Raw genomic sequence first — 111,227 nt, 5'->3', positions numbered from 1 at the left:
GCGACTTGGTCCAACGCTGCCAACACGCTAACGACCATCCCCAATCAGCCTCTTGGCAGCTGCGTCATCCAGGCCTTCGCGGTCGTGCCGAGCCCCGCTTTGATTGTGGTGCCCTGAACCATGAAAAAGGCGCCTCAGGGCGCCTTTTTCAATATGTATGTAGCGTAAAAATCACCCTATTTAACCCTCAGGCTGGGCAGGGGCGACTCCACGCCAGCAGTGCATCACCTCAGGTATGATTCTGGCTTGGCTGGAGCCAATCTCACTCCTTGCTTCGAACAAGCTCACCAATAAGGAGCAATGGTGCAAACCTCCAAAGCAGCAGTCCTCTTGATCCTTTCCGCAATCGCTGGTTGCAGTACCTCTCCCCCCGAAGGCGCAACATGCACCTATCCATCGACCTGGACTCGACACGATGAGGTGAAGAATCCACCACACATCGTCGGTGTCGTCAGGGTCAAGGTTTTGATTGATAGGGACGCAACGGTAAAGAGGGCAAGAGTCGTCGCTACGGATGACCCTAACCTGGACGAGACAGCACTTCAGATCGCACGTGGCCTGGTATTCAATCAGCCGACGATCTGCGACGGAAAAAGCTACACCCAGTCTGCCGTCCTGCCTTTCAAGTTCTCCCCCAAATCCCCGAAGGTGCAAATCAAGTAGCACAATCACATCCAAGGACGGCAAATGAGCGAAACCCTCTCCAAAGTAAAGGTCGCAGGCAGTGATCCTGAGATTCGCGCACTTCTGAAAAGCTGGATTGCAGCAGTCGAACGTTATTGCAACCAAGCCGGCGATAACCCCTGGTGGTACAACGAGCGTGCAACGCTGAGTACGTTGGCCGGTGCAGCCTGGACAATGGGCTGGAGCGCCCTGGAAGAATACGTCAGCGCCAAGCGCCTGAAGATTGCTATCGAAGGCGTCGACCATGGCACTCTGAGGAAAGGGCGAGTGGACCTGGTGCTCGTCAGTTCCAAAAGTACCCAGATCGCCATCGAGGCCAAGCAGGCTCTGCAGCCAGTGGGTGGCTACCAATACGTGATCGATGGTATGGACGCGGCATGGAAAGATAGTAACTACCTACTGTCCCACCACTATGACCGCCGGTTCGCCGTTACATTCGTAGTCCCTTCGATCTCCTCGAAACTACTGGAGGATGAGAACACCCAATTGCGAGACCACCTGGAAGGCTGGCTCGGCAAAGTGCACGAGATCGCGACGAAACGAGGCAGGCCCATCCACATGGCTTATGTATTCCCGACCCTCGGGAAGCCTCATTACGAGCATAACAACAGATATTTCCCCGGCGTAGTGATCCTGCTGGAAGAGCGCCTGCGATCAACGACCCACTACGAGTAAAGAAGGCCAGCCCATGCAGGCCCCAAACCTCACCACCTCCCCCCCACCTACTCGTTCACCTACCGGAGTCGCGCCTGTAGCGGCTCCAGTTTGTTCTGCCCCATACATACGCACACCCTCGCCAAGCCAACCACCCGCCCCCGCAACCTGAGTTAAGGCTCATGACCTGGGCAGGGCCACGCATCGCGTCGGACTGCCAGGACGTCGATCCAGAAGCCGGTACTGTAACTCTCTGTCGCCCCGGGTACGCAGCCAGTACAACGTGACCAAGACACGCCGCGCCAACCACAGTGTCATCCTCCTCGCCCCAGAATCGTAGCCCGGGCTTCAGCCCGGGACAGCGCGCCAATAAAAAGGCGCCTCACGGCGCCTTTCTCAATACTCCACTCGGGCCTTGCCCTTCTCTGCCACCAAGTGGTGGAACTTCACCGCCCCCTCCGCGGCTATCTGCTCCACCTGCTGGATGAGGCTGGGGTTGCGGTCCAGCAAAGTCAACAACACCCACAGTGCCCGGGGCGGTTCCACCTCCGCCCGCTCGTAGCGCGAGAAGGCGTTGTGGCCGCCGCCGGCGATCGCCACCATCTGCTTCTGCGTCCGGTTCAGACGCTTGCGCGTGCGCGCTTCATCTCCTCGGCCACCGCCTGGCGAGCGTCCTCGATCAGCTCATCGCCCGCCTTCGCGTAGCGCAGGGCGCTGTCCGCATCGAACTCCACCTCGTCGCACTCGCTGCACGCCCACCCGGCCAGGCCGGGCACTACCCGCTTCAGGTCCTGGTAGCTCACCTCGAGGGCGCGCCCCTCGAAGCGCGCCATGCCCTGCGGCGCACCGAAACACAGGCATTCACGTTTCATCTTCATGTCCGCTGCTTGAAGGAGATCACCGGCGGCCCCTCAGGGCGGCAGGTCACCTTCACATACAGCTCGATTCCGCAGTCCGTCGTGGGGTGGTACACGTCCCGCCACAGCCGACCATCGGCATAGGTGGTCATCGACCTGTAGAACACCCGGCGGCTCAGCCCCTGGACCTGGACGATCTTTCCGCACTGGTCAGCCCCAACGCCGTGCCGCCATCCAATGCAGAGCGCGTGAAGGCTACCGTCTCGAGCTGCGCCACATCTCGACCCTGACCACGCCTAGGTCGTAGTGAGCCTTACGCCTTCCCACTCAACCCTCGGCTCAGTAAAAATCACCCTTAAAGGGTAATTTCATCAGCCTGGTTTGGCTGTCGGATGGACGTAGGAAAAGGGCGAACGATGACTGCCTTCTACTGGCTGGTACTTGGGAGACCGACATGGCCCGAGGCTGGTTGTCGTTGCCCAATCAGATGGGCCATGCGTCTAGGGCGATGATTTTCAAGCATTACGCGAATCGGACTCAGCAAGGACAGCCCCGATTACGTGAACCTGCTGAACCAGGCATTGCACCTGTTCTAACCCCAACAAAAAAGGGACCCCGAAGGGTCCCTTTCTCGACGTTGATTCCCTGGCCAGTTCTCGGACAGTGCCTTTTCGGGCGGCTCCGGGAAAAACACCACTGAAATCAACACATAATATGGCGGAAGCGGTGAGATTCGAACTCACGGACAGTTTCCCATCGGCGGTTTTCAAGACCGCTGCCTTCAACCACTCGGCCACACTTCCGCATTTGCGGGCCGCCATACTACCCGAACGCAACACGCTGTCAAACTCTCGCAACAGAGCCGGTGTCGACCTCTGTTATCATTTCGCTCGACTGCGGTCACGGACCCAATTTCTTGCAGGAGTTTTGCAGATGAGCGATCAAGATTACGTACTGAACCAGGCGCAGGCCGGCGGGCTCGAAGTCAGCCGTGTGCTGCGCAATACCTACGGGCTGCTGGCACTGACCCTGGCTTTCAGTGGCCTGGTCGCCTATGTCGCGCAGCAGATGCGCGTCGCCTACCCGAGCATCTTCGTGGTGCTGATCGGTTTCTACGGCCTGTTCTTCCTCACCGTAAAACTGCGTAACTCGTCCTGGGGCCTGCTTTCCACCTTCGCCCTGACCGGTTTCATGGGTTACACCCTGGGCCCGATCCTCAACCGCTACCTGGGCATGCCCAACGGCGGCGAGGTGATCAGCTCGGCCTTCGCCATGACGGCCTTGGTGTTCTTCGGCCTGTCCGCCTACGTGCTGACCACCCGCAAGGACATGAGCTTCCTCGGCGGCTTCATCACCGCGGGCTTCTTCGTCCTGATCGGCGCCATGCTGGCGAGCTTCTTCTTCGAGATCAGCGGCCTGCAGCTGGCGATCAGCGCCGGCTTCGTGGTGTTCGCCTCGGTCTGCATCCTTTATCAGACCAGTGCGATCATCCATGGTGGTGAGCGCAACTACATCATGGCGACCATCAGCCTGTACGTGTCGATCTACAACCTGTTCGTCAGCCTGCTGCAGATCTTCGGCGTGATGAGCGGCGACGACTGATAGCAACGCCTTGCAAGAGCCCGCTTCGGCGGGCTTTTTCTTGCCTGCAAAACCTGGACGCAAGCCGTATCATTGCGCCCAGCAATCCTGTGTCGAAGCACCCTCATGAAATTCGCCATCGCCCTCTTCGCCCCCGCTCATGCGCCCTCCTCCCGCCGCGCCCTGCGCTTCGCCGAGGCCGTACTGGACGGTGGCCACGAAATTACCCGGCTGTTCTTCTATCAGGATGGCGTCCACAGTGCCTCCGCCAATGTGGTGACCCCACAGGACGAACCGGACATAGCCCGCGACTGGGCCAATCTTCTGGCCAACCACCAGCTGGACGGTGTGGTTTGCATCGCTGCCGCCCTGCGCCGCGGCGTGATCAACCAGGAAGAGGCCGAACGCTATGGCCGCACAGCCGCCAACCTGGCGCCGGGATGGGAACTCTCCGGCCTGGGCCAGCTGCATGAGGCCGCACAGATGGCCGATCGCCTGATCTGCTTCGGAGGGAATTGATATGGCCAAGTCCACGCTGATCATCAGTCGCAGTGCACCCTGGGCCGGCCCTGGTGCCCGCGAGGCGCTGGATATCGCGCTGGCAGGCGGCGCCTTCGACCTGCCGCTGGCAATGCTGTTTCTGGACGATGGCGTCTTCCAGCTCGCCAGCAACCAGGCCCCCGCAAAGCTGCAGCAGAAAGACCTGACCGCCAACCTGCAGGCCCTGCCGCTGTTCGGCGTGGAAGCCCTCTACGCTTGCGCCTACAGCCTGGACAAACGTGGCCTGACCGCCGACGGGCTGAATCTTCCCCTCGAGGTCCTGGATGATGCAGCCCTGCGTTCCCTCATCGGCCGCCATGATCAGGTAATCACCCTCTGATGAGCACATTGCACGTTCTTTCCCATTCGCCATTCGGTGACGACCGCTTCACCAGTTGCCTGCGCCTGCTGGGCGAACAGGATGCGCTGCTGCTCAGCGGTGAAGCCGTCCAGGCCCTGCGCCAGTCGACCGCCCCGTTTGAGCAGCTGGAAGCCCTCCCGGTCGGCATCGCTCTTTTTGCCCTGGAAGAAGATGTGGCCGCGCGTGCGCTCGGAACCCTGCCCTCGCGTATCACACAGCTCGACTACCCGGGGTTCGTGGCGCTTTGCATCCAGCACGACAAGGTGAACAGCTGGCTATGAGCAGCCTCGACCTCAACGGACAGCGCATCCCGCTAGACAAGGACGGCTACCTGCAAGAGCTGGCGGACTGGTCCCCGGCGGTCGCTGAAGCCCTGGCCCTCCGCGAAGAAATCACGCTACGGGCCGAGCATTGGGAAATCCTCGATTTGCTGCGGCGCTTCTACGCCGAGTTTCAGCTGTCGCCAGCCAATCGCCCGCTGATCAAGTACGTCGCCCAGCAGCTCGGCCCGGAAAAGGGCAACAGCCTGCATCTCAACCACCTATTCAAGGGCGCCCCGGCCAAGCTTGCCGCCAAGCTCGCCGGCCTGCCCAAGCCGACCAATTGCCTATGACTCCCGCCGCCCCCGTTGAACACCCCTTCGCCCAGTTCGTGCGCATCCTCGGCAAGGGCAAGCGTGGCGCCCGCCCCATGAACCGCGAAGAAGCCCGCGAAGCCATGGGCATGCTGCTGGACGGCAAGACCGAAGACAGCCAGCTGGGCGCCTTTCTCATGCTGCTGCGGCACAAGGAAGAAAGTGCCGAAGAGCTGGCCGGCTTCACCGAAGCCTTTCGTGAACGCAACGACGCTCCGGCCATTCCCGTGGACATCGACTGGCCCAGCTACGCGGGCAAGAAGCGCCACCATCCCTGGTTCCTGCTGGCCGCCAAGGCACTGGCCCATGGCGGCGTGCGCATCCTCCTGCACGGCGGCGGCCTGCACACGGCCGGGCGCATCTACACCGAGCAATGCCTGGAGCTGCTCGGCATACCCGACTGCACGAACTGGCGGGAGGTCGCCCAGGCACTGGACGAGCAGAACCTCGCGTTCATTCCGCTGGGCGCCTGGTCGGCACCGCTGCAGCGGATGATCGACCTGCGCAACATCCTCGGCCTGCGTTCGCCGATCCACTCGCTGGCACGCATCCTCAACCCGCTGGGCGCACGCTGCGGGCTGCAGAGCATCTTCCATCCGGGCTATCAGGCGGTGCACCGTGAAGCCAGCCGGCTGCTCGGCGATACGGCAATCGTGATCAAGGGCGAAGGTGGAGAGATCGAGGTCAACCCGGATGCCACCTCCCACCTCTACGGCACGATGGGTGGCAGCGACTGGGACGAGGAGTGGCCGGCCCTCTCCCCCCTGCGCCATGTCAAACCCGAGCGCATCGAGGCGGCACAGTTGCTGGGCGTGTGGGACGGCAGCATCGAGGACAACTACGCCCGCCTGGCCATTCTCAGCACCATGGCGCTGGCCCTTCGTGGCCTGGGCAAGCCCCGGGAGGAAGCGTTCAGCGAAGCGGAAACGCTGTGGGCCAATCGAGACCGTTCGATTTAATCGATAAAAGACACTTTGAATTTGCGCCATTCAATCGACTCAACACCATTAGACTCAGCCCAATTTCCAACTTCAGAGGGTCAGAGCCATGGGATTGCTGGTCGAAGGCAAATGGCAGGACAAGTGGTACGACACCGCCAAGGACGGTCGCTTCCAACGTGAAAGCGCGCGCCGGCGCAACTGGATCACCGCTGACGGGGCGCCCGGCCCGAGCGGCAAGGGTGGCTTCACCGCCGAGCCCGGCCGCTACCACCTCTACGTGTCGCTGGCCTGCCCCTGGGCCCACCGCACACTGATCTTCCGCAAGCTGAAAGGCCTCGAAAGCCTGATCGACGTTTCCGTGGTCAGCTGGTTGATGCTGGAGAACGGCTGGACCTTCGATCGCAGCCACGGATCGAGCGGCGATGCCCTCGACGGCCTGAATTACCTCCATCAGCGCTATACCCGCGATGACGCCGACTACACTGGCCGCGTGACCGTGCCGTTGCTGTGGGACAAGTTCGAAGGGCGCATCGTCAGCAACGAGTCCTCCGAGATCATCCGCATGTTCAACTCGGCCTTCGATGGCCTGACCAATGATCGCCAGGACTTCTACCCGGAACACCTGCGCAGCGAAATCGACGCGCTGAACGAACGCATCTACCCAGCGATCAACAATGGCGTCTACCGGGCAGGCTTCGCCACCACCCAGGACGCCTACGAGGAAGCCTTCGGCGAGCTGTTCAATGAATTGGATGCCTTGGAATCGCTACTGGGCGAGCGTCGCTACCTGGCCGGAAGCCACCTGACCGAAGCCGACTGGCGCCTGTTCACCACGCTGATACGCTTCGATGCCGTCTACCACGGGCATTTCAAGTGCAACCTGCGTCGCCTCGCCGACTACCCCAACCTCTCCGGCTGGTTGCGCGAGCTGTACCAATGGCCCGGAGTGGCCGAGACGGTGAACTTCGAGCACATCAAGAGCCACTACTACGGCAGCCACCGCACCATCAACCCGACCGGGATCATTCCCGCCGGCCCGCTGCAGGACTTCAGCCAGCCCCATGGGCGCGACCACCTGCCGGGCAAGGGCGTGGCTCAGTCGGCCTGAGCCCCTTCGAACCAGGCGAGCTTGTCACGCAGCTGCACCACCTCCCCCACGATAACCAGCGTGGGGGCGTGAACCTCATGTTCGGCGACCAGTTGCGGCAGGTCGCCGAGGGTGCCGGTGAACACCCGCTGGTTGCTGGTGGTGCCCTGCTGCACCAGAGCGGCTGGCGTGTCCGCCGAACGACCGTGGCGGATCAGCTCGCTGCAGATGCTCGGCAAGCCGACCAGCCCCATGTAGAACACCAGGGTCTGGCCCGGCGCCACCAGGTCGGTCCAAGGCAGGTCGCTGCTGCCATCCTTGAGGTGCCCCGTGACGAAGCGAACCGACTGCGCATAGTCGCGATGGGTCAGCGGTATGCCGGCATAGGCAGCGCAGCCGGACGCCGCGGTGATGCCCGGCACCACCTGGAAGGGAATGCCATTGGCGGCCAACTCACCGATTTCCTCGCCACCACGACCGAAGATGAACGGATCACCGCCCTTCAGGCGCAGCACGCGCTTGCCCTGGCGCGCCAGGTCGATCAGCTGACGATTGATCTCGTCCTGGGGCACAGCGTGTTCCGAGCGGCGCTTGCCAACGTAGATACGCTCAGCATCACGACGGCACATCTCGACGATGGGCCCGGCCACCAGGCGGTCGTAGAGCACCACATCGGCTTGCTGCATCAGACGCAAGGCACGGAAGGTCAGCAGATCGGGGTCGCCAGGGCCCGCACCCACCAGGTAAACCTCACCCAATGCCTGCTTGGCTCCACCACCAGCCACGCGCTCCTCAAGCATGCGCTCGGCTTCGGCCGGTTGGCCGGCGAGCATGCGCTCGGCGATCGGCCCCTGGAAAACGTCCTCCCAGAACACCCGGCGCTGCTGCACATCAGGGAACAGCGCCTTGACCCGGCTGCGAAAGCGGCTGGCGAGCCCGGCTAGCTGGCCGTAGGCGGAAGGGATCCAGGTTTCGATCTTGGCGCGGATCAACCGTGCCAGCACCGGTGCATCCCCAGCGCTGGAGACGGCAACGATCAGCGGAGAGCGATCGACGATGGCGGGAAAGATCACGCTGCACAGGGCCGGCGCATCCACCACATTGACCGGTACCCCCCGTGCCTGCGCATGCTGAGAAATCAGTGCATTGAGCGGCTCGTCATCCGTGGCGGCAATGGCCAGCACGCACTGATCGAGATCCGACTCTTCGTAGCCACGGAGATGGGCCTGCCCCTGCGACGCCCGCACCAGTTCACTCAGCTGGCCGTCGATCTCCGGCGCCACCACGCGCAGTACCGCACCGGCATCCGCCAGCAGGCGAGCCTTGCGCAGGGCGACTTCGCCTCCGCCGACGACGAGCACCTGGCGGCCCTGGAGGTTATGGAAGAGCGGGAGGAAATCCATGGGGAAGCCTTGCTGCAGTGGTTGCCGTGGAAAACGACGCCCGCATCCGGAGAGAACCGGAACGCGGGCGCCTGGGAGCACTCAAGCCACTCCCGCCGAAGCGGGAGCGATGAGGATCAACCGATGATTTCGATACCGCCCATATAGGGCTTGAGTACGTCCGGCACGCGGATGGAGCCATCCGCCTGCTGGTAGTTCTCCAGCACGGCCACCAGGGTACGACCGACTGCCAGGCCGGAGCCATTGAGGGTGTGCACCAGCTCGGGCTTGCCGGTTTCCGGGTTGCGGTAACGGGCCTGCATGCGGCGAGCCTGGAAATCACCGCAGTTGGAGCAGGAGGAAATCTCGCGGTACTTGTCCTGGCTCGGCACCCAGACTTCCAGGTCATAGGTCTTGGTGGCGCCAAAGCCCATGTCACCGGTGCACAGGGCCAGAACGCGGTACGGCAGCTCGAGCAGCTGCAGGACCTTCTCGGCGTTGCCGGTCAGGCTTTCCAGCGCCTCGAAGGACTTGGACGGCTCGACGATCTGCACCATCTCGACCTTGTCGAACTGGTGCTGGCGGATCATCCCGCGGGTATCGCGACCGGAGGCGCCGGCTTCGCTGCGGAAGCAAGGCGTGTGGGCGACGAACTTCAGCGGCAGCTGCTTGGCGTCGAGGATCGCGCCAGCCACGATATTGGTCAGGGACACTTCAGCGGTGGGGATCAGGTACAGATCGGCCTCATCTTCACGGCCGATCTTGAACAGGTCTTCCTCGAACTTCGGCAGCTGGCCGGTGCCCTGCAGTGCGGGGGCCTGAACCAGATAAGGCGTGTAGGCCTCTTCGTAACCGTGCTCGGCGGTGTGCAGGTTGATCATGAATTGCGCCAGGGCGCGATGCAGGCGGGCGATAGGGCCACGCAGCAGCGCGAAACGGGCGCCGGAGAGCTTGGCGGCGGTCTCGAAATCCAGCCAGCCATGGGTTTCGCCCAGGCTGACGTGGTCCTTCACTTCGAAATCGAAGCTGCGCGGAGTGCCCCAACGGCGAACTTCGACGTTGCCCTCCTCGTCCTCGCCCACGGGCACGGATTCGTGAGGCAGGTTGGGGATGTTCAGCAGCAGGTTGTCCAGCTCGACCTGGATGCTCTCCAGCTCGCGCTTGCCCTCTTCCAGCTCATTGCCCATGCGGTCGACATCCGCCAACAGCGGGGCGATGTCTTCGCCGCGCTGCTTGGCCTGGCCGATGGCCTTGGAGCGGCTGTTGCGCTCGGCTTGCAGCTGCTCGGTGCGGGTCTGCACGGACTTGCGCTGGTTTTCCAGGGCTTCGAGGCGTGCCACATCCAGTTGGAAGCCGCGGCTGGCGAGGCGGTCAGCCACTTCCTGGGTCTGGGTGCGTACCAGTTTGGAGTCGAGCATGTGAGGTTCCCGTCTATCAGAATTTGGTCAGAGTCAGGCCTGCCCAGGTGGCGAGCAGGCCTCCCAGAACGCTTACCGCCACATAGCCAAAGGCCAGGGGCAGTTGGCCGCCTTCCAGCAAGCGCAGCGTATCCAGGGAAAAGGATGAAAATGTCGTCAAGCCGCCCAGGAAACCGACCATGAGCCCGGCGCGGATCTCGATGGGCACTTCGGGGCGCTGCAGGAACAGGCCGTAGAGATAGCCGATGAGCAGGCAACCGACGATATTGACGGCAAGAGTACCGGCGTAGAAGTAACGAGGCCAGTGGGCAGCAACCCAGTTGCCCGTGGCGAAGCGCAGCAGGGTGCCGACGACGCCGCCGAAAGACACCGAAAGGATCAATGGACTCAAGGCCTTCTCCGTCTCGGGCTGCGCGAATCGAGCCCGGCAAGGTGATCGAGCTTGTCGCGAATCTTCAGTTCCAGGCCACGCGGCACGGGCTGGTAGTACTGGCGCGGCTCAAGGTTTTCGGGGAAGTAGTCCTCCCCTGCCGCATAGGCATCCGGCTCGTCATGGGCGTAGCGGTACTCATCGCCGTAGCCGAGCTGCTTCATCAGCTTGGTCGGGGCATTGCGCAGGTGCAACGGAACCTCATGGGAGCCGTTTTCAGCGACATCGCGCATGGCGCTCTTGAAGGCGGTATAGACGGCATTGCTCTTCGGTGCGCAGGCCAGATAGACGATGGCCTGGGCCACCGCCAGTTCGCCCTCCGGGCTACCGAGGCGCTCCTGCACATCCCAGGCGGCCAGGCACAGGCTCAGCGCGCGCGGATCGGCGTTGCCGATGTCCTCACTGGCCATGCGCACCACGCGCCGAGCGATGTAGAGCGGGTCGCAGCCGCCGTCGATCATCCGCGCATACCAATAAAGCGCGCCATCGGGGCTGGAGCCGCGCACGGACTTGTGCAAGGCGGAAATCTGGTCGTAGAAGGCCTCGCCACCCTTGTCGAAACGACGGCGACTGTCACCCAGGAGGTTCTGCAGCAGCTCGGGCTCGATGTCGCTGTCGTCCTCGGCGAGGTCGGCCGCATTCTCCAGCAGGTTGAGCAGGCGTCGGCCATCACCATCGGCGGCAGCGAGCAGAATGGCGAAGCTCTCGTCCGGCAGGCGCAGCTTGCGCTTGCCGAGCCCCTTCTCCTCGTTCAACGCACGATCGACAAGCCGCCGCAATGCGGCCTCGTCCAGGCTCTTGAGCACATAGACGCGGGCCCGGGACAGCAGCGCGTTGTTCAATTCGAACGAGGGGTTTTCGGTGGTCGCGCCGATGAAGATCAGCGTGCCGTCCTCGACATAGGGGAGGAAGGCGTCCTGCTGGGACTTGTTGAAACGGTGCACTTCATCGACGAAGAGGATGGTGCGACGACCGTACTGGGCCGCCTGCTGCTTGGCCATCTCCACCGACTGGCGGATTTCCTTGACGCCGGAGAGCACCGCCGAAATCGTCTCGAAATGGGCGTCACTGACCTGAGCCAGAAGCTTGGCCAGGGTGGTCTTGCCCACGCCCGGCGGCCCCCAGAAGATCATCGAGTGCAGCGCACCCTGTTCCAGTGCCTCACGCAGGGGCTTGCCCGGCGCCAACAGGTGCTCCTGGCCAACGTACTCATCCAGGCTGCTGGCGCGCAGGCGTGCGGCCAGGGGCTGGGCGATGGGCTCGGAACGGAACAGGTCCATGGCTGCGCGAAAAGCCTCTTATTCCTGAATGACGTCGGCGCCTTCCGGAACCTTGAAGTCGAACTGGGCAGCATCGATCGCCTGGTTCATCTTCACGCCGAGGAAGAGGATGTTGGTGCGCTGGCCGACGCTGTCGATCAGCTGCATGTCGTTGATCACACCGTTGCGGAAGGACAGGCGCAGGGTGTCGAACAGCGTGTCCTTGGCCTTGGGCGTGAGGATGAAGTCGACCACGTCACCACCTTCCTTGTGGGTGATCTCGAAGTTCTCGCTGATCTTCGAAACATCGCCCGACAGCAGCAGCGCGGGCGTATGGGTCAGGCGCTGATCGAGGGTCTGGATGGTGACCTGCTGCAGGTCCGGGTCATACAGCCAGACCTTCTGGCCATTGGATACCAGCAGTTGCTCCATTGGCTCGTCGGTGTGCCAGCGGAACAGCCCGGGGCGTTTGAGCACCAGCTCACCGGAGGTTTCCTGCAATTGGGTGCCGGAGCCGTCCAGGGTCAGCTGGGAGAAGCGGCCGGTAATGGTCTGTGCCTTGTTGAGCATTTCAGTCAGGCGGGCGATGGCCACCTGGTCATCGGCCTGGGCCTGCAGGGCGCCAAGACTCAGCGCGGCAACGAGCAGCATGCGGATCAGTCGCATGGGGGTCCTCATCAGAATTCGTTCGGGGTTAGTCGCGAATCGGGCCCGGCGCGATTACGTCACGCGAGCCGTTGGTGTTCATGGGCGTGACGACGCCAGCCATTTCCATCGCTTCGATCATCCGTGCAGCACGGTTGTAGCCGATCTTGAGCTTGCGCTGCACGGCGGAAATCGAGGCCCTGCGGCTCTCGGTGACAAAGCGCACGGCCTCGTCGTAGAGCGGGTCTTCCTCGCTGCCCTCGCCGCCTTCGCCACCATCGAAACCACCGCTGGAGCCACCGCCCTCTTCGGCGCCAGCAAGGATGTCTTCGATGTAGTCGGGCGCGCCACGCAGCTTCCAGGCTTCCACGACGCGGTGCACTTCATCGTCGGAAACGAAGGCGCCATGGACGCGGATGGGCAGGCCGGTACCCGGCGGCAGGTAGAGCATGTCACCGTGGCCGAGCAGCTGTTCGGCACCGCCCTGGTCGAGAATGGTGCGCGAGTCGATCTTGCTGGAGACCTGGAACGCCATGCGGGTCGGGATGTTGGCCTTGATCAGGCCGGTGATCACGTCCACCGAGGGGCGCTGGGTAGCAAGGATCAGGTGGATACCCGCCGCACGCGCCTTCTGCGCGATACGGGCGATGAGCTCTTCCACCTTCTTGCCGACGATCATCATCATGTCGGCGAATTCGTCGACGATGACCACGATGGTGGGCAGCGTCTTCAGCAGAGGCGCTTCGTCCTCCATGCTCTCGCGACGGTAGAGCGGATCGGTGAGCGGGGTGCCCGCCTCTTCCGCGTCCTTGACCTTGCGGTTGAAGCCAGCCAGGTTGCGCACGCCCATGGCGGCCATCAGCTTGTAGCGCCGCTCCATCTCGGCAACGCTCCAGCGCAGCGCGTTGGCGGCTTCCTTCATGTCGGTCACGACCGGGCACAGCAGGTGCGGAATGCCTTCGTAGATCGACAGTTCGAGCATCTTCGGGTCGATCATGATCAGCCGCGCCTGCTCGGGCGTGGACTTGAACAGGATCGACAGGATCATGGCGTTAACACCCACGGACTTACCGGAACCGGTGGTACCGGCAACCAGCAGGTGGGGCATCCTGGCCAGGTCGGTGATCACCGGGCGGCCTCCGATGTCATGGCCCAGCGCCATGGTCACGGGGGATTTGGCATCGTCGTATTCGGTCGAGGACAGCACTTCGGAGAAGCGCACGATCTGCCGATCCTCGTTGGGAATCTCGATGCCCACGGTGGTCTTGCCGGGAATCACTTCCACGACGCGTACGCTGATCACCGCCAGGGAACGTGCGAGGTCCTTGGCCAGGTTGGAAATGCGGCTGACCTTCACCCCGGCGGCGGGCTGGATCTCGAAACGGGTGATCACCGGGCCCGGATGTACGGATTCGACGAGCACCTCGACACCGAACTCCTTGAGTTTGATCTCCAGCAGGCGCGACATGGCCTCCAGGGATTCCGGGGAGTAGCTCTTCTGCTTCTTCTCCGCCACATCGAGGATGGAGATGGGCGGCAGGGTGCCTTCCACGGCACTGTCGACGAACAGCGGGGCCTGTTTCTCCTTCTGCACCCGCTTGCTCGGCTCGGCCGCCTTGGCCGGCGCAGGCGGAGTGATGACGGGGGCCGGGCGCTTGTCGCGCTCGGTCATGTGCTTGGCCAGGGCCTCTTCGCGCTCTATCAGGCGCTCCTTGACCTTGGCTTGCTCGCGGCTGTCGCGGACCACAGGGGCGGCGACTTCGCTGACGCGGTCATCGACCTCGCGCAGCTTGGCAACCAGCAGCTTGCGCTCGGAGCGCGCGCTCCACCAACGGTTGATCAGGCTCTGGATCAGCTCGATGAGATCGAGGGTGATCTTGCCGGTCAGGTCCATCACCTTGAACCAGGACAGGTCGGTGAACACCGTCAGGCCGAAGAGGAACAGCGCGAAGAACATCAACGTGCTGCCCTGCACGTTCAGCGCATTGACTGCCAGGTGGCTGAGGCTCTCGCCCAGCGCACCACCAGCGGAAGCAGGCATGCCGACGCTGTCCTGGAAATGGATATCGGCCAGCGCAGCGCCGGAAAGCACCAGGAACACCAGGCCTATCAGGCGCCAGGAGAACAGCCAGCCGCTCCAGTCGATAGCCTGGTGGCGATGACGGAACACCTGCAGCGTCTTGATCGCCAGCAGCAACGGGAAGATATAGGCGAAGTAGCCCAGGGCCATGAACAGGATGTCGGCGAACCAGGCGCCGAGGCGGCCCGCTGCGTTCTGCACCTGCTCGACGTTGCTGGTGTGGGTCCAGCCCGGATCGGAGGAGTCGTAGGTGAGCAGCGCCATCCACAGGTAAAGGCACAACGCGCCCAGCGCGATCAGCGCACCTTCCTTGAGGCGGTAATGCAATTGCTGGCGCCAGACGGGCGTCTGGGCGGTACTCGTGGAATTCTTCAAACGCCTTTTTTCCTGCGCCCCGAGGCGCGCTCAAGAATCGGTTACTGGCGGAAATGCCGCCTATTGTACGGGCTTAACCACCCGGCGCGACAGCGCGCCCATTGAGCCTGGAGCGTTTTGCCGCTGATTCGTGCTTCGGTGTAGCATAGCCGCCAACATCTTGCGCAGCGCTCAATTTGAGCATGCATTCTCTTTTGTGACAAAGACTTATGAGGCCTTTTTATGAGCGACGTCAAGCATTCACGCCTGATCATCCTGGGCTCCGGCCCAGCCGGTTACACCGCCGCCGTGTATGCCGCCCGCGCTAACCTCAAACCCGTCGTCATCACCGGCATCCAGCCCGGTGGCCAACTGACCATCACCACCGAAGTCGACAACTGGCCCGGTGACGTCGAAGGCCTCACCGGCCCGGCCCTGATGGAGCGCATGCAGAAGCACGCCGAGCGTTTCGACACCGAGATCGTCTACGACCACATCCACACCGCCGAGTTGCAGCAACGCCCGTTCATCCTCAAGGGCGACAGCGGCACCTATAGCTGCGACGCCCTGATCATCGCCACCGGCGCCTCCGCCCAGTACCTGGGCCTGCCGTCCGAAGAAGCCTTTGCCGGCAAGGGCGTTTCGGCCTGCGCCACCTGCGACGGCTTCTTCTACCGCAACCAGGTGGTCTGCGTGATCGGCGGGGGCAACACCGCCGTGGAAGAGGCTCTGTACCTCTCCAACATCGCCAAGGAAGTCCACCTGATCCACCGCCGCGACAAGCTGCGCTCGGAGAAGATCCTTCAGGACAAGCTGTTCGAGAAAGCCAAGAACGGCAACGTTCGCCTGCACTGGAACCACACCCTGGAAGAAGTACTGGGTGATGCCACCGGCGTCACCGGCGTGCGCCTGAAGGACACCACCAGCGGCGAAACCCGGGAAATGCCCCTGGCTGGCGTATTCATCGCCATCGGCCACAAGCCCAACACCGAGCTCTTCCAGGGCCAGTTGGAAATGCGCGACGGCTACCTGGTTGTGCGCGGCGGCTCCGAAGGCAACGCAACCGCCAGCAGCATCGAAGGTGTGTTTGCCGCCGGCGACGTAGCCGACCACGTCTACCGCCAGGCCATCACCTCCGCTGGCGCCGGCTGCATGGCCGCACTGGACGCCGAAAAATTCCTCGACGACAACTAAGGCCCTGAGGCGGCGCCTATCCGCGCCGCCCTCCCCTCCTCCATGCTGACCTGGCTGAGCCGCGACAACTTCATCTTCCCCCCCCTGGAGCGCGCCCTTCGCGAGCCGAACGGCCTGCTGGCCGCGGGTGGCGACCTCTCCCCGGAGCGCCTGGTCCAGGCATACCGCCACGGCTGCTTCCCCTGGTTCCAGGATGGCCAGCCGATACTCTGGTGGTCACCCGACCCACGCACCGTCCTGCCACCCCAGGAAATCCATATCTCCCGCAGCCTGGCCAAGCTGATGCGCCAGCAGCGCTTCCGCATCACCTTCGACCAGGATTTCGCCGCCGTCATCCAGGCCTGCGCCGGGCCACGCAGCTACGCGGACGGCACCTGGATTACCACGCCGATGCAGGCCGCCTATCTGGAACTGCACCGCCGCGGCGTCGCGCATTCGGTCGAGGTCTGGCTGGAAGACGAGCTGGTAGGCGGCCTTTACGGACTCGCCATGGGCAAGCTGTTCTTCGGCGAGTCGATGTTCAGCCGCACCGACAACGCCTCCAAGGTCGGCTTCGTCACCCTGACCCAGCACCTGTCCCGCTGGGGCTTCGTGCTCATCGACTGCCAGATGCCGACCCAGCACCTGCACAGCTTCGGCGCCCGCTCCATCGGCCGCGAGAAGTTCTCGCGCTACCTGCAGCTCTACCTCGACCAACCCAACAGCGCCGACTGGGTCGTCGCCTAGGCGAGTCGCCAAGCCTGGCTTACACTTGCGGAAGGCTTTTTCGAGATTCGACCATGACCGAGCTGGCTCGCCTGAAGTTCTATGCCACTCAACCGCATCCTTGCAGCTACCTGCCCGAGGAACAGGCCACGACGCTGTTCCTCGACCCCAGTCAGCCGATGGACGTGGAGGTCTACGCCGAGCTCTCGGAAATGGGTTTTCGCCGCAGCGGCGACCACCTCTACCGCCCCCACTGCCAGCGCTGCACCGCCTGCGTACCCGCGCGCATCCCCACAGAAGCCTTCGCCCCTAGCCGCCAGCAGCGGCGCATCCTCAAGCGCAATACCGATATCGAAGTCCGCGCCGTGCGCCCGACCTTCAACGAGGAGTACTACGCCCTTTACGTCCGCTATATCGAAGAGCGCCACGCAGATGGCGACATGTACCCACCGAGCCGCGACCAGTTCTCCACCTTCCTGGTTCGCGACCTGCCCTTCTCGCGTTTTTACGAGTTCCGCCTGGACGGCCGCCTGGTCGCCATAGCGGTCACCGATGTCCTGCCTAACGGCCTCTCTGCCGTTTACACCTTCTACGACCCGTCGGAGGAGCGCCGCAGCCTCGGCCGCTTCGCCATTCTCTGGCAGATCGGAGAAACACTGCGCCTGGGCCTCCAGGCGGTCTATCTGGGCTACTGGATCAAAAATTGCCGGAAGATGAACTACAAGACCCAGTACCGCCCCATCGAGCTCTTCGTCAACCAGCGCTGGGTCACCCTCACCTGAAACCCTTGGCTTACGGTGCAATTTTCGGGCACAATGCACGCCGTTTTTGCCAGGCGCCGTTTGCACCCGGCCAATCATTGATACCGAGGGCTTTACTGCATGTCGAAAGAAGACAGCTTCGAAATGGAAGGCACTGTCATCGATACCCTGCCTAACACCATGTTCCGCGTGGAGTTGGAAAACGGGCACGTCGTCACCGCGCATATTTCTGGGAAAATGCGCAAGAACTACATCCGCATCCTCACCGGTGACAAGGTTCGCGTTGAACTGACTCCCTACGATCTGAGCAAAGGCCGCATCACCTACCGCGCCCGCTGACAGATCCACAACAAAAAGCCCGGCACTAGCCGGGCTTTTTGCGTTGCTCCATCGTCAGGCCATTTCGGCAGTGGTCTCGAAATCGAACTCGAGCTCACCATCCTTGACGTCGATGTGCACGACACCGCCGTGCTCAGCCAGCTCGCCAAAGAGGATCTCCTCCGCCAGCGGACGCTTGATCTTGTCCTGAATCAAGCGCGCCATCGGGCGAGCCCCCATCTGCACGTCATAACCCCGCTCGCCAAGCCAGCCGCGCGCCTCGTCGCTGACCACCAGTTGAACGCGCTTGTCCTCGAGCTGCGCCTGCAACTCGGTGAGGAACTTGTCGACCACGTTCTTGATGGTTTCGTGACTGAGGCGACCGAACTGGATGATGGTATCCAGGCGGTTGCGGAACTCCGGCGTAAAGCTCTTGCGGATGACCTCCATGGCATCGGACGAATGGTCCTGATGCGTGAAGCCGATGGAGGCCCGCGCAGCGGTCTCGGCACCGGCGTTGGTGGTCATGATCACGATGACGTTGCGGAAATCCGCCTTGCGCCCGTTGTTGTCGGTCAGCGTGCCGTGGTCCATCACCTGCAGCAGCAGGTTGAAGACCTCGGGGTGCGCCTTTTCGATCTCGTCGAGCAGCAACACGCAATGCGGCATCTTGGTGATGGCTTCGGTGAGCAAGCCACCCTGGTCGAAACCTACGTACCCGGGAGGCGCACCGATCAGGCGCGACACGGTGTGCCGCTCCATGTATTCGGACATGTCGAAGCGCACCAGCTCGATGCCCATCGCCTTCGCCAGCTGGCGAGCGACTTCGGTCTTGCCGACACCCGTGGGGCCCGCGAAGAGGAAGGAACCCACTGGCTTGTCCGGCGACTTGAGGCCCGCCCGGGACAGCTTGATGGCCGTCGACAGCGAGTCGATGGCGGCATCCTGACCGAATACGGTCAGCTTCAGGTCACGCTCGAGGTTACGCAGCAATTCCTTATCGGAACTGTTGACGTGCTTTGGAGGAATCCGCGCGATTTTCGCGACGATATCCTCGACCTGCGCGACATCGATACGAGGAGCACGCTTGTCTTCCGGCTGCAGGCGCTGGTAGGCCCCCGCCTCATCGATAACGTCGATGGCCTTGTCCGGCATGTGCCGATCGTTGATATAGCGCGCAGCGAGCTCAGCAGCAGCCCGCAGAGCCTCGTCGCTGTACTCGATGTGGTGGTGCTGCTCGAAGCGGCCCTTGAGCCCCCTGAGGATGCCCACGGTGTCTTCGACCGACGGCTCGCTCACATCGACCTTCTGGAAGCGCCGCGCCAGGGCGCGATCCTTCTCGAAGATGCCGCGGAATTCCTGGAAGGTGGTCGAGCCGATGCAACGGATCTCCCCAGAGGACAGCAGCGGCTTGAGCAGGTTGGACGCATCCATTACCCCGCCCGATGCCGCACCCGCACCAATGATGGTGTGGATCTCATCGATGAAGAGGATCGCATGGGGGCGCTTGCGCAGCTCGTTGAGCAGCGCCTTGAAGCGCTTCTCGAAATCACCACGGTATTTGGTACCCGCCAGCAGGGCCCCCAGGTCGAGGGAATAGACGACGCTGTCAGCCAACAACTCAGGGACCTGATTGTCGACGATGCGCTTGGCCAGGCCTTCGGCGATCGCCGTCTTGCCGACCCCCGCCTCACCCACCAGCAACGGATTGTTCTTGCGGCGGCGCGCCAGGATCTGCGCGACACGCTCCACCTCGGTCTCGCGACCGACGAGCGGGTCGATCCGCCCCTGGCGTGCCAGTTCATTCAGATTGCTTGCATAGGCATCCAGCGGATGCCCAGCGGAAGAAGACTCCCCACCTTCGTCATCCTGCATTTCCTGCTCGCTATCATGCTGCTCGCCATGGCCGGGCACCTTGGAGATGCCGTGGGCGATGTAGTTGACGACATCGATACGGGCGACGCTCTGCTGCTTGAGCAGGAACACCGCCTGGCTTTCCTGCTCACTGAAGATGGCCACCAACACGTTGGCACCCGTGACTTCACGCTTGCCCGAGCTCTGCACGTGGAACACGGCGCGCTGCAATACGCGCTGGAACCCGAGCGTGGGCTGGGTTTCGCGGTCCTCGTCATGCTGAGGGATCAGCGGCGTCGTGGAGTCAATGAATTCCTGTAGATCATGCCGCAGCTTGTCCAGGTTCGCCCCGCAGGCCTTCAGCACTGCGGAGGCTGCCTCATTGTCCAGAAGGGCCAGCAACAAATGCTCGACCGTCATGAATTCATGACGCTTGGCACGGGCCTCCTTGAAGGCAAGATTGAGGGTGACTTCGAGCTCACGGTTCAACATAGCTTCACCTCATACCCAAGCGGTCGGCGTTAACCGTCCTTCTCGATCTCACAGAGTAGCGGATGCTGACTCTCTCTCGCGTATTGATTCACCTGCATCGCCTTGGTTTCAGCAATATCGCGTGTAAACACCCCACAGACCGCCCGCCCTTCGGTATGGACGGTCAGCATGACCTTGGTCGCTGCCTCGCGGTTGTGACTGAAGAACACCTCTAGAACTTCCACCACGAAATCCATCGGTGTGTAGTCATCGTTAAACATGACCACCTTATACATGGGTGGCGCCTGCAGGATCGGCTTGGCTTCCTGGACCAACAGACCGGAGTCGTCGCCCCCATGATGCTCAGGGCGATCCTGATTGAATGTTAGTCGAATCTGGCTGCTTGCATGCATGCTGGAATAAAGCTTCTTGGTAGACGAAATGGGACGCCCCATGGACTTTGACCCGCTTCTCAGCTGGCCGCTGCATTGCCTTGACTAAAGGCAAAACGGTGTTACAAACAATGGATACCCACCTACGGGTATCAGGGGTTCCGCACCCTCGTCCATAGGGTCGAAGCGGGCGCGGGGTCGAAGTGGATGATACTCCAGTGATGGAGTCCTTTGCAGAGGGATATCAGCATGGTTAGCGGTAAGGTCAAGTGGTTCAACAACGCCAAGGGCTATGGGTTTATCCTCGCCGACGGCCGAGATGAGGACCTGTTCGCCCATTATTCGGCCATTCAGATGGATGGCTATAAAACCTTGAAAGCTGGCCAACCGGTAAGCTTCGATATCATCCAGGGCCCCAAAGGCCTGCACGCCGTGAACATCAGTACGGTCACGGCAAATTCCGAAGCACCTGCCGCCACTGCCAGCCTCCCCCAGGGCAGCACGGTCGAGGCTTGAGCCCAATTCCTTAGGGCATAAAAAAGGCCGGTCATGATGACCGGCCTTTTTGTCACGCCATCAATCTCACATGTGAGCGATGGTGGCGTCGCCGAAGCCAGAGCAGGAAAGCAGCGTGGCACCGTCCATCAGACGCTCGAAGTCGTAAGTAACGGTCTTCGCAGCGATGGCACCGTTGGTGCCCTTGATGATCAGGTCAGCAGCTTCGACCCAACCCATGTGGCGCAGCATCATCTCGGCAGAGAGGATGACCGAACCCGGGTTGACCTTGTCCTGGCCAGCGTACTTCGGCGCAGTGCCGTGAGTCGCTTCGAACATGGCGATGGTGTCGGACAGGTTGGCACCCGGAGCGATACCGATACCACCCACTTCGGCCGCCAGGGCGTCGGACAGGTAGTCACCGTTCAGGTTCAGGGTGGCGATGACGTCGTACTCGGCCGGGCGCAGCAGGATCTGCTGCAGCATGGCGTCGGCGATGGCGTCTTTCACCACGATGTTCTTGCCGGTGTTCGGGTTCTTGAACTGCATCCACGGGCCGCCGTCCAGCAGCTCGGCACCGAACTCATCACGTGCGACTTCGTAGCCCCACTCTTTGAAGGCACCTTCGGTGAACTTCATGATGTTGCCTTTGTGGACGATGGTCACGGAGCTGCGATCGTTGTCCACGGCGTACTGCAGGGCCTTGCGCACGAGGCGCTTGGTGCCTTCCAGGGAAACCGGCTTGATGCCGATACCGCAGTTTTCGGTGAAGCGGATTTTCTTGACGCCCATTTCCTCGGTGAGGAACTTGATGACCTTCTCGGCCTCGGGGGAGCCAGCTTTCCACTCGACGCCGGCGTAGATGTCTTCCGAGTTCTCACGGAAGATGATCATGTCCACGTCACCCGGCTTTTTGACCGGGCTGGGCACGCCTTCGAACCAGCGAACGGGACGCTGGCAGACATACAGGTCCAGCTCCTGGCGCAGGGCCACGTTCAGGGAGCGGATGCCACCACCGACCGGAGTGGTCAGCGGGCCTTTGATGGAAACGACGTAGTCACGTACCGCTTCCAGGGTTTCTTTCGGCAGCCAGGTGTCCTGGTCATAGACCTGGGTGGCCTTCTCGCCAGCGTAGACTTCCATCCAGGAGATCTTGCGAGTGCCGTTGTAGGCCTTGGCAACGGCGGCATCAACCACCTTGATCATGACTGGGCTGATGTCGACGCCGATGCCATCACCTTCGATGAAGGGGATGATCGGGTTGTTCGGGACGTTCAGGGACATATCGGCATTGACGGTGATTTTGTCACCGGTAGCAGGCACCTGGATCTTTTGGTATCCCATGCTGGACTCCGTAGTTCTCGTGGTCTGACAACCATCACGCGGTCGGCGCGACGGATGGATCTTGGGTCTCGGAAAGGCGGCACATTCTTGTAGTTTTTCTACAGAAAGTCACGCACTTTTCCATGTTTCGACAGATCGGGCTGGCAGTTAAACCCGCATGAAACCTGTGCTTTAGCCCTACATGTAGTCAAACTACAACTTCGCTACACGTAGCCATCCGAGCAAGCGCTATTCATCCTAGCAGCTTGCTTCCGGATTGCTCCTCTCTCGCCGGGTCATCAACCGATGGCTACTATCAGCCACCCACCTAAGGAGGACTCCATGCGTTTCACCCCCCATGTCACAGTCGCCACCCTGATCGAAGACCAGGGCCGTTTCCTGATGGTCGAGGAGATGTCGGATGGCCGGGCGGTATTAAACCAGCCTGCCGGCCACTTGGAAGCCGACGAAAGTCTCATCCAGGCCGCCCTGCGCGAAACCCTCGAGGAAACCGGCTGGGAAGTCGAGCTGACCGCCGTCACCGGCATCTACCTCTATACAGCGCCGAGCAACGGCGTCACCTACCAGCGCGTGTGCTTCGCCGCCCGCCCCTTGCGCCACCTACCCGAACGCGAGCTGGACGATGGCATCATCGGCCCGCGCTGGCTGACCCGTGACGAGCTCCTGGCCCACCGCGAGCAATGGCGCAGCCCACTGATCATGCGCTGCATCGATGACTACCTGGCCGGCGAGCGCTTCCCCCTCAGCCTGATCCGCGACCCGGCGTGATCGCCCGAGGCAAGCGCACCTGATAGAATCCCGTTCTTTTTTGCAGCAGCCCCCAGAGTCTTATGTCCGATACAGCCAAAACCCGCGTGATCGTCGGCATGTCCGGCGGCGTGGACTCTTCCGTTTCCGCCCTCCTGCTGATGGAACAGGGTTACCAGGTGGAAGGCCTGTTCATGAAGAACTGGGACGAGGACGACGGCACCGAATACTGCACCGCCAAGGAAGACCTTGCGGACGCCCAGGCCGTGTGCGACCGCATCGGCATCAAGCTGCACACTGCCAACTTCGCCGCCGAGTACTGGGACAACGTCTTCGAGCACTTCCTTGCCGAATACAAGGCCGGCCGCACGCCGAACCCGGACATCCTCTGCAACCGCGAGATCAAGTTCAAAGCCTTCCTCGACTACGCCCTGATGCTCGGCGCCGACCTGATCGCCACCGGCCACTACGTGCGCCGCCGCGACATCGACGGCCGCACCGAACTGCTCAAGGGCCTGGACCCGAACAAGGACCAGAGCTACTTCCTCCACGCTGTCGGCGGCAAGGAAATCGCCCGCACCCTGTTCCCCGTGGGCGAACTGGAAAAGCCGGAAGTCCGCGCCATCGCCGAGAAACATGGCCTGGCCACTGCCAAGAAAAAGGACTCCACCGGCATCTGCTTTATCGGCGAGCGCCGCTTCAGCGACTTCCTCAAGCAATACCTGCCCGCCCAGCCCGGCAACATCGAGACCACCGATGGCGACGTCATCGGCCGTCACCACGGCCTGATGTACCACACCATCGGCCAGCGCCAGGGCCTGGGCATCGGCGGCATGAAGGACGCCAGCGACGAGCCCTGGTACGTATTGGCCAAGGACCTGGAGCGCAACGTCCTGGTGGTCGGCCAGGGCAACGAACACCCCTGGCTGTTCTCCCGCGCCCTGCTCGCCTCTGAAATCTTCTGGGTCAACCCCATCGATCTCGAGCAGCCCCGCGCACTGACCGCCAAGGTCCGTTATCGCCAGGCTGATCAGGCCTGCACCCTGGAAAAGACCGCCACCGGCTATCGCGCCGTGTTCGACGAGCCTCAGCGCGCCGTCACCCCCGGCCAGTCCGTGGTCTTCTACGACGGCGAAATCTGCCTCGGCGGCGGTGTCATCGAAAGCTATGACGCCTGGGACGCCGAGGTGCGCCCATGACCCCACTGCAGGAACAACTGATCGCGCTGGGCGCCGTATTCGAAGCCGCCGTACTGGTGGACAAGATCGCCAAGACCGGCCAGATCAGCGAAGCGCCGCTGGGCTGCATGCTCGGCAGCCTGCTGGTTCGCGACCCGAAGAGCACCCTCGACGTGTACGGCGGCGACGACATCAACCTGCGCGACGGCTACAAGGCCCTGATCAGCGCCCTGGAACGCGAGCCCAGCAGCCTGCAGCGCGAGCCCCTGCGCTACGCCCTGTCGCTGCTGACCCTGGAGCGCCAGTTGAACAAGCGCGAAGACATGCTGCAACTGATCGGCAGCCGCCTGGACCAGATCCAGCAGCAGACCCAGCACTTCGGCCTCGTCCACGACAACGTCATCGCCTCCTGCGGCAGCCTCTACCAGGACACCCTCAGCACCTTCCGCCAGCGCATCCAGGTGCATGGCGACATGCGCAACCTGCAGCAACCGAGCAACGCCGCCAAGATCCGCGCCCTGCTGCTCACCGGCATCCGCTCCGCACGCCTCTGGCGCCAGCTCGGCGGCCACCGCTGGCAGCTGCTGTTCAGCCGCCGCAAGCTGCTCGGCGAGCTCTACCCCATGCTGCGCGGCTGAGCCACGGGCAGGCGCCGAACGGCGCATGCCCGGACGCGGTTTCGGGGCCGGTTTTCATGTATGATGTGCGCCCTTTTCGTTGACCGATTGTCCGAGAACGCCCCATGCAGCTCTCCTCGCTCACCGCGGTTTCCCCCGTCGATGGCCGCTACGCCGGCAAAACCAGCGCACTGCGCCCGATCTTCAGTGAATATGGCCTGATCCGCTTCCGCGTACAGGTCGAAGTCCGCTGGCTGCAGCGCCTTGCTGCCCACGCTGGCGTTCCGGAAGTCGCGCCCTTCTCCGCCGAAGCCAACGCCCTGCTCAACGAGCTGGCCGAAAACTTCCAGCTGGAGCACGCCGAGCGCATCAAGGAAATCGAGCGCACCACCAACCACGACGTGAAAGCCGTGGAGTACCTGCTCAAGGAGCAGGCCGCCAAGCTGCCGGAGCTGGCCAAGGTCAGCGAATTCATCCACTTCGCCTGCACCAGCGAGGACATCAACAACCTGTCCCACGCCCTGATGCTGCGCGAAGGCCGTGATGACGTCCTGCTGCCGCTGATGCGCCAGGTGGCCAACGCCATCCGTGAGCTGGCGATCCGCTTCGCCGACGTGCCGATGCTCTCCCGCACCCACGGCCAGCCCGCCTCCCCCACCACCCTGGGCAAGGAACTGGCCAACGTCGTCTACCGCCTGGAGCGCCAGATCGCCCAGGTAGCCGCCGTCCCGCTGCTGGGCAAGATCAACGGCGCCGTGGGCAACTACAACGCCCACCTCTCCGCCTACCCGGAAGTCGACTGGGAAGCCAACGCCCGCGAATTCATCGAAGGGGACCTGGGCCTGGGCTTCAACCCCTACACCACCCAGATCGAGCCGCACGACTACATCGCCGAGCTGTTCGACGCCATCGCCCGCTTCAACACCATCCTCATCGACTTCGATCGTGACGTCTGGGGCTACATCTCCCTCGGCTACTTCAAGCAGAAGACCGTTGCCGGCGAGATCGGCTCCTCGACCATGCCGCACAAGGTCAACCCGATCGACTTCGAAAACTCCGAAGGCAACCTCGGCATCGCCAACGCCCTGTTCCAGCACCTGGCCAGCAAACTGCCGATCTCCCGCTGGCAGCGCGACCTGACCGACTCCACCGTGCTGCGCAACCTCGGCGTCGGCTTCGCCCACAGCGTCATCGCCTACGAAGCCAGCCTCAAGGGCATCGGCAAGCTGGAGCTGAATGAAGCCCGCATCGCCGCCGACCTGGATGCCTGCTGGGAAGTCCTCGCCGAGCCGATCCAGACCGTGATGCGCCGCTACGCCATCGAGAACCCCTACGAGAAGCTGAAGGAACTGACCCGCGGCAAGGGCATCAGCCCCGAAGCGCTGCAGACTTTCATCGACGGCCTCGACATGCCGGCCGAAGCCAAGGCCGAGCTGCGCAAGCTGACCCCCGCCGCCTACATCGGCAACGCGGTGGCCCAGGCCAAGCGCATCTAACGGCTATCGCCCCCTTGCACGCCCGGCTGTGCCGGGCGTTTTTATTTCAAAGGTTCCGCCATGACTTCCGATCTCCCCCTGCAAATCCTCGGCGGCATCTCCGCCCGTGAATTCCTCCGCGACTACTGGCAGAAGAAGCCGCTGCTGATCCGCCAGGCCATCCCGGGCTATGAAAGCCCCATCTCGCCCGACGAGCTGGCCGGCCTCTCCCTGGAAGAGGAAGTCGAATCGCGCCTGGTGATCGAACATGGCGAGCGCCCCTGGGAACTGCGCCGCGGCCCCTTCGCCGAAGACACCTACCAGGACCTGCCGGAAAAGGAATGGACCCTCCTCGTCCAGTCCGTCGACCAGTTCGTCCCGGAAGTCGCCGAGCTGCTGGAGCACTTTCGCTTCCTGCCGAGCTGGCGCATCGACGACATCATGGTCAGCTTCGCCGCGCCCGGCGGCGGCGTCGGCCCGCACTACGACAACTACGACGTCTTCCTGCTCCAGGCCCACGGCCAGCGCCGCTGGAAGATCGGCCAGATGTGCGACACCGACAGCCCGCTGCTGCCCCACGCCGATCTGCGCATCCTCGCCGAATTCCACGGCACCGATGAGTGGGTACTGGAACCGGGCGACATGCTCTACCTGCCGCCGCGCCTGGCCCACTTCGGCATCGCCGAAGACGACTGCATGACCTACTCGGTCGGCTTCCGCGCCCCCAGCGCAGCCGAGGTGCTGACCCACTTCACCGATTTCCTCGCCCAGTTCATTCCGGACGAAGAGCGCTACAACGACGCCGACATCACCCCGGTCAGCGACCCGCACCAGATCCAGCAGGACTCCCTCGACCGCCTCAAGGCGCTGCTGGCCGAGCACATGAGCGATGAACGCCTGCTGCTGACCTGGTTCGGCCAGTTCATGACCGAGCCGCGCTACCCCGAACTGGTCGCCGGCACCGAAGTGGACGAAGACGAGTTCGTCGGCGCCCTGGAAGATGGCGCGGTACTGATCCGCAACCCCAGCGCCCGCATGGCCTGGTCCGAAGTGGATATCGGCCTGATGCTGTTTGCCAGCGGCCAGAGCCGCCTGCTGCCCAGCAGCCTGCGCGAGTTGCTGAAACTGGTCTGCGCCAGCGACGCGCTGCACATCGACAACCTCGGCCAATGGCTGGCGGACGAGGACGGGCGTAAGCTTCTGTGGGAACTGATCAAGCAAGGAAGTCTGGAGTTTGCCGATGAGTGAGATACACATCCGCATCGCCGATTGGCAGAAGGACAATGCCGACCTGCGCCGCATCCGTGAAGCCGTGTTCATCGCCGAACAGGCGGTGACACCGGAGCAGGAATGGGATGCGGAAGACGCCGACGCGGTCCACTTCCTCGCCCTTGAGCACGAATACGCCATCGGCACCGCGCGCCTGTTGCCCGACGGCCATATCGGCCGCGTCTCGGTGCTCAAGGATTGGCGCGGCCTGCGGGTCGGCGACCGCCTGCTGGAAGCGGTGATCGCCGAAGCGGAACGTCGCGGCCTCAAGCAGCAGATGCTCTCCGCCCAGGTACACGCCACCCCCTTCTATGAGCGCCACGGCTTCCGCGTCGTCAGCGGCGAGTTCCTCGAAGCCGGCATCCCTCACGTGGACATGGTGCGCGACAGCCAGTAGAGGTCGACATGGAACCCAACGCCCCGGAAAACCAAGAACCCGAGACCGAATTGCCGGCCATCGAATTCCAGTCACCGGGGCGTTTCGAGGTCCATAACCCGGTGCCGGACCTGCGCGAGCCCGCCCCCTGGGAGCCCGCGCCCTTCACCCTTGGCGAGCACGGCGACCTGCAGCGCTTCGCCAAGCCCGAAGACGCCCGCCCCCACGCCCTCGCCCTGCTGCAACAGGCGCAGCGCAGCCTGTGCCTCTACACGCCGGACCTCGAAGCCTGGCTCTACCACCACAGCAGCATCCAGGACGCCTGCACCCGCTTCCTCCTGGCCAACCCGCGCAACCGCCTGCGCATCCTGGTGCGCGACGTCACCCGCCCGGTGAAGGAAGGCCATCGCCTGCTCAACCTGGTGCGCCGCCTCTCCAGCAATAGCCAGATCCGCAAGCTCAACCCCGACCATCCCAACGACGAGTGCGCCTATCTGCTGGCGGACGACCGCGGCCTGCTGCTGCGCCCGGAACCGGACAGCTTCTCCGGCTACGCTCTGTACAACGACCCCGGGCGCTGCCGCCTGCGCCAGGCCCAGTTCGACCAGGCCTGGGAACAAAGCGTCAGCGACCCCGACCTGCGGAGTTTCCTGCTATGACCCCACGCGCGCTCCTCGCCGCCCTGCTCCTTGCCCTGAGCCTGCCGCTCCAGGCAGCGACCGAGGTCATCCCGCTTAACTACCGCACCGCCGAAGATGTGATGCCCGTGGTGCAATCGGTGCTCGGCAACGAAGGCCGCGTCAGCGCCTACGGCAACCAGCTGATCGTCAACGCCGAGCCGGCGAAGATCCAGGAACTGCGCACCTTGCTCAACCAGCTGGATACCGCACCCAAGCGCCTGCTGATCTCGGTGGACACCAGCGACAGCAACTACCAGAACGATCGCGGCTACGCGGTCAACGGCTCGGCCAGTGTCGGCGGCGTCGACATCGAAGCCGGGCGCGGTGAAGTGCGCGGGCGCGACCAGGTGCGCATCATCCGCCGCAGCACCGACACCCGTGGCGGCGGCGTGCAGCAGGTGCAGGCCAGCGAGGGCTACCCGGCACTGATCCAGGTCGGCCAGAGCGTCCCCATCACCACCGCCAGCACCGGCCCTTACGGCCAGGTCTACAGCAACACCGAGTACCGCAACGTCACCCGGGGCTTCTACGTCACCGCCAGCATCACCGGCGACATCGTCCACGTCGCCATCAGCAGCAACCGCGATCGACTGAGCCAATCCCAACCCGGCGTGATCGACGTGCAGAGCACCGACACCCGCGTCAGCGGCCGCCTCGGCGAATGGATCACGGTGGGTGGCATCAACGAATCCAGCCAGTCCGACGACAGCGGTTTCCTCCGCCAACGCAGCACCCAGGGTAGCGAAAACATGACCATGCGCCTGAAGGTCGAGAGCCTCGACTGAGTCCCCTTTCCCTGACCAATCGGTCGTTCTTAAGACTTATGTAGTAGTGCCAAAAAATCACTACAAAACGTTTGACGAACACTTGTTTGAAGCGCATCATGGCCCCGCTCCCGCTAACCAGGGGCCCTGAAACGGGCTCCCGGGCCGCGCTCAATACCTTCGAGCCGTCCCGTGTTGTTACAGCCCACAAGGCCGTTCGACGAGGTTGCGACTGGAACGAAGTTGTCCTGAGGGACGGGGAAGCGTTTAGCGCAGCAGCCAGATCGACGATCCAACCGAACCTGATACGCCCGAGGCATCCACGAGCCGAAAGCGCATCCGGAAAGGGTAGCGAAGTCATCCGTGCCGCTCGTATCGTCCCCCCTCCTCTCGAGTGTCCTACTCGTACCGGTCACATTCTCGGCGTTCTGTTGTGAGCTACCCGTGTTGCCTTCCAAGGCTCACAGGGGGAAGTCGGTGCTCAACCAAACACATTTGAAGGATTGACCATGTCCGCATATCAAAACGACATCAAGGCAGTTGCCGCTCTGAAAGAAGCCGCAGGCAACAGCTGGAGCGCTATCAACCCGGAATCCGTCGCCCGTATGCGCGCCCAGAACCGCTTCAAGACCGGTCTGGACATCGCCAAATACACCGCGGCCATCATGCGCAAGGACATGGCCGAGTACGACGCCGACGCCTCCGTCTACACCCAATCCCTGGGCTGCTGGCACGGCTTCATCGGTCAGCAGAAGCTGATCTCCATCAAGAAGCACCTGAAGACCACCAACAAGCGCTACCTCTACCTGTCCGGCTGGATGGTCGCTGCTCTGCGTTCCGACTTCGGCCCGCTGCCGGACCAGTCGATGCACGAGAAAACCGCCGTTTCCGGCCTGATCGAAGAGCTGTACACCTTCCTGCGCCAGGCTGATGCCCGCGAGCTGGACCTGCTCTTCACCGCCCTGGACGCTGCCCGCGCCGCTGGCGACAAGGTCAAGGCCGACGAGATCCAGGCTCAGATCGACGGTTACGAAACCCACGTGGTTCCGATCATCGCCGACATCGACGCTGGCTTCGGTAACCCGGAAGCCACCTACCTGCTGGCCAAGAAAATGATCGAAGCCGGTGCCTGCTGCATCCAGATCGAGAACCAGGTTTCCGACGAGAAGCAGTGCGGCCACCAGGACGGCAAAGTGACCGTTCCCCACGAAGACTTCCTCGCCAAGATCAACGCAGTTCGCTACGCCTTCCTCGAGCTGGGCGTTGACGACGGCGTGATCGTTGCCCGTACCGACTCCCTGGGTGCCGGCCTGACCAAGCAGATCGCCGTTACCAAGCAGCCGGGCGACCTGGGCGACCAGTACAACTCCTTCCTGGATTGCGAAGAAATCTCCGCTTCCGACCTGCAGAACGGCGACGTGGTGATCAACCGCGAAGGCAAGCTGCTGCGTCCCAAGCGCCTGCCGTCCAACCTGTTCCAGTTCCGCGCTGGCACCGGCGAAGACCGCTGCGTACTGGACTGCATCACCAGCCTGCAGAACGGCGCCGACCTGCTGTGGATCGAAACCGAGAAGCCGCACGTTGGCCAGATCAAGGCCATGGTTGACCGCATCCGTCAGGTGATCCCGAACGCCAAGCTGGTTTACAACAACAGCCCGTCCTTCAACTGGACCCTGAACTTCCGTCAACAAGTGTTCGATGCGTTCGTTGCCGAAGGCAAAGACGTTTCCGCCTACGACCGCGCCAAACTGATGGCCGTCGAGTACGACGAAACCGAACTGGCCCAGGTTGCAGACGAGAAGATCCGTACCTTCCAGCGCGACGGTTCGGCTCACGCCGGCATCTTCCACCACCTGATCACCCTGCCGACCTACCACACCGCCGCGCTGTCCACCGACAACCTGGCCAAAGGGTACTTCGCCGACCAGGGCATGCTGGCCTACGTCAAAGGCGTACAGCGTCAGGAACTGCGTCAGGGCATCGCCTGCGTCAAGCACCAGAACATGGCTGGCTCCGACATCGGCGACAACCACAAAGAGTACTTCGCTGGCGAAGCGGCTCTGAAAGCAAGCGGTAAAGACAACACCATGAACCAGTTCCACTAATAGGAACTGTTCACCAGCACGGCCTTCGGGCCGGCTGGATGCCTCAAGGCCCTGGCAGCGATGCCGGGGCTTTTTTTATGCGCCGCCCGCCATCAGGGAACATCTTGCGTTCGCGCCACGTCTGAACTTACCTCTGGCCAACAGCCCAAGGTCTCCAGCCCCATGCTCCGAACGCTCGTCACCAGCCTGCTGGCCCTGCTCCCCCTCCTCACCCACGCTGGCGACCTGGAGCAACGCTTCACTGCAGACACCCTCCAGCCCATCCTTCAACGCCTACAGCAGGACGAGCACCCGCGCTTCGCCGTGGTCGACTACTCCCAACGCTCGGACCAGAAGCGCTTCCTGCTATACGACAGCCGCAGCCACGCCCTGCTGGCCAGCTACCGCGTTGCCCATGGCAAAGGCTCGGATGCCGACCATGACGGCTACGCCGAGCGCTTCTCCAACGAGCCCGAGAGCCGTGCCTCCTCGCTGGGCACCTACCGCACGGGCGAGGTCTACCAGAGCCGGCAACCCGGGCACGGGCTGTCGATGCGGCTGACGGGGCTGGACCCGAGCAACGACAAAGCCATGGAGCGCGCCATCGTCATCCATGCCATGGACTACATGGAGGATCGCTTCATCCGCCAGCACGGCGTGGCCGGGCGCAGTTTCGGCTGCCTGGTGCTGGCCGCCGCTGACCGCGACCAGGTGATCGAGGCACTGCAGGGCGGCGCGCTGATCTTCGCCATCAAGCCGCCATCTGCGCCGGGCGCCCACTAAAAGCGTTTTGTGCGCTACAGCACATAAGGCACTGCACCCGCCGCACTGTCACAGTTCCGTCGCCTTGAGGTCTTAGCGTCAAGTCTCCGTCGATTCGCCTGTATGGAGACAAAGCCTTGAATAACGAGAAAGAGAACGCCGTCCTCTTTGGAAATGGCGACGAAGTGCCTAGCAACCTTTCCAACAACCCCCACATCAGCGAGCTGATCGAGGGCGTGAAACGCCGCGAGGTGCTGGCCGGTGGCGCCGCACTGGGCGCCCTCGCCTTCCTCGGCGTATCCCTGCCCGGCCAGGCCGAAGCCGGTCAGAGCGAAGCCCGCGGCCTCGGCTTCCCCTTCAAGCCACGCCGCCGCCTCAGCTTCGAAGGCATCCCGGCCGGCCGTGCCGACACCATCACCGTGCCGCCCGGCTACAAGGCCACGCCTTTCATTCCCTGGGGCACCCCCATCACCGGCCGCTACCCCGCCTTTGCCGACGACGCCAGCAACAGCGCCCGCGACCAGGCCGAGCAAACCGGCATGCACCATGACGGCATGCACTTCTTCCCCATCGACACCCGCCTCGGCCTGGGCCTGCGCTCCGACCATGGCCTGCTGGTGCTCAACCACGAATACATCGACGCGCCGCTGCTGCACCCCAACGGCCCCACCGTGGTGAACGGCAAGCGCACGAGCGCCGAAGAAGTCCGCAAGGAAATCAACGCCCACGGCGTTTCGGTGGTCGAAATCCGCCGTGACGTGCGCGGCGAGTGGACCGTGGTGCCCAGCCGCCGCAACCGCCGCATCACCGCTGCCACGCCCATGCAGATCAGCGGCCCGGCTCGCGGCAACAAGCTCCTGCAAACGCGCCACAGCCCCAACGGCACCGCCGCCCGCGGCACCCAGAACAACTGCTCCAACGGCTTCACCCCCTGGGGCACCTACCTCACCTGCGAGGAAAACTGGGCCGGCTATTTCTCCACCCGTGACACCGACCTGCCCCGTGAACTGAAGCGCTACGGCCTGCGCAACGGCAGCCGCTTCGGCTGGGAAACCCTGCCCGGCGACGAGTTCGAGCGCTTCGACGCCACCCGCAAGGCCGCCGACGCCAAGGGCGACTACCGCAACGAACCGAACCAGTTCGGCTGGATCGTCGAGATCGACCCCTTCGAGCCCGATTCCGTGCCGGTGAAACGCACCGCCCTCGGCCGCTTCGCCCATGAAGGCCTGATCTTCGCCCCGGTGAAACCCGGCCGTCCGGTGGTCTGCTACTCCGGCGACGACTCGCAGAACGAGTACATCTACAAATACGTCAGCCGCGACACCTATCGCCCCGGTCGCAGCAACGGCCGCCTGCTGGACGAAGGCACCCTGTACGTCGCGCGCTTCAATGCCGACGGCAGCGGTCAGTGGCTGCCGCTGGACATCAACGACAAGTCCTTCCTCAAGGCCTGCCTCGCCGCCGGCGTCGCCTTCGCCGACCAGGGCGACGTGCTGATCAACACCCGCCTCGCGGCGGACGTGGTCGGCGCCACCAAGATGGACCGCCCCGAATGGGGCGCGGTTAACCCGGACAACGGCGAGGTGTACTTCACCCTCACCAACAACACCGCGCGCACCGTCCCGGACGCCCCCAACCCGCGCCCGGCCAACGCCTACGGCCACATCATCCGCTGGCGCGAGCAGAGCCGCGACTACGCCGGCAAGGCCTTCAACTGGAACCTGTTCATGCTCGCCGGCCCGGAAACCGACAGCCGCGGCCCGAACGGCAAGCCGCTGGACGCCAGCAACATCCTCGCCAGCCCCGACGGCCTGTGGTTCGACGACGACGGCCGCCTGTGGATCCAGACCGACATGAGCGGCAGCCAGCTGTCCGCCGGCCCCTTCGGCAACAACCAGATGCTGGTGGCGGACCCACGCACCGGCGAGCTCAAGCGCTTCCTGGTCGGCCCGCTGGGCGCCGAAGTCACCGGCATCGCCGCCACGCCGGACTTCCGCACCCTGTTCGTCAATATCCAGCACCCGGGTGAGGGCTCGACGCCCACCAACCTCACAAGCGCCTGGCCGGACGGCCCGGGCAAGCGTCCGCGCTCTTCCACTGTGGTGATCACCCGCGAAGACCGTCGCCGCATCCTCTGATCCCCCAGCCACTGGCCGAAGTGCCAGGCATTTGCGACCGGCCAGCAATGGCCGGTCCCTTTTTCCACTGACAGACTGGCCAGCCACACACCAAGGGCCTGCCCATGCCTGCCAACCGCCTGAGTCGCGCCACCTCCCTGGTGAGCAAACTGCCCGCCGCCCTGCACACACCCCTGCTCAGCCTGCTGATCGGCAGTCAGGTGCGCTTCGCCGGCACCGCCCGCGTGCGCGTCCATCACCTCAGCCAGCAACGGGCGGTGATGAGCCTCGCCAATCGTCCCCGGGTGCGTAACCACATCAAGGGCGTACATGCCGCCGCCATGGCATTGCTGGCCGAATCCGCCACCGGCCTGCTGGTGGGCATGAACGTGCCGGACGACAAGCTGCCCCTGATCAAAAGCCTGCACGTGGACTACCTCAAGCGCGCCACGGGCGGCCTGAAGGCAGTGGCGCAACTGGATGCCGAACAGGTCCGGCGCATCCATGAAGAAGACCGGGGCGAAGTGCGGGTCGCGGTCTCCATCACCGATGAAACCGGCATCGAACCCATCCGCTGCGAGATGATCTGGGCCTGGGTCAGCCGCAAGCGCGAGCATTGACTAAGCTGTACGAATGTCCCAACTGAGAGGCCGAGAACCGCAATGGCCCGAACCACGCTTATCCTGGCAGGCACGGCGATCGCCGTGACGACAGCCGCCGCCACCCTCTACTGCCGCCTGGGCCCAGAATCCCAGGCCGTCGCCCAGCCGCGCTCGCAAGCCAGCCAGCCCCTGGCCACTCCGGCCAGCGACGCGACGGCAGCGGCGAGCGCCCAGCACATCGACCCCGCGCTGACGGCGGAGTACGAGAAGCGCCTGGCCTTCCACTCCGCCTACCGAGCCTTCTTCAAGGCGGCGCCGGACCTGCCCAGCGAAGAACGGGAGAAACAGGCCGAGCGCTTGGCGGAGGAAGTGCAATCCCATGAGCAGAGCGGCGAGTTGGCGGCCAGCGAATCCCTGGTGCTGCAGATCGCCCTGATCCAGGCCAGCGGCGGTGACGTCGAGGAACAGAAGGCACGCGCCAACGCCCTGCTGCAGCGCTACAAGGCGCGTAGCGACGCCCTGGAGAAGAAGCTCGCGGCACAGCCTTCGCCCCAGTTCGATCACTACAAGCAGGAAGAGAAACGCATCGTTGCCGAGGTGCTGGCGATGCAGTCGATCCCAGACGGCCTCAGCCGTGACGAATACCTGAGGCAGCGCCTGCAACAGGCCCGCGAGCAGGCCTACCACTGAGCTGCGGGGCGGATTGCCCGCCCCGCAGCCACTTCTCAAAGCAACTGGTTGAGCACGTAGTAGAGCAGGTTGAACGGCTTGGCCCGATCGGCCGCATCGCTCGACTCGGATGCATCCATCACCGGCCCGGTGCCATCCAGCACATTGGTGACGAAGTCATCCAGTTGCAGGTTCTGCTCCTGGATGTCGGCGTTGGCGAACTCGATGATGCTGGTGCAATGGCTCTCGTTCACCGCCCGGTACTGCGGGAAGTAGCCGCCGAAGTTATGCAGGTTGGCCAGGGTGTTGCGCAGGCGGCCGGTGTCCACATCCCACTTGGCGTGGATCAGCGCCTCCTTGGTGGCCTGGTCCGGTGCGTTGGCGATCTCAGGGTAGAAGCGCTCGTAGGAGTAGGACGAGTAGTTCAGGTCCTTCCAGAAGTGCGTATGCCCGAGACGATCACCCGGCAGGTTCGCGGAAAGCGCCGGGTAGATGCTGCCCAGGTCATTCAGGGTGACGCCCGGCAGACGACTCTGCAGCAATTGCAGCGGCCCATTGTCGAGGCCCCAGGCCTGGCGGATGAAGGTCTGCAACGGCAGCGACGGATAGGCCTGGTTGCTGCCCCCGGTCACCGCACTGAACACCGGCCCCGAGTCGTCGATCAGGAAGCCACGGTTAGGCGCGATGTCCTGGCGCGTCACCGCATGGCTGATCAGGCTGCCCGCCCCGCCGGCACTGCAGCCGGTGGAGAGCATCTGCCCGGGGCGCTCGAGGTTGTCCTTGAGCCAGGCGGTCACCGCGCGGGTGTTGCGCAGCCCGTTGTGGTGCCACACCAGCTGCGGCTTCTGCCCGGTCGGGTCCTGGTAGACCGCCACCTTGTCACCGGAATAGATGTCACCGGTGCAGTACGGCACGTACACCATGTTCCAGTTCTGCGTCTTCACCCGCGTCCAGGGATGCAACCGCACCACGAAGGGGCTCACCAGGCTGGCGCTGGGGTTGAGCAGCTTCATGTAATCGTCGGGAATGCCATTCGGGTTCCGCGCACCCCGGATGCCGGTCTGGCCCGTGCAACTGGCGTAATCCCAGCAGGCGCCACCGCCCTCCATATAGATGATGGTGTTACTGGTGTTCGGTACCCGGTTGACGAAGAACTTGTAGGGCGAACCATCACCACAAACGGCGCCGGTCTCGGGTGCGAGCTGCACCGTCTGCCAGGCGTAGTAGTTGGCCGCCTTGAAACCGGAGTTGAACCCCGCCGGGTTGGCCAGCAACGGATAGGGCCCAACCCGCTGCTCGGGCAGGACCTTGTTGTCGGCCTTGGGTGGGGAGGTGAGATTGCCCAGCGTCTGCCAGAACCCGTAGTCGCCGAGTTCGGCGTGGGCAGGCAGTGAAGGCAGGAAGAACAGCAGAAGCACGAAGCAGTGACGCAGCAACTTGGCAACGCCCATGGCGATTCCCTCTTTTTCTTGTTTTCTGAGTGGACCAGCACGCCCAGGCAGACGAATCCGTGGTCCAGCCGACCCGCTGAGTACGGCAGGGAAACAGGGGGGAACGCACCGCATCCACGGCGCTTCTAGCACGCTAGTACAAGGTCGTCAGAGCGACAACGGTAGCCACATATGAATTAGGCATAGAGGAAAGAAGTTGTGAGTAACAGCGGCTATTAAGTGCGCATGTTTTAACCACTTCCGTAGGACTCGCCATGTAGTGGTTATATATTCTCCAGTCAAATGATAATGACTATCATTAACCTATCTATATTTGCGCCCTGCGGCATAGCGACGCAATCCGACCAAAGCCTGACAAAAAACTGGAACCCACGGCGCTCTAGGCTTTCAGAGCAGTACAAGCTCTTTAAACTGCCTTTCGAGTTAATTTTTTAGTCTGAAAAATTTACTTGTAGACCCATACGGGCATAAAATTGTCCGAATAGATTGCCGGGCACTCTAGTGCGGGCAAGACCCAATTTAATTACGAGTGAACGCCGTTCCTTGTTGAAGGAGTTCCGGCATGTCGGACGCCACTGCCATTCTTTCCCATAACTGGGGTTTCGCTATTTTCCTGCTGGGCGTGATCGGCCTCTGTGCCTTCATGCTCGGTGTCTCGAGCCTTCTCGGCAGCCGTGCCCATGGCCGCGCCAAGAACGAGCCGTTCGAATCGGGGATGCTCCCCACCGGCAGTGCGCGCCTGCGCCTCTCCGCAAAATTCTATCTGGTCGCGATGCTCTTCGTGATCTTCGACGTCGAAGCCCTCTTTCTCTTCGCCTGGGCCGTATCCGTTCGCGAAAGCGGGTGGGCGGGCCTCGTCGAAGCTACCATTTTCATAGCAATTCTGTTGGCAGGTCTTGTCTATCTCTGGCGCATCGGTGCTCTTGATTGGGCTCCCGAAGGTCGTCGCAATCGGCAGGCGAAGCTAAAACAATGAGGCTTTGGCGATGCAATACAAACTTACTCGGATCGATCCGACTGCTCCCAACGAGCAGTACCCGATCGGCGAGCGGGAGATCGTTTCCGACCCCCTGCTAGAAGATCAGGTCCACAAGAACATCTTCATGGGCAAGCTCGAAGATGTTCTCAACGGTGCAGTCAACTGGGGTCGCAAGAACTCCCTGTGGCCGTACAACTTCGGTTTGTCCTGCTGCTACGTGGAGATGACTACCGCCTTCACCGCGCCGCACGACATCGCCCGCTTCGGTGCGGAAGTCATTCGTGCATCACCCCGCCAGGCTGACTTCATGGTCATCGCCGGCACCTGCTTCATCAAGATGGCGCCCATCATCCAGCGCCTCTACGAGCAGATGCTGGAGCCCAAGTGGGTGATCTCGATGGGTTCGTGCGCCAACTCCGGCGGTATGTACGACATCTATTCGGTGGTTCAGGGCGTGGACAAGTTCCTCCCCGTGGACGTGTACATCCCTGGCTGCCCTCCCCGCCCGGAGGCATTCCTGCAAGGCCTGATGCTGTTGCAGGAATCCATCGGCAAGGAGCGCCGCCCGCTTTCCTGGGTCGTCGGCGACCAAGGCATCTACCGTGCCGAAATGCCGTCGCAGAAGGAACAGCGCCGCGAACAGCGTATTCAGGTCACCAACCTGCGCAGCCCCGACGAAGTCTGATCCGGTCTCTTCCACGAGAAGAGACCCGGCTCACTCTGTACGTTGACCGAAAGCGACCGAGACCATGACTGCAGACACCGTTCTGTCTATCCCGCCTTACAAGGCTGACGACCAAGACGTCGTCGTTGAACTGAATTCCCGCTTTGGCGCCGAGAGCTTCACCCTCCAGGCCACCCGCACCGGCATGCCGGTGATCTGGGTCGCTCGCGAGAAGCTCGTCGAAGTCCTCACCTTCCTGCGCAATTCGCCGCGCCCCTTCGTCATGCTGTACGACCTGCATGGCGTCGACGAGCGTCTGCGCACCCAGCGCCGCGGCCTGCCGGGCGCCGACTTCACCGTTTTCTACCACCTGATCTCCATCGAGCGAAACAGCGACGTGATGATCAAGGTGTCCCTGTCCGAAGGCGACCTCAACCTGCCCAGCGTCACCGGCATCTGGCCGAACGCCAACTGGTACGAGCGCGAAGTCTGGGACATGTACGGCGTGCACTTCTCCGGCCACCCGCACCTGTCGCGGATCATGATGCCGAACACCTGGGAAGGTCACCCGCTGCGCAAGGACTACCCGGCGCGCGCCACCGAATTCGATCCCTACAGCCTGAGCCTCGCCAAGCTGCAGCTGGAAGAAGAAGCCGCACGCTTCAACCCCGAAGACTGGGGCATGAAGCGCCAGGGCGAGAACGAGGACTACATGTTCCTCAACCTCGGCCCCAACCACCCGTCAGCACACGGTGCTTTCCGCATCATCCTGCAGCTGGACGGTGAAGAAATCCTCGACTGCGTACCGGAGGTGGGTTACCACCACCGCGGCGCCGAGAAGATGGCCGAGCGCCAGTCCTGGCACAGCTTCATCCCCTACACCGACCGCATCGACTACCTCGGCGGGGTGATGAACAACCTGCCCTACGTGCTCGCGGTCGAAAAACTCGCCGGCATCAAGGTGCCGCAGAAGGTCGACACCATCCGCGTGATGCTGGCCGAATTCTTCCGTATCACCAGCCACCTGCTGTTCCTGGGTACCTACATCCAGGACGTCGGCGCCATGACCCCGGTGTTCTTCACCTTCACCGACCGCCAGCGCGCCTACAAGGTGATCGAAGCCATCACCGGCTTCCGCCTGCACCCGGCCTGGTACCGCATCGGCGGCGTCGCCCACGACCTGCCGCGCGGCTGGGACGGGCTGGTCAAGGAATTCGTCGAATGGCTGCCCAAGCGCCTCGACGAGTACACCAAGGCCGCCCTGAAGAACAGCATCCTCAAGGGCCGTACCATCGGCGTCGCCCAGTACAACACCAAGGAAGCGCTGGAATGGGGCGTCACCGGCGCCGGCCTGCGCTCCACCGGCCTGGACTTCGACCTGCGCAAGGCACGCCCCTACTCGGGCTACGAGAACTTCGAGTTCGAAGTGCCGCTGGCCCATAACGGCGACGCCTACGACCGCTGCATGGTCCGCGTCGAAGAGATGCGCCAGAGCATCCGCATCATCGACCAGTGCCTGAAGAACATGCCGGAAGGCCCGTACAAGGCCGACCACCCGCTGACCACGCCGCCGCCGAAAGAACGCACGCTGCAGCACATCGAAACCCTGATCACCCACTTCCTGCAGGTTTCCTGGGGCCCGGTCATGCCGGCCAACGAAGCCTTCCAGATGATCGAGGCGACCAAGGGCATCAACAGCTACTACCTGACGAGCGATGGCAGCACCATGAGCTACCGCACCCGGATCCGGACGCCCAGCTTCGCCCACCTGCAGCAGATCCCCTCGGTGATCCGCGGCAGCATGGTGGCCGACCTGATCGCCTACCTGGGCAGTATCGACTTCGTTATGGCTGACGTGGACCGCTGACATGAGCATTATCCAGACCGACCGTTTCGCCCTCAGCGAAACCGAGCGCTCGGCCATCGAGCACGAGATGCACCACTACGAGGACCCGCGCGCGGCGTCCATCGAAGCCCTGAAGATCGTCCAGAAGGAGCGCGGCTGGGTGCCTGACGGCGCCGCCGATGCCATTGGCGAAATCCTCGGCATCCCCGCCAGCGACGTCGAAGGTGTAGCCACCTTCTATAGTCAGATTTTCCGCCAGCCGGTGGGCCGCCACATCATCCGTGTGTGCGACAGCATGACCTGCTACGTCGGCGGCCATGAGTCCGTGCTCGGCAGCATCCAGCAGAACCTCGGCATCGGCCTTGGCCAGACCACCGCCGACAACCGCTTCACGCTGCTGCCGGTGTGCTGCCTGGGCAACTGCGACAAGGCCCCGGCCCTGATGATCGACGACGATACCTTCGGCAATGTCAGCGCCGATGGCGTCGCGCAACTGCTGGAGGCCTATCAATGAAGACCCTCACCTCCGTCGGCCCGGCCAACCGCATCCAGCGCAGCGCCGAGACGCACCCGCTGACCTGGCGCCTGCGTGACGACGCGCAGCCCATCTGGCTCGAGGAATACCAGCAGAAGAACGGCTACGCGGCCGCACGCAAGGCCCTGGGCGAAATGGCCCAGGCCGACATCGTGCAGACCGTCAAGGACTCCGGCCTCAAGGGCCGCGGCGGTGCGGGCTTCCCCACCGGCGTGAAATGGGGCCTGATGCCCGCCGACGAATCCATGAACATCCGCTACCTGCTGTGCAACGCGGACGAAATGGAACCCAACACCTGGAAGGACCGCATGCTGATGGAACAGCTGCCCCACCTGCTGGTGGAAGGCATGCTGATCAGCGCCCGCGCACTCAAGGCCTATCGCGGCTACATCTTCCTGCGCGGCGAATACGTCGACGCGGCGCGCAACCTCAATCGCGCCATCGACGAAGCCAAGGCCGCCGGCCTGCTGGGCAAGAACATTCTCGGCAGCGGCTTCGACTTCGAGCTGTTCGTCCACACCGGTGCCGGCCGCTACATCTGCGGCGAGGAAACCGCCCTGATCAACTCGCTGGAAGGCCGCCGCGCCAACCCGCGCTCCAAGCCGCCCTTCCCCGCCGCTGTCGGCGTCTGGGGCAAGCCCACCTGCGTCAACAACGTCGAGACCCTGTGCAACGTGCCGGCGATCGTCGCCAACGGCGTGGATTGGTACAAGGGCCTCGCCCGTCCCGGCAGCGAAGACATGGGCACCAAGCTCATGGGCTTCTCCGGCAAGGTGAAGAACCCCGGCCTGTGGGAGCTGCCCTTCGGCGTCCCCGCCCGCGAACTCTTCGAAGACTATGCCGGCGGCATGCGTGACGGCTTCAAGCTGAAAGCCTGGCAGCCCGGCGGCGCCGGCACCGGCTTCCTGCTCCCCGAACACCTGGATGCGCCCATGTACGCCGCCGGTATCGCCAAGGTCGGCACCCGTATGGGCACCGGTCTCGCGCTCGCCGTGGACGACAGCATCAACATGGTCTCGCTGCTGCGCAACATGGAAGAGTTCTTCGCCCGCGAGTCCTGCGGCTGGTGCACCCCCTGCCGCGACGGCCTGCCCTGGAGCGTCAAGGTCCTGCGCGCCCTCGAGCGCGGTGAAGGCCAGCGCGGTGACCTGGAAACCCTCGAAGGGCTGGTCAACTTCCTCGGCCCAGGCAAGACCTTCTGCGCCCACGCACCGGGCGCTGTCGAGCCGCTGGGTAGCGCGATGAAGTATTTCCGTCCGGAGTTCGAGGCAGGCATCGCCGAGAACGCACCGGCGATCCGACCTGAACCGGTCGGCGCATAAGAGCCAGTTCCGCCGGTTGGCGGCCGCCACAAGCGGCCCCGACCGCAACCTGATTCCATTAGCCACGCCCGGTCAAACGGGCAGATGAAGACTGAACCATGGCCACTATCCACGTAGACGGCAAGACGCTCGAAGTCGATGGTGCAGACAACCTCCTGCAGGCCTGTCTGTCCCTCGGACTCGACATCCCCTACTTCTGCTGGCACCCGGCGCTCGGTAGCGTCGGCGCCTGCCGCCAGTGTGCGGTCAAGCAGTACACCGACGAAAACGACAAGCGCGGCCGCCTGGTCATGTCCTGCATGACCCCCGCCACCGACAACTCCTGGATTTCCATCGACGACGAAGAGGCCAAGCAATTCCGCGCCAGCGTCGTCGAATGGCTGATGACCAACCACCCGCACGACTGCCCCGTGTGCGAGGAAGGCGGCCACTGCCACCTGCAGGACATGACGGTGATGACCGGCCACAACGAGCGCCGGTACCGCTTCACCAAGCGCACCCACCAGAACCAGCAGCTCGGCCCGTTCATTTCCCATGAAATGAACCGCTGCATCGCCTGCTACCGCTGCGTGCGCTACTACAAGGACTACGCCGGCGGCACCGACCTCGGCGTCTACGGCGCCCACGACAACGTCTACTTCGGACGTGTCGAGGACGGCACCCTCGAGAGCGAATTCTCCGGCAACCTGGTCGAGGTCTGCCCGACCGGTGTGTTCACCGACAAGACCCACTCCGAGCGCTACAACCGCAAGTGGGACATGCAGTTCGCCCCGAGCATCTGCCACGGCTGCTCCAGCGGCTGCAACATCAGCCCCGGTGAGCGCTATGGCGAAATCCGCCGTATCGAGAACCGCTTCAACGGCTCGGTGAACCAGTATTTCCTTTGCGACCGCGGCCGTTTCGGCTACGGCTACGTCAACCGTGAAGACCGCCCGCGCCAACCGCTGTTAGGCGCCCAGAAGCTCGGCCTCGATGCCGCCCTGGACAAGGCCGCCGAACTGCTCAAGGGCAAGCGCGTGATCGGCATCGGCTCGCCCCGCGCCAGCCTGGAATCCAACTTCGCCCTGCGTGAGCTGGTAGGCGAAGCCAACTACTACTCCGGCATCGCCGCGGGTGAGCTGGAAAACATCCGCCTGATCCGCGACATCCTGCAGAACGGCCCGCTGCCGGTGCCCACCCTGCGTGACATCGAAAGCCACGACGCCGTGTTCGTCCTCGGCGAAGACCTGACCCAGACCGCCGCGCGCGTCGCCCTGGCCCTGCGCCAGTCGGTCAAGGGCAAGGCCACCGACATCGCCGCCTCGATGAAGATCCAGGACTGGCACATGGCGGCCGTGCAGAACGTCGCCCAGGACGCGCTCAACCCGCTGTTCATCGCCAGCACCACCGAGACCCGCCTCGACGACGTCGCCACCCAGTGCGTGCACGCCGCCCCGGCCGACCTCGCCCGCATCGGTTTCGCCGTGGCCCACGCCATCGACCCGAGTGCACCGGCCGTGGAAGGCCTCGACAGCGAAGCCGCCGAGCTGGTCAAGGCCATTGCCGACGCCCTCCTCGCCGCCAAGCGTCCGCTGATCGTCTCCGGCGCTTCCCTGGGCGAGAAGGCCCTGATCGAGGCCGCCGCCAACATCGCCAGCGCGCTGAAGAACCGTGAGAAGAACGGCTCCATCAGCCTGGTGGTCCCGGAAGCCAACAGCATGGGCCTCGCCCTGTTCGGCGGCGAATCCGTGGACGCCGCCCTGGAAGCCCTGACCGCCGGCCAGGCCGACGCAGTGGTGGTACTGGAGAACGACCTCTACCGCCGTGCCGACGCCGCCAAGGTCGACGCCGCCCTCGCCGCCGCCCAGGTGGTGATAGTCGCCGACCACCAGCAGACCGCCACCGTCGAACGCGCCCACCTGGTGCTGCCGGTTGCCAGCTTCGCCGAAGGCGACGGCACCCTGGTCAGCCAGGAAGGCCGCGCCCAGCGCTTCTTCCAGGTCTACGACCCGACCTATTACGACGCCAACATCCTCGTGCGCGAGGGCTGGCGCTGGCTGCACGCCCTGCACAGCACCCTGCAGGACAAGTCCGTCGACTGGACCCAGCTCGACCAGGTCACTGCCGCCGTCGCCGACAGCAGCAGCCTGCTGGCCTCGATCCGTGACGCCGCGCCCAGCGCCTCGTTCCGCATCAAGGGCCTGAAGCTGGCCCGCGAACCGCACCGCTACAGCGGCCGTACCGCCATGCGCGCCAACATCAGCGTGCACGAGCCGCGCCAGCCGCAGGACAAGGACTCGCCCTTCGCCTTCTCCATGGAAGGCTATGCCGGCAGCGCCGAACCCCGTCAGCAGATTCCGTTCGCCTGGTCCCCGGGCTGGAACTCGCCCCAGGCCTGGAACAAGTTCCAGGACGAAGTCGGCGGCCATCTGCGTGCCGGCGACCCGGGCGTGCGCCTGATCGAAGCCAAGGGCGCCACCCTGCCCTGGTTCGCCGTCGCCGCTCCGTTCAACCCGGCCCAGGGCACCTGGCAGGTGGTTCCCTTCCACCACCTGTTCGGCAGCGAGGAAAACTCCTCCCGTGCCGCGCCGATCCAGGAGCGCATGCCAGAGCCCTACGTGGCCCTGGCCAAGTCCGAGGCGGATCGCCTGGGCGTGAACGACGGCGCCATGCTGGCTCTGCGGGTCAAGGGCCAGGCCCTGCGCCTGCCGCTGCAGGTCCGTGAAGAACTGGCCGCCGGCCTGGTGGGCCTGCCCGCCGGCCTGCCGGGTATCCCGGGTGCCATCGCTGGCGCCACCGTGACCCTGCTGCAGGAGGCCGCGCAATGAGCTGGCTCACTCCCGAGGTGATCGACGTCATCATCGCGGTGGTCAAGGCCATCGTCATCCTGCTCGCCGTGGTTGTCTGCGGCGCCCTGCTCAGCTTCGTCGAACGACGCCTGCTGGGCTGGTGGCAGGATCGCTACGGCCCCAACCGCGTCGGCCCGTTCGGCATGTTCCAGATCGCCGCCGACATGCTGAAGATGTTCTTCAAGGAAGACTGGACCCCGCCCTTCGCCGACAAGGTGATCTTCACCCTGGCGCCGGTGATCGCCATGAGCGCCCTGCTCATCGCCTTCGCCGTGGTCCCGATCACCCCCACCTGGGGCGTGGCGGACCTGAACATCGGCATCCTGTTCTTCTTCGCCATGGCCGGTATCACCGTGTACGCGGTGCTCTTCGCCGGCTGGTCGAGCAACAACAAGTTCGCCCTGCTCGGCAGCCTGCGCGCCTCGGCCCAGACCGTCTCCTACGAGGTGTTCCTGGCCCTGTCGCTGATGGGCATCGTCGCCCAGGTCGGCTCGTTCAACATGCGCGACATCGTCGAATACCAGGCCCAGCACCTGTGGTTCATCATTCCGCAGTTCTTCGGCTTCTGTACCTTCTTCATCGCCGGCGTCGCCGTGACCCACCGTCACCCGTTCGACCAGCCGGAAGCGGAACAGGAACTGGCCGACGGCTACCACATCGAATACGCCGGCATGAAATGGGGCATGTTCTTCGTCGGCGAGTACATCGGCATCGTGCTGGTGTCCGCGCTGCTGGTGACCCTGTTCTTCGGCGGCTGGCACGGCCCCTTCGGCATCCTGCCGCAGATCCCGTTCATCTGGTTCGCCCTGAAGACCGCCTTCTTCATCATGCTGTTCATCCTGCTCCGCGCGTCGATCCCACGTCCGCGCTATGACCAGGTGATGGCCTTCAGCTGGAAGTTCTGCCTCCCGCTGACCCTGATCAACCTGCTGGTGACCGGCGCCGTCGTGCTGGCCACGGCCCAGTAAGGAGAAAGACCATGATCAAGTACATCTACGACGTGGTGGTCGGCACCCTCACCCAGCTGCGCAGCCTGGTGATGGTGTTCTCCCACGGCTTCCGCAAGCGTGACACCCTGCAATACCCCGAAGAGCCCGTGTACCTGCCGCCGCGCTACCGTGGCCGCATCGTGCTGACCCGTGATCCCGACGGCGAAGAGCGCTGCGTAGCCTGCAACCTGTGCGCCGTGGCCTGCCCGGTCGGCTGCATCTCGCTGCAGAAGGCCGAAACCGAAGACGGCCGCTGGTACCCCGAGTTCTTCCGTATCAACTTCTCCCGCTGCATCTTCTGCGGCCTGTGCGAAGAAGCCTGCCCCACCACCGCGATCCAGCTGACCCCGGATTTCGAAATGGGCGAGTACAAGCGCCAGGACCTGGTCTACGAGAAGGAAGACCTGCTGATTTCCGGCCCCGGCAAGAACCCCGATTACAACTTCTATCGCGTGGCCGGCATGGCCATTGCCGGCAAGCCGAAAGGCGCCGCGCAGAACGAAGCCGAGCCGATCAACGTGAAGAGCCTGCTGCCCTAAGGAGACGTGCGTGGAATTCGCTTTCTATTTCGCCGCAGGCGTCGCTGTTGTTTCCACCCTGCGGGTGGTCACCAACACCAACCCGGTGCATGCGCTGCTCTACCTCATCATTTCCCTGCTGGCCGTCTCGATGTGCTTCTTCGCACTGGGGGCGCCCTTCGCCGGCGCACTGGAAATCATCGTCTACGCCGGCGCCATCATGGTGCTGTTCGTCTTCGTGGTCATGATGCTCAACCTTGGCCCAGCCATCGTCGAGCAGGAGCGCAAGTGGCTCAAGCCCGGCATCTGGGTCGGCCCTTCGGCGCTGTCCCTGGCCCTGCTGGCCGAACTGCTCTACGTGCTGTTCAGCCAGAGCAGCGGCGCCACCATCGGCCAGACCACGGTAGACGCCAAGGCAGTGGGTATCAGCCTGTTCGGCCCTTACCTGCTGGCCGTCGAACTCGCCTCCATGCTGCTCCTGGCAGCCCTGGTCGCGGCCTACCACCTCGGCCGCCACGAAGCGAAGGAGTAACGCCATGCTGCAAGCAATCCCCCTGGAACATGGCCTCGCCGTCGCCGGCATGCTGTTCGGCCTCGGGCTGGTCGGCCTGATGGTGCGCCGCAACATCCTCTTCGTGCTGATGAGCCTTGAAGTGATGATGAACGCCGCCGCTCTGGCCTTCGTCGTCGCCGGTGCCCGCTGGGCCCAGGCCGACGGCCAGATCATGTTCATTCTGGTGATCACCCTCGCAGCCGCCGAGGCCAGCATTGGCCTGGCCATCCTGCTGCAGCTGTATCGCCGCTTCCACACCCTCGATATCGACGCTGCCAGCGAGATGCGCGGATGAACCTTCTATTCCTGACTTTCCTCTTCCCGTTGCTCGGCTGGCTGGTCCTGTCGTTCTCCCGCGGGCGCTTCTCCGAAAACACCTCCGCCGTCATCGGCGTGGGCTCCGTTGGCCTCTCGGCACTGACCACGGCCTGGATCATCTTCCAGTTCAACGTCGCCCCGCCGGAAGGTGGCGTCTACACCCAGGTGCTCTGGCAGTGGATGAACGTCGACGGCTTCGCCCCCAGCTTCACCCTGTACCTGGACGGCCTCTCGCTGACCATGCTGGGTGTGGTCACCGGCGTCGGCTTCCTGATCCACCTGTTCGCCTCCTGGTACATGCGTGGTGAGGAGGGCTACTCGCGCTTCTTCTCCTACACCAACCTGTTCATCACCAGCATGCTGTTCCTGGTGCTCGGCGATAACCTGCTGTTCCTGTACTTCGGCTGGGAAGGCGTGGGCCTCTGCTCCTACCTGCTGATCGGCTTCTATTACAGCAACCCGAACAACGGCAACGCCGCGCTCAAGGCCTTCATCGTCACCCGCATCGGCGACGTGTTCATGGCCATCGGCCTGTTCCTGCTGTTCATGCACCTAGGCACCCTGAACATCCAGGAGCTGATGGTGCTGGCCCCGCAGAAATACGTCGCCGGCGACGCCTGGCTGTGGATCGCCACCCTGATGCTGCTCGGCGGCGCCGTGGGCAAGTCCGCCCAGCTGCCGCTGCAGACCTGGCTGGCCGACGCCATGGCGGGCCCGACCCCGGTTTCCGCACTGATCCACGCGGCCACCATGGTCACCGCGGGCGTCTACCTGATCGCCCGTACCCACGGCCTGTTCCTGCTGACCCCCGAGATCCTCGAACTGGTCGGCATCGTCGGTGGCGTCACCCTGGTACTGGCCGGCTTCGCCGCGCTGGTGCAGACCGACATCAAGCGCATCCTCGCCTACTCCACCATGAGCCAGATCGGCTACATGTTCCTCGCCCTGGGCGTTGGCGCATGGGACGCGGCGATCTTCCACCTGATGACCCACGCCTTCTTCAAGGCCCTGCTGTTCCTCGCCTCCGGTGCGGTGATCAACGCCTGCCACCACGAGCAGAACATCTTCAAGATGGGCGGCCTGTGGAAGAAGCTGCCGCTGGCCTATGCCAGCTTCCTGGTCGGCGGCGCGGCCCTGGCTGCACTGCCCCTGGTCACCGCCGGCTTCTACTCCAAGGACGAGATCCTCTGGGAAGCCTTCGCCAGTGGCCACCAGTGGCTGCTCTACGCGGGCCTGGCCGGTGCCTTCCTGACCTCGATCTACACCTTCCGCCTGATCTTCATCGCCTTCCATGGCGAGGCCAAGACCGAAGCCCATGCGGGCCACGGCGTCGCCCACTGGCTGCCCCTGTCGGTGCTGATCGTGCTGTCCACCTTCATCGGCGCACTGATCACCCCGCCGCTGGCTGGCGTCCTGCCGCAAAGCGTCGGCCACGCCGGTGGCGAAGCCCAGCACAGCCTGGAGATCGCCTCGGGTGCCATCGCCCTGGCGGGTATCCTCCTGGCCGCCCTGCTCTTCCTCGGCAAGCGTCGCTTCGTCAGCGCCGTCGCCCAGAGCGCGCCGGGTCGTTTCCTCGGTGCCTGGTGGTTCGCCGCCTGGGGCTTCGACTGGCTCTACGACAAGCTCTTCGTCAAGCCTTACCTGCTCATCACCCGCCTGCTCGGCCATGACCCGATCGACTCCGGCATCGGCCTGATCCCGCGCATCGTGCGGGGCGGCAACGGCCTGCTGAGCAGCAGCCAGACCGGCCAATTGCGCTGGTACGCAGTATCCCTGGTCGGCGGAGCCGTGCTCGTGCTCGGCGCCGCGTTGCTGACTTGAATCTTCTTAAGGAAACCAGCCCGTCATGATTCTGCCCTGGCTAATCCTGATCCCCTTCATCGGCGGCCTGCTGTGCTGGCAAGGTGAGCGCTTCGGCAACACCTTGCCGCGCTGGATCGCGCTGCTGACCATGTCCCTGCTGTTCGGCCTCGGCCTCTGGCTGTGGGCAACCGGTGACTTCACCCTGGCCCCCTCCCCTGAAGCCGGCCCCGTATGGGCGCACGAGTTCAAGGTGCAGTGGATCGAGCGTTTCGGCATCACCATCCACCTCGCGATGGATGGCCTGTCGGTGCTCATGGTCACCCTCACCGGCCTGCTCGGTGTGCTGTCCGTGCTCTGCTCCTGGAACGAGATCCAGAACCGCGTCGGCTTCTTCCACCTGAACCTGATGTGGATCCTGGGCGGCGTCGTCGGTGTGTTCCTCGCCGTCGACCTGTTCCTGTTCTTCTTCTTCTGGGAAATGATGCTGGTGCCGATGTACTTCCTCATCGCGCTCTGGGGTCACAGCGGCAGCAAGGGCAAGACCCGCATCACCGCCGCCACCAAGTTCTTCATCTTCACCCAGGCCAGCGGCCTGGTGATGCTGGTGGCGATCCTCAGCCTGGTGTTGATCAACTACAACAACACCGGCGTGATGACCTTCAACTACGCCGACCTGCTCAAGGTCCAGCTCACCCCCACCGCCGAATACCTGCTGATGCTCGGCTTCTTCATCGCCTTCGCGGTGAAGTTCCCGGTGGTGCCGTTCCACTCCTGGCTGCCCGACGCCCACGCCCAGGCCCCGACCGCGGGCTCCGTGGACCTCGCCGGCATCCTGCTGAAGACCGCCGCCTATGGCCTGATGCGCTTCGCCCTGCCGCTGTTCCCCCATGCATCGGCCGAGTTCGCGCCCATTGCCCACTGGCTCGGCGTGTTCGCCATCATCTACGGTGCCCTGCTGTCCTTCGCCCAGACCGACATCAAGCGCCTGGTGGCCTTCTCCAGCGTGTCGCACATGGGCTTCGTGCTCATCGCCATCTACTCCGGCAGCCAGATCGCCCTGCAGGGCGCGGTGGTGCAGATGATGGCCCACGGCCTTTCCGCCGCGGCGCTGTTCATCCTCTGCGGCCAGCTCTACGAGCGCCTGCACACCCGTGACATGCGCGAGATGGGTGGCATCTGGAGCCGCATGCCCTACCTGCCGGCCATCAGCCTGTTCTTCGCCGCAGCGGCCCTCGGCCTGCCCGGCACCGGCAACTTCGTCGGCGAGTTCCTGATCCTGGTCGGCTCGTTCCAGAAGGCCACCTGGGTCACCGTGATCGCCGCCACCGGCCTGGTGTTCGGCTCGGTCTACTCGCTGATCATGATTCACCGCGCCTACTTCGGCCCGGCCAAGTCCGACACCCCGCTGCAGGCCCTCAAGCCCCGCGAGCTGATCATGGTGCTCGGCCTCGCCGTCCTGCTGATCCTCCTGGGCGTCTACCCGCAACCGGTGCTGGACACCTCCGCCGCTAGCATGCACGGCGTGCATCAGTGGCTGGATGCAGCCTTCACCCAACTCGCCTCGGCCCGGTAGCTGTTATGGAACATCACGCTGTGGAATTCACGACTCAACACCTGATCGCCCTGCTGCCGCTGCTGGTGGCCTGCGCCACCGTCGTCGTGGTGATGCTGGCCATCGCCTGGAAGCGCAACCACACCCTGACCTTCGGGCTCTCGGTGGTCGGCCTCAACCTGGCACTGCTGGCGATCATCCCGGCCCTGGGCGTCACGCCCATCGAGGTCACCCCGCTCCTGAAGATCGACATCTTCGGCTGCTACTACATGGGCCTGGTGCTGGCTTCGACCCTCGCCTGCGTCACCCTGATCCACGCCTACCTGGGCGGCAACACCGGCCAGGGCTACCCGGGCAACCGCGAGGAGATGTACCTGCTGATCCTGCTGTCGGCCTGCGGCGGCCTGGTGCTGGTCACCGCGCAGCACATGGCCGGCCTGTTCATCGGCCTGGAGCTGCTCTCGGTGCCGGTCTACGGCATGGTCGCCTACGCCTTCTTCAACAAGCGTTCGCTGGAAGCCGGCATCAAGTACATGGTGCTATCGGCCGCCGGTTCCGCCTTCCTGCTGTTCGGCATGGCGCTGCTCTACGCCGACGCCGGCACCCTGAGCTTCACCGGCATCGGCGCGAAGTTCTCCGCCGAAGGCGCGCAGAACATGCTGGTCCACCTCGGCATCGGCATGATGCTGATCGGCCTGGCGTTCAAACTGTCCCTGGTGCCCTTCCACCTCTGGACCCCGGACGTGTACGAAGGCGCCCCGGCACCGGTCTCCGCCTTCCTGGCCACCGCCAGCAAGGTTGCCGTATTCGCCGTGCTGCTGCGCCTGTACCAGATATCCCCGGCCACCGCCGGCGGCTGGTTGAACGACCTGCTGGGCGCCATCGCCATCGCGTCGATCCTGTTCGGCAACCTGCTCGCGCTGGTGCAGAACAACATCAAGCGCCTGCTGGGCTACTCCTCCATCGCCCACTTCGGCTACCTGCTGATCGCCCTGATCGCCAGCAAGGGCATGGCCGTGGAAGCCATCGGCGTCTACCTGGCCACCTACGTGCTGACCAGCCTCGGCGCCTTCGGCGTGGTGACCCTGATGTCCACCCCGTACAACGGCCGTGACTGCGACGCCCTGTACGAATACCGCGGCCTGTTCTGGCGCCGTCCGTACCTGACCGCCGTGCTCACCGTGATGATGCTGTCGCTCGCCGGTATCCCGCTCACCGCGGGCTTCATCGGCAAGTTCTTCGTCATCGCCGCCGGTGTCGAGTCGGGTCTGTGGCTGCTGCTGGGCGTGATGGTCCTGGGCAGCGCCATCGGCGTCTTCTACTACCTGCGGGTCATGGTCACCCTGTTCCTGGTGGAGCCCAACCTGCGCCGCCACGACGCCGACCTGCACTGGGCGCAACACGCCGGCGGCATCATGCTGCTGTTCGTCGCCCTGCTGGCGTTCTTCCTCGGCGTCTACCCGCAGCCGCTGCTGGACCTGGTGCAGCATTCCGGCCTGGTGGCCCTGGCTCACTGACGCCAGCCGCTGCAATGAAAAACCCGGCCTAGGCCGGGTTTTTTCTTTTCCGGGAACGGGGAGCGTGCGGGCGCTCCCCTCCCCCACCGCAACGGTCAGGGGTTCTTCTTCTCCAGCCAGGCGCCGTGGCCCAGCCAGCTCGTCGCGCCCTGGTCCAGCCACTGGCTGGCCGCCGTCGCATGGCGCAGGTGCGCATCGAGAAACGCCAGGCTCACTGCCTGCACATAAGCGGCCTGCCGCGGATCGAAGCGCTCGTGCATGCCACCTCCGGTACCGGGCTTGCGCCCGCCATGGCGGCCACCCGGGCCTTCACCGGGGCCGCCCCGGCGTCCCTCACCACCGCCCTCATTGAAAGCCAGTGGCCGCCCCATGCCCGCATCCGGCACACCGCGCTCGCCACCGTGCTCCGGCCCGCCCATCGGATGCGGCAGCTCACCGCCCAGCAACGCGTGGTCGGCCTCGATCAGGGTCAGCAGGTAGCTGTCGTTCACCTGCAGTCCGCGCCAGAGCACCTGGCGCTGCTGGGGCGAGGGAATCCAGCTGAAGGGGTCTTCGTCGCGGGGGCCGCTGATGCTCAGCACCGGCACATCGATATGGGTGAAGCGGTCGGTGTCGTAGCTGCTTTCCACATAGGGGCTGAGCAGGATCGCCGCCTTGGGCCTCAGGGCGGAAAGCCGCGCTTCGCCATTGCCACGCTCGCCAGCCAGGGCGGCGGCGGTCTGCGCCCCCAGATCGAAGCCGGCCACCATCCAGGTGTCCCAGTCCACCCCGGCCAGCGCCGGGTCACCCGCCCGGCCGCGTTTCGCCGCTTCGGCCAGTGCCGCCTGGGCCAGGGTGATGCGCTGCCTGAGGGACGCCTGCGAGTAGTTGTCCTGGGCCAATTTGCGGAAGGCCCCGGCCTGGGCGTCGCCACTGGAATACAGCGCGCGCCCTTGCTGCGGCATCTGGATCGACAGCACCGCGTAGCCCGCCTCGGCCCAGGCACGGCGCCAGAGCTCGCCGGAATGGGCCGACTCCCCCAGCCCCGGCAGGTAGAGGATCAGCGGCGCCGCACCATGCTCGGCGGCCGGCACCAGCCAGCTCACCTCCAGCGCTTGCTGGCCCAGCGTCCAGGTGGCATCCCAGCCCCGCACCGGCCCGGCCACCGGCACATAACCGCCCTGGCGCGCCGCCTGGATGGCGGCCACCTGGTCCTGGGGCCTTTCCGGCGGGCTGGAGCAGGCACCCAGCGCAAGGGCAATGGCCAGGGGCAATGGCAGTAAGGAAAAACGCGAACGACGGGAACGGAAATTGGGCATGGCGATAGCCGAGAAGGACCAGGGAAGGGAGCCAGCATTATCGGCAGCGGGGCCGGCGGCGTCGGTCAGCGCTCGGTAAAGACTGGGTAAACCCGCCGATACATGACGCCCGTCCTCGGCATAGAATCCCCCCTCCAGCAAGGATGCCGCCCATGCACGACACACCCGACCTGTTGTTCGACCCGCATTTCCTCGAGACCCCGGACGCGCTCTTCCAGCAGTTGATGGCCAGCGTCGAATGGGATACACGGATGCGCGCCCGGCGCACCGCCAGCTATGGCGTGGCCTACAACTACTCGCAGATCGACTACCCCGCCACCCCACTGCCGGACGTCCTCCAGCCCCTGTGCGAGCAGCTGCACCAGCGCCTGGGCTTCCGGCCCAACAACTGCCTGCTCAACCTCTATGACGACGGCCAGTCCTCCATGGGCTTCCATTCCGACGACTGCACCGGGCTCGCAGCGGACACTGGCGTCGCCATCCTCTCCCTGGGCAGCACCCGCCCCATCCACTTCCGCAACAAGGCGGACAGGGGCCATGAAGTCACCTGGGAGCTGGTGCCGGGTTCGCTGCTGTACATGGACCAGGCCGTCCAGGCCCACTGGCTGCACGCCATTCCCCGGGTGGAAGCCGTCGGCCCGCGCATCAGCCTGACCTTCCGCCAGATCCTCAGCTGAGGGCCGCCCTCAAGGCAGCCTGACCTGCTTGCGGGTGCTGGTGAACAGGTCCCAGCTGGCCATGAACAGTGCTGCGATCAGCGGCCCGATGACGAAGCCATTCAGGCCGAACAGCGACAACCCGCCCAGGGTGGAGATCAGCACCAGGTAGTCCGGCATGCGCGTGTCCTTGCCTACCAGGATGGGGCGCAGCACGTTGTCCACCATGCCGATCACCAGCACGCCGAACACCGCCAGCACCACGCCTTGCCAGGTGTTGCCGGACAGCAGCAGGTAGGCGGCCACCGGCGCCCAGATGATCCCCGAGCCCACCGCCGGCAGCAGCGAGAGAAACGCCATCAGCACGCCCCAGAGCAACGCGCTGGGGATGTCCAGCACCCAGAAGATCAGCCCGCCCAGGGTGCCCTGGATGGCCGCCACCACCACGTTGCCCTTCACCGTGGCCCGCACCACCCGGGTGAACTTGATCTGCAGGCGGCGCTTGTGGTGGTCGGCCAGGGGCACCGCCATGCGGATGCCACGGACGATGTCCAGGCCGTCCCGCAGGAAGAAGAACAGCAGGTAGAGCATGAGGAAGAAGCCGATCACCACCTGGAAGGTGTCCTGGCCGATGGAGAAGGCCTGGGTGGCGATGAACTGACTGCCCTGCATGGCACCGCTGAGGATGCGGTCACGCAGGCCATCGAAATCATTGAGGCCGAAGCGGTCGAGCTGATGCTGGAGAACCGCCGGCAGCACCTCGCGTACCCGCGCCACATAGACGCCGACATCCAGCTCGCCGGAATCCAGCCGCTGGTAGAGATCGGCGCCCTGCTGCACCAGCAACGCAGCGATGAAGAACACCGGCAGGATCGCCACCAGCAGGCAGACGCTCAAGGTGATCAGCGCCGACAGGTTGCCCCGCCCGCCGATCCGCAGCGCCAGCCGCCGTTGCAGCGGACTGAACACCACCGCCAGCACCACCGCCCAGAACACCGCCCCATAGAACGGCAGCAGTATCCAGCCGAAGGCCAGGGTCACCAGCACCAGCAACAGGATCAGCGTGCGGACTTCCAGGGGATAGCGGGATTCGGACATGGAGCGGACACCATCAGGGAACGTTCCTGATTAGTCCGCAGCGAGACGGGGAAAGTGCGAAGACTTTACGGAATGACGTGTAGCCCGGGCTTCAGCCCGGGGAGGCGAACCGCATAAGGATTCGCCCCCACGGATGGCAACCGGATCAGATGCGGAACTGACGCACCAGCGCCCCCAGGCGCTCACCGAGGGCGGCCAGGCTGCGAGCGGTCTGGGCGCCCTGCTGGGTTTCGTCGGCGACGCTGTCCACCGCGACGGCGATCTGGTGCACGCTGCGGTTGATCTCCTCGGCCACCGCAGTCTGCTCCTCGGCGGCGCTGGCGATCTGCGCGTTCATGGCGTTGATGGTGCCGATCAGCTGGGCGATGGCGTCCAGCGAGGAGCCGGCCTGGTTGGCCTGCTCGCTGGTGATCTCGCCGGCGTCGCTGGAACGGCGCATGGAGGTCACCGCCTCCTGGGTGCCCTGCTGCAGGCGGTCGATCATGCCCTGGATTTCCTGGGTGCTCTGCTGGGTACGGCTGGCCAGCGCGCGCACCTCGTCGGCGACCACGGCGAAGCCACGGCCCGCCTCACCGGCACGGGCAGCCTCGATGGCGGCGTTGAGCGCCAGCAGGTTGGTCTGCTCGGCGATGGAGCGGATCACCCCCAGCACGCTGACGATGGATTGCACGTCCTGCTGCAGACTGTCGAGGGACACGCCGCTCTCGCGGATGTCGCCCACCAGCGCATGGATGCGGGTGATGCTGCCGTCCACCACCTTCTTCGCCGCCTGGCCTTCCTGGTCGGTCTGCTGGGCAGCTTCGGCGGCGCCCTGGGCGCTCTTCGCCACTTCGTGGGCGGCGGCGGACATCTCGTTGATCGCAGTCGCCACCTGGTCGGTCTCGTGGCGCTGGCGCTCCATGGCCTGCTCGGAACGATGGGCCTGGGCCGACACCTCGCCCACCAGGCCGGTGAGCTGGCCGGTCATGTCGACGATCTGGCGCACCAGGCCGTGGATCTTCTCGACGAAGCGGTTGAAGGAACCGGCCAGTTCGCCCAGTTCGTCCTGGCTGGTCACCGGCAGGCGGCGGGTCAGGTCGCCCTCGCCGGCGGCGATGTCATCGAGGTTGGCCTTGATCTGCTGCAGCGGGCGCAGGAAGGCGTTGCTCAAGGCGGTGCCGACGATGGCGAACACCACCAGCAGGATCGCGGCGATTATCAGGATGCTGGTGAGAATGGTGCTGATGCGGTCGTCGATGGCCTTCTGCACGGCGGCCACCTCGGCTTCCACGCCGTCCAGGTTCACCGCGGTGCCCAGGGCCAGGTCCCACTTCGCCAGGTAGTAGCTGTAGGCGAGCTTGGGCACCAGGATCTTGTCGTTGGTGGGCAGCGGCGAGCTGTATTGCACGTAGTTGGAACCGTCCTTGGCGACGCGTACCAACTCGTCGTTCACCGCTACGCCGTTGGGGTCCTTGCGGCCGGCGAAGCTCTTGCCCACGTCCACCGGGCTGTCACCACGGAAGACGCGGATCACCTGGGAGTCGTAGGCGAAGAAGTAGCCGTCCTTGCCGTACTTGATCTTCGACAGGATGCCGATGGCCTGCTCGCGGCTGGCGGCGTCACCCTGGGTGGAGGCGTCATAGAGGGTCTGCACCGAGCCCAGGGCGATCTGCATGTAGTGCTGCAGTTCCTGGCGGTTCTCCTGGATCAGCCGCTCACGGGTTTCCTTGACCTCGCCTTCGGCCAGGTTGAGCAGCACCTTGGCGGCGGCTCCGCTGAGTACGAGGGCGAAGAGGATCACCGGCGCAAGCGCCAGCAACAGGACCTTGGTTTTGAGTGTCAGGCGCATAATTCCATTCCTTGAAGGGCGGCAGGCCGGGAAAGCGAAACGGGACTGACCGGTTATCGGCAGCCCCGTGGGTAGCTATAGCGTTTGGATCGACAGCGACGTTCAGCCGTGCGACACGGAGGCGATCAGAGAAGCATGGCCGCCGCCCAGCCAAATGCCAGCAGCGGCAGGTTGTAATGCAGGAAGGTCGGCACGACCGTGTCCCAGATGTGGTCGTGCTGACCATCGACGTTGAGGCCGGCGGTGGGGCCCAGGGTCGAGTCCGAGGCGGGCGAGCCGGCGTCGCCCAGGGCGCCGGCAGTGCCGACGATGGAGACGATGGCCAGCGGGCTGAAGCCCAGCTGCACGCCCAGCGGCACGAAGATCGCCGCAATGATCGGCACCGTGGAGAAGGACGAACCGATGCCCATGGTCACCAGCAGGCCCACCAGCAGCATCAGCAGCGCGCCCATGGCCTTGCTGTTGCCGATCAGCGCGGCGGAAGCCTCCACCAGGCTGGCCACCTGGCCGGTGGCGCGCATCACCTCGGCGAAGCCGGCGGCGGCGATCATGATGAAGCCGATCATGGCCATCATCTTCATGCCCTGGGTGAACAGGTCATCGACCTCCTTCCAGCGCACGATGCCCGACAGCGAAAACACCAGGAAGCCCACCAGCGCGCCGACGATCATCGAGTCCAGCCACAGCTGCACCACGAAGGCGACCACGATGGCCACGCCGGCCACCGCCAGGCTGCGCGGGTCGTACTTGACCTCCACCTGCTCGGCCTGGGCGATCAGCGCCAGGTCATAGACGCGCTTGCGGCGGTAGCTGATGAACACCGCCAGGAACAGGCCGAACACCATGCCCAGCGCCGGTATCAGCATCGCCTCGGTGACGTTCACACCGGTAACGTCGACGCCACTTTTCACCACATTCGCCAGCAGGATCTCGTTGAGGAAGATGTTGCCGAACCCCACCGGCAGGAACATGTAGGGGGTGATCAGGCCGAAGGTGATCACACAGGCCACCAGGCGGCGGTCGATCTGCAGGCGCGTCAGCACGTACAAGAGCGGCGGCACCAGCAGCGGAATGAAGGCGATGTGGATGGGCAGGATGTTCTGCGAGGAGATAGCCACGCACAGCAACAGGGCGATGAGGACCCATTTCAGCGCAGCGCCCTCCTGTGCCCCACCCCGGCCAACGCGGCCGATGATGCCGTCCGCCAGCGCATGGGCCAGCCCGGAGCGCGCGATGGCCACGGCGAAGGCACCCAGCAGCGCGTAGGACAGGGCCACGGTCGCACCGCCGCCCAGCCCCTTGTTGAAGGCGTCCAGCGTGCCCTGCATGCCCAGGCCACCCAGCAGCCCGCCCGCCAGGGCGCCGATCACCAGCGCCATCACCACATGTACCCGGCACAGGCTCAGCACCAGCATGATGCCAACCGCCGCTATCACCGCATTCATCCGCTTCGCTCCGAGTTGCGGGTAGCCCGCAAAAAAAGCCGCGTACTCTGCCCAATGAGCGAAGCGCTGTCAAAAGAAACGCCGTGCGAAATACTGGACGCTCTGTGCATAATATTTGCATCCAAATTCGCCGCTCCCATGCATTCCGTGTGGAAGCCGCATCGCCATGGCAGGTGAATCAAGATTTCCCCTGCCGAGCCGATAGCGGCTTGCAGTCCGACGAGATAGAAGGAAAGACCCATGCCGTTCAGTCGCCTGTCCATTCAATGGAAAATCACCCTGCTCGCCGGCCTCTGCCTGCTGGCCATCGTGACCCTCCTGGTCGGTGCCTCGCTCTACCAGTCCAAGCGCAGCGCCGAGCTGGTGAAGTCCGCCAGCTCGCAGATGCTCGACCACAGCGCGCGCCAGCGCATGCAGGCCCGCGGTGAACTGCAGGCCCTGCGCATCCAGCGCTACTTCATGGACACCTACCAATACGGCAAGGGCTTCTCGCGCCAGGTGCTGTTCCTCAAGGACCAGGCCGAGAAACGCTTCCTCGACGCCTTCGACCTGCGCGAGGACATGACCCGCCAGGTGAAGACCAGCCTCGAAGCCAACCCCAACCTGCTCGGCCTCTACCTGGTGTTCGAACCCAATGCCCTGGACGGCAAGGACGAGTTGTTCATCGACCAGGCCGAGCTGGGCAGCAACGACAAGGGCCGCTTCTCCCTCTACTGGTCGCAATCCACCCCCGGCAAGCTGGAGTCGGAATCCATGACCGAGGAGCTGCTCGGCGACAGCAGCCCCATGGCCAACGGCATGCCCTACAACACCTGGTACACCTGCCCGCTGAAGACCCGCGACTCCTGCGTGCTGGAGCCCTACTACGACGACGTCGGCGGCAAGAAGGTGCTGATGACCAGCATCGCCTTCCCCCTGGAGCTGAACGGCAAGGTGGTCGGCGTCATGGGCCTGGACATCAGCCTGGACAACCTCCAGCAACTCAGCGTCGACGGCAGCAAGGACCTTTACGACGGCCAGGGCCAGGTCAGCATCATCAGCCCCATCGGCCTGCTCGCCGGCCACAGCCGCGACGCCTCGCAGCTCAGCTTCAAGCTGGACAAGGCCTTCGGCGCCGACGCCGGCGAGATCGCCTCGGTGGTCAGCGCCGGCAAGCCCGCCGAGATCGACCGCGAAGGCATTCTCCGCGTCATGCAGCCGTTCAAGCCGATCCCCACCAGCGCCGCCTGGAGCGTGCTGCTGGAAGTGCCGGACAAGGTCCTGCTGGGCCCGGCGCTGAAGCTCGAGGCGCAGCTCGATGAGCAAAGCGCCGCCAGCAGCCTGACCTCCACCCTGATCGGCCTCGCCGCCGCCGTGGTCGGCCTGCTGCTGGTGTGGCTCACCGCCCTGGGCGTGACCCGGCCGATCCTCGGGGTCGCCGCCATGCTGAAGAACATCGCCAGCGGCGAAGGCGACCTCACCCGCCGCCTGGAGTACGCCCGCCAGGACGAGCTGGGCGAGCTGGCCGGCTGGTTCAACCGCTTCCTCGACAAGCTGCAACCGGTCATCGCCGACGTGAAGCGCTCGGTGCAGGACGCCCGCAGCACCGCCGACCAATCCGCCGCCATCGCCAGCCAGACCAGCGCCGGCATGCAGCAGCAGTACCGCGAAGTGGACCAGGTCGCCACCGCCTCCCACGAAATGAGCGCCACCGCCCAGGACGTCGCCCGCAGCGCCGCCCAGGCCGCCGAAGCCGCGCGCGGTGCCGACCACGCCACCCGCGAGGGCCTGGGCGTGATCGGCAAGACCACCAGCGCCATCGAGCAGTTGGCCAGCGAAATGAGCGCCGCCATGGAAGAAGTCCAGGGCCTGGCCAGCAGCAGCGAGCAGATCGGCTCGGTGCTGGAGGTGATCCGCGCCATCGCCGAACAAACCAACCTGCTGGCCCTCAACGCCGCCATCGAAGCGGCCCGTGCCGGTGAGGCCGGGCGCGGCTTTGCGGTGGTCGCCGACGAGGTGCGCAACCTCGCCAAGCGCACCCAGGATTCGGTGGAGGAAATCCGCCAGGTGATCGAAGGCCTGCAGCACGGCACCCGTGAGGTGGTCGGCTCCATGCACAGCAGCCATCGTCAGGCCCAGGGCAGCGTCGAGCAGGTGGAGCACGCGGTCGCCGCTCTGCAACGCATCGGCGATGCCGTGGCGGTGATCACCGACATGAACCTGCAGATCGCCAGCGCCGCCGAGGAACAGAGCGCGGTGGCCGAGGAGATCAACCGCAACGTCGCCGCCATCCGCGACGTCACCGAGTCCCTCTCCGGCCAGGCCCAGGAATCCGCCCAGGTCAGCCAGGCCCTGAACAGGCTGGCCAACCACCAGCAAGGGCTGATGGACCAGTTCCGCGTCTGACGCCGTGCCAGGGGCCGTGCTCGCGGCTCCTGGCAAGCACCGCCCCTGTCACCATTTGCCCGCCACGCTGACGCGCCGGTGCTTGTCCACCGCTGCGCTGCCAGCTAGCCTGCGCCATCCCTCAGAAAGGAAACCCGAGATGCTCAACTACGCCATCGTCGCCGGCTCCAGCCGTGCCAACAGCCAGTCCGGCAAGGTCGCCCGCTTCATCCGCCAACGCCTGGTGGAGCTGCAACTGGCCAACGAAGCCCATACCAGCGTCATCGACCTGGGTGCCCAGCCGCTGCCCCTGTGGCCGGCCGAAGACACCGGCCCCTGGGCCGACTTCCAGCAGCAGCTGAAGGCCGCCGACGCGGTGATCGTCATCGCCCCCGAGTGGAACGGCATGGCCTGCCCGGCGATCAAGAACTTCTTCATCTATGCCAGCAAGGCCGAACTGGCCCACAAGCCGGGCCTGCTGGTGGGCATCTCCTCCGGCATCGGCGGCGGCTACCCGATCAGCGAGCTGCGTGCCTCCAGCTACAAGAACTGCCGCCTCTGCTATCTGCCCGAGCACCTGATCGTGCGCGGCGTGGAGAAGGTGCTCAACGGCGCCGAAGTGGTTGGCGAAGACGACCAGCGCATCCGCGCGCGCATGGACTACGACCTGGACATCCTGGCCAAGTACGCCACCGCGCTGAAGCCCGTTCGCGAAACCATCGACATGAGCATCCCGGCCTTCGCCAACGGCATGTAATGCCCCGCCCCGCGCGCCCATGCGCGGGGCTCCCCACGCCCGCTTCCCCGCACATCCGCACATCCGCACATCCGCACATCCGTAGGGTGGATGACGCTCTTTTCATCCACCAGGCGATCTTGCAGGCGTAGGGTGGGCTTCAGCCCACCGCTTTCCCCACCAGCCCCCTCGCAGCAACAAGCACCTCACGTTGGGCCTCGCTGCGCTCGGCGCCAACCTAGGGTTTGCCGCTCTTTACAACGAGAACGCCCGCTGCACGACTTCGCCGCGGGGGTCGTCGCTGGGCGCGACGAGGGCGTAGTTGTAGCCACCCTGCGACCAATAGCGCGCCTCCAGCTCGCCATCACGGCGGTTCCCGGCGGGCATCTCGGCATAGAGCGAGCCCGGCGAACGCAGGTACAGGCTGATGCGCTGCCCGCCCACATCCTCGAACAACAGAAGCGCCGCGGCGCCCTGCTCGTTGGTCAGCAAGCGGCCACCCACGGGGTGGAAGCCATAGGGGGCAAGATCGGGAATGCGCGAGGCGTGGCTGAAACGCTGGTCCAGCCAGGCCTGCAGCTGCCCTGGTTCGCGAGCGGCGACGTCCACCACCCCGGCATGGCCGGTGGCGAACAGGCGGTGGGCTTCCAGGGCGTCCTGCATCGGCGGGTTCTCCGCCAGCAACGAGCGGTCGCGAGCCTGCCAGCCACCCAGGCCGCCGAAGCCCAGGGCCAGCACCAGCGCCGCGGCCGTGGCCAGGCGCTGGCGGCGACGCGCACGCAGGGAGCGGCGGATCGCCAGCGGGTCCAGCTGCGGGTTGGTGAGGCGCAGTTCCAGGTTGGCCAGGCCCGCGCGCAGCTGCTGCATGTCTCGGCGCCAGGCGTCGACCCGGGCCGCCTGGTCGGGGTTGGCGGCCAGCCAGGCCTCCACCTGGGCCCGCTGCGCGGCATCCAGTTCGCCATCGAGGTAGGCGTGCAGGTCGTTCTCGCTGGGTTCGAAGCGGTTCATTTGAGTATCCGTAACGGGGGATTGGTGATTTCGCCCTCGGCCAGCTCGCGCAACGCCTTGCGCGCCCGGGACAGGCGGGACATCACGGTGCCGATGGGCACGTCCAGGGCCACGGCGGCCTCCTTGTAGCTCAGGCCCTCGACGCTCACCAGCACCAGCAGCGCACGCTGCTCGGCGGGCAGGCGGGCAAAGGCCTCCAGCGTGGATTGCGCCATCACCAGTTCCTCGGTGGAGGCCGTCTCGGCCGGTGCCGCACCGAAGAATTCGAGGATGCGTGCGTAACGCCGGGCACGCCGCTGCCCATCGAGAAACTTGCGGTAGAGGATCGCGAACAGCCAGGCCCGCAGGCTGCCATCGGTGCGCGGCCCGGCGCGGCCATCCAGGGCGCGCTCCAGGGTCGCCTGCACCAGGTCGTCGGCGCTGGCGGGGTTGCGCGTCAGCCACAGGGCAAAGCGGCGCAGGCGGTGCAGCAGCTCGCGGAGTTCGTCGTCATCGATGTCGTGCATGGGGTCGTGCGGTGCTCGTCGTGGTTCCAGTGCGAGGAAGACGCTCAGGCAGCAACTTTATTCCAGGGGCCGGGAATAAATCTGCAACTGGTTCGTCTCACCTGCTCGACGACATGACCGCAAGCCCACGGAGCAGCCAATGAGCCGACCCCCGCTTTCCCCCTCCCAGACCCTGGGCCGCCTGGCGCTGATAGGCCTCGGCCTGGCCACCCTGGCCGGCACCTTCGCCTATGCCGGCGGCTGGATCGGGCCCGACCGGCTGACGCCGCAACGCATCATCGACACCTTCGAGGCCAACGCCGGCAGCTACCCCGGCTACCGCAAGAACCATGCGAAGGGCCTCTGCGTCAGCGGCCAGTTCCTCAGCAACGGCGCCGCCGCCGGGCTGTCCCGGGCCGAGGTGTTCGCCGCCGGCGAGGTGCCGGTGATCGGCCGCCTGGCCATCGGCGGCAGCAACCCCTATGCGCCCGACGCCAGCGTGCCGGTGCGCAGCCTGGCACTGCAACTGCGCAGCGCCAGCGGCCAGGAATGGCGCACCGGCATGAACACGCCACCGGTGCTGCCGGTGTCCACCATCGAAGGCTTCTTTGAGCAGGTGCTGGCCTCCAAGCCCGACCCGGCCACCGGCAAGCCGGACCCGGCGCGCCTGCAGGCTTTCTTCGCCGCCCACCCGGAAAGCGCCGCCTTCCGCCAATGGGCCAAGGACAACAAGGCCTCCAACAGCTTCGCCAACGCCACCTACAACAGTATCAACGCCTTCCGCCTGGTGGATGGCGACGGCAAGGGCCGCTACGTGCGCTGGGCCATGGAGCCGGAGGCGCCCTACCAGCCGCTGGGCAGCGAGGCGGACGACAAGGACTTCCTCGCCCACGACCTGCTCCAGCGCCTGCAGCAGGGCCCGTTGCGCTGGCACCTGGTGCTGACCCTGGCCGAAGCCGGCGACCCCAGCGACGATCCATCCAGCCCCTGGCCCGCCACGCGCCAGCGCATCGACGCCGGCACCCTGGTGCTCGACCAGGCCCAGCCCGAGGACCAGGGCGCCTGCCGCGACCTCAACTTCGACCCGCTGATCCTCCCCGACGGTATCGAGCCCTCCGCCGACCCGATCCTCGCCGCGCGCTCGGCGGCCTACGCCGTGTCCTTCAACCGACGCACCCGCGAAGGTGCCCCCACTCCCCCCGCAGGAGCCCACCCATGAGCCGCCACATCCAGGGGTTCAGCCCCCTCGCCCGCCTGCTGCACTGGTCCATGGCGCTGCTCATCCTCGCCATGCTGTTCATAGGTGTCGGCATGGTGGTCACCCTGTCCACCCGCCACACCTGGCTGGTGGAACTGCACAAACCGCTGGGCATCGTCCTGCTGGCCCTGGTGCTGCTGCGCATCGCCGTGCGCCTGCGTCGCCCGCCACCCGCGCTGCCCGCTGACCTGCCAGGCTGGCAGCACAGGCTCGCCCATCTCTCGCACCTGCTGCTCTACGCCCTGATGCTGGCGATGCCGCTGGTGGGCTGGGCGATGCTCGCGGCCGGCGGCTACCCGGTGGTGCTGCTGGGCTGGCTGCAACTGCCGGCGATCGCCCCCCATGACGCCGCGCTGTATGCCGTGCTGCGCCAGGCCCATCACTGGCTGGGCTACCTGCTGTTCGCCACCGTGCTGCTGCACCTGGGCGCGGCGCTGTTCCACGGGCTGATTCGCCGCGACGGCGTACTCGCCAGCATGGCCACCGGCAACGGCGAACGCTGACGGAAGCCCCGCGCGCAAGGCCAGCCACCACAACAAACGGCCAGGCGCGCGGTCTACGCTGCTGACACCCACCGCGGAGAAGCCCCTTGAAGACTCGCCACTGCCTGCTCGCCACCCTGCTGTTCTGCGCCGCCGGCGCCCAGGCCTCCACACCCGAAGCCTGGCAGGAACAGGACAAGCGCATGCTCGCCGCCTGCACCAAACTCAGCGGCCTGAAAGAAGTGAAGGCCGCCGGCCAACCGGTGCTCTTCGACGACCGCCTGGGCATCACCGCCCTGGCCCTCAGCGGCCGCTACCCCAAGGCACACATGAAGAACCGCGTTGGCCGCGAGCTGTGCCTGTACCAGCGCAAGACTGGCAAGGCCTTCATCAACGAGGCCGACAATCTGATCGACGCCCGCAAGCCCTGACCGAAAAGAACGGTTACAGCGCGGCGCCGGTTTTTCCTGTCACCGCGCGCCGTTGTCTGGCAAAACCCTTGCCCATCCCCACAAGGAACCAAGGAGCCCGACCATGCGCACCGCCTGTGCCGCACTCTTGCTGAGCCTCGCCCTTCCCGCCCTGGCCGCCGAGCCACCCGCCTACGGCCCCGAGCTGGAAGGCTTCGACTACCCGCACCCGGTCAAGCGCTTCGCCTTCGACTCCCAGGGCGAGAAACTGCAGATGGCCTACATGGACATCCAGCCGAGCACGCCCAACGGCCACACCCTGGTTCTGCTGCACGGCAAGAACTTCTGCGGCGCCACCTGGGAGGGCAGCATCCAGGCGTTGACCCAGGCCGGCTACCGCGTGGTGGTGCCGGACCAGGTGGGCTTCTGCAAATCCAGCAAGCCACAGCGCTACCAGTTCAGCTTCCAGCAGCTGGCGGCCAACACCCACGCCCTGCTGGCGAGCCTGAAGCTGGAGAAGGTCACCCTGATGGGCCACTCCATGGGCGGCATGCTCGCCAGCCGCTACGCGCTGCAGTACCCGCAGCAGGTGGAGCAGCTGGTGCTGGTGAATCCCATCGGCCTGGAGGACTGGAAGGCCAAGGGCGTGCCCTGGCGCAGCATCGACGCGTGGTACCAGCGCGAGCTGAAGACCAGCAGCGAGGCCATCCGCAATTACCAAAAGAGCACCTACTACGCGGGCCAATGGCGGCCGGAGTTCGACAAGTGGGTGGAGATGCAGGCCGGCATGTACCGCGGCAAGGGGCGTGAGGCGGTGGCCTGGGACTCGGCGCTGACCTACGACATGATCTACACCCAGCCGGTGGTGCACGAGTTCGACAAACTGCAGATGCCGGTGCTGCTGCTCATCGGCCAGACCGACAACACCGCGCCGGGCAAGGACGCCGCGCCCGAAGCCTTGCGCGGCCAGCTGGGCAACTACAAGGTGCTCGGCCAGCAGGCCGCCGAGCGCATCCCCGACGCCCGCCTGATGACCTTCGCCGACCTCGGTCACTCGCCGCAGATCCAGGCGCCGGAGGTGTTCCACAAGGCGCTGCTGGAAGGCCTGAAGGCCCGCTGAGTTCGCACCCAGGCCGGCGCTGCACTATCATCGCCGGCCATTCCCCCCGGGAGCCCCGCCCATGAGCAACGAAACCACCCTTCTCGACCGCCTGGCCAACAGCGACATGCTGGAGATCGACGGCCTGCACGCCTGGCAGTTCGAGCTCGACGCCGGCGCCCTGCTGATCGAATGCGTCGACGGCCGCACCCAGCGCCGCTGGAACTTCAGCGCCGAGCAGGTGCAGGCAGCTCAGTTCGACGCGGCCCAGGGCACCTGGACCATCCATGACGACCAGGGCGTTCATAGCCTGGTGTGCATGGAAGCCTTCAGCGGCAGCAACGACGACGAAGACGAGGGCGAAGAAGAAGCGGGCGACGCCGCCAACGACGACGGCATCGACCGCGCCTGAAGCCTCAGCTCACCACGTTGCGGATATAACGCACCGCGACTTCGCCACGGTTGGCATAGCCATAGGGCTGGCTGCTGGCGAAGACGTGGAAGTCCCCCGCGCCAATACGCACCTCGCCTTCCGGCAGCTCCAGGGTCAGCTCACCTTCGGTGACGTAGACCATCTCCCGCCAGCCTTCGGCATCGGCCTCCGACACATAGCGCTCCCCCGGCTCCAGCGACCAGGCCCAGAGTTCTACCTCGCGCCGCGCCGGCGCACTGGCCAGCAGGGTGGCGCGGCTGCGCGGGTCCTTGCCGACCCAGGCCACCGCCTCGATGCGCGAACGGTCGGGCCGGCTCGGCGTCTGCACCAGGTCGGGAAACAGCACGCCCAGCGCCTCGGCGATGCGGTCCAGGGTGGCCAGGCTGACGTTCACATCGCCCCCCTCGATGCCGACGATCATCCGCCGGCTCACACCTGAAGCCGTGGCCAGGGCGTCCTGGCTCAAGCCAAGCGCCTTACGCAGCCGCCGCACATTGTCGGAGACGTGTTCGAGTACGTTGGGTCTGTCCATGGAGGGGGTCATAGAGTTGGGCAATATATTGCTCACACGCCGTTTTTTGCGCATTATGTTGCACACAACGAACCAGAACAAGCTTCGCCCCTCGTAACTGCCTGATCCGGACCCTCCATGAACTCCCGCAACCTCACTTCGACGCTGCTGCCCGTCGGCATCCTGATAGTCGCCATGATCTCGGTGCAGAGCGGCGCCTCCCTGGCCAAGAGCCTGTTCCCGGTGATCGGCGCCCAGGGCACCACCACCCTGCGCCTGATCCTCGCCGCCATCTTCCTGCTGCTGGTGCTGCGCCCCTGGCGCACCCGCATCAACACCGGCGCCCTGGGCACCGTGCTGCTCTATGGCCTCGCCCTGGGCTTCATGAACCTGCTGTTCTACATGTCCCTGCGCACCGTGCCCCTGGGCATCGCCGTGGCCCTGGAATTCACCGGCCCGCTGGCGGTGGCAGTGTTCTCCTCGCGCCGGGCGCTGGACTTCCTCTGGATCGCCCTCGCGGTGGTCGGCCTGCTGCTGCTCCTGCCCATCGGTGAAAGCGCCGCCCACCTGGACCTGGTGGGTGCGGCCTATGCCCTGGGTGCCGGGGTCTGCTGGGCGCTGTACATCATCTTCGGCCAGCGCGCCGGTGCCGATCACGGCATGCAGAGTGCCAGCCTCGGCGTGCTGGTCGCGGCGCTGGTCATCTCGCCCTTCGGCATCGCCCATGCCGGCACCGACCTGCTCAACCTCAGCCTGCTGCCCGTCGCCCTGGGCGTGGCGCTGCTCTCTACCGCCATCCCCTACACCCTGGAGATGTACGCCCTGACGCGCATGCCCGCGCGCACCTTCGGCACCCTGATGAGCATCGAGCCGGCCCTGGGCGCGCTCTCCGGGCTGCTGTTCCTCGGCGAGCGCCTGTCGCTGCTGCAATGGCTGGCCATCGGCGCGATCATCCTCGCCTCGGTGGGCACCACCGCCAGCATGAAGAGCCGCAAGGAAGCCGAAGGGCTGATCCCCGCCGATTGATCGCGCTGCGAATCTGCTTGCCGAGAAGCGCACTCCTGCGCAAGGCTATCGCCAGCCTTGCGCATCAACAGGACCCTCCATGAACAAGTTCACTCCCGGCCCCAGCGGCTGCCCCCCGGTCAACTGGCAGCTGGAGCAGATCGTCACCGAACTGCGCGCCGCCCGCGCCGAATGGCGCAGCCGCAACGGCCGCACCCAGGATCGCGGCGGCCGCGAGCTGCCCTCACGCACCGCCGTCGGCCAGATCATCGAAGCCATCAGCGGCGCGCTCTTCCCCATGCGCCTCGGCCCCACCGACCTGCGCGAAGAGAGCGAAGACTTCTACGTCGGCCACACCCTGGACACGGCGCTCAATGCCCTGGTCATCGAAGTGCGCCGCGAACTCGGCTACGCCGCCCGCAACGGCAGCGCCGAAGACGGCGACAGCGAATGCCAGGCGATCCGCGTAGTGAAAGGCTTCGCCGCCGCCCTGCCGGAGCTGCGCGTGCTGCTGGATACCGACGTGCTGGCCGCCTACCAGGGCGACCCGGCGGCGCGCAGCGTCGATGAAGTGCTGCTCTGCTACCCGGGCGTGCACGCGGTGATCCACCACCGCCTGGCCCATTACTTCTACCGTAACGGCCTGCCGCTGCTGGCGCGCATCATCGCCGAGATCGCCCACTCGGCCACCGGCATCGATATTCACCCCGGCGCCACCATCGGCCGGAGCTTCTTCATCGACCATGGCACGGGCGTGGTGATCGGCGAGACGGCGATCATCGGCGAGCGCGTGCGCATCTACCAGGCGGTGACCCTGGGCGCCAAGCGCTTCCCCTCGGACGACTCGGGCAACCTGCAGAAAGGCCAGCCGCGCCACCCCATCGTCGAAGACGACGTGGTGATCTACGCCGGTGCCACCATCCTCGGCCGCATCACCATCGGCAAGGGCTCGGTCATCGGCGGCAACGTCTGGCTGACCCGCAGCGTGCCGGCGGACAGCAACATCACCCAGGCCACCCTGCAGAACGACTGCGGCGCCTGAGCCCCGCACGCACCCAAAAAGAACCCCGCGCTTGCGGGGTTCTTCGTATCAGGCCGAGGTTTCCCTGGGGACGAACAACCGGCGCGTCAGCATCAGGTGGAGGACGAAGGCCAGCAACGCGGCCAGGGGGACGGCCGTCAGCGCGCGGGTGATGCTGGAGCCGAAATCGGCCTGGCTCTGCAGCACATCGAGGCGACCGAAGTGCGACGGCTCGGCATTGGCGTAGCCCACCTTCACCGAGGCGCCCTCGTGCAGGTAGGGCTCGGCATTGGACGCGGAGGTCTCGAAGGTGCCGTCGTAGGGTTTGCCGGCCACCTCGAAGCTGTAATGGAAGTGGTAGGTTTCGCTGGTACGGCCGCGACGGTGGTGTTCTTCGGTCACGCTGTCCAGGCTCACCGGCGCCAGCACCTCGGAATGGTCCTTGAGGATGGCGTTGGCATTGAAGTAGTTGAGGATCGCGGTGACGATGAGGAAGCCGGCGCCGATCACGGCGGCGAGGCTGAGCAGGATCATCGACACCTTGCTCAGGGTGCGATGGGTTTCAGGCGAGGTCTTGAAGCTGATCATGGTGGTGTCCCTTCCAGTTGGTTGCAGTGCCCTGTCGCCCCCAGGCGGCGGCAGGCAGCTCAACGAACGCCTGCGGGTCCACCCGGGGTCACCATGGAAAGCCAGGCACGGCACCGGTAAGGCGTGAACGGACCAACCCTTCCATGGAAAGTTAATGGCACTAAGCTAGCATCCAGAGGCGAGGGAACCACTTGATTGGCGTCACATCCTGTTACATTCATTGCAAAGCCGATGGCAGGTTGTCGTGCGGCGGAGACGAGACTGCCTCCAACGGACCAGGGACGGGACCATGAGCCTCCAGGTCGTCCAGCGTAGCCAGCCGTTTCTCGAGGTATTGATGTGAGCACCACGGCCAACCGATTCTCTTCCCTGCTGCACCTCGTGCGCCTGCACTTCGGCGTCAGCGCTGCCGTGCTGATAGAACCCGACGGCCCGCTCGCCTGCGACGGCATCGACCAGCAGCGAGCCGCACGCGCGCTGGTTTCCGGCACACCCCAACCGATCGCCCGCTGCCCCATCGCCGATGGCGGCGGCGAGCTGCTGCTGTTCGATGACCAGCCCCGCGAGGTGGACCAGCAGGCGCTGGCCGAATTCGCCAACCTGGCGAGCGAACTGTTCACCCGCCGCCGCGAAGTGCTGGGCATGCGCGAATGGCTGCGGGTGCTGCGGGAAAAGGAACAGCGCCTGGCCCTGGCCGTGGCCGGTAGCGGCACCGGCATCTGGGACCGCGACGTGGTCAACGGGCTGATCCACTACTCGCCCGGCTGGAAATCGCTGCTGGGCTATGCCGACGATGAAATCGGCACCCGCATCGAGGACGCCTACGTCCGCGTGCACGCCGACGACCTGGAATACGTCCGGCGCACCATGCTCGACCACTTCGAATCGCGCACCGATCAATACAAGGTGGAGCACCGCCTGCGCCACAAGGACGGCCACTTCATCTGGGTGAGCAGCCGCGGCAGAGTCGTCGAGCGCGATGACCAGGGCCGCCCGCTGCGGATGATCGGCACCACCACCGACATCACCGAAATGAAGCGCATGGGCGAGCGCCTGGAGCAGAACCTCGAGCTGCTGACGGAGCTGACCAACGAGATACCCGGCATGGTCTTCCAGTACATGGGGCGCCCTGACGGCAGCGGCAGCTACCGCTACATCAGCGCCGGCAGCCTGGACGTCTACGGGCTGTCCCCCGAACAGCTGAAGCTGCCCAACGGGCGCGAACGCATCCTGGCACTGGTCCACCCGGACGACCTGCCCGCCTACCAGAACTCACTGGAAACCTCCGCCCTGGCCCTCACCCCCTGGCAGATGGAATACCGCGTACTGATCCCCGGCCGCCCCACCGGCTGGCGCCAGGGCAATGCCCACCCCAAGCGCCTGGCTGACGGCAGCGTGCTCTGGCACGGCTTCATCACCGACATCACCGAACAGAAGCGCATCGAGGCCGAGCTGCAGGCCCTGGCCACCACCGACTTCCTTACCCAGCTGCCCAACCGCCGCCATTTCATGGCACGCCTCGAAGAAGAGCTGGCCCGGCTGCAACGCGCGCCGGGGCGTGGCGCGGTGCTGCTGATGTGCGACCTGGACCACTTCAAGGTGATCAACGACCGCTGGGGCCACGGCGTCGGCGATGACGCCCTGCGCCACTTCGCCGCCCTCCTCGCCGGACAGATGCGCCGCGTCGACCTGGCCGGCCGCATGGGCGGGGAAGAGTTCGCCGTGCTGCTCAATGACGCCGACCACGCCAGCGCCCTGGTCTTCGCCCAGCGCCTGCAGCAGCAGATGCTGGAAACCCCGCTGCAGCACCAGGGCGAGGTCATCCCCCTGACCGTCAGCATCGGCATCACCACCCTCGATGCCGGCGACGCCAACGCCGAGGCGGCGCTTTCACGCAGCGACCTGGCGCTCTATCGGGCCAAGGCGGAAGGACGCAACAGGATCGAGATGCACTGACGCTGCCACCCGGCAGCCAAGCGGGCCGGCGCACCATTGCGATGCGCCGGCTGCCGGTCAGTCGGTGCCGTACTTCGGCGAACGCGGACCGTAGAGCAGGCCACCGTTGTAGCCGGTGGAGAGCAGGCGCGCGCTGGCGATCCCGGCGATGGGATAGGACGCGTCCTCCATGGAGCTGTTGATGATCTGCTTCACCGCAGCCGTCACCAGCATGCCCACCAGGCCGCCACCGTTATTGTTGTTGCCTTCCTCGCTGGAGGCGCTCGCCGAGCCGGTCCACAGGGTGGTGCCGCTTCTCAGGTCGACCAGCTTGGCGCTGGCGGTAACGATGGATGCACTGCTGATCAGCATGTACTGGGTGCCGTACTCGCTCACCGTGACATAGAGCGCAGCATCGGCGCCGTAGACCTCGCGCAGCTTGGCCGTCGGCAGCTGGTGGATGTCACCGGGGCTGGTCAGGCCGTTCTGGCGGAAGGTCTCGTCCACCAGCGCCACCGGCACCACGTAGTAACCGGCTTCGGCCAGCGGGTAGGTCACCTGGGACAGCATGCTGTAGGTGGCCTTCACGTCGGGCGACTCGTTCAGCGGCGGCAGCACCAGGATGGAGCGCGGGCGCGCTTCCTTGTAGGCCGAGTAATCGACGCTGCGGGTCGGCGCGCAGCCGCTGACCAGGGCCGCCAGCGCGGCGCAGGCCAGCAGGCGGGAGAGTAAACGGGTCATTGGGCGCCTCCCTTGGCGTTCTTCATGAGGAAGTCCATGTACGAAGCGGATTCGGGGAACAGCGCCTTCTCGGTCTCGAAGGAACGCATCATCTCGTCATCCTTGCCCAGGCTGGAGTACAGCAGGCCGAGCTGGGCGTGATAGCCCGGCGGCACCGCGCCGTTCTTCGCGCGGATCTTCTGCAGGTCGGCTTCCAGCGCCTCCACCTGCGCCTCCTTGGATTCGCCCTTGAAGTACTGGTTGACCTGGGTCTGGTAACCCTCCCACTGGTACAGCGTCTTGGGCCCGCTGCAGCCGGCCAGCGCCAGGCTGCCCAACAGCGCCGCCGCGCATGCGATTGTCCTGCTCATGTTCATGTCCTGACGTCCCTGTTTCAGTTCTGCGGCTTCCAGGCGCCGCTCTCTACCGCATTCACCAGCTTGTTCACCGCTTCGCGCATGGCCAGGTCGAGCACCTTGCCGTTGAGAGTGGAGTCGTAGCTGGCGGTGCCGCCGAAGCCGATCACTTCGCGGTTGGACAGCGCGTACTCGCCGGCGCCCTGGGTCGAATAGACGACCTCGGAGGTGGAGATGTTGACGATGTTCAGGGCCACCTTGGCGTAGGCGATCTGGGTCTTGCCGCGGCCGAGAATGCCGAACAGCTGGTGGTCGCCCACTTCCTTGCGGCCGAACTCGGTGACGTCGCCGGTGACCACGAAATCGGCACCCTTGAGGCGCTGGGCCTGGCCCTTGATCGCGGCTTCCTGCTGGATCTCGCTCATGTTGTCGCGGTCCAGCACGTTGAAGCGGTTGGTCTGCTGCAGGTGGGTGATGAGGATGGTCTTGGCCTGGCCGCCGAGACGGTCGACGCCATCGGAGAAGATGCCGCGCATGTAGCTGGAACGGTTATCGAACTTGCCGACCGCGATCGGTGCGCGCACGCCGCTGTAGGGGCGATTGACGCTTTCGACCTGCTGCACGGCGACGGCGGTGGAGGTTTCGGTGGCGCAGCCCGACAGGCCGGCCAACGCCACCGTAGCCAGGATCGGCAGCAAAGCGGTTCTCGAAACGATGCTCATGGGGTTCTCCTTGAACGAGCGGAAGGTGCCGGCGACGGCCGCCCGGTGGGCAGCGGTGCATCGGCGGAGGTGAGGGGCGAAGCGATAAGACTGGAGACGCGCTGCGGGGACGATTCCCCACATGCATCCCCCGGAAAATCTGCCGAATGTGATTGCGTCGGCGAAATGCCGGGCAGCGCATGGCCGCGCGCCTGGTGGCGGGCCCTGTGCAGCGCATGATCGACAAGGGGGCGGAACGAGCGGGCCAGAGGAAACCCGGCCGGGCTGAGGGGTGAAGACAACATCCAATGTCCTGCGACTACGGCTCCATGGATCTTGCTCCCCGGCAGCGCTTCGACGCCGCACGCGGGCGGGCGCCTGGGCCAGGGGAACAGACAGGCGCGGAGGATACTGGCCTTTCGCCGTAAATCCGACGACCGGCCGACCAGCGGACGTATCGGCTGGACCTGCTGATACCCCCGTCACACACCCACGCCAGCGCGGCTGGCGCCCCCACTGCAACCAGAGCGGAGGCCGCCCGTGACGCGACCTGAGGCAATTTGCCGCGAGGCTGGCAGGCCCAAGCCTGCATAGATTCAATCCAGATGATTAGCCTTGGAGCCCTGCATATGGATAGCGAAAGCGGCACCCTCGACCGTGACTACCAGCGGATCCACCAGGAGGCGACGGTTCTCGCCGGCGCCCTCACCGACCTCGGCCAGCGCGCCTCGGTCTACCACCACCTCTACGAGGATTCCGGCGGGCGTAATGTCTTCCCGCTGATCGCCGCCCACGGCGCGCTCTGGGGCGCCGGCTACTTCGCCCTGGGCATGCGCGTGGGCACCCTGCTCTCCGCGCAGTTCCTCTTCACCCCTGCACTCCGCCACCACAAGCTGCGCCAACTGCACGCCTTCGCCGACGCCTTCCGCGAAATCAACCGGCGGGTCTGCGTCGAGGCCTATACGGCCTATCACCTCAGCCGGCTGCATGGCCAGGCCACCGGCATCGAGCACTACCTGCAGCCACGCCTGCTGGCCGCGCTCAACCGCTGCCACCAGGCCCAGGCGCTGGGCGAGCCGCTGCCGCAACCGGTGCGACGGGAGCTGTTCGAAGCGTTCTTCCTCTGGGAGCAGGAAGTCATAGTCGGGCCCGCCGTGGAGCAGGCGCTGGCGGCGCTGGACTGGCCGCTGATCCGCCAGGTGGCGCTGCGCCCACGCATCGAGTTCGCCTACTTCGCCAGCAGCCGTGACATGAAATTCAGCGACTTCGCCAGTACCCGAGAGCGCATCGAAAAAGGCATGCGCGCCTACGAACTGGCCGAGCAGGCGGGGCTGGATCGGGTGGAAGATGCCCTGAGCCGCTACGGCGTACTGCCACAGGCCTTCTTCCATGACTCGCTCGCCCACTTCCACGACCTGCGCCAGCGCCTGAACCTGCCCGAGGCGCTGCCCGCAGCTGCCTGAGCCGGCAGGTGCATCCGCGCAGGCGCCTGGCGCGGGGCCGTGAGAAGGCGTGAGGGAATGCCAGGCAATGAAAAGCCCCGGCATGGGCCGGGGCTTCAGGTATAACGCCAGCCCGTGGTTCAGGCGGGATAGAGGTGGACGATGCGCTTGCCGTTATGCAGGTCGTGGATCTTGTAGCCCTGCAGTACGCTCTCCCAGAACGAAGCCGCGATATCGCTCTCGATCTCCAGAACCAGCTCATCCTTGCCCCGCATCTTCAGCAGGTCGATGATCTGAGCCACCGCGCGCCTGCCCACCCCCTTGCCACGAGCGGGCACTGCAACGAACAGCCGGAAGATCTCGAAGAAGCCCGAATTGCCGGCAGAAGCGCCTCGGATCACCGCAAAGCCAACGTAGTCCCCCCCAAGCGCCACCAGGTAGCACTCCTCGTCCAGCGCCGCGGACAACTCCCCGCTCATGACCTGCCTGAAACTGCTGTAACCATCCAGCTCGAGCAGCTTCTCCGCAGCCTGGATACCCGGAGCGCCCGCCAGGTGAATGGAAACCCGATCCGACATGAAGAACTCCTTTCCGTGGTTGATTTCGGGCGCATCCTAGCGGCTTGAAATCACCCGGAATTGATCCGGCGCATGGCGCTCCGCACTCTCCATCTCCCTGCCATCCGTGTTCGTGACGGGGTTGGCAACGCTGCTCCTATGGGGCGGTAGCGAGGAGCCGCATGCGATGAAGACTCACCTGGGGAGCTTACAAGCCACAGCCCCCGCCAGTGCCCCGTTGGAATGGGATGAATCATTTCGCGCCACGCCAGCCATTTGGCAGTAAACTTACCGCCAAGTGTCAAAGCAGGAGCCTGCAACATGAGCACCACCGCATCCACCGAGCAACAGGGCAAGCGTGCCACCAAGGCGCTTAAGCAAGGCAAGGACAGGACTTCGGACATCCTGCTCCGGGGCCGTGCGCGCTTCGATGACCGCATATCCATCTACAAGCTGACGGAGAAAGGCATCCCGCTTTCTGATGTGATCAGCTTCGTGTCCTCGGTCACGCTGCTGAAGGACGAGCAGATGCTGATGAAGATCATCGGCCTGTCTGAACGCACCCTGCACCGCCGGCTGAAGAACCCAGACGAGCCCCTGAACCCCGACCAGAGCGCCCGAGCCGTGCGCTTCGCCCAGGTGTTGGAGAAAGCGAAGCTGGTATTCGGCAGCAGCGACGAGGCCGAGCGCTGGATGTCGCAGCCAGTGATGGGGCTGGATAACCACAAACCGGTGGACCTGCTGACCAACCCGATTGGGTTCGAGTTGGTGGATGAGTTCCTCACTCGTCTGGAACACGGGGTCTATCAGTGATCACGACACCGGGGAGCGGTGAAATCCACTTCTGGCGGCTGGACGCAGCACAACATGCCGGCACCTGGGACAGCGGGATCGGAGCGGAGCTGGTCGGTGGGCGCTGGAACTCGAAAGGGGTGAAAGCGGTTTACAGCAGCCTGGACCCGGCAACGGCGATTCTTGAGGTAGCCGTGCACAAGGGCTTCAAGGCATTGGATAACGTGCCGCACATTCTCACTGGCGCACGCATCAAAGACCCTTCAGTGATCCATCGAGTGGACGTGGATACCGTCCCAAACCCCAACTGGTTGGTACCCGGCATCCCCAGCGGTGGCCAGCAGCGCTTTGGCGATGAATTGCTGGCGAAGCACCCGTTTGTGCTGATCCCCTCTTCTGTCTCGCGGCACAGCTGGAACCTGCTGATCAACCCGCTGTTGGCGAAGGGGCTGTATGAGGTGGTGTGCCAGGAGAGGTTCGGGCTGGATACGAGACTGAACCCACCGATGATGCGCCCTCATGAAGCGACGCAGGGCTGATTCACTCCAACTGCGCGTGAAGCCCTTGGTCTCGGGATAGGGGAGCCAGCTCCACTCTGTCTCGCAACCGGTCAAACGTAAGGCTTTCCTGATAAACTCACGCCCCCTCCCGCAAGATGCGGCCCCCGGCCCGATGGGCCACGGCGCCTTCCTTGCGTTTTCGCTTTCCGATCGCCGTACGAAAAATGCTCAACGAACCCATCGCAACCCCAGTAACCACGCGCCCTGCGCTGTCCCGCCGTTTCTCCGTTGCGCCGATGATGGACTGGACCGATAGAAATTGTCGGTTCTTCCTGCGCCTGCTTTCGCGCCATGCGCTGCTGTACACGGAGATGGTGACCACCGGGGCGCTGCTTCAGGGGGATCGTGCGCGCTTCCTGCGCCATGACGAGGCCGAGCACCCGCTGGCGCTGCAGCTGGGCGGCAGCGTGCCGGCCGATCTGGCGGCCTGCGCGCGCTTTGCGGAGGAAGCGGGTTACGACGAGGTGAACCTCAACGTCGGCTGCCCCAGTGACCGGGTGCAGAACAACATGATCGGCGCCTGCCTGATGGGGCATCCGGCGCTGGTGGCCGATTGCGTGAAGGCGATGCTGGATGCGGTGGCGATCCCGGTGACGGTCAAGCACCGCATCGGCATCAACGGGCGCGACAGCTATGCCGAGCTCTGTGATTTCGTCGGCCAGGTCCGCGACGCCGGCTGCCGCAGCTTCACCGTGCACGCGCGCATCGCGATCCTGGAAGGCCTGTCGCCGAAGGAAAACCGTGAAATCCCGCCGCTGCGCTACGACATCGCCGCGCAACTGAAGCAGGATTTCCCGGACCTGGAGCTGATCCTCAACGGCGGCATCAAGACGCTGGACGAGTGCGCGGCCCACCTCGAGGTATTCGACGGCGTGATGCTCGGCCGCGAGGCCTATCACAACCCCTACCTGCTGGCAGGCGTGGATGCCCGGCTATTCGGCGACCAGGCGCCGCAACCGACCCGGGCCGAGGCCCTGACGGCGCTGCGCCCCTATATAGAACGGCACATCGCGGAAGGCGGGCAGATGCATCACATCACCCGCCATGTGCTGGGCCTGGGCCAGGGCTTCCCCGGGGCGCGGCGCTTCCGTCAGCTGCTCTCGGTGGACGTGCACAAGACCCAGGACCCATTGGGCCTGCTGGATCAGGCCACCGAGCTGTTACGCGGCCACTAAGCCGCGCTCTGGCTCCGCGCCAGGCAGTAACCCTTCTGCCCTTCGGGCACGACCAGGCCGCTTTCCAGCATGCGGCCAAGCACCTGGCGCACGCTGATCAGTGACAGGGGCTCGCCGGCGGCGTTGAGGCGCTCGTGCAGCAGGCGGGTGGAGATGCCGCCGGTTTCCTGGCTGGCATCGCAGAGTACTTCCAGCACCTTCAGGCGGGGCAGACTGGTCTTCAGGCCGGCCTCCTGGAGCATGTGGCGCAGGTGCTGGTGGTCGCTCATCGGCATGGCATGACTCCTTGTTGTATCTGTTGCCTGTTCGGCTCGCATCGAGGCTGGCGGTCCTGCTGGCCTCTTTTCCCCCTGCAATTTCAGGGGTTCTACTAATAAAGACGAACGAGAACGAAAAACCCGCAAGAAAAAAGGAAAAAAATCCAAATCCGGCGGTCAGACTGCTGCGGCGGTTCCGCTCGATCCCTCAGGGAAGAATGACGCGGGACAAGGCCACGAATTTACCCGCACCGCCCCGTTGAGCGGGCCAGGCGGCTCGGGTAAGGTCATGCAATCTGCAACGACAAGGCTTCGTCCATGACATCCAAGCTGGATCAACTCAAGCAGTTCACCACCGTGGTCGCCGACACCGGCGACCTCGACGCCATCGCCCGCCTCAAGCCGGTCGATGCCACCACCAATCCCTCGCTGCTACTCAAGGCCGCCGCCCTGCCCCGCTACGCCGAATTGCTCGACGCGGCGGTCGCCGGCAGCGCGGGCGACCTGGGCCTGGCCTGTGACCGCTTCGGCGTCGCCGTCGGCCAGGAGATTCTCAAGGTGATCCCGGGGCGCATCTCCACGGAAGTGGACGCCCGCCTGTCCTTCGACACCCAGGCCACGCTGCGTCGCGCCGAACGCCTGATCGGCCTCTACGACAAGGCCGGCATCGGCCGCGACCGCGTGCTGATCAAGATCGCCTCCACCTGGGAAGGCATCCGCGCCGCCGAGCAGCTGGAGCGCGACGGCATCCAGACCAACCTCACCCTGCTGTTCAACTTCGCCCAGGCGGTCGCCTGTGCCGATGCCGGGGTCTTCCTCATCTCCCCCTTCGTCGGGCGCATCTACGACTGGTACAAGAAGGCCGAGGGCCGCGACTTCGCAGGCGCCGAAGACCCGGGCGTGCAGTCGGTCTCGCGCATCTATCGCTACTACAAGGCCCACGGCTACGACACAGTGGTGATGGGTGCGAGCTTCCGCAACCTCGGCCAGATCGAGCAGCTGGCCGGCTGCGACCGCCTGACTATCAGCCCCGATCTTCTGCAACAGCTGGCGGACGATACCGGCAGCCTGGAACGCACGCTCAGCGCGAGCAACGACAACGAGCCACGCGTCGCCCTGGACCAGGCCCAGTTCCGCTGGCAGTTCAACGAAGACGCCATGGCTACCGAGAAGCTCGCGGAAGGCATCCGCCTGTTCGCCCGCGACCAGGAAAAGCTCGAAGCCCTGCTCAACGCCCGCCAGAAATAAAAACGCGCGCGCAGCCACAAGGCTGCGCGCGCGGGTTCACCAATCAGGGGGAAAGACGATCAGCTGCGCTCGAGGGCGCTCACCAGATCGTGGAAGGCTTCTCGATTGGACTCATTGAGCCCCATCAGGATGCGGTGTGCTTCCAGCACCTTGGTGCGTACCACGTCCTCGGTCTGGTCCTGCGGAGGCAGGTCTTCCAGGCATTCCGGGCATGGCAGCGGCTTGCCGACGATGTTGAACACCTGGTCGAACCCCATCGACTGCAACAGTCGAGTGATGTCCGGGTGGGTGGTCACCACGGTCGGCAACAGTCCTACCTTCTGCCGCGAGAGGATCGACAGCTTGGCCAGCAGGCCCAATGTAGTGCTGTCGATGCTGCGAGTTTCCGTGAGATCGATGACGATCGCAGAGAAATTCAGCGCGGAGAAGATCTTTTCAATGGTCGCATCCAGAGCCGAACACAAGGTAAGGCGAATTTCACCGACGAACTTCAGGACGAAGGTTCCGTCCTGCTCGGCAAACTGGATTTTACCGGTACTCATGCAAGGTTCCTGCTCAACACCAGCAAGGCGATATCATCCGGCATCTCGCCCAGATTGGCCAGTCCAAACACCTGTCGCAAGCCATCCAGACTGCCACCTGCCGTGCACACCAATTCCGGTAGCACAGCCTCTTTTTCTTTGAGCGTATCTCCCGGCAAAAGGTCCAGAATGCCGTCGGATAAAAGCGTCAGGCTGAAGGACTCCGGCAGCTCGAGGACCTGGTCCTCGTAAGTCGCCTCATCGAACAGCCCAACCGGAAGGCCGCGCCCGCTCAGGTAACGCGCCTTGCCTTCGCTGAACAGCACCGGCAGCGGCAGGTGCCCGCCGATGCTGTAGGTCAGAAGACCGCTTTCTTCGTCTATCACCCCGCCGAGCATGGTCACGTGCTTGCCCAGCTTGCAGTTGATCAACCCACGGTTGATATGGCCGAGCACATCGGAAGGCTTGAACTCCGGGAGCAGCCCGCCGCGCCGGGACTCATAGAGCAGCCGGGTGGTCATGAATTTCAGCAGCACGGTGACGAAGGCCGACGACGCGCCATGGCCGGAAACATCGGCCAGGTAGAAGGCGACGCGGTGATCGTCCACGCGGAAGTAATCGACGAAATCCCCCGACAGGTACAGCGACGGGATGATCTGGTGGGCGAACTTCAGCCCATCCACCGTCCAGGGCGTCACCGGCAGCATGTTCATCTGCACCTGGCGCCCGGCGTTCTGGTCTTCCTGCAGCAGGTGCAGGCTGGCCTGGAGTTCGCGGTTGGCCGCTTCCAGCTCTTCGCGGTAGCGCTGGTTCTCCACGCGCAGGGCGTGGCGGTCCAGCGCCCGGTGCACCGAGTGCTCCAGCACCGCCAGGTCTTCCAGGGGTTTGATCAGGTAGTCGGCCGCGCCCAGGCGCAGCGCTTCCACGGCATCGCTCATGACGCCAGCGCCGGACACGACAATGACCGGGGTATCGGACTGGAGTTGATTGACGCGGCGGATGAGTTCGAGGCCATCGACCTGTGGCATGCGCAGGTCGCAGATCACCAGGTCAGGATGTTCCTGCTCGAAAACCTGCAGCCCCTGCAAGCCATTGGCAGCCTGCAGGACGCTGAAACCACTGTCTTCCAGATAGGCCGCAAGGCTTGCGCGCACTACCTCGTCGTCATCGATGATCAGCAGCTTGGCACTGGTATTGTGCATGGAGTATCCAGGCAAACGGCGCCAGGGGACGGGCTGGTTGAACACCCGGCCCAAGGCCCTGGTGCGCGTATGGGGGTTCGCTTCAAGGCGCAGACGGTACTCCCATCCGCGGGGCGATTCAAGCGTGCACCGATTGTCGAAACCCGCCTTTACACAAGAAATCGACGGGAGTTATAAGAAGCTCGGGGAGAGTCCATCAAATACAAGAGGACAGTGGCAATGAGCCAAAGCGATCGAGCCTATAGCGAGAAACGCGATTTCATCCGGATGCAAGTCGAAGCCCATGTCGTCCTGCATCATGCCGGACGCGAGATTCCCGCCCTTTGCCGCGACCTCTCCAGTACCGGCATGCAGCTGGAAGCGGACGTGGAGCTGGCGATCGGCGACAAGGTCAAGGTCCACATCCCATCCGACCACGCCGAACTGCAGGGCCTCCTGGCCGAAGCCGAGGTGGTGCGCCTGAGTGACGGGGAGAACGGTGGCAAGTCCATCGGGCTCGCCATCATCTCGATGCGCTGAGCAACGTGCGGAAACGAAAAAGGCGGCCCGATGGCCGCCTTTTTTCATACCCGCGAACGCTTAGAAGTCGTCCTCGACCTCGCCGTCGCGCACCTTGAACTCACGGTTCTGCAGGTAGGCGTTGCGGATGAAGTTGTACTTGTCGCCCTGGATGAACTTCTCCGCCGACAGCAGGTTGGCGCGGGCGTCGATGACGTTCACGCCACGGATCACGTTGCGCGTCGGCACGTGGTCGATGTACGGGTACGGGCCCAGGTAGCTGTCCGGGATCTTCGCCGGCGCGTCGCGCAGGGTGCTCGAGCCCAGCAGCGGCAGCACCACGTACGGGCCGCTGCCCACGCCCCAGGCGCCCAGGGTCTGGCCGAAGTCCTCGTCGTTGCGCTGCAGCCCCATGCGGGTGGCCACGTCGAACACGCCCAGCAGGCCGAAGGTGGTGTTGAAGATCAGGCGACCGGTGTCGACGCCGGCGTCATGGAACTTCGCCTGCAGCAGGTCGTTGGCCAGGTTGCCGACATCGCCGACGTTGTTGAAGACGTTGTGCACGCCGCTCTCGACGATGTCCGGGGTCACCGCCTGGTAGCCCTGGGCGACAGGTTTCAGCGCATAGGTATCCAGGGTGTCGTTGAAGCGGAAGATCACCCGGTTGACGCCTTCCCACGGATCGCTTTCCGCCGCATTCGCCGCCAGCGGCAGCAGTGCCAGCCCCGCTACGCAGCACACACGACCCAGACGATCGAGCCACCCGGTGGCGATCATTCGCATTGCAGACTCTCCTAGAGAAAAGTAGTGTGGCGAACCCGTGGGCCGCCCGGTGAGGCGCGCATTATACGGCCATCGGGAACTCAATAGGCAGCATAGCGAAGGCGCCCGATGCAGGAAAAACGATTGCTTCATATTGCCCGCATCCCGGTGCGCTGGGGCGACATGGACAGCTACGGCCACGTCAACAACACCCTCTATATCCAATACCTGGAAGAAGCCCGCGTCGCCTGGTTCGAGCAGCACGGCATCCCCATGACCAACGTCGAGCAGGGCCCGGTGGTATTGCAGACCCTGCACACCTACCTCAAGCCCGTGGTGCACCCCGCCACCGTGGTCATCCAGCTGTTCGCCGGCAAGGTCGGCACCTCCAGCCTGGTGGTCGAGCACCGCCTGAGCACCGAGGAAGACCCGCACACCCTCTACGGCGAGGGCTACTGCAAGCTGGTCTGGGTCGATCACGCCGGCAACCGCCCGGTCCCCGTCCCCGCCAGCCTGCGCGAGCTGATGAACGGCAGCTGAGCCGTCATCTTTCCTTAATCCAGCCGTCATGCGGCCTCGCTAGGCTGGGGCCTGACCCCGTCAGGATGACCTTGCCATGCCCACCAGCACACCGCCCGCATTCAATGCCCTGCTCTTCGGCCTCTCCGGCTGCCTCGTGGATTTCGGCGCCAGGACGCTCCCCGTAGCCCTGACCCGCACCCTGCCCCGCTGCACCGCGGAGCGCCTGCAGGAAGCCGCCACCCTGCCGCCGACCCAGGCCCTCGGCCATGCCCTGCAACGCCCGGCCAAGGCCGCCGAACTGGCGCGCTTCAACGAAGCCCTGGCCAGCGCCGCCGATGAACACGCCGAAGCCGCCCCCGGGCTGGACCAGCTCCTCGACCTGCTCGCCGCCCGGCAGATCCCCGGCGCCTGGCTCGACGAGCTGCCCGAAGGCACCACCCACGCCCTCGCCGGCCCCCTGGCCAGCACCCTGGCCGCCGGCAACGACCCCGAAAGCCGCCCCTGGCCAGCCCCCGACGCCTGCTGGCGGGCCCTCGCCGCCCTGGGCGTGGAGCGCCTGGAAGGCTGCGTGCTGGTCAGCAGCGAACCGCGCCTGCTCCAGGCCGGCCTCAATGCCGGGCTCTGGACCGTCGGCCTCGCCGCCAGCGGCCGCCTCTGTGGCCAGGCCCTGGGCGACTGGCAAGCCCTCGCCGCCAACGAGCGCGACCCCCTGCGTGCCCGCGCCACCCTGGAGCTCTACCGCCTGGGCGCGCACTCGGTGATCGACCACCTGGGCGAGCTGCCCGCCTGCCTGGACGACCTCGCGGCGCGCCGGCAGAAAGGCGAAAAGCCCTGACCGCGCAATTGTTACAGCCTTGATCGGGATCAGGCGCGCGCGGCACTCCTGGATTAATCTCAACGACACGAGGGACCTTTTGGCAGCCGCCGGAGGTCCACTCCTGAGTCATATGAAAGGAGAACGCCATGTCTGAACGTCTGCAGCAGCAACTGCAAGAACTGCGCGAGCAGTTGGCCAGCGACGCCCCGATGGATGAGCACGAGCGCGCCGAGTTGAACACGCTGATCCAGGACATCGAACTGCAACTGGCCACCGAACCGGCCACCCCGCCCGACGACAGCCTGGTGGACGGCGTCAACCTCGCGGTCGAGCGCTTCGAGATCAAGCACCCGACCCTGGCCGGCACCCTGCGCAACATCGTCCAGAGCCTGGCGAACATGGGCATCTGAACGCCCGCAAACGAAAAACCCCGGCCATGTGCCGGGGTTTTGCATTCTGGGGCCGTGGCCGGGCTTCAGCCCGGCATCCCGCGCCGCCTACTGCCGCGCCAGCCGCCCGTTGTCCGGTGCCAGCTCATGGGTGCTGCGGTAGGGGTTGATGTCCAGCCCGCCCCGACGCACGTAGCGGGCATGCACCGTCAGGTACTCCGGCTTGAGCAGGCGCTGCAGGTCGAGGAAGACGCGCTCCACGCACTGCTCGTGGAAGTCGCAGTGCTGGCGGAAGCTGACGATATAGGCCAGGAAGCTGGCGTGATCCAGGCGCGCGCCCTTGTACTCCACCACCAGGGTGCCCCAGTCCGGCTGGCTGGTGACCGGGCAGTTGGACTTCAACAGGTGGCTGTGCAGCGCCTCCTCCACCACCTCGCCGGCATCGGCACGCAGCAGCTCCGGCTGCGGGTGCTCGTAGTTGGCGATGGCCACGTCCAGGTCGTCGATGCAGGTCCCGGCGGCGCGGGCCACGCCTTCGGCTTCCACCTCGGCCAGGCTGCGCACGCGCACCTTCACCGGCGCGCCGGCGGCGGCCGACAGGTCCTTCTCCAGCACCGCCACCAGTTCGGCGGCATTGGCGAAGGCGCTCTGGTTCAGCGAGTTGAGGTAAAGCTTGAACGACTTCGACTCGATGATGTTCGGCGAGGCCGCCGGGATGGCGAACTCGCCGATGGCCACCACTGGCTTGCCGGACGGGGTCAGCCAGGACAGCTCATAGCAGTTCCAGAAATCCACGCCCTTATAAGGCAGGGTCTCCGCCGTCAGCCCCAGCTCGTTCCACTTCGCCACGCGGGAGATGGGGAACAGCAGTTGCGGGCTGTAGGTGCTGATGTACTCGCTGGATTTGCCCAGCGGCGAGTGTTCGGCGGGATGCTGCATGAGGAAGGCGACCTGAGCGGGAAAACCCGGCAATTGTATACAGGCCGCCACCCACCGCGAAACCCGCGCGGCGCCCGGTCAGAACCAGGCGCGCAGCCCCACCACCCAGGCCCCCTCCTCGTCCGCCTCGCCCTCCTGCCGCAGCCAATCGCCGCTGCGCCCATAGGTGCGCTCCCACTCGTAGCCGACATAGGGCGAGAAGTCCGGCGCCAGCCGCCAATGCAGGCGCAGCCCGGTCTCCAGCGTGCTGCCGCCAGCGCCGCGCCCCAGGTCGTGGTCGTCGGCCAGGGCCAGGTCGTATTCCAGGCGCGGCTCCAGCACCAGACTGCGGGTCAGCAGCAGCTCGTACTCCGCCTCCAGGCGCAGGGAGGGGTCGCCCCGCTCGCTGAGGAACAGGTTCGCCTCCACCTCGAACCACTGCGGCGCCAGCCCCTTGAGGCCGAGCACCGCGTGGCTGCGCGAAGGCCCGGGCTGGTCGTCGTGGCGCAGCCCCGCCTGCCAGTCGAAGAAGTCGCTGACCATGCGCCGATAGAGCAGCTGCGTCTCGCTGTCCACGGTCGGCCCGCCGGCATCGCGCACGCCTTCGCTCTTCAGCACCAGCTTGTGCAGGTCAGTGCCGTACCAGCCCTCCGCCTCCCAGGCCAGCTGGGCGTCGTCGCCGTGGAAACGGCTCTCCAGGCGATCGAAGCCGAAGTAGCCGACGGGCATGGCGTCCATGTCCATCGCCAGCGCTGCCGGGCTGGCCAATGCCGCCAGCAATCCCCACTTAATGCTGCGCATGAGCGGCCTCCCCCTTGCTGTCCATCTCCATCGCGTCGCCCAGGGAACGGCTGCTGCCGTCGGGCGCCTCGACGATCACCTTGCGGAACATGCCGCTGGCCATGTGGTAGATCAGGTGGCAGTGGAAGGCCCACTCACCGATGGCGTCGGCCGGCACGTCCACTTCCAGGGTGCTGCCGGGCGCCACGTTGACCACGTGCTTGAGCGGGTTGAGCCGCCCGTTGCCCTTGTCCAGCTGCATCCACATGCCATGCAGGTGCATGGGGTGGTTCATCATCGTCTGGTTGACGAAGCGGAAGCGCACGCGCTCGCCGTAGCGCAGGCGGATAGGCTCGGCCTCCGAATACTTCACCCCGTCGAAGGACCAGAAGTAGCGCTCCATGTTGCCGGTGAGCTTCAGCTCGATGGTGCGGTCCGGCGCGCGGTAGCGGGCGTCCGGGCGCATCGCCTTGAGGTCGCCGTAGACCAGCACGCGCCCGCCCTCGGCCTCCGGCGCCACGCCGCTACCCGGCGCGTAGTCGGGGTTGCCCGCCGGCGCCTGTGGCATCCCGTGGCCCATGGCGGCGTGGTCCATGCCTGCCATGTCACCCATATCGCCCATGTCGTGAGCCATGCCCATGTCGGCCATGGTCAGGCGGCGCGGCGCACCCAGGGGCGGCACCTCGCCGGCCATTCCCTCGCGCGGCGCCAGGGTGGCACGCACCAGGCCACGCCTGTCCATGGATTCGGCCAACAGCGAATAGGCGCGGTCCTCGGTCGGCTGCACGATCACGTCATAGGTTTCCGCCACCGCCATGCGCAGGCGGTCCACCGTCACCGGCAACACGTCGTTGCCATCGGCCTGCACCACGGTCATCGGCAACCCGGGGATGCGCAGGTCGAAGTAGCTCATGCCCGAGGCGTTGATCAGGCGCAGGCGCACCCGTTCGCCCGGCTTGAACAATGCCGTCCAGTTCTGCCCGGTGTCGCGGCCGTTGACCAGGAAGCGGAAGCCGCTGACATCGGCGATATCGGTCGGCGACATGCGCATGTCACCCCAGGCCCAGCGGTCCTTCAGCGTCGCCCAGACGCCATCGCGAGCGGCATCGCGGAAGAAGTCCCCGACGGTCAGCTTCTGGTCGTTGTAGTACTCGGCGTCCTTCTTCAGGTTGGCCAGGGTGCGTTCGGGTTTCTCGTCCTGCCAGTCGAACAGCATCACCGTGTATTCGCGGTCGTAGCGGTACGGCTCGCGGGCCCGGGGCTCGATGACCAGCGGCCCGTACAACCCCTCCTGTTCCTGGAAGTCGCTGTGGGCGTGGTACCAGTAGGTGCCCGACTGCTGCAGGCGGAAGCGGTAGGTGAAGGTCTGCCCGGGCTTGATGCCGGGGAAGCTGATGCCCGGCACGCCGTCCTGGTCGTAGGGCAGGATGATCCCGTGCCAGTGCAGCGAGGTGTCGCGGTCCAGGCGGTTGGTGACGCGGATCTCCACCTCCTCGCCCTCCTTGAAGCGCAACTCCGGGGCGGGGGACTGGCCATTGATGGTCAGCGCCGGCCGGCGGCCATCGCTCAGCTCGACCTGCCCCTCGTCGATCACCAGGTCGTAGCTGCCGCCCAGGGCGTTGGCGGCCAGGGCCAGCAGCCCGGCGCCGATCAGCACCCGCTTCATGGCGTGACCTTGAGGCTGCCCACCATCCCCGCCTGGTAATGCCCGGGGATATTGCAGGCGAATTCCAGCCCGGTGGTGGCGCTGAAGGTCCAGGTCAGCTCGGCGGTCTTGCCCGGCTCCACCAGCACACTGTTGGGGTCGTCGTGCTTCATCATCGCGCCATGGTCCATGCCGGCCATGTCGTGGCCCATCTTGCTGTGGTCCATCTGGCCCATGTTGTGGTTCATACCGGTGGGAGTGAGCATGCCCATCTGCTGCATCTGCAGCATTTCCTTCTGGTGCGCCGCATGCATGGCGGCGTCGCCCAGGTTGAACTCGTGCAGCAGGCCGCCCGTGTTCTTCAGCACGAAGCGCACCGTCTCACCCGCCTTCACCTCCAGGCTGGCCGGCTCGTAATACATGTCGCCGAGGGTGATCTCCACGGTGCGGTCGGCCTCGGCGGCCTTGCCCGGGTGACCGAAGGCATAGCCACCGGCCGGGGTGTCGGCCAGCACCGGCAGGCTGATGGACAGGCCCAGGGCCAGGGCGATGAGAGAGGATTTCATAAGGCGCTCCTTGAGTGACGATGGCGCCACCTTAAGCACCCCAGGCTGGCGCCTGGCTGACCGCGACATTACAACTTTGTCAGCTTGCGCCACCGGCGGCCGCCGGCGCGGTATAAAGCAAGCGTTCCCCGCCACGAGTGCCCCATGAAACTGCTGATCGTCGAAGACGAACCCAAGACCGGCCACTACCTGCGCCAGGGCCTGGGCGAAGCCGGCTTCCTCGCCGACCTCGCCAGCGACGGCATTGCCGGCCAGCACCTGGCCCTCACCGGCGACTACGACCTGGTGATCCTCGACGTCATGCTCCCCGGCCGCGACGGCTGGCAGGTCCTGCGCGCCCTGCGCGACGCCGGCCTGGAGATCCCCGTGCTGTTCCTCACCGCCCGCGACGCCGTGGAAGACCGCGTGCGCGGCCTGGAACAGGGCGCCGACGACTACCTGGTCAAGCCCTTCGCCTTCGCCGAGCTGCTGGCCCGGGTGCGCACCCTGCTGCGCCGGGGCGCCACCGGCCAGCAGGAAACCAGCCTGCAACTGGCCGACCTGCGCCTCGACCTGCTGCGCCGCCGGGTCGAGCGCGACGGCCAGCGCATCGACCTCACCGCCAAGGAATTCGCCCTGCTGGAACTGCTGCTGCGCCGCCACGGCGAGGTGCTGCCCAAGTCGCTGATCGCCTCCCAGGTCTGGGACATGAACTTCGACAGCGACACCAACGTCATCGAGGTCGCCATCCGCCGCCTGCGCGCCAAGGTCGACGACGCCTGGTCGACCAAGCTCATCCACACCGTGCGCGGCATGGGCTACGTGCTCGAGGCGCGGGACGCCTGATGCGCCGCCTGTCCCTCGGCGCCCGCCTCAGCCTGCTGTTCGCCGCCTGCACCGCCGCCGTCTCGCTGATCGCCGGCCTGCTCTTCGACCGCGCCAGCGCCGCGCACTTCGTCGAACTCGACCAGCAACTGCTGGCCGGCAAGGTCGAGGTGTTCCGCAGCATCCTCGGCCCGGCGCGCAACGCCGAAGCCATCGGCCGCCACGAAGACGAACTGCGCACCGAGCTGGAACGCCACCCCGACCTGGCCCTGCGCATCCTCGGCGCCGACGGCGAACCCTGGTTCGACAGCCAGGCCGTCTCCGGCGCCGGCCATGACAGCCACAGCGACACCGCCTGGCGCCGCTTCGACGCGCCCCTGGAGCCGGAGCGCGCGCAATCGCCCCGGCTGGAACTGCGCCTGGACATCACCCACCACCAGCACTTCCTCGAACGCATGCAGCGGCTGATCTGGCTCACCGTCGGCCTCAGCGCCCTGGCCACCGCCCTGCTCGGCGCCTGGGCCGTGCGCAACGGCCTGCGCCCCCTGCGGCGGATGACCGAAGTCGCCGCCGGCGTCTCCGCCAGCTCGCTCACCACGCGCCTGGCCGACGACCGGCTGCCTGCCGAGCTGGCTGGCCTCACCCAGGCCTTCAACGCCATGCTTGGCCGCCTCGACGACGCCTTCCAGCGCCTCTCGGCCTTCTCCAGCGACATCGCCCACGAGCTGCGCACGCCGCTGTCCAACCTGCTCACCCAGACCCAGGTCACCCTCGCCCAGCCCCGCGACGGCGACGCCTACCGCGAAGCCCTGCACTCCAACCTCGAAGAGCTGCAGCACCTGGCGCAGATGGTCAACGACATGCTGTTCCTGGCCAAGGCCGAGCACGGCCTGCTCCCCACCCGCCTGGAGCCCCTGCAGCTGGGGGCCGAGCTGGACGCAATGGCGGAATTCTTCGCGCCCCTGGCCGAGGATGGCCAGGTCACCCTCACCCGCCAGGGCGACGCCCGCCTGCCGGCCGACCGCGCCCTGCTGCGCCGCGCCCTGTCCAACCTGATCGACAACGCCCTGCGCTTCACCCCGCCGGGCGGGCACATCCAGCTCCTGGTGCAGCAGGACGCCGGCCAGGTGCGCCTGGAAGTGGCCAACGACGGCACCCCGATCCCCGCCGAACTGCTGCCGCGGCTGTTCGACCGTTTCTTCCGTGGCGACCCGGCGCGCCGTGAAGGCCAGGCGGAGCACGCCGGCCTCGGCCTGGCCATCACCCGCTCCATCGTCCACGCCCACGGCGGCGCCATCCGCTGCGAATCGGCCGGTGGCTGGACGCGCTTCGTGCTGGAGTTCCCGCTAGCGCCCTGAATCGGGGCCGGCGGGCTGGCAGTCGTAGCTCAGCAGCACATCCACGCCCCAGGCCTGCCAGCAGGACGCCTCCAGCACATAGGTCGAGCCGTTGAAGCGCCAGTCGGAAACCCCCTCCCCCTGGTCCGCATACATGCGCACCGGCACATGGCCCTGGCTCAGCGGCCCGCTCACCGCGCCGAGCATGCCCTGCCCTTCCAGCAGCAGTTGCGGCTCGCCTGGGTCATCCACCGCGAACAGCCAATGGGCGTTGCTGCGCTGCACGTTCTGCGACACCAGCACGCCCGGCCGGCCTTCGCCCAGGTCGACCCGGCCGAACCACAGGCTCGCCTTGCCCCAGCCATCGCCCATGTCCTCGTCTTCGGGCGAGTAGTTGCCCGACTGCGCCACCTGTTGGCGCAGGCGCTGCTGCAGGGGCTCCGGCACCTTGCCCGGGAGTTCCGGCAAGGCCAGACCGCCTTCCGGGGCCACCGCCTGCGTCCAGCGCGGGTCGCTCAGTCCCTCGTCCAGCAGCGTCCGCTGGCAGCCGGTGTCGGCCTTGCAGGCCCGCAAGCGCGCCAGCCAGGCATCGAGGGCAGCGGACCACTGCAGGATCGAGCGGTCCGGCGCCAGGCTGCCGTGCAAGCGCAGCGCCATCTGCTGCGCCTTCATCCGCAATTGATCGTCCACGCACAGGCCCGCCCAGTCGCCGCCCAGCCCCTCCAGCGCCACCCGCCGTTCTTCTGGCGACAGGTAGTTCGCACCGTTCAGCACGCAGGGCAGGAACGGCAGCGGCCCCGGCAACTGCTCCAGCTGCGGGTCGGGGAAATGGCGCGCCAGCAGCTCGTCGTAACGGGCCAGCACCTGCCCGCTGCGGTCGATCAGCGCCTCGACGCTGCGCTCGTAGGGCAGCGGCAGGGTCACCACCGCCCGCCCCTCATCGAAATCGTCGATCACTGCCGGGTAGCTCGGGGCGATCACCCAGGCTCCCTGGTGATCGATGAAACCCCACAAGTGGTTCTGCGGCGAACGCGCCGCCGCCAGGCCCTCGTGGAAGCCGTGGGCATCCTCGAAATCCCCCGGCAGCGGGTAGCTGCCGTCCGCCGCCATGAAACGCACCGTACTCGGCGACTGCACCTGCCCCAGGTTCTCCCCGGTGGGCAGGCGCACGGGCAGCAGGCCCTCGCGCAGGCTCAGGTCGAGCGGCTCGCTGTACAACCTTGGCGCCGGGCCGAACAACGGTTTCGCCTGCTCATCCAGCAGGCCCCAGCCCCAGGGCCCGTCCGTCGCCATCACCCGCACGCCTTCGTTCAAGGGGTGCACACGGGTCACCTGCAGGTGCAGCCACTCGCTGAACAGCGCCGGCAGGTCCAGTTCCAGGGGCGGCACCGCCTCCAGCGCCTGGGCGCAATCGCCCAGCGGGTGCTGCGCATCGGCTCCCGGCACCGGCAGCCGCCCATCCGCCGGCAAGCGCCCGAGGGCACGGGCGGAGCGGGTCTCCAGCACCCAGGTGTTGCAACGGCCGGCCGCGCTGGCTCCCAGCTCCTGGCGCACCCCGGCGCTGTCCATCATGAAATTGCCCCGGCCACCATCGGGCGCCGCCAGGGTCTGGCCGCCACGGTAGTCACGGAGGAAATACAGCCCCTCGATCAAGGGGAACGCCGGCTTGCCATCCAGGCCCAGGTAGCCACAGAAGCGCCGCTCGGCCTCCTCGCGGCAAACCATCGCCCGCCCTTCGACAAAGGGCCGGGCAATGCTCAGGCCGGGCGCCACCAGCACCCGCCCCGCGTCATCGGCATAGCCCCAGAGTTCGTCGCGCTTGAAGGCGAAGCGCCCGGCCTGCAACCCGCCACCCACCTGCTGGAACAGTTGCGGCACCTGCAGCGCCCCCTTCGCCGTCACCAGCATGCAGTCACCGCCCAGACGCTGGTCGACCGCCTCGTTGGCGCTCGACCAACGCATGCTGCAGAGCAGCTGCGACGCCGCCTCGGCAGCGCCCGTGCCGCCCATCATCAGCGCCAGGCCCCACAGCAGCGCCTTGCCTCCCTTCACCATGCAACCACTCCCTGCACCCCGTATCGATCGACCACCCGCCGTGCGTTCGACGACGAGCGGCAGCGAATGCTGCGGCGCGACTGTACAGGGCTTGCCGGGGTTTTTCCTCGCTTTGCTGAAAGGTCAGGCGGGACGGCTCAGACGATGCCGCCGTTGACCCGCAGCGTCTGGCCGTTGATCCAGCCGCCCTCCTCGCTGGCGAGGAAGGCCACCACCCCGGCGATGTCTTCCGGCTGGCCGAGACGCTGCAAGGGCGCCAGGTTGGCCAGGCGCGCCACGGTTTCCGCGTCCTTGCCGTCGAGGAACAGCTCGGTGGCGGTAGGCCCCGGCGCTACGCAGTTGACGGTGATGCCGCGGCCGCGCAGCTCCTTGGCGAACACCCGGCCCATGGCCTCCACCGCCGCCTTGGAGCCGGCATAGGCGGCGTAGCCCGGCAACGCCAGGCCCACCACGCTGGTGGAGAAGTTGATGATCCGCCCGCCATCGCGCAGGCGCTGCGCGGCCAGCTTCATGGTGTTGAAGGTGCCGCGGGTGTTGACCGCGAAAATCCGGTCATACAGCGCCTCGCTGGTATCGGCCAGGTCCACCAGGCCGGGCTGGATGATCCCGGCGTTGTTCACCAGCACATCGACCTCGCCGTACTCCAGCTCGGTCTGGTCGAAGAGCACGGCCACCGCCGCCGGGTCGCTGACGTCCGCGAGGATGGCGTACGCCCGGCCTCCGGCCTGGATGATCGAGCGCACCACCTGTTCGGCGGCCTCGGGGCGGGCGGCATAGTTGACGACGATCTGGAAGCCGTCGGCGGCAAGGCGTCGGGCGATGGCGGCACCTATCCCTCTGGAGGCGCCCGTGACGATTGCGGTTCTGGCAGGGTGCGGCATGGATTCCCTCCGGGAGGCCACGGCGACTTCAGGCAGGCCGGGCCTCCACTGGGTATAGCTGGCGGGGTCGCGGCCGTGATGCCGGTCATCCGCCAGAGGCGCCGCCGACGCGGCCAGCCGACGACACGTCACCCGCACCACCGGCTATTTGCCAGAACTGAGCAGTGCTCCGCTCATTGCACCCACGTACCTGGGAGATAATTGCCGATCCGCCGGCAGTCCATGGCCACCCGCCACCCCCTGCCCGGCATCCGCCCGGCTGAAAACCGAAGCGGCAACTACGCTAACGACAGGGACGTGGCCGGCCTCCCCCGATGGACGCCGCCACGCCCACCGCCCTCGCTCACCGGCGAAGGCGCATTTATCTGCCCGATAACAAGAAAGGGACATCAATGATCAAGAAGTACATCGCCGTCCTGGCCTGCGCACTGACTCTGCCCACCGGCTTCGCTGCCGCTGCGGAGGAAGCCCCCATCACCCTGCGCTTCTCCCACGTGGTCGCCGACGACACGCCCAAGGGCCAAGGCGCACTCATGTTCAAGAAGCTGGTGGAAGAACGCCTCGGCAGCCAGGTGAAGGTGGAGGTCTACCCCAACTCCACGCTGTTCGGCGACGCCGACGAGCTGCAGGCCCTGGCGGACGGCAAGGTGGACCTGCTGGCCCCGTCGCTGGCCAAGTTCGACCAGTACACCAAGCAGCTGCAGATATTCGACCTGCCCTTCCTGTTCGACGACCTCGAAGCCGTCAACCGCTTCCAGAAGCGCGCCAAGGGCCGCCAGCTGCTGCGCTCCATGGAAGACAAGGGCATCGTCGGCCTGGCCTATTGGCACAACGGCATGAAGCAGATGTCGGCCAATCGCGCCCTGCGCGCCCCCGCAGACGCCCGTGACCTGTCCTTCCGCATCCAGGCCTCCGGCGTGCTCGAAGCGCAGTTCGCCCAGCTCGGCGCCAAGGCCGTGCCGATGCCCTTCGCCGAAGCCTTCGCGGCGCTGCAGAGCGGCAAGGTCCAGGGCACCGAGAACACCTGGTCCAACCTCTACAGCCAGAAGCTGCACACCGTGCAACCCTTCATCACCGAAACCAACCACGGCGTGCTGGACTACATGCTGGTGACCAACTCGCGCACCTGGTACGCCATCCCGCACAAGACCCGTACCGAGCTGGAAGCCATCATCGACGAGGTCACCTTCGCGGTGAACCACGCCGCCGAGCAGCAGAACCTGGCCGATCGCCAGCGCATCCAGAGCAGCGGCAAGACCCAGCTGGTCACCCTCACCCCCGAGGAACGCCAGGCCTGGCGCACCGCCATGCAACCGGTGTGGGAGCAGTTCACCCCCGCCATCGGTGCCGACATCGTCAAGGCCGCGCAGATCGTCAACCGCAAGCAGTCGCAGTAACCCGCCTCAGGCCCGGGCCGGCACCTCGCCGCCCGGCGCCATCCCATAGCTGGCCGGGCTGAACACCCGGGTCAGCGCCAGCATCGCCAGCACCATCACCACCAGCACCACCCAGGCGCTGGTGAAGCTGCCCGTCACCTCCCGCAGCCAGCCCGTCAGCCAGGGCGACACCGCATTGATCAGGAAGCCGATGCCCTGCACGAAGGCCGCCAGTTGCCCCGCCTCGCGCGGGTCACGGCGATGGTCGAGGGTGAGGATCAGGCTCAGCGCGAAGCACGCGCCCAGGCCGAAGCCGATCAGCGCCACCCACAGCAGGGTCAGCTGCTGCGGCATCCACACCAACCCGGCGAAGCCCACCGCCTGGGCCGCCAGGCACAGCATCAACAGCGGACGGCGGTCCACACTGCGTTGGGCCAGGGCCGGCATCACCAACGCGGCCAGCACCTGGAACACCGTCATGAAGGCCAGCAGGGAGCCGCTGCGGGTCGGGCTCCAGCCCAATTGCTGATAGAAGGCCGGCAGCCAGGCCACCATGCTCATGTAGCCGCAGTTGATCAGCCCGAAGTACAGCGCCAGCGTCCAGGCGCGGCGGTCTCCCAGCAGCCTCGGCCCGCCGCCCGCCACGCGCGGTGCCGCGCTGCCCGCCATGGGCAGCCACAACCACAGCACCCAGGCCAGGGCCGCCGGCACCAGCCAGAAGCCCAGCCCCGCCTGCCAGTGGCCGAAATGCCCGGCCAGTACCGGGCTGAGCAAGGCCGACAGCCCGCCGCCGCTCATCAGCGACGCCGAATACAGCCCCATGGCCAGGGCCACGCGGCCGGCGAACTGGCGCTTGATCACCGCCGGCACCAGCGCCTGGATCAGCGCCACGCCAATGCCACCCAGCAGCGCCGTACCCAGCAGCGCGCCGCCCTGGTCGCACAGCCAGCGGGCCAGGCAGGCACTGAAGATCAACGCCAGTCCGATTGCCACGCCACGTCGCTCGCCCAAACGCGCTTCCAGGCGCACCGCCGCCAGGGCCACCAGGCCCATGCAGATCACCGGCAACGTGGTCAGCAGCGCCGTGCCCTGGAAGCTCAGGCCGGTGGCCGCGCGGATCTCGCCCAACAGCGGGCTCACCGAACCGAGGATCGGCCGCAGGTTCAGGCCCAGGGCCACCAACAGCAGCCAGGCGACCAGCGGGGTGCGGGTTTCAGCCTTGTGCATGCAGGTCCTTCCAGCGCTGGTAGAGCGCGGTGGCGCCCGCCTGGGGCAGGTGCCGCACCGGCAGGCGCTGCTGCGCCAGGGGCAGCGCCAACTGCTGGTAGATGGCCGCCGTGGAGAGACCGAAGGGCTCGCCCTCTTCATTGGCGATGGCGAACACCGCGCGGCTCACGCCGCTCAGGTGCATGGCGGCCAGGCACATTGGGCAGGGCTGGCCGCTGGCGTAGATCACGCAGCCCTCCAGGCGCGGGCCCAGGCTCTGGCTGGCGGCACGCATGGCCAGCAGCTCGGCGTGGGCGGTGGGGTCGCCGCTGAGGTGGATCTCGTTCACCGCCTCGGCCAGCACCGCGCCGTCTTTCACCAGCAGCGCACCGAACGGGCGGCCGCCCGCCTCCAGGTTGTCGCGAGCGAGCGCTACGGCCCGCTGCAGGTAGCCTTGATCGTCTTGCATGAAACCTCCGTTCTCAGGATGCGCCCGCTTCGCGAAGCAGATTGGCGATGGCGTGCTGGCCTCGGCGCTCAGCCTGTTTCAAAGGGCTGACACCACCGCCGTCGGGCAGATTCAGATCGGCGCCCGCCTCGATCAGCATCGCCACGATGCGCTGATGTGCCTCGCCGCCGTCGGCCAGCACAATGGCCTCCATCAGACAGGTCCAACCGAGCTTGTTGACGTGGTCCAGATCAACCCCAGCGTCGATCAGCAGGCGCACCGCGCCCACGTGGCCCCGCTCGCACGCGGGGATCAGCGCCGTGCCGCCGTAGCGGTTGGTGCTGCGCAGGTCGGCGCCGTGGGCGAGCGTCAGGGCCAGGATGTCCTCATGGCCGCTGGCACCAGCCAGCAGGTAGGCGCTGTCCTGGATGCGGTTCTTGCGGTTCACATCGGCGCCGGCCTCAATCAGGCGCCGGGCGATCGCCACCTGGTTGCCTGCAGTCGCCAGCAACAACGGCGTATTGCCGCCGGCGCCCGTGACGTCGACCGCCGCGCCCTGTTGCAGCAGGCGCTCCACAGCCGGCAGTTGTCCGTCACGCACGGCGCGCAGCAGATCGTTGTCAGCGGCCATGAGCGAGCCCGTCCAGAACAGCCCGGCCAGCCAGGCCGCCCGCAAAAGCGATGTGCAATGCCACATTGCAACTCTCCTTCGATGATCGAGCCGCGAGTATGGCGAGCGCCTGATGTATTATGAAATTAAATATATCCATGCCAATCAGTGGCAATAGGAATGATCAGCCATGTTCGACCCGCAACTCCTGCGCAGCTTCGTGGCAGTGGCCGACTGCGGCAACTTCACCCGCGCCGCCGAGCGCCTGCACCTCACCCAATCCACCGTCAGCCAGCAATTGCGTCGCCTGGAAGCCGACGCCGGCTGCCGCCTGCTCGACCGCAGCCAGCGCCGCGTGGTGGCCACGGTCGAAGGCGAGCGCCTGCTGGGCTATGCACGGCGCCTGCTCGCCCTGCAGGAAGAGGCGCGCGACGCCATGGGCGACCTGGAAAGCGTCGGTGTGCTGCGCCTGGGGGTGCCCGAGGACTTCGCCGCCGAACGCCTGATGCCGCTGCTGGCCGCCTTCGCCACCAACCACCCCGGCACACGCCTGGAGGTCACCAGCGGTCTCGGCCCCGACCTGCGCCGCGCCTGGCAGGGGGGTGAGTTCGACCTGCTGCTGGTCAAGCAGATGGGCGACAGCGACGACTGCCTCGCTTCCTGGCCGGAGCCCATGGGCTGGTTCGACAGCCGCGACAACCCGGTGCTGGGCCGCGAGCCCCTGCCCCTGGTGGCCTTCCCCGCCGGCGGCCTGTACCGCAACGAGATGCTCCACGGCCTCGACGTGCAGGGCCGCCGCTGGCGCATCGCCTACTCCAGCGCCAGCCTCGCCAGCGTCTGCTCCGCCGTCGCCGCCGGCCTCGGCATCAGCCTGCTACCCCTGCGCATCGCCACCGCCCAGCACCGCGTGCTCGACGCCAGCAGCGGCCTGCCCGACATCCAGGGCGTACGCCTCGCCCTCTACAGCCGCCCCGGCCAAGGCAGCGCCGGCCGTGAGCTGGAAGAGCGCCTGGTCAGGCTTTGTGGTGGGGGGAGCCAATAACCGCGATGCCCGGCACGAACGCTATTCGCGAATGAATTCGCTCCCACGACGGATGGACGTGACCGCTGCGTAGGGTGGATGGCGCTCTTTTCATCCACCGAGCGAAGCCGATCCCATGCACAGAGGCATTGGGCACCGCACAACCACATGGGTTTCGCTTCGCTCTACCCATCCTACGGACAGGATGTAGCCCGGGCTTCAGTCCGGGGGATGGGCGGCGTGCCAGCCGCCCCGCTCAGGGCGCCGGCTGCCCCTCGTCGTCGGAATCCACCTGCTCCAGCTTCGCCTGCTCCCAGCCGCCGCCCATGGCGGCGATGAGCTGGACGCTGGCGGTGAGGCGGGTGCCGGTGAGGCTGAGCACAGTGCGTTCGTTGGACAGGGCGGTGGCCTGGCTGGAGACCACGCTGCTGTAGTCCTGCAGGCCGGCCTTGTACTGGTTGGTGACCAGGCGCAGGGCCTCGCGGGCGGATTCCAGGGCCTCCTGCTGCACGCCGCTCTCCTCTTCCAGCACGCTGAGCTGGACCAGGTAATCCTCCACCTCGCGGAAGCTGTCGAGCACGGTCTGGCGGTAGCTGGCCACGGTCTGGTCGTAGCTGGCTTCGGCCTGGTCGACCTGGGAGCGGATCAGCCCGCCGTCGAACAGGTTGAGGGCGAACTCGGGGCCGATGGACCAGAAGCGGTTCGGCGTGCTGATCCAGTCGCTCAGGCCGCCACTGCGGTAGCCACCGGTGGCGCTGAGGTTGAGGCTGGGGTAGTAGGCGGCCTTGGAGACCCCGATCTGCGCGTTGGCGGCGATCACCTTGCGCTCGGCCGAGGCCACGTCCGGGCGGCGTTCCAGCAGTTGCGAGGGCACCAGCGCCGGCACCTGGGGCAGGCCCGGCACGCTGTCCACCTCGGCCAGGTCGAACTCGGCCGGCGGCACGCCGATGAGCACGGCGATGGCGTTCTCCAGCTGGGCGCGCTGGTACTTGAGGTCGATGGCCTGGGCCTGGGTGCTCTTCAGCTGGGTGCGCGCCTGGGCCACGTCAGCCCGGGTGACGATGCCGGCGCGGAACTGGTTCTCGGTGAGCTTCAGCGAGCGCTCGTAGGCCTGTACCGTGGCATCCAGCAGGCGCTTCTGCGCGTCCATCACCCGCAGTTGCAGGTAGTTCTGCGCCAGCTCGGACTGCTGGCTCAGGCGCACGGCGGCGAGGTCGGCGGCGCTGGCCTGCATGCTCGCGCTGTCGGCTTCCAGCTGGCGGCGCAGCTTGCCCCAGAGGTCCAGCTCCCAGCTCACGCCGAGGGTGGCGCTGTAGCTGTTGGAGATGCCGCCGCTGCCGCCACTGGTGACCGTGGAACCGTCGGACAGGCGCACGGTGCTGCTGCTCCCGCCCTGGCCGGAGCGGGTCTTGCTGGCGTTGGCGCTCACCGAGGGGAAGAACGAGGCACGCGCGCCCCGGGCCAGCGCCTGGGCCTGACGGAACTGGGCGACGGACTGCGCCAGGGTCTGGTTGGAGGTTTCCAGGCGCTTTTGCAGGTCGTTCAGGGTGGTGTCGCCGTACAGCTCCCACCAGGCGCCACGGGTCAGGGCGTCGGCGGGCGCGGCGGCCTTCCAGCCTTCGGCATGCTTGAACTGGGCGGGCACGGCATGGTCGGGCTGCTGGTAATCCGGCCCGATGGCACAACCGGCCAGGGCGATGGCCAGGGCCAGCACCGGGAACAGACGGCGGGTTTGCGGACTCATAGCGGTGTCTCCAGCGAAGCGTCGGTACGCACGCCGCGCCAGCGGTTGAAGCGATGGCGCAGGCGGTCGAGGTACAGGTAGACCACGGGGGTGGTGTAAAGGGTGAGGATCTGGCTCAGCACCAGGCCGCCGATGATGGTCACGCCCAGCGGCTGGCGCATCTCCGCGCCCTCGGCGCCGCCGATCAGCAGCGGCACCGCGCCGAGGATGGCGGCCAGGGTGGTCATCAGGATCGGCCGCAGGCGCAGCAGGCAGGCGCGGTGGATCGACTCCGCCGGCGACAGGCCGTCGTTGCGCTCCAGCTGCAGGGCCAGGTCGATCATCAGGATGGCGTTCTTCTTGACGATGCCGATGAGCAGGAACAGCCCCAGCAGCGAGATCAGGCTGAACTCGCCGCCCAGCAGCTGGATGGTCAACAGCGCGCCCACCCCCGCCGACGGCAGCGTCGAAAGGATGGTCAGCGGGTGGATGTAGCTCTCATAGAGGATGCCCAGCACCAGGTACACCAGCACCAGCGCGGCGAGGATCATCCACGGCTGGTTCTGCTGGGTGTCGGCGAAGGCGTCGGCGGTGCCGCCCAGGCGCGCGACCACGGCGCTGGGCATGCCGATGGCCGCCACCGCCTTCTCGATGGCCACGGTGGCCTGGTCCAGGCTCACGCCCGGCGCCAGGTCGAAGGAGATGCTCTCCGAGGCGAACTGGCCCTCGTGGTTGACCCGGTCCTCTTCCAGGCTGCGCTCGTAGCTGGCGAAGCTCGACAGCGGCACGCGCTGGCCGTCGGCGGTGATCACCTGCACCTGTTCGAGGGTGGCCGGGTCCTGGGCGTATTTCGGGTTGACCTCCATCACCACCTGGTACTGGTTGAGGCTGTCGTAGATGGTGGAGATCTGCCGCTGGCTGTAGGCGTTGTTGAGCACCGCCGTGACCATGTTCATGTCGATGCCCAGGCGCTTGGCCGTCTCGCGGTCCACCTTCAGGGTCACCTGCTGGGCGCCCTCGCCTTCCTTCGCGTCGATGGCGGTCAGTTCCGGCAGCGACTTCAGCGCGGCGGTCACCTGGGGCAGCCAGGTGCGCAGGTCGCCCAGGTCCTCGGCCTGCAGCACGTACTCGTACTGGGAGCTGCGCTGCTCGCGGGAGCCGCCGGCCATGATGTCCTGGTCGGCCATCAGCATCAGCCGGCCGCCGGGCACCAGGGGCATGTCCTTGCGCAGGCGCTCGATGACCTTCTGCGCCGACAGCTTGCGCTCCTTGATCGGCTTCAGGCGCACGATCATGAAGGCGTTGTTGATGCCGCCGCTGCCGCCGATGAAGCCGGCGACGCTTTCCACCGCCGGGTCCTTGAGCACGGCGCGGCGGAAGATCTCCATCTTCGGCTGCATCACGCTGAACGACAGGCCGTCGTCGCCACGGATGAAGCCGATCAGCTGCCCGGTGTCCTGCTGCGGCAGGAAGGTCTTGGGCACCACCACGTAGAGCGCGACGTTGAGACCGATGGTGATGAACAGGCTGAGCAGGGTCAGGCGCGGGTGGCGCAGGGCCCAGCCGAGGGTCACGTCGTAGAGCCGCGTCATGCGCTCGTGGATGGCCTCGCTCCAGCGCTGCATGCGGCTGTCCTTGTCCGGCACGTGGGGCTTGAGCCAGCGCGCGCAGAGCATCGGGGTCAGCGTCAGCGACACCAGCAGCGACACCAGGATGGCCGCCGCCAGGGTCAGGGAGAACTCGCGGAACATGCGGTCGATGATGCCGCCCATGAACAGGATGGAAACGAACACCACTACCAGCGACAGGTTCATCGACAGCAGGGTGAAGCCCACCTCGCGGGTGCCCTGCAGCGCCGCCTTGAACGGCGGCATGCCGTCGTTGATATGCCGCGAGATGTTCTCCAGCACCACGATGGCGTCGTCCACCACCAGCCCGGCTGCGAGGATCAGCGCCATCAGCGACAGCACGTTGAGGGAGAAGCCGAACAGGTACATCACCGCGAAGGTGCCCACCAGCGACACCGGCACCGCCAGCGCCGGGATCAGCGACGCGCGCAGGCTGCCGAGGAACAGGTAGACGACCAGTATCACCAGCACCACGGCGATCAGCAGGGTGCGCTCGGCCTCGTGCAGGGTGGCGCGGATCACCGGCGAGCGGTCCATCGCCTGGTTCAGCTTGACGCTGGCCGGCAGCACCGCCTGCAAGGTCGGCAGCTGCGCCTTGATGCTTTCGATGGTCTCGATGATGTTGGCGCCGGCCTGGCGGTTGATCACCAGCAGCACCGCGTTCTCGTCGTTGAAGAAGCCGCTGTTGTAGCGGTCCTCCACCGCATCGCGGACCCGGGCCACATCGCCCAGGCGCAGGGCCGAACCCTCCTGGTAGCGGAGGATCAGCGGCGCGTAGTCGGCGGCCTTCTCCAACTGGTCGTTGGCGCCCACCTGCCAATGCCGCGCGTCGTCCTCCACCGCGCCCTTGGGGCGGCGCTGGTTGGCGGCGGCGATGCGGCTGCGCACATCGTCCAGGGACAGGCCGTACTGATTGAGCAGCTGCGGCTCCAGCTCGACCCGCACCGCCGGCAGCGAACTGCCGCCGATCTGCACCTCGCCCACGCCCTTAACCTGGGACAGGCTCTGGGCCAGGATGGTCGAGGCCAGGTCGTACAGCTGGCCCTTCTCCAGCACGTCGGAGGTCAGCGACAGCACCATGATCGGCGCCTGGGACGGGTTGACCTTCTTGTAGGTGGGCATGCTGCGCATACCGCTGGGCAGCAGGTTGCGCGAGGCGTTGATGGCCGCCTGCACATCGCGGGCGGCGCCGTTGATGTCACGGTCCAGGTCGAACTGGATGATGATCCGCGTCGAGCCCTGGCTGGTGCGGCTGGTCATCTGGGTGACGCCGGACATGGTCCCCAGCGAGCGCTCCAGCGGCGTGGTCACGCTGGACGCCATGATCTCCGGGCTCGCCCCGGGCAGGCTCGCCTGCACCGTGATCACCGGGAAATCCATCTGCGGCAGCGGCGACACCGGCAACAACCCGAAACTCATGCCGCCCAGCAGCATGATGGCCAGGCTCAGAAGCATGGTGGCGACGGGGCGGTGGATGAACGGGGCGGATAGGTTCATGGCTGAACACAGCTCCAAGCGACACGCTTCAAGCCGCAAGAAAAGAGCAAGCCAACACCGACGTCCTCAGCCGCGCACAACCCCTTGCAGCTTGAAGCTTGCAACTTGCCGCTGACGCCCGTCATACCTCCACCCCCGCCGCACTGCGGCCGGCGAAGCGCCGCGACAACCGATCGAAGGCCAGATAAATAACGGGCGTCGTAAACAACGTCAGCACCTGGCTGACCAGCAAACCGCCGACCATCACCAGGCCCAGGGGCTGGCGCAGCTCCGCGCCGGAGCCGGTGGCGAGCATCAGCGGCACGGCGCCGAACAACGCGGCCAGGGTGGTCATCAGGATCGGCCGGAAGCGCAGCAGCGCGGCTTGGTAGATGGCGTCCTCGGGGCTCATGCCCTGGTTGCGTTCGGCCTCCAGGGCGAAGTCGATCATCATGATCGCGTTCTTCTTGACGATGCCGATCAGCAGGATGATGCCGATGATGGCGATCAGGCCCAGGTCGTTGCCCGACAGCAGCAGCGCCAGCAAGGCGCCGACGCCCGCCGAGGGCAGCGTGGAGAGGATGGTCACCGGGTGGATGTAGCTCTCGTAGAGCACGCCCAGGACGATGTACATGGTCACCACCGCCGCCAGGATCAGCAGCAGCGTGCTCGACAGCGAGGCCTCGAAGGCCGCCGCCGCACCCTGGAAGCGGGTCTGGATGCCTTCCGGCATGCCGATCTCCTGCTGCACCCGCTCGATCACCGCCACCGCCTCGCCCAGGGCGACGCCGGGGGCCAGGTTGAACGACAGGTTCACCGCCGGGAACTGGCCGATGTGGTTGATCGCCAGCTCCGTCTGCCGCTCCTCGATGCGCGCCAGGGTGGCCAACGGCACCTGCACGCCGTCGGTGCCGGCGACGCGCAGCTGCTGCAGCGCCTGCGGGCCGATGCGGTCACCAGTGGCCGACTCCAGCACCACGCGGTACTGGCTGGCCTGGGTGAAGATGGTGGAGATCTGCCGCTGGCCGAAGGCGTCGTAGAGCGCGTCGGTGATGGCGGAAATCTCCACCCCCAGGCGCCCGGCCATGTCGCGGTCGATGTCCAGGTACACCTGCAGGCCCTTGTCCTGCAGGTCGCTGGCCACGTCCGAGAGCTCCGGTTGCTGGCTCAGGGCGTCCACCAGCTTGCCGGTCCACTCGCGCAGCAGGTCGGCGTCCGGGGATTCCATGCTGAACTGGAACTGGGTGCGGCTGACCCGGTCCTCGATGGTCAGGTCCTGCACCGGCTGCAGGTACAGGCGGATGTCACTGAGCTTGTCCAGCTGCGGCTGCAGACGCTGGATCACCTCGCTGGCGGTGAGGTCACGCTCGCCGTGGGGCTTGAGGTTGATCAGCATGCGCCCGCTGTTGAGGGTGACGTTGTCGCCGTCGACGCCGATGTAGGACGTCAGGCTGGCCACCGCCGGGTCCTTCAGCACCAGTTCGGCGAGGCGCTGCTGGCGCTCGCTCATGGCGCGGAACGACACCGATTGCGGCGCCTCGGTGATGCCCTGGATCACGCCCGTGTCCTGCACCGGGAAGAAGCCCTTGGGCACCGCCAGGTAGAGCACCACGGTCAGGCCCAGGGTGGCGACCGCCACCAGCAGGGTCAGCGGCTGGTGGCGCAGCACCCAGCGCAGGCCGTGGGAATAGCGTTCGATCATGCCGTCGATGAAGGCACCGCTGACGCGGTAGAAGCGACCCTGTTCCTTCTCTTCCGGCTCGGGCTTGAGCAGTCGCGCGCACATCATCGGCGTCAGGGTCAGCGACACCACCAGGGAAATCAGGATGGCCACCGCCAGGGTGATGGCGAACTCGCGGAACAGCCGCCCGACCACATCGGCCATGAACAGCAGCGGGATCAGCACGGCGATCAGCGAGAAGGTCAGGGAGATCAGGGTGAAGCCGATCTGCCGGGCGCCCTTGAGCGCGGCCTCCAGCGGCGTGGCGCCCTCCTCCAGGTGGCGGGCGATGTTCTCCAGCATGACGATGGCGTCGTCCACCACGAAGCCGGTGGCGATGGTCAGGGCCATCAGCGTCAGGTTGTTCACCGAGAAGCCGGCCAGGTACATCACCCCGAAGGTGCCCACCAGGGACAGCGGCACGGCGATGGACGGGATCAGCGTGGCGCTGACCCGGCGCAGGAACAGGAAGGTCACCATCACCACCAGGGCGATGGCGATCAGCAGCTCGTGCTGCACGTCGGTGACCGAAGCGCGGATGGTCTGGGTGCGGTCGGTGAGCACCACCACGTCCAGGCCCGCCGGCAGGTTGGCGGTCATCTTCGGCAGCAGTTCCTGGATGCGGTCCACCACCTCGATGACGTTGGCGCCGGGCTGGCGCTGGATGTTCAGCAGCACCGCCTCGTTCTGGTTGGCCCAGGCGGCCAGGCGTTCGTTCTCCGCACCCTCGACTATGGTCGCCACGTCCTTCAGGCGCAGCGCTGCGCCGTTCTGGTAGGCGAGGATGAGGTTGGCGTATTCCTCCGGCGACTTCAGCTGGTCATTGGCGTCCAGCATCGAGGTGCGGGTCGGGCCGTCGAAGTTGCCCTTGGGCTGGTTGACGTTGGACGCGCTGACCAGGGAGCGCACGTCGGACAGGTTCAGGCCGTTGGCGGCGAGCGCCTCCGGGTTGACCTTGATCCGCACCGCCTGGCGCTGGCCGCCGGCGATGCTGACCATGCCGACGCCACTGATCTGCGACAGCTTCTGCGCCATGCGCGTGTCGACCAGGGTGTGCAATTGCGGCAGCGGCAGGGTCTTGGAGCTCACCGCCAGGGTCAGCACCGGGGTGTCGGCCGGGTTGACCTTGTTATAGACGGGGGGCGCCGGCAGGTCGTTGGGCAGCAGGTTGTTGGCCGCGTTGATGGCCGCCTGCACTTCCTGCTCGGCCACGTCCAGCTGCACCTCCAGGCTGAAGCGCAGGGTGATCACCGAGGCGCCGCCGGAGCTGGTGGACGACATCTGCGTCAGCCCCGGCATCTGCCCGAACTGGCGCTCCAGCGGCGCGGTCACGGCGCTGGTCATCACGTCCGGGCTGGCGCCCGGGTACAGGGTCATGACGCGGATGGTCGGGTAGTCCACCTCCGGCAGCGCCGAAACCGGCAGCAGGCGGTAGGCGATCAGGCCGGCGAGGAGGATCGCCAGCATGCTCAGCGTGGTGGCGACCGGCCGCAGGATGAACAGGCGGGAGATGTTCATACGCCGCCTTTTTCAGCCTTGCCGCCCTTCTCGGCGCCCTTGTCCGCGCCTTGCAGCTGCTCGCTGGGCTGGGTCGGTACCTGGTCGCTGTCGTGCACCACCTCCACCTCGCTGCCGTCGCGCAGGCGGTCGGTGCCTTCCAGCACCACGCGCTCGCCGACCTTGAGCCCGGCCTTGATCACGGTGCGCTCGCCATCGCTCGGGCCGGTTTCCAGGGCCTGTACGCGCACCTTCTTGTCGCCGTCCATCACGTAGGCGAAGGTGCCCTGGCTGCCGAACTGCACGGCGGCGGACGGGATCAGCACCGACTGCTTGAGGGTGTCGGCCAGCAGGCGCACGTTGACGAACTGGTTGGGGAACAGCGTCTCGCCCTCGTTGGCGAAGCGCGCCTTGAACTTCAGGGTGCCGGTGGCGGTGTCGATCTGGTTGTCCAGGCTCTGCAGCACGCCCTCGGCCTGCTTCAGGGTGTCGCCACGGTCCCAGGCTTCCACCGCCAGGGCATTGCCCGCACGGAAGCGCGTGACCACCGCCGGCAACTGGTTCTCCGGCAGGGTGAAGGTGACGCTGATGGGCTTGGTCTGGGTGATCACCACCAGCGGCGTGGTATCGCCGGAGCTGACCTGGTTGCCCAGGTCCACCTGGCGCAGGCCCACGCGGCCGGATACCGGGGCGCGCACCTGGGTGAAGCTGAGGTTGAGCTTGGCATCGGCCACCGCGGCCTGGTTGGCCTTCACCGTGCCCTTGTACTGGCCCACCAGGGCTTCCTGGGTGTCCAGGGTCTGCTTGGCGATGCTGTCCTCGGCGTACAGGCCGCGGTAGCGCGCCAGGTCGATCTCGGCGTTCTTCAGCTGCGCCTGGTTCTGCAGCAGCGTGCCCTCGGCCTGCTGCAGCGCCACGTCATAGGGGCGCGGGTCGATCACCGCCAGCAGGTCGCCGGCCTTCACCTGCTGGCCTTCCTCGAAGGCCAGCTTCATCACCTCGCCGTTGACCCGGCTGCGCACGTTCACCGTGTTCAGCGAGGTCACGGTGCCCAGTGCCTTGTAGAACACCGGGAAGTCACCTTCGCTGGCGGCGGCCACGCGCACCGGCACCGGCCCGCCGAACGCGCCGAAGCCCGGGCGCGCCATGCCGGCGGGGCCGGGTCGGGTGCGGGTCGCCTCCCCTTCCGGGTGCTTGGACGAGGCCGGCCAGAACCACCACACCAGCGCCACCAGGGCGGCCAGGCAGAGGGTGATGATCAGCCAGTTGCGGGAAGGACGGGGGCGCGAGTCTTGTATCGAGGACATGATTCAGGGTCGGTCTGTGCGAGAGCGTGCACGATAAGCACTCGGCGCCCATAGGCAAAGTCTCTTTACCGCCTATTTACCCATTCCTTACCGCAGCGATGGCGCGCCCTTGAGCGGTGGCGGCCCTTGGCGGCTCCCTGCGCAAATGTCACATCTCCTTTCCGCGCCCGCTCTTGTCCATCAAGCCGCCCCGCGCGACCATGCGCGCTTGCCTTGCCGATTATTGGGAGCGCCCCGTGTTCGAACGACTCAAGCAGCAGTTCTCCACCCTGCGCAGCCGCGCCGACTTCCACGCCCTGCGCATCGTCCGCCAGAGCGGCGAGCACTGCCGGGTACGGCGCAATGTCGCCGAGCCGCCGTTCTTCTCCAGCGACCTGGGCGCCATGCTCAGCGTGCGCATCGATGGCGTCGAAGCCTATGCCGCCACCAGCGACCTCAGCACCGAAGGCCTGCAGCGCGCCCTCGACCTGGCCGAAGCCCGCGCCCGGCTGATCGCCCCGCACAACCTGGTGGACGCCCGCGTCGCCCCGCCCCAGGGCCGCGCCGAGTACCGCTCCCCGGGCCTCGACACCCCGCTGCCCGGCATCGCCGAGCGCATCGAGCTGCTGCGCGAGGAGTCCGCCGCGGTGCCCGCCGACCCGCGCCTGGTCAACTGGACGCTGCTGCTCAGCGTCAACCGCCACGAGCAGCTCTACCTCAACAGCGCCGGCGCCGAGCACTGGCAGGAACTGCAGTTCGTCTACCCCGGCGCCAGCGTCACCGCCTTCGACGGCCACGACAGCCAGACCCGCAGCTTCGGTGGCTACCACGGCGGCCAGCAGGGCGGCGCCGAGGTCATCCAGCGCCTCGGTCTGCGCGGCTCGGCACCCCGCGTGGCCGACGAGGCGCTGCAGTTGCTGCTGGCGCCCAACACCCCGGAAGGCCCGCGCGACCTGCTGCTGATGCCCGAGCAGATGATGCTGCAGATCCACGAATCCATCGGCCACCCGCTGGAGCTGGACCGCATCCTCGGCGACGAGCGCAACTACGCCGGCACCAGCTTCATCCGCCAGGAGGACTTCGGTCACTACCAGTACGGCTCGGCGCTGCTCAACGTCAGCTTCGACCCGGGCATCCCCGAGGAGCTGGCCAGCTACGGCCACGACGACGACGGCAGCGCCGCGCAGAAAACCCTGCTGATCGAGAAGGGCCTGCTCCTGCGCCCCCTCGGCGGCGCCCTCTCGCAGCAACGCAGCGGCCTGCCGGGCGTGGCCAACAGCCGCGCCTGCAACTGGAACCGCGCGCCCATCGACCGCATGGCCAACCTCAACATCGAGCCCGGCAACCAGCGCCTGGAGCAACTGGTCGGCGGCATCGAGCGCGGCATCCTGATGACCACCAACCGCTCCTGGTCCATCGACGACGCGCGCAACAAGTTCCAGTTCGGCTGCGAATGGGGCCAGCTCATCGAAAACGGCGAGCTCAAGGGCGTGGTGAAGAACCCCAACTACCGGGGCATCTCCGCCAGCTTCTGGCGCAGCCTCGCCGCAGTGGGCGACGCCAGCACCTTCGAGGTGCTCGGCACGCCCTTCTGCGGCAAGGGCGAGCCCAACCAGGTGGTGCGGGTGGGCCATGCGTCCCCCGCCTGCGTGTTCAGCCAGGTCGACGTATTCGGAGGTGCCGCCTGATGAGCGTCCATATCGACTCCCGCGAAGCCGGCTTCGCCGCCCTCGCCGACTCCCTGCGCCAGGCCATGCGCCCCGGCGAAGACTTCACCCTCTGGTACAGCGCCGAGGAATCCGACTTCATCCGCTTCAACCACGCCCGCGTGCGCCAGGCCGGCCATGTGTCCCAGGCCGGCGCCACCCTGCAGCTGATCGCCGCCGAGCGCCAGGCGCAGATGGCCGTCACCCTCTCCGGCCAGCCGGACGAAGACCGCCAGCGCCTGGCCGACGGCCTCGAACGCCTGCGCGCGGTGATCGGCCAGCTGCCGCCCGACCCCTACCTGATGCCCGACCGCACGCCCTGGCAGCGCCGCCATGTCGACAGCCAGCCGCTGCCCGACCCGGCCGCCGTGCTGCCTTGCATCAGCGCCGCCGCCGAGGGGCTGGACATGGTCGGCATCTACGCCGCCGGCCCGCTCTACCGGGGCTTCGCCAACAGCTGGGGCGCCTTCGGCTGGCACAGCGCCCACTGTTTCAACTTCGACTTCAGCCTGTTCCACGCCAACGGCCAGGCGGTGAAGGCCGACTACGCCGGCCAGGGCTGGAACGACGAGGAATTCCTCCGCCGCTTCGCCGCCGCCCGCGCCCAGCTGGAGCACCTGGGCAAGCCGCTGCGCATCCTCGCCCCGGGCGGCTACCGCGCCTACATCGCCCCGGCGGCGCTGGAGGAGATCACCGGCATGCTCTGCTGGGGCGGCTTCTCCGCCCGCGCCCTGGCCAGCAAGGAAAGCCCGCTACAACGCCTGGACGACGGCGCCCGCTTCAGCCCGCTGCTGGGCCTGCACGAACAAGTGGCCGGAGCCCTCTCGCCACCCTTCACCGCCGAGGGCTCGCCGCGCAGCGACGTCGCGCTCATCCAGCGGGGCCGCCTCACCGGCCGCCTGGTGGGCTCACGCAGCGCCCGTGAATACGGCCTGCCCGGCAACGGCGCCAGCGGCGACGAAAATCCCCTGGCCCTGGTGATGGACGCCGGCACCCTGCCCGAAGCCGACGCCCTCGCCGCCCTCGGCACCGGCCTCTACATCGGCAACCTCTGGTACCTCAACTGGTCCGACCTGCCCGCCGCCCGCATCACCGGCATGACCCGCTTCGCCACCTTCTGGGTGGAGGACGGGCGCATCCAGGCGCCGGTCAGCACCATGCGCTTCGACGACAGCCTCTTCGACCTCCTCGGCGACCAGCTCGAAGCCCTCACCGCCGAACGCCAGCTGCGCCTCTCCGCCAGCACCTACGACGAACGCCAGACCCTCTCCTCCCTCCTCCCCGGCGCCCTGGTCAAGCGCCTGCAGCTCACGCTATAGCGCCACACTCCCCCGTAGCCCGGGCTTCAGCCCGGGAGCGGGTTTCCCCCGCCCTACGGAGCCGACCGGTCAGTCCTGGCACGCCTCGTAGGAGCGAGCTCTGCTCGCGAAGCTGTTGCTCGAACCCGTGGGAGCGAATTCATTCGCGATGAAACACCCGCCCACTCGCAGCCCGGTGCCGGCGGTGAGCCCTTCGCGGCTAAAGCCGCTCCCACAAGGAATGCCCGCAGCGAGGCCACACATCGCTGCGTTGGGCCTCGCTGCGCTCGGCGCCAACCTACGGCACCGAGCCCCTCGTAGGTCGGGTGAAACCCGACACCCCGACCCACCACCACGCGGGTTTCCCCCGCCCTACGGAGCCGACCGGTCAGTCCTGGCACGCCTCGTAGG

General features: G+C 65.8%; 109 protein-coding genes, 1 tRNA gene and 1 pseudogene (1 of these 111 running past the window's edge). 68 read left to right on the top strand and 43 right to left on the bottom strand.

The genetic code is table 11. The features are described from left to right. From OEJ36_RS19825 to OEJ36_RS19815, 3 genes are all read left to right on the top strand, one after another. On the top strand, positions 1-117 hold the 3' portion of the coding sequence (locus OEJ36_RS19825) for a hypothetical protein (protein WP_263403030.1). 357 nt of this gene lie to the left of the window's left edge; only the last 117 of its 474 coding nucleotides appear in the window; its start codon lies beyond the left edge, outside the window; the stop codon is at positions 115-117. A gap of 186 nt (positions 118-303) precedes the next feature. Then, positions 304-663 (top strand): energy transducer TonB, encoded by a 360-nt coding sequence (locus OEJ36_RS19820; protein WP_263403029.1) that lies wholly within the window; start codon positions 304-306, stop codon positions 661-663. A gap of 24 nt (positions 664-687) precedes the next feature. Then, on the top strand, positions 688-1,359 hold the full coding sequence (locus tag OEJ36_RS19815) for a hypothetical protein (protein ID WP_263403027.1): 672 nt from the start codon (positions 688-690) through the stop codon (positions 1,357-1,359). 375 nt (positions 1,360-1,734) lie between these two features. On the opposite strand, the gene OEJ36_RS19810 is transcribed toward OEJ36_RS19815, so the two are convergent. The 4 genes from OEJ36_RS19810 to OEJ36_RS19795 form a co-directional block, all read right to left on the bottom strand. After that, positions 1,735-1,941: a type II toxin-antitoxin system MqsA family antitoxin gene (locus OEJ36_RS19810; protein ID WP_263403025.1), complete on the bottom strand. Its 207-nt coding sequence runs from the start codon at positions 1,939-1,941 to the stop codon at positions 1,735-1,737. A gap of 17 nt (positions 1,942-1,958) precedes the next feature. Further along, positions 1,959-2,216 (bottom strand): YgiT-type zinc finger protein, encoded by a 258-nt coding sequence (locus OEJ36_RS19805; RefSeq protein ID WP_263403024.1) that lies wholly within the window; start codon positions 2,214-2,216, stop codon positions 1,959-1,961. Continuing rightward, positions 2,213-2,347, bottom strand: a complete 135-nt coding sequence (locus OEJ36_RS19800; RefSeq protein ID WP_263403022.1) for a type II toxin-antitoxin system MqsR family toxin — start codon at positions 2,345-2,347, stop codon at positions 2,213-2,215. The genes OEJ36_RS19805 and OEJ36_RS19800 overlap by 4 nt, the downstream gene beginning before the upstream one ends. A 563-nt stretch (positions 2,348-2,910) precedes the next feature. Then, positions 2,911-2,998, bottom strand: a tRNA-Ser gene (locus tag OEJ36_RS19795). 130 nt (positions 2,999-3,128) lie between these two features. Here OEJ36_RS19795 and OEJ36_RS19790 point away from each other — a divergent pair. The 7 genes from OEJ36_RS19790 to OEJ36_RS19760 all read left to right on the top strand — a co-directional run bounded on the left by OEJ36_RS19790 (position 3,129) and on the right by OEJ36_RS19760 (position 7,360). Beyond that, positions 3,129-3,797, top strand: a complete 669-nt coding sequence (locus OEJ36_RS19790) for a Bax inhibitor-1/YccA family protein (RefSeq protein WP_021219001.1) — start codon at positions 3,129-3,131, stop codon at positions 3,795-3,797. Positions 3,798-3,902: 105 nt separating this feature from the next. Beyond that, a complete protein-coding gene (gene tusD / locus OEJ36_RS19785) occupies positions 3,903-4,295 on the top strand; it encodes a sulfurtransferase complex subunit TusD (protein WP_263403020.1) in 393 nt (130 codons plus the stop codon). A gap of 1 nt (position 4,296) precedes the next feature. Continuing rightward, positions 4,297-4,656 carry a sulfurtransferase complex subunit TusC gene (gene tusC, locus OEJ36_RS19780; RefSeq protein WP_263403018.1) on the top strand — a complete coding sequence of 120 codons (360 nt, stop codon included), beginning with the start codon at positions 4,297-4,299 and terminating at the stop codon, positions 4,654-4,656. Further along, the gene (tusB, locus tag OEJ36_RS19775; RefSeq protein ID WP_263403016.1) at positions 4,656-4,958 is read left to right on the top strand and encodes a sulfurtransferase complex subunit TusB; all 303 of its coding nucleotides are present in this window, start codon (positions 4,656-4,658) and stop codon (positions 4,956-4,958) included. The genes tusC and tusB overlap by 1 nt, the downstream gene beginning before the upstream one ends. Continuing rightward, on the top strand, positions 4,955-5,290 hold the full coding sequence (locus OEJ36_RS19770) for a TusE/DsrC/DsvC family sulfur relay protein (RefSeq protein ID WP_263403014.1): 336 nt from the start codon (positions 4,955-4,957) through the stop codon (positions 5,288-5,290). Before tusB ends, OEJ36_RS19770 begins: the two co-directional genes overlap by 4 nt. After that, entirely contained in the window at positions 5,287-6,270 is a 984-nt protein-coding gene (locus OEJ36_RS19765) for a glycosyl transferase family protein (RefSeq protein ID WP_263403012.1), read from the top strand. The genes OEJ36_RS19770 and OEJ36_RS19765 overlap by 4 nt, the downstream gene beginning before the upstream one ends. A gap of 88 nt (positions 6,271-6,358) precedes the next feature. Next, a complete protein-coding gene (locus tag OEJ36_RS19760) occupies positions 6,359-7,360 on the top strand; it encodes a glutathione S-transferase family protein (RefSeq protein ID WP_263403010.1) in 1,002 nt (333 codons plus the stop codon). On the opposite strand, the gene cysG is transcribed toward OEJ36_RS19760, so the two are convergent. The 6 genes from cysG to ftsK form a co-directional block, all read right to left on the bottom strand. Beyond that, entirely contained in the window at positions 7,348-8,742 is a 1,395-nt protein-coding gene (gene cysG / locus OEJ36_RS19755) for a siroheme synthase CysG (RefSeq protein ID WP_263403009.1), read from the bottom strand. The two genes, OEJ36_RS19760 and cysG, sit on opposite strands and share 13 nt — an antisense overlap. A 116-nt stretch (positions 8,743-8,858) precedes the next feature. Further along, positions 8,859-10,139: a serine--tRNA ligase gene (gene serS, locus OEJ36_RS19750; RefSeq protein ID WP_263403007.1), complete on the bottom strand. Its 1,281-nt coding sequence runs from the start codon at positions 10,137-10,139 to the stop codon at positions 8,859-8,861. A gap of 16 nt (positions 10,140-10,155) precedes the next feature. Further along, positions 10,156-10,530 carry a fluoride efflux transporter CrcB gene (crcB, locus tag OEJ36_RS19745; protein WP_263403005.1) on the bottom strand — a complete coding sequence of 125 codons (375 nt, stop codon included), beginning with the start codon at positions 10,528-10,530 and terminating at the stop codon, positions 10,156-10,158. Then, positions 10,527-11,849: a replication-associated recombination protein A gene (locus tag OEJ36_RS19740; protein WP_263403004.1), complete on the bottom strand. Its 1,323-nt coding sequence runs from the start codon at positions 11,847-11,849 to the stop codon at positions 10,527-10,529. The genes crcB and OEJ36_RS19740 overlap by 4 nt, the downstream gene beginning before the upstream one ends. 18 nt (positions 11,850-11,867) lie before the next feature. Further along, positions 11,868-12,494 (bottom strand): outer membrane lipoprotein chaperone LolA, encoded by a 627-nt coding sequence (gene lolA / locus OEJ36_RS19735; RefSeq protein WP_021219012.1) that lies wholly within the window; start codon positions 12,492-12,494, stop codon positions 11,868-11,870. Between the two features lie 28 nt (positions 12,495-12,522). Further along, positions 12,523-14,928, bottom strand: a complete 2,406-nt coding sequence (ftsK, locus tag OEJ36_RS19730) for a DNA translocase FtsK (RefSeq protein ID WP_263403002.1) — start codon at positions 14,926-14,928, stop codon at positions 12,523-12,525. Positions 14,929-15,150: 222 nt separating this feature from the next. On the opposite strand from ftsK, the gene trxB reads away from it, so the two are divergent. From trxB to infA, 4 genes are all read left to right on the top strand, one after another. Then, positions 15,151-16,101, top strand: coding sequence for a thioredoxin-disulfide reductase (gene trxB, locus OEJ36_RS19725; protein ID WP_021219014.1), 951 nt, complete (start codon positions 15,151-15,153; stop codon positions 16,099-16,101). Positions 16,102-16,143: 42 nt separating this feature from the next. Further along, complete coding sequence (gene aat, locus OEJ36_RS19720) at positions 16,144-16,827, top strand: leucyl/phenylalanyl-tRNA--protein transferase (protein ID WP_263402999.1); 684 nt, start codon at positions 16,144-16,146, stop codon at positions 16,825-16,827. A gap of 53 nt (positions 16,828-16,880) precedes the next feature. Further along, positions 16,881-17,588: an arginyltransferase gene (locus tag OEJ36_RS19715; RefSeq protein ID WP_263402997.1), complete on the top strand. Its 708-nt coding sequence runs from the start codon at positions 16,881-16,883 to the stop codon at positions 17,586-17,588. A 99-nt stretch (positions 17,589-17,687) separates the two neighbouring features. Then, the gene (gene infA, locus OEJ36_RS19710) at positions 17,688-17,906 is read left to right on the top strand and encodes a translation initiation factor IF-1 (RefSeq protein WP_016492441.1); all 219 of its coding nucleotides are present in this window, start codon (positions 17,688-17,690) and stop codon (positions 17,904-17,906) included. Positions 17,907-17,960: 54 nt separating this feature from the next. On the opposite strand, the gene clpA is transcribed toward infA, so the two are convergent. Both clpA and clpS read right to left on the bottom strand, forming a co-directional pair. Next, a complete protein-coding gene (gene clpA / locus OEJ36_RS19705; protein ID WP_043241728.1) occupies positions 17,961-20,231 on the bottom strand; it encodes an ATP-dependent Clp protease ATP-binding subunit ClpA in 2,271 nt (756 codons plus the stop codon). Positions 20,232-20,260: 29 nt separating this feature from the next. Beyond that, positions 20,261-20,623, bottom strand: a complete 363-nt coding sequence (gene clpS / locus OEJ36_RS19700; RefSeq protein ID WP_263402996.1) for an ATP-dependent Clp protease adapter ClpS — start codon at positions 20,621-20,623, stop codon at positions 20,261-20,263. 228 nt (positions 20,624-20,851) lie between these two features. On the opposite strand from clpS, the gene cspD reads away from it, so the two are divergent. Beyond that, positions 20,852-21,118 (top strand): cold shock domain-containing protein CspD, encoded by a 267-nt coding sequence (cspD, locus tag OEJ36_RS19695; RefSeq protein ID WP_111262174.1) that lies wholly within the window; start codon positions 20,852-20,854, stop codon positions 21,116-21,118. Between the two features lie 66 nt (positions 21,119-21,184). Here the strand turns inward: cspD and icd are convergent, their stop codons facing one another. Further along, positions 21,185-22,441: an NADP-dependent isocitrate dehydrogenase gene (icd, locus tag OEJ36_RS19690; protein WP_021219020.1), complete on the bottom strand. Its 1,257-nt coding sequence runs from the start codon at positions 22,439-22,441 to the stop codon at positions 21,185-21,187. Positions 22,442-22,762: 321 nt separating this feature from the next. Between icd and OEJ36_RS19685 the strand changes: the two genes are divergently transcribed. The 13 genes from OEJ36_RS19685 to OEJ36_RS19625 all read left to right on the top strand — a co-directional run bounded on the left by OEJ36_RS19685 (position 22,763) and on the right by OEJ36_RS19625 (position 35,802). Continuing rightward, positions 22,763-23,209, top strand: coding sequence for an NUDIX hydrolase (locus OEJ36_RS19685; RefSeq protein ID WP_263402993.1), 447 nt, complete (start codon positions 22,763-22,765; stop codon positions 23,207-23,209). Between the two features lie 62 nt (positions 23,210-23,271). Beyond that, positions 23,272-24,387 carry a tRNA 2-thiouridine(34) synthase MnmA gene (gene mnmA, locus OEJ36_RS19680; protein WP_263402991.1) on the top strand — a complete coding sequence of 372 codons (1,116 nt, stop codon included), beginning with the start codon at positions 23,272-23,274 and terminating at the stop codon, positions 24,385-24,387. Next, complete coding sequence (gene hflD / locus OEJ36_RS19675) at positions 24,384-25,004, top strand: high frequency lysogenization protein HflD (RefSeq protein WP_021219023.1); 621 nt, start codon at positions 24,384-24,386, stop codon at positions 25,002-25,004. Before mnmA ends, hflD begins: the two co-directional genes overlap by 4 nt. A 104-nt stretch (positions 25,005-25,108) precedes the next feature. After that, positions 25,109-26,479 carry an adenylosuccinate lyase gene (gene purB, locus OEJ36_RS19670; protein WP_184490268.1) on the top strand — a complete coding sequence of 457 codons (1,371 nt, stop codon included), beginning with the start codon at positions 25,109-25,111 and terminating at the stop codon, positions 26,477-26,479. 60 nt (positions 26,480-26,539) lie between these two features. Continuing rightward, positions 26,540-27,706, top strand: a complete 1,167-nt coding sequence (locus OEJ36_RS19665; protein WP_263402990.1) for a cupin domain-containing protein — start codon at positions 26,540-26,542, stop codon at positions 27,704-27,706. Then, entirely contained in the window at positions 27,699-28,124 is a 426-nt protein-coding gene (locus tag OEJ36_RS19660; RefSeq protein WP_263402988.1) for a GNAT family N-acetyltransferase, read from the top strand. Before OEJ36_RS19665 ends, OEJ36_RS19660 begins: the two co-directional genes overlap by 8 nt. A gap of 8 nt (positions 28,125-28,132) precedes the next feature. Next, on the top strand, positions 28,133-28,762 hold the full coding sequence (locus OEJ36_RS19655) for a histone acetyltransferase HPA2 (protein WP_263402987.1): 630 nt from the start codon (positions 28,133-28,135) through the stop codon (positions 28,760-28,762). After that, entirely contained in the window at positions 28,759-29,568 is an 810-nt protein-coding gene (locus OEJ36_RS19650; protein ID WP_263402985.1) for a secretin N-terminal domain-containing protein, read from the top strand. The genes OEJ36_RS19655 and OEJ36_RS19650 overlap by 4 nt, the downstream gene beginning before the upstream one ends. Positions 29,569-30,056: 488 nt before the next feature. After that, on the top strand, positions 30,057-31,652 hold the full coding sequence (locus OEJ36_RS19645) for an isocitrate lyase (RefSeq protein WP_263402983.1): 1,596 nt from the start codon (positions 30,057-30,059) through the stop codon (positions 31,650-31,652). Positions 31,653-31,814: 162 nt separating this feature from the next. Further along, entirely contained in the window at positions 31,815-32,414 is a 600-nt protein-coding gene (locus OEJ36_RS19640) for a murein L,D-transpeptidase catalytic domain family protein (protein WP_263402981.1), read from the top strand. 116 nt (positions 32,415-32,530) lie between these two features. Continuing rightward, positions 32,531-34,531, top strand: a complete 2,001-nt coding sequence (locus OEJ36_RS19635) for a PhoX family protein (RefSeq protein ID WP_263402980.1) — start codon at positions 32,531-32,533, stop codon at positions 34,529-34,531. 104 nt (positions 34,532-34,635) lie between these two features. After that, on the top strand, positions 34,636-35,130 hold the full coding sequence (locus OEJ36_RS19630; protein ID WP_263402978.1) for a DUF4442 domain-containing protein: 495 nt from the start codon (positions 34,636-34,638) through the stop codon (positions 35,128-35,130). A gap of 84 nt (positions 35,131-35,214) precedes the next feature. Continuing rightward, positions 35,215-35,802 carry a hypothetical protein gene (locus OEJ36_RS19625; RefSeq protein ID WP_263402977.1) on the top strand — a complete coding sequence of 196 codons (588 nt, stop codon included), beginning with the start codon at positions 35,215-35,217 and terminating at the stop codon, positions 35,800-35,802. A 35-nt stretch (positions 35,803-35,837) separates the two neighbouring features. Here OEJ36_RS19625 and OEJ36_RS19620 read toward each other — a convergent pair whose 3' ends face one another. Next, positions 35,838-37,232, bottom strand: coding sequence for a pectin acetylesterase-family hydrolase (locus OEJ36_RS19620; protein WP_021219034.1), 1,395 nt, complete (start codon positions 37,230-37,232; stop codon positions 35,838-35,840). A 562-nt stretch (positions 37,233-37,794) separates the two neighbouring features. Here OEJ36_RS19620 and OEJ36_RS19615 point away from each other — a divergent pair. From OEJ36_RS19615 to nuoN, 13 genes are all read left to right on the top strand, one after another. Continuing rightward, positions 37,795-38,208: an NADH-quinone oxidoreductase subunit A gene (locus tag OEJ36_RS19615; protein ID WP_263402974.1), complete on the top strand. Its 414-nt coding sequence runs from the start codon at positions 37,795-37,797 to the stop codon at positions 38,206-38,208. A gap of 10 nt (positions 38,209-38,218) precedes the next feature. After that, entirely contained in the window at positions 38,219-38,896 is a 678-nt protein-coding gene (locus OEJ36_RS19610) for a NuoB/complex I 20 kDa subunit family protein (protein WP_021219036.1), read from the top strand. A 64-nt stretch (positions 38,897-38,960) separates the two neighbouring features. Next, positions 38,961-40,742, top strand: a complete 1,782-nt coding sequence (gene nuoC / locus OEJ36_RS19605) for an NADH-quinone oxidoreductase subunit C/D (protein WP_021219037.1) — start codon at positions 38,961-38,963, stop codon at positions 40,740-40,742. Between the two features lies 1 nt (position 40,743). After that, positions 40,744-41,235 carry an NADH-quinone oxidoreductase subunit NuoE gene (gene nuoE, locus OEJ36_RS19600; RefSeq protein WP_021219038.1) on the top strand — a complete coding sequence of 164 codons (492 nt, stop codon included), beginning with the start codon at positions 40,744-40,746 and terminating at the stop codon, positions 41,233-41,235. Continuing rightward, positions 41,232-42,578 carry an NADH-quinone oxidoreductase subunit NuoF gene (nuoF, locus tag OEJ36_RS19595; RefSeq protein WP_021219039.1) on the top strand — a complete coding sequence of 449 codons (1,347 nt, stop codon included), beginning with the start codon at positions 41,232-41,234 and terminating at the stop codon, positions 42,576-42,578. Before nuoE ends, nuoF begins: the two co-directional genes overlap by 4 nt. Positions 42,579-42,676: 98 nt before the next feature. Continuing rightward, positions 42,677-45,385: an NADH-quinone oxidoreductase subunit NuoG gene (nuoG, locus tag OEJ36_RS19590; protein WP_263402970.1), complete on the top strand. Its 2,709-nt coding sequence runs from the start codon at positions 42,677-42,679 to the stop codon at positions 45,383-45,385. After that, the gene (nuoH, locus tag OEJ36_RS19585; RefSeq protein WP_184490278.1) at positions 45,382-46,374 is read left to right on the top strand and encodes an NADH-quinone oxidoreductase subunit NuoH; all 993 of its coding nucleotides are present in this window, start codon (positions 45,382-45,384) and stop codon (positions 46,372-46,374) included. Before nuoG ends, nuoH begins: the two co-directional genes overlap by 4 nt. Positions 46,375-46,385: 11 nt before the next feature. Continuing rightward, positions 46,386-46,934, top strand: coding sequence for an NADH-quinone oxidoreductase subunit NuoI (gene nuoI, locus OEJ36_RS19580; protein ID WP_184490279.1), 549 nt, complete (start codon positions 46,386-46,388; stop codon positions 46,932-46,934). A gap of 10 nt (positions 46,935-46,944) precedes the next feature. Then, positions 46,945-47,445, top strand: a complete 501-nt coding sequence (gene nuoJ, locus OEJ36_RS19575; protein WP_021219043.1) for an NADH-quinone oxidoreductase subunit J — start codon at positions 46,945-46,947, stop codon at positions 47,443-47,445. 7 nt (positions 47,446-47,452) lie between these two features. Further along, positions 47,453-47,761, top strand: coding sequence for an NADH-quinone oxidoreductase subunit NuoK (nuoK, locus tag OEJ36_RS19570; RefSeq protein ID WP_031287559.1), 309 nt, complete (start codon positions 47,453-47,455; stop codon positions 47,759-47,761). Continuing rightward, positions 47,758-49,605, top strand: a complete 1,848-nt coding sequence (gene nuoL, locus OEJ36_RS19565) for an NADH-quinone oxidoreductase subunit L (protein WP_263402967.1) — start codon at positions 47,758-47,760, stop codon at positions 49,603-49,605. The genes nuoK and nuoL overlap by 4 nt, the downstream gene beginning before the upstream one ends. 25 nt (positions 49,606-49,630) lie before the next feature. Further along, positions 49,631-51,160, top strand: a complete 1,530-nt coding sequence (gene nuoM, locus OEJ36_RS19560; RefSeq protein ID WP_043241691.1) for an NADH-quinone oxidoreductase subunit M — start codon at positions 49,631-49,633, stop codon at positions 51,158-51,160. Positions 51,161-51,180: 20 nt separating this feature from the next. After that, positions 51,181-52,656, top strand: a complete 1,476-nt coding sequence (gene nuoN, locus OEJ36_RS19555) for an NADH-quinone oxidoreductase subunit NuoN (RefSeq protein WP_263402965.1) — start codon at positions 51,181-51,183, stop codon at positions 52,654-52,656. Positions 52,657-52,751: 95 nt separating this feature from the next. Here the strand turns inward: nuoN and OEJ36_RS19550 are convergent, their stop codons facing one another. After that, positions 52,752-53,954 (bottom strand): alpha/beta hydrolase family protein, encoded by a 1,203-nt coding sequence (locus tag OEJ36_RS19550; RefSeq protein WP_263402964.1) that lies wholly within the window; start codon positions 53,952-53,954, stop codon positions 52,752-52,754. 152 nt (positions 53,955-54,106) lie between these two features. On the opposite strand from OEJ36_RS19550, the gene OEJ36_RS19545 reads away from it, so the two are divergent. Further along, complete coding sequence (locus OEJ36_RS19545) at positions 54,107-54,631, top strand: alpha-ketoglutarate-dependent dioxygenase AlkB family protein (RefSeq protein ID WP_263402963.1); 525 nt, start codon at positions 54,107-54,109, stop codon at positions 54,629-54,631. Between the two features lie 9 nt (positions 54,632-54,640). Here OEJ36_RS19545 and OEJ36_RS19540 read toward each other — a convergent pair whose 3' ends face one another. The 3 genes from OEJ36_RS19540 to OEJ36_RS19530 all read right to left on the bottom strand — a co-directional run bounded on the left by OEJ36_RS19540 (position 54,641) and on the right by OEJ36_RS19530 (position 58,981). After that, on the bottom strand, positions 54,641-55,708 hold the full coding sequence (locus OEJ36_RS19540; RefSeq protein ID WP_263402961.1) for an AI-2E family transporter: 1,068 nt from the start codon (positions 55,706-55,708) through the stop codon (positions 54,641-54,643). 145 nt (positions 55,709-55,853) lie between these two features. Beyond that, complete coding sequence (locus tag OEJ36_RS19535; protein WP_263403063.1) at positions 55,854-57,539, bottom strand: methyl-accepting chemotaxis protein; 1,686 nt, start codon at positions 57,537-57,539, stop codon at positions 55,854-55,856. 122 nt (positions 57,540-57,661) lie between these two features. After that, the gene (locus tag OEJ36_RS19530; RefSeq protein WP_263402960.1) at positions 57,662-58,981 is read right to left on the bottom strand and encodes a Na+/H+ antiporter family protein; all 1,320 of its coding nucleotides are present in this window, start codon (positions 58,979-58,981) and stop codon (positions 57,662-57,664) included. A gap of 240 nt (positions 58,982-59,221) precedes the next feature. Here OEJ36_RS19530 and OEJ36_RS30700 point away from each other — a divergent pair. The 3 genes and pseudogenes from OEJ36_RS30700 to OEJ36_RS19520 form a co-directional block, all read left to right on the top strand. After that, positions 59,222-60,460 (top strand): annotated as a pseudogene (locus OEJ36_RS30700) (chemotaxis protein); the annotation flags it as partial. A 150-nt stretch (positions 60,461-60,610) separates the two neighbouring features. Further along, positions 60,611-61,366 carry a methyl-accepting chemotaxis protein gene (locus OEJ36_RS30695; RefSeq protein WP_371877153.1) on the top strand — a complete coding sequence of 252 codons (756 nt, stop codon included), beginning with the start codon at positions 60,611-60,613 and terminating at the stop codon, positions 61,364-61,366. Between the two features lie 139 nt (positions 61,367-61,505). Beyond that, complete coding sequence (locus OEJ36_RS19520) at positions 61,506-62,102, top strand: NADPH-dependent FMN reductase (RefSeq protein WP_263402957.1); 597 nt, start codon at positions 61,506-61,508, stop codon at positions 62,100-62,102. Between the two features lie 234 nt (positions 62,103-62,336). Here the strand turns inward: OEJ36_RS19520 and OEJ36_RS19515 are convergent, their stop codons facing one another. Next, positions 62,337-63,089, bottom strand: coding sequence for an anti-sigma factor family protein (locus tag OEJ36_RS19515; protein ID WP_263402955.1), 753 nt, complete (start codon positions 63,087-63,089; stop codon positions 62,337-62,339). Then, the gene (locus OEJ36_RS19510) at positions 63,086-63,595 is read right to left on the bottom strand and encodes a sigma-70 family RNA polymerase sigma factor (protein ID WP_263402953.1); all 510 of its coding nucleotides are present in this window, start codon (positions 63,593-63,595) and stop codon (positions 63,086-63,088) included. Before OEJ36_RS19510 ends, OEJ36_RS19515 begins: the two co-directional genes overlap by 4 nt. Positions 63,596-63,734: 139 nt before the next feature. On the opposite strand from OEJ36_RS19510, the gene OEJ36_RS19505 reads away from it, so the two are divergent. From OEJ36_RS19505 to OEJ36_RS19485, 5 genes are all read left to right on the top strand, one after another. Then, on the top strand, positions 63,735-64,793 hold the full coding sequence (locus tag OEJ36_RS19505) for a catalase family peroxidase (RefSeq protein WP_263402952.1): 1,059 nt from the start codon (positions 63,735-63,737) through the stop codon (positions 64,791-64,793). Then, complete coding sequence (locus OEJ36_RS19500; protein ID WP_021219057.1) at positions 64,790-65,335, top strand: cytochrome b; 546 nt, start codon at positions 64,790-64,792, stop codon at positions 65,333-65,335. Before OEJ36_RS19505 ends, OEJ36_RS19500 begins: the two co-directional genes overlap by 4 nt. An 86-nt stretch (positions 65,336-65,421) precedes the next feature. Next, entirely contained in the window at positions 65,422-65,745 is a 324-nt protein-coding gene (locus OEJ36_RS19495; RefSeq protein WP_263402950.1) for a hypothetical protein, read from the top strand. A 103-nt stretch (positions 65,746-65,848) separates the two neighbouring features. Continuing rightward, positions 65,849-66,844, top strand: a complete 996-nt coding sequence (locus tag OEJ36_RS19490; RefSeq protein ID WP_263402948.1) for an alpha/beta fold hydrolase — start codon at positions 65,849-65,851, stop codon at positions 66,842-66,844. A 61-nt stretch (positions 66,845-66,905) separates the two neighbouring features. After that, on the top strand, positions 66,906-67,235 hold the full coding sequence (locus tag OEJ36_RS19485; RefSeq protein WP_263402947.1) for a DUF5629 family protein: 330 nt from the start codon (positions 66,906-66,908) through the stop codon (positions 67,233-67,235). 4 nt (positions 67,236-67,239) lie between these two features. Here OEJ36_RS19485 and OEJ36_RS19480 read toward each other — a convergent pair whose 3' ends face one another. Continuing rightward, a complete protein-coding gene (locus OEJ36_RS19480) occupies positions 67,240-67,842 on the bottom strand; it encodes a helix-turn-helix domain-containing protein (RefSeq protein WP_263402945.1) in 603 nt (200 codons plus the stop codon). A 63-nt stretch (positions 67,843-67,905) separates the two neighbouring features. On the opposite strand from OEJ36_RS19480, the gene rhtA reads away from it, so the two are divergent. Together rhtA and epsC are read left to right on the top strand one after the other, a co-directional pair. Then, positions 67,906-68,793, top strand: coding sequence for a threonine/homoserine exporter RhtA (rhtA, locus tag OEJ36_RS19475; protein ID WP_263402944.1), 888 nt, complete (start codon positions 67,906-67,908; stop codon positions 68,791-68,793). 79 nt (positions 68,794-68,872) lie between these two features. Next, a complete protein-coding gene (gene epsC / locus OEJ36_RS19470) occupies positions 68,873-69,814 on the top strand; it encodes a serine O-acetyltransferase EpsC (protein ID WP_263402942.1) in 942 nt (313 codons plus the stop codon). A 48-nt stretch (positions 69,815-69,862) separates the two neighbouring features. Here epsC and OEJ36_RS19465 read toward each other — a convergent pair whose 3' ends face one another. Then, positions 69,863-70,381 (bottom strand): DUF3592 domain-containing protein, encoded by a 519-nt coding sequence (locus OEJ36_RS19465; protein ID WP_263402940.1) that lies wholly within the window; start codon positions 70,379-70,381, stop codon positions 69,863-69,865. Positions 70,382-70,720: 339 nt separating this feature from the next. Here OEJ36_RS19465 and OEJ36_RS19460 point away from each other — a divergent pair, with 339 nt between their 5' ends. Further along, positions 70,721-72,337, top strand: coding sequence for a sensor domain-containing diguanylate cyclase (locus tag OEJ36_RS19460; RefSeq protein WP_263402938.1), 1,617 nt, complete (start codon positions 70,721-70,723; stop codon positions 72,335-72,337). A 57-nt stretch (positions 72,338-72,394) separates the two neighbouring features. Here the strand turns inward: OEJ36_RS19460 and OEJ36_RS19455 are convergent, their stop codons facing one another. From OEJ36_RS19455 to OEJ36_RS19445, 3 genes are read right to left on the bottom strand one after another with little or no spacing between them, the layout of a single operon-like run. Further along, positions 72,395-73,057: a DUF799 domain-containing protein gene (locus OEJ36_RS19455; protein WP_263402937.1), complete on the bottom strand. Its 663-nt coding sequence runs from the start codon at positions 73,055-73,057 to the stop codon at positions 72,395-72,397. After that, positions 73,054-73,407 carry a DUF4810 domain-containing protein gene (locus OEJ36_RS19450; RefSeq protein WP_043241757.1) on the bottom strand — a complete coding sequence of 118 codons (354 nt, stop codon included), beginning with the start codon at positions 73,405-73,407 and terminating at the stop codon, positions 73,054-73,056. The genes OEJ36_RS19455 and OEJ36_RS19450 overlap by 4 nt, the downstream gene beginning before the upstream one ends. Positions 73,408-73,430: 23 nt before the next feature. Beyond that, positions 73,431-74,114, bottom strand: coding sequence for a CsgG/HfaB family protein (locus OEJ36_RS19445; protein ID WP_021219068.1), 684 nt, complete (start codon positions 74,112-74,114; stop codon positions 73,431-73,433). Positions 74,115-74,722: 608 nt separating this feature from the next. Between OEJ36_RS19445 and OEJ36_RS19440 the strand changes: the two genes are divergently transcribed. Next, a complete protein-coding gene (locus OEJ36_RS19440) occupies positions 74,723-75,556 on the top strand; it encodes a hypothetical protein (protein WP_263402933.1) in 834 nt (277 codons plus the stop codon). A gap of 119 nt (positions 75,557-75,675) precedes the next feature. On the opposite strand, the gene OEJ36_RS19435 is transcribed toward OEJ36_RS19440, so the two are convergent. Continuing rightward, positions 75,676-76,113, bottom strand: a complete 438-nt coding sequence (locus OEJ36_RS19435; protein ID WP_263402931.1) for a GNAT family N-acetyltransferase — start codon at positions 76,111-76,113, stop codon at positions 75,676-75,678. A 300-nt stretch (positions 76,114-76,413) separates the two neighbouring features. Here OEJ36_RS19435 and OEJ36_RS19430 point away from each other — a divergent pair, with 300 nt between their 5' ends. The 3 genes from OEJ36_RS19430 to dusA all read left to right on the top strand — a co-directional run bounded on the left by OEJ36_RS19430 (position 76,414) and on the right by dusA (position 78,619). Next, positions 76,414-76,905 (top strand): antitoxin Xre/MbcA/ParS toxin-binding domain-containing protein, encoded by a 492-nt coding sequence (locus OEJ36_RS19430; protein ID WP_263402929.1) that lies wholly within the window; start codon positions 76,414-76,416, stop codon positions 76,903-76,905. Beyond that, positions 76,902-77,423, top strand: a complete 522-nt coding sequence (locus OEJ36_RS19425) for an RES family NAD+ phosphorylase (protein WP_263402928.1) — start codon at positions 76,902-76,904, stop codon at positions 77,421-77,423. The genes OEJ36_RS19430 and OEJ36_RS19425 overlap by 4 nt, the downstream gene beginning before the upstream one ends. Before the next feature lie 185 nt (positions 77,424-77,608). After that, positions 77,609-78,619: a tRNA dihydrouridine(20/20a) synthase DusA gene (gene dusA, locus OEJ36_RS19420; protein WP_263402926.1), complete on the top strand. Its 1,011-nt coding sequence runs from the start codon at positions 77,609-77,611 to the stop codon at positions 78,617-78,619. Here dusA and OEJ36_RS19415 read toward each other — a convergent pair. Then, the gene (locus tag OEJ36_RS19415) at positions 78,616-78,894 is read right to left on the bottom strand and encodes a hypothetical protein (RefSeq protein WP_263402925.1); all 279 of its coding nucleotides are present in this window, start codon (positions 78,892-78,894) and stop codon (positions 78,616-78,618) included. The two genes, dusA and OEJ36_RS19415, sit on opposite strands and share 4 nt — an antisense overlap. Before the next feature lie 300 nt (positions 78,895-79,194). Here OEJ36_RS19415 and tal point away from each other — a divergent pair, with 300 nt between their 5' ends. Continuing rightward, a complete protein-coding gene (gene tal / locus OEJ36_RS19410; RefSeq protein ID WP_263402923.1) occupies positions 79,195-80,124 on the top strand; it encodes a transaldolase in 930 nt (309 codons plus the stop codon). A gap of 59 nt (positions 80,125-80,183) precedes the next feature. On the opposite strand, the gene rssC is transcribed toward tal, so the two are convergent. Both rssC and rssB read right to left on the bottom strand, forming a co-directional pair. Continuing rightward, complete coding sequence (rssC, locus tag OEJ36_RS19405; RefSeq protein WP_021219130.1) at positions 80,184-80,666, bottom strand: anti-sigma factor antagonist RssC; 483 nt, start codon at positions 80,664-80,666, stop codon at positions 80,184-80,186. Continuing rightward, the gene (rssB, locus tag OEJ36_RS19400) at positions 80,663-81,847 is read right to left on the bottom strand and encodes a two-component system response regulator RssB (protein WP_263402922.1); all 1,185 of its coding nucleotides are present in this window, start codon (positions 81,845-81,847) and stop codon (positions 80,663-80,665) included. The genes rssC and rssB overlap by 4 nt, the downstream gene beginning before the upstream one ends. A 219-nt stretch (positions 81,848-82,066) precedes the next feature. On the opposite strand from rssB, the gene OEJ36_RS19395 reads away from it, so the two are divergent. Then, positions 82,067-82,366: a PilZ domain-containing protein gene (locus OEJ36_RS19395; protein WP_263402921.1), complete on the top strand. Its 300-nt coding sequence runs from the start codon at positions 82,067-82,069 to the stop codon at positions 82,364-82,366. Positions 82,367-82,426: 60 nt separating this feature from the next. On the opposite strand, the gene OEJ36_RS19390 is transcribed toward OEJ36_RS19395, so the two are convergent. Continuing rightward, positions 82,427-83,128: a VacJ family lipoprotein gene (locus OEJ36_RS19390; RefSeq protein ID WP_031287576.1), complete on the bottom strand. Its 702-nt coding sequence runs from the start codon at positions 83,126-83,128 to the stop codon at positions 82,427-82,429. Positions 83,129-83,236: 108 nt separating this feature from the next. On the opposite strand from OEJ36_RS19390, the gene OEJ36_RS19385 reads away from it, so the two are divergent. From OEJ36_RS19385 to OEJ36_RS19375, 3 genes are all read left to right on the top strand, one after another. Next, on the top strand, positions 83,237-83,647 hold the full coding sequence (locus OEJ36_RS19385) for an acyl-CoA thioesterase (RefSeq protein ID WP_031287577.1): 411 nt from the start codon (positions 83,237-83,239) through the stop codon (positions 83,645-83,647). A gap of 76 nt (positions 83,648-83,723) precedes the next feature. Continuing rightward, entirely contained in the window at positions 83,724-84,464 is a 741-nt protein-coding gene (locus tag OEJ36_RS19380) for a hypothetical protein (RefSeq protein ID WP_021219135.1), read from the top strand. A gap of 128 nt (positions 84,465-84,592) precedes the next feature. Continuing rightward, on the top strand, positions 84,593-84,856 hold the full coding sequence (locus tag OEJ36_RS19375) for a DUF4404 family protein (protein ID WP_021219136.1): 264 nt from the start codon (positions 84,593-84,595) through the stop codon (positions 84,854-84,856). A gap of 87 nt (positions 84,857-84,943) precedes the next feature. On the opposite strand, the gene queF is transcribed toward OEJ36_RS19375, so the two are convergent. The 4 genes from queF to OEJ36_RS19355 form a co-directional block, all read right to left on the bottom strand. Further along, complete coding sequence (gene queF / locus OEJ36_RS19370; RefSeq protein ID WP_263402918.1) at positions 84,944-85,774, bottom strand: NADPH-dependent 7-cyano-7-deazaguanine reductase QueF; 831 nt, start codon at positions 85,772-85,774, stop codon at positions 84,944-84,946. A gap of 78 nt (positions 85,775-85,852) precedes the next feature. Then, the gene (locus OEJ36_RS19365; protein ID WP_263402916.1) at positions 85,853-86,554 is read right to left on the bottom strand and encodes a copper resistance protein B; all 702 of its coding nucleotides are present in this window, start codon (positions 86,552-86,554) and stop codon (positions 85,853-85,855) included. After that, entirely contained in the window at positions 86,541-88,199 is a 1,659-nt protein-coding gene (locus OEJ36_RS19360) for a copper resistance system multicopper oxidase (RefSeq protein WP_263402914.1), read from the bottom strand. Before OEJ36_RS19360 ends, OEJ36_RS19365 begins: the two co-directional genes overlap by 14 nt. After that, a complete protein-coding gene (locus OEJ36_RS19355) occupies positions 88,196-88,744 on the bottom strand; it encodes a plastocyanin/azurin family copper-binding protein (RefSeq protein WP_263402912.1) in 549 nt (182 codons plus the stop codon). The genes OEJ36_RS19360 and OEJ36_RS19355 overlap by 4 nt, the downstream gene beginning before the upstream one ends. Positions 88,745-88,888: 144 nt before the next feature. Here OEJ36_RS19355 and OEJ36_RS19350 point away from each other — a divergent pair, with 144 nt between their 5' ends. Both OEJ36_RS19350 and OEJ36_RS19345 read left to right on the top strand, forming a co-directional pair. Continuing rightward, on the top strand, positions 88,889-89,569 hold the full coding sequence (locus tag OEJ36_RS19350) for a heavy metal response regulator transcription factor (protein ID WP_263402911.1): 681 nt from the start codon (positions 88,889-88,891) through the stop codon (positions 89,567-89,569). Continuing rightward, a complete protein-coding gene (locus OEJ36_RS19345; protein ID WP_317891590.1) occupies positions 89,569-90,906 on the top strand; it encodes a heavy metal sensor histidine kinase in 1,338 nt (445 codons plus the stop codon). The genes OEJ36_RS19350 and OEJ36_RS19345 overlap by 1 nt, the downstream gene beginning before the upstream one ends. On the opposite strand, the gene OEJ36_RS19340 is transcribed toward OEJ36_RS19345, so the two are convergent. Further along, a complete protein-coding gene (locus tag OEJ36_RS19340; RefSeq protein WP_263402909.1) occupies positions 90,895-92,940 on the bottom strand; it encodes a WG repeat-containing protein in 2,046 nt (681 codons plus the stop codon). The two genes, OEJ36_RS19345 and OEJ36_RS19340, sit on opposite strands and share 12 nt — an antisense overlap. 137 nt (positions 92,941-93,077) lie before the next feature. Beyond that, entirely contained in the window at positions 93,078-93,821 is a 744-nt protein-coding gene (locus tag OEJ36_RS19335; RefSeq protein ID WP_263402908.1) for an SDR family oxidoreductase, read from the bottom strand. Positions 93,822-94,213: 392 nt separating this feature from the next. Between OEJ36_RS19335 and OEJ36_RS19330 the strand changes: the two genes are divergently transcribed. After that, entirely contained in the window at positions 94,214-95,218 is a 1,005-nt protein-coding gene (locus tag OEJ36_RS19330) for a TRAP transporter substrate-binding protein (RefSeq protein WP_263402907.1), read from the top strand. A 6-nt stretch (positions 95,219-95,224) separates the two neighbouring features. Here OEJ36_RS19330 and OEJ36_RS19325 read toward each other — a convergent pair whose 3' ends face one another. The 3 genes from OEJ36_RS19325 to OEJ36_RS19315 are packed head-to-tail and all read right to left on the bottom strand — an operon-like array spanning position 95,225 to position 97,548. Continuing rightward, on the bottom strand, positions 95,225-96,424 hold the full coding sequence (locus tag OEJ36_RS19325; RefSeq protein ID WP_263402906.1) for a CynX/NimT family MFS transporter: 1,200 nt from the start codon (positions 96,422-96,424) through the stop codon (positions 95,225-95,227). Further along, on the bottom strand, positions 96,411-96,872 hold the full coding sequence (locus OEJ36_RS19320) for a nucleoside deaminase (RefSeq protein WP_263402904.1): 462 nt from the start codon (positions 96,870-96,872) through the stop codon (positions 96,411-96,413). The genes OEJ36_RS19325 and OEJ36_RS19320 overlap by 14 nt, the downstream gene beginning before the upstream one ends. 13 nt (positions 96,873-96,885) lie before the next feature. After that, the gene (locus OEJ36_RS19315) at positions 96,886-97,548 is read right to left on the bottom strand and encodes an ankyrin repeat domain-containing protein (protein WP_263402903.1); all 663 of its coding nucleotides are present in this window, start codon (positions 97,546-97,548) and stop codon (positions 96,886-96,888) included. Between the two features lie 103 nt (positions 97,549-97,651). On the opposite strand from OEJ36_RS19315, the gene OEJ36_RS19310 reads away from it, so the two are divergent. Then, a complete protein-coding gene (locus tag OEJ36_RS19310; protein WP_263402901.1) occupies positions 97,652-98,503 on the top strand; it encodes a LysR family transcriptional regulator in 852 nt (283 codons plus the stop codon). 235 nt (positions 98,504-98,738) lie between these two features. Here the strand turns inward: OEJ36_RS19310 and OEJ36_RS19305 are convergent, their stop codons facing one another. From OEJ36_RS19305 to OEJ36_RS19290, 4 genes are all read right to left on the bottom strand, one after another. Then, positions 98,739-100,226: an efflux transporter outer membrane subunit gene (locus tag OEJ36_RS19305; protein WP_263402900.1), complete on the bottom strand. Its 1,488-nt coding sequence runs from the start codon at positions 100,224-100,226 to the stop codon at positions 98,739-98,741. Continuing rightward, positions 100,223-103,330 carry an efflux RND transporter permease subunit gene (locus OEJ36_RS19300; protein ID WP_263402899.1) on the bottom strand — a complete coding sequence of 1,036 codons (3,108 nt, stop codon included), beginning with the start codon at positions 103,328-103,330 and terminating at the stop codon, positions 100,223-100,225. The genes OEJ36_RS19305 and OEJ36_RS19300 overlap by 4 nt, the downstream gene beginning before the upstream one ends. Before the next feature lie 121 nt (positions 103,331-103,451). After that, positions 103,452-106,547, bottom strand: a complete 3,096-nt coding sequence (locus OEJ36_RS19295) for an MdtB/MuxB family multidrug efflux RND transporter permease subunit (protein ID WP_263402897.1) — start codon at positions 106,545-106,547, stop codon at positions 103,452-103,454. After that, positions 106,544-107,836, bottom strand: a complete 1,293-nt coding sequence (locus tag OEJ36_RS19290; protein WP_411861037.1) for an MdtA/MuxA family multidrug efflux RND transporter periplasmic adaptor subunit — start codon at positions 107,834-107,836, stop codon at positions 106,544-106,546. The genes OEJ36_RS19295 and OEJ36_RS19290 overlap by 4 nt, the downstream gene beginning before the upstream one ends. A gap of 233 nt (positions 107,837-108,069) precedes the next feature. Between OEJ36_RS19290 and OEJ36_RS19285 the strand changes: the two genes are divergently transcribed. Both OEJ36_RS19285 and OEJ36_RS19280 read left to right on the top strand, forming a co-directional pair. Beyond that, positions 108,070-109,500, top strand: a complete 1,431-nt coding sequence (locus OEJ36_RS19285) for a TldD/PmbA family protein (RefSeq protein ID WP_031287584.1) — start codon at positions 108,070-108,072, stop codon at positions 109,498-109,500. Further along, a complete protein-coding gene (locus OEJ36_RS19280) occupies positions 109,500-110,837 on the top strand; it encodes a TldD/PmbA family protein (RefSeq protein ID WP_263402894.1) in 1,338 nt (445 codons plus the stop codon). The genes OEJ36_RS19285 and OEJ36_RS19280 overlap by 1 nt, the downstream gene beginning before the upstream one ends. Positions 110,838-111,227 lie beyond the last annotated feature (390 nt).

Source organism: Pseudomonas sp. PDM13 (assembly GCF_025685765.1).
Lineage (GTDB): Bacteria > Pseudomonadota > Gammaproteobacteria > Pseudomonadales > Pseudomonadaceae > Metapseudomonas > Metapseudomonas solani.
The sequence above is the reverse complement of the archived record's forward strand: the minus strand, read 5'-3'. Positions and strand labels throughout refer to the sequence as shown.

What these genes read in the sequence shown, in the direction of transcription:
- mnmA (WP_263402991.1), top strand. Translation starts at nt 23,272, where the DNA reads ATGTCCGATACAGCCAAAACCCGCGTGATCGTCGGCATGTCCGGCGGC.
- OEJ36_RS19435 (WP_263402931.1), bottom strand. Translation starts at nt 76,113, where the DNA reads ATGTCGGATCGGGTTTCCATTCACCTGGCGGGCGCTCCGGGTATCCAG.
- OEJ36_RS19740 (WP_263403004.1), bottom strand. Translation starts at nt 11,849, where the DNA reads ATGGACCTGTTCCGTTCCGAGCCCATCGCCCAGCCCCTGGCCGCACGC.
- OEJ36_RS19530 (WP_263402960.1), bottom strand. Translation starts at nt 58,981, where the DNA reads ATGAATGCGGTGATAGCGGCGGTTGGCATCATGCTGGTGCTGAGCCTG.
- OEJ36_RS19815 (WP_263403027.1), top strand. Translation starts at nt 688, where the DNA reads ATGAGCGAAACCCTCTCCAAAGTAAAGGTCGCAGGCAGTGATCCTGAG.
- nuoL (WP_263402967.1), top strand. Translation starts at nt 47,758, where the DNA reads ATGAACCTTCTATTCCTGACTTTCCTCTTCCCGTTGCTCGGCTGGCTG.
- OEJ36_RS19800 (WP_263403022.1), bottom strand. Translation starts at nt 2,347, where the DNA reads ATGACCACCTATGCCGATGGTCGGCTGTGGCGGGACGTGTACCACCCC.
- OEJ36_RS19640 (WP_263402981.1), top strand. Translation starts at nt 31,815, where the DNA reads ATGCTCCGAACGCTCGTCACCAGCCTGCTGGCCCTGCTCCCCCTCCTC.
- OEJ36_RS19490 (WP_263402948.1), top strand. Translation starts at nt 65,849, where the DNA reads ATGCGCACCGCCTGTGCCGCACTCTTGCTGAGCCTCGCCCTTCCCGCC.
- nuoE (WP_021219038.1), top strand. Translation starts at nt 40,744, where the DNA reads ATGAGCATTATCCAGACCGACCGTTTCGCCCTCAGCGAAACCGAGCGC.
- OEJ36_RS19315 (WP_263402903.1), bottom strand. Translation starts at nt 97,548, where the DNA reads ATGTGGCATTGCACATCGCTTTTGCGGGCGGCCTGGCTGGCCGGGCTG.
- OEJ36_RS19540 (WP_263402961.1), bottom strand. Translation starts at nt 55,708, where the DNA reads ATGTCCGAATCCCGCTATCCCCTGGAAGTCCGCACGCTGATCCTGTTG.
- OEJ36_RS19450 (WP_043241757.1), bottom strand. Translation starts at nt 73,407, where the DNA reads ATGAGCAGGACAATCGCATGCGCGGCGGCGCTGTTGGGCAGCCTGGCG.
- OEJ36_RS19445 (WP_021219068.1), bottom strand. Translation starts at nt 74,114, where the DNA reads ATGAGCATCGTTTCGAGAACCGCTTTGCTGCCGATCCTGGCTACGGTG.
- OEJ36_RS19365 (WP_263402916.1), bottom strand. Translation starts at nt 86,554, where the DNA reads ATGCGCAGCATTAAGTGGGGATTGCTGGCGGCATTGGCCAGCCCGGCA.
- clpS (WP_263402996.1), bottom strand. Translation starts at nt 20,623, where the DNA reads ATGCATGCAAGCAGCCAGATTCGACTAACATTCAATCAGGATCGCCCT.
- OEJ36_RS19645 (WP_263402983.1), top strand. Translation starts at nt 30,057, where the DNA reads ATGTCCGCATATCAAAACGACATCAAGGCAGTTGCCGCTCTGAAAGAA.
- OEJ36_RS19350 (WP_263402911.1), top strand. Translation starts at nt 88,889, where the DNA reads ATGAAACTGCTGATCGTCGAAGACGAACCCAAGACCGGCCACTACCTG.
- hflD (WP_021219023.1), top strand. Translation starts at nt 24,384, where the DNA reads ATGACCCCACTGCAGGAACAACTGATCGCGCTGGGCGCCGTATTCGAA.
- OEJ36_RS19305 (WP_263402900.1), bottom strand. Translation starts at nt 100,226, where the DNA reads ATGAGTCCGCAAACCCGCCGTCTGTTCCCGGTGCTGGCCCTGGCCATC.
- OEJ36_RS19510 (WP_263402953.1), bottom strand. Translation starts at nt 63,595, where the DNA reads ATGCACGACATCGATGACGACGAACTCCGCGAGCTGCTGCACCGCCTG.
- OEJ36_RS19330 (WP_263402907.1), top strand. Translation starts at nt 94,214, where the DNA reads ATGATCAAGAAGTACATCGCCGTCCTGGCCTGCGCACTGACTCTGCCC.
- OEJ36_RS19310 (WP_263402901.1), top strand. Translation starts at nt 97,652, where the DNA reads ATGTTCGACCCGCAACTCCTGCGCAGCTTCGTGGCAGTGGCCGACTGC.
- lolA (WP_021219012.1), bottom strand. Translation starts at nt 12,494, where the DNA reads ATGCGACTGATCCGCATGCTGCTCGTTGCCGCGCTGAGTCTTGGCGCC.
- OEJ36_RS19500 (WP_021219057.1), top strand. Translation starts at nt 64,790, where the DNA reads ATGAGCCGCCACATCCAGGGGTTCAGCCCCCTCGCCCGCCTGCTGCAC.
- rhtA (WP_263402944.1), top strand. Translation starts at nt 67,906, where the DNA reads ATGAACTCCCGCAACCTCACTTCGACGCTGCTGCCCGTCGGCATCCTG.
- OEJ36_RS19685 (WP_263402993.1), top strand. Translation starts at nt 22,763, where the DNA reads ATGCGTTTCACCCCCCATGTCACAGTCGCCACCCTGATCGAAGACCAG.
- OEJ36_RS19300 (WP_263402899.1), bottom strand. Translation starts at nt 103,330, where the DNA reads ATGAACCTATCCGCCCCGTTCATCCACCGCCCCGTCGCCACCATGCTT.
- clpA (WP_043241728.1), bottom strand. Translation starts at nt 20,231, where the DNA reads ATGTTGAACCGTGAGCTCGAAGTCACCCTCAATCTTGCCTTCAAGGAG.
- OEJ36_RS19655 (WP_263402987.1), top strand. Translation starts at nt 28,133, where the DNA reads ATGGAACCCAACGCCCCGGAAAACCAAGAACCCGAGACCGAATTGCCG.
- OEJ36_RS19280 (WP_263402894.1), top strand. Translation starts at nt 109,500, where the DNA reads ATGAGCGTCCATATCGACTCCCGCGAAGCCGGCTTCGCCGCCCTCGCC.
- OEJ36_RS19770 (WP_263403014.1), top strand. Translation starts at nt 4,955, where the DNA reads ATGAGCAGCCTCGACCTCAACGGACAGCGCATCCCGCTAGACAAGGAC.
- OEJ36_RS19355 (WP_263402912.1), bottom strand. Translation starts at nt 88,744, where the DNA reads ATGAAATCCTCTCTCATCGCCCTGGCCCTGGGCCTGTCCATCAGCCTG.
- nuoG (WP_263402970.1), top strand. Translation starts at nt 42,677, where the DNA reads ATGGCCACTATCCACGTAGACGGCAAGACGCTCGAAGTCGATGGTGCA.
- OEJ36_RS19545 (WP_263402963.1), top strand. Translation starts at nt 54,107, where the DNA reads ATGCACGACACACCCGACCTGTTGTTCGACCCGCATTTCCTCGAGACC.
- nuoF (WP_021219039.1), top strand. Translation starts at nt 41,232, where the DNA reads ATGAAGACCCTCACCTCCGTCGGCCCGGCCAACCGCATCCAGCGCAGC.
- dusA (WP_263402926.1), top strand. Translation starts at nt 77,609, where the DNA reads ATGCTCAACGAACCCATCGCAACCCCAGTAACCACGCGCCCTGCGCTG.
- OEJ36_RS19390 (WP_031287576.1), bottom strand. Translation starts at nt 83,128, where the DNA reads ATGCGAATGATCGCCACCGGGTGGCTCGATCGTCTGGGTCGTGTGTGC.
- OEJ36_RS19805 (WP_263403024.1), bottom strand. Translation starts at nt 2,216, where the DNA reads ATGAAGATGAAACGTGAATGCCTGTGTTTCGGTGCGCCGCAGGGCATG.
- OEJ36_RS19415 (WP_263402925.1), bottom strand. Translation starts at nt 78,894, where the DNA reads ATGCCGATGAGCGACCACCAGCACCTGCGCCACATGCTCCAGGAGGCC.
- tusC (WP_263403018.1), top strand. Translation starts at nt 4,297, where the DNA reads ATGGCCAAGTCCACGCTGATCATCAGTCGCAGTGCACCCTGGGCCGGC.
- cysG (WP_263403009.1), bottom strand. Translation starts at nt 8,742, where the DNA reads ATGGATTTCCTCCCGCTCTTCCATAACCTCCAGGGCCGCCAGGTGCTC.
- OEJ36_RS19765 (WP_263403012.1), top strand. Translation starts at nt 5,287, where the DNA reads ATGACTCCCGCCGCCCCCGTTGAACACCCCTTCGCCCAGTTCGTGCGC.
- OEJ36_RS19375 (WP_021219136.1), top strand. Translation starts at nt 84,593, where the DNA reads ATGTCTGAACGTCTGCAGCAGCAACTGCAAGAACTGCGCGAGCAGTTG.
- rssC (WP_021219130.1), bottom strand. Translation starts at nt 80,666, where the DNA reads ATGAGTACCGGTAAAATCCAGTTTGCCGAGCAGGACGGAACCTTCGTC.
- cspD (WP_111262174.1), top strand. Translation starts at nt 20,852, where the DNA reads ATGGTTAGCGGTAAGGTCAAGTGGTTCAACAACGCCAAGGGCTATGGG.
- OEJ36_RS19715 (WP_263402997.1), top strand. Translation starts at nt 16,881, where the DNA reads ATGACCGAGCTGGCTCGCCTGAAGTTCTATGCCACTCAACCGCATCCT.
- OEJ36_RS19520 (WP_263402957.1), top strand. Translation starts at nt 61,506, where the DNA reads ATGCTCAACTACGCCATCGTCGCCGGCTCCAGCCGTGCCAACAGCCAG.
- OEJ36_RS19430 (WP_263402929.1), top strand. Translation starts at nt 76,414, where the DNA reads ATGAGCACCACCGCATCCACCGAGCAACAGGGCAAGCGTGCCACCAAG.
- OEJ36_RS19360 (WP_263402914.1), bottom strand. Translation starts at nt 88,199, where the DNA reads ATGAAGCGGGTGCTGATCGGCGCCGGGCTGCTGGCCCTGGCCGCCAAC.
- icd (WP_021219020.1), bottom strand. Translation starts at nt 22,441, where the DNA reads ATGGGATACCAAAAGATCCAGGTGCCTGCTACCGGTGACAAAATCACC.
- OEJ36_RS19660 (WP_263402988.1), top strand. Translation starts at nt 27,699, where the DNA reads ATGAGTGAGATACACATCCGCATCGCCGATTGGCAGAAGGACAATGCC.
- nuoH (WP_184490278.1), top strand. Translation starts at nt 45,382, where the DNA reads ATGAGCTGGCTCACTCCCGAGGTGATCGACGTCATCATCGCGGTGGTC.
- nuoM (WP_043241691.1), top strand. Translation starts at nt 49,631, where the DNA reads ATGATTCTGCCCTGGCTAATCCTGATCCCCTTCATCGGCGGCCTGCTG.
- OEJ36_RS19465 (WP_263402940.1), bottom strand. Translation starts at nt 70,381, where the DNA reads ATGATCAGCTTCAAGACCTCGCCTGAAACCCATCGCACCCTGAGCAAG.
- OEJ36_RS19455 (WP_263402937.1), bottom strand. Translation starts at nt 73,057, where the DNA reads ATGACCCGTTTACTCTCCCGCCTGCTGGCCTGCGCCGCGCTGGCGGCC.
- infA (WP_016492441.1), top strand. Translation starts at nt 17,688, where the DNA reads ATGTCGAAAGAAGACAGCTTCGAAATGGAAGGCACTGTCATCGATACC.
- OEJ36_RS19385 (WP_031287577.1), top strand. Translation starts at nt 83,237, where the DNA reads ATGCAGGAAAAACGATTGCTTCATATTGCCCGCATCCCGGTGCGCTGG.
- queF (WP_263402918.1), bottom strand. Translation starts at nt 85,774, where the DNA reads ATGCAGCATCCCGCCGAACACTCGCCGCTGGGCAAATCCAGCGAGTAC.
- OEJ36_RS19630 (WP_263402978.1), top strand. Translation starts at nt 34,636, where the DNA reads ATGCCTGCCAACCGCCTGAGTCGCGCCACCTCCCTGGTGAGCAAACTG.
- nuoI (WP_184490279.1), top strand. Translation starts at nt 46,386, where the DNA reads ATGATCAAGTACATCTACGACGTGGTGGTCGGCACCCTCACCCAGCTG.
- OEJ36_RS19480 (WP_263402945.1), bottom strand. Translation starts at nt 67,842, where the DNA reads ATGCGCAAAAAACGGCGTGTGAGCAATATATTGCCCAACTCTATGACC.
- OEJ36_RS19485 (WP_263402947.1), top strand. Translation starts at nt 66,906, where the DNA reads ATGAGCAACGAAACCACCCTTCTCGACCGCCTGGCCAACAGCGACATG.
- OEJ36_RS19345 (WP_317891590.1), top strand. Translation starts at nt 89,569, where the DNA reads ATGCGCCGCCTGTCCCTCGGCGCCCGCCTCAGCCTGCTGTTCGCCGCC.
- OEJ36_RS19325 (WP_263402906.1), bottom strand. Translation starts at nt 96,424, where the DNA reads ATGCACAAGGCTGAAACCCGCACCCCGCTGGTCGCCTGGCTGCTGTTG.
- OEJ36_RS19515 (WP_263402955.1), bottom strand. Translation starts at nt 63,089, where the DNA reads ATGAACCGCTTCGAACCCAGCGAGAACGACCTGCACGCCTACCTCGAT.
- purB (WP_184490268.1), top strand. Translation starts at nt 25,109, where the DNA reads ATGCAGCTCTCCTCGCTCACCGCGGTTTCCCCCGTCGATGGCCGCTAC.
- OEJ36_RS19340 (WP_263402909.1), bottom strand. Translation starts at nt 92,940, where the DNA reads ATGGTGAAGGGAGGCAAGGCGCTGCTGTGGGGCCTGGCGCTGATGATG.
- OEJ36_RS19665 (WP_263402990.1), top strand. Translation starts at nt 26,540, where the DNA reads ATGACTTCCGATCTCCCCCTGCAAATCCTCGGCGGCATCTCCGCCCGT.
- OEJ36_RS19620 (WP_021219034.1), bottom strand. Translation starts at nt 37,232, where the DNA reads ATGGGCGTTGCCAAGTTGCTGCGTCACTGCTTCGTGCTTCTGCTGTTC.
- OEJ36_RS19615 (WP_263402974.1), top strand. Translation starts at nt 37,795, where the DNA reads ATGTCGGACGCCACTGCCATTCTTTCCCATAACTGGGGTTTCGCTATT.
- OEJ36_RS19505 (WP_263402952.1), top strand. Translation starts at nt 63,735, where the DNA reads ATGAGCCGACCCCCGCTTTCCCCCTCCCAGACCCTGGGCCGCCTGGCG.
- OEJ36_RS19440 (WP_263402933.1), top strand. Translation starts at nt 74,723, where the DNA reads ATGGATAGCGAAAGCGGCACCCTCGACCGTGACTACCAGCGGATCCAC.
- aat (WP_263402999.1), top strand. Translation starts at nt 16,144, where the DNA reads ATGCTGACCTGGCTGAGCCGCGACAACTTCATCTTCCCCCCCCTGGAG.
- epsC (WP_263402942.1), top strand. Translation starts at nt 68,873, where the DNA reads ATGAACAAGTTCACTCCCGGCCCCAGCGGCTGCCCCCCGGTCAACTGG.
- serS (WP_263403007.1), bottom strand. Translation starts at nt 10,139, where the DNA reads ATGCTCGACTCCAAACTGGTACGCACCCAGACCCAGGAAGTGGCTGAC.
- trxB (WP_021219014.1), top strand. Translation starts at nt 15,151, where the DNA reads ATGAGCGACGTCAAGCATTCACGCCTGATCATCCTGGGCTCCGGCCCA.
- OEJ36_RS19320 (WP_263402904.1), bottom strand. Translation starts at nt 96,872, where the DNA reads ATGCAAGACGATCAAGGCTACCTGCAGCGGGCCGTAGCGCTCGCTCGC.
- tusD (WP_263403020.1), top strand. Translation starts at nt 3,903, where the DNA reads ATGAAATTCGCCATCGCCCTCTTCGCCCCCGCTCATGCGCCCTCCTCC.
- OEJ36_RS19650 (WP_263402985.1), top strand. Translation starts at nt 28,759, where the DNA reads ATGACCCCACGCGCGCTCCTCGCCGCCCTGCTCCTTGCCCTGAGCCTG.
- OEJ36_RS19790 (WP_021219001.1), top strand. Translation starts at nt 3,129, where the DNA reads ATGAGCGATCAAGATTACGTACTGAACCAGGCGCAGGCCGGCGGGCTC.
- tusB (WP_263403016.1), top strand. Translation starts at nt 4,656, where the DNA reads ATGAGCACATTGCACGTTCTTTCCCATTCGCCATTCGGTGACGACCGC.
- OEJ36_RS19295 (WP_263402897.1), bottom strand. Translation starts at nt 106,547, where the DNA reads ATGAACATCTCCCGCCTGTTCATCCTGCGGCCGGTCGCCACCACGCTG.
- rssB (WP_263402922.1), bottom strand. Translation starts at nt 81,847, where the DNA reads ATGCACAATACCAGTGCCAAGCTGCTGATCATCGATGACGACGAGGTA.
- OEJ36_RS19810 (WP_263403025.1), bottom strand. Translation starts at nt 1,941, where the DNA reads ATGGTGGCGATCGCCGGCGGCGGCCACAACGCCTTCTCGCGCTACGAG.
- OEJ36_RS19395 (WP_263402921.1), top strand. Translation starts at nt 82,067, where the DNA reads ATGAGCCAAAGCGATCGAGCCTATAGCGAGAAACGCGATTTCATCCGG.
- OEJ36_RS19380 (WP_021219135.1), top strand. Translation starts at nt 83,724, where the DNA reads ATGCCCACCAGCACACCGCCCGCATTCAATGCCCTGCTCTTCGGCCTC.
- OEJ36_RS19550 (WP_263402964.1), bottom strand. Translation starts at nt 53,954, where the DNA reads ATGCCCAATTTCCGTTCCCGTCGTTCGCGTTTTTCCTTACTGCCATTG.
- tal (WP_263402923.1), top strand. Translation starts at nt 79,195, where the DNA reads ATGACATCCAAGCTGGATCAACTCAAGCAGTTCACCACCGTGGTCGCC.
- OEJ36_RS19335 (WP_263402908.1), bottom strand. Translation starts at nt 93,821, where the DNA reads ATGCCGCACCCTGCCAGAACCGCAATCGTCACGGGCGCCTCCAGAGGG.
- OEJ36_RS30695 (WP_371877153.1), top strand. Translation starts at nt 60,611, where the DNA reads ATGCAGCAGCAGTACCGCGAAGTGGACCAGGTCGCCACCGCCTCCCAC.
- OEJ36_RS19610 (WP_021219036.1), top strand. Translation starts at nt 38,219, where the DNA reads ATGCAATACAAACTTACTCGGATCGATCCGACTGCTCCCAACGAGCAG.
- OEJ36_RS19760 (WP_263403010.1), top strand. Translation starts at nt 6,359, where the DNA reads ATGGGATTGCTGGTCGAAGGCAAATGGCAGGACAAGTGGTACGACACC.
- nuoC (WP_021219037.1), top strand. Translation starts at nt 38,961, where the DNA reads ATGACTGCAGACACCGTTCTGTCTATCCCGCCTTACAAGGCTGACGAC.